83 protein-coding genes (2 of these 83 only partly in view) are annotated in these 115,343 nt (G+C 38.1%); 49 read left to right on the top strand and 34 right to left on the bottom strand.

The genetic code is table 11. The features are described 5' to 3' along the window. On the bottom strand, positions 1–1,118 hold the 5' portion of the coding sequence (locus tag IPI99_07635) for an aminotransferase class V-fold PLP-dependent enzyme (protein ID MBK7340382.1). It extends 346 nt beyond the left edge of the window; only the first 1,118 of its 1,464 coding nucleotides appear in the window; the start codon lies at positions 1,116–1,118; its stop codon lies off the left edge, out of view. Between the two features lie 333 nt (positions 1,119–1,451). Between IPI99_07635 and IPI99_07630 the strand changes: the two genes are divergently transcribed. Beyond that, on the top strand, positions 1,452–2,009 hold the full coding sequence (locus IPI99_07630) for a hypothetical protein (GenBank protein ID MBK7340381.1): 558 nt from the start codon (positions 1,452–1,454) through the stop codon (positions 2,007–2,009). Positions 2,010–2,036: 27 nt separating this feature from the next. Then, the gene (locus IPI99_07625) at positions 2,037–2,891 is read left to right on the top strand and encodes a hypothetical protein (protein ID MBK7340380.1); all 855 of its coding nucleotides are present in this window, start codon (positions 2,037–2,039) and stop codon (positions 2,889–2,891) included. A 176-nt stretch (positions 2,892–3,067) separates the two neighbouring features. Here the strand turns inward: IPI99_07625 and htpG are convergent, their stop codons facing one another. The 4 genes from htpG to ftcD all read right to left on the bottom strand — a co-directional run bounded on the left by htpG (position 3,068) and on the right by ftcD (position 9,134). Then, positions 3,068–4,930, bottom strand: a complete 1,863-nt coding sequence (htpG, locus tag IPI99_07620) for a molecular chaperone HtpG (GenBank protein ID MBK7340379.1) — start codon at positions 4,928–4,930, stop codon at positions 3,068–3,070. An 87-nt stretch (positions 4,931–5,017) separates the two neighbouring features. Continuing rightward, positions 5,018–5,806, bottom strand: a complete 789-nt coding sequence (locus IPI99_07615; GenBank protein MBK7340378.1) for an SDR family oxidoreductase — start codon at positions 5,804–5,806, stop codon at positions 5,018–5,020. A 2-nt stretch (positions 5,807–5,808) separates the two neighbouring features. Continuing rightward, positions 5,809–7,416 (bottom strand): gliding motility-associated C-terminal domain-containing protein, encoded by a 1,608-nt coding sequence (locus IPI99_07610; GenBank protein ID MBK7340377.1) that lies wholly within the window; start codon positions 7,414–7,416, stop codon positions 5,809–5,811. Positions 7,417–7,427: 11 nt separating this feature from the next. Continuing rightward, the gene (gene ftcD, locus IPI99_07605) at positions 7,428–9,134 is read right to left on the bottom strand and encodes a glutamate formimidoyltransferase (protein MBK7340376.1); all 1,707 of its coding nucleotides are present in this window, start codon (positions 9,132–9,134) and stop codon (positions 7,428–7,430) included. Between ftcD and IPI99_07600 the strand changes: the two genes are divergently transcribed. The 13 genes from IPI99_07600 (at position 9,122) to IPI99_07540 (ending at position 23,855) form a co-directional block, all read left to right on the top strand. Beyond that, positions 9,122–10,621 (top strand): hypothetical protein, encoded by a 1,500-nt coding sequence (locus IPI99_07600; protein ID MBK7340375.1) that lies wholly within the window; start codon positions 9,122–9,124, stop codon positions 10,619–10,621. The two genes, ftcD and IPI99_07600, sit on opposite strands and share 13 nt — an antisense overlap. Positions 10,622–10,629: 8 nt before the next feature. Beyond that, positions 10,630–12,381, top strand: a complete 1,752-nt coding sequence (locus tag IPI99_07595) for a DUF4153 domain-containing protein (GenBank protein ID MBK7340374.1) — start codon at positions 10,630–10,632, stop codon at positions 12,379–12,381. Positions 12,382–12,453: 72 nt separating this feature from the next. After that, complete coding sequence (locus IPI99_07590) at positions 12,454–13,359, top strand: lytic transglycosylase domain-containing protein (protein ID MBK7340373.1); 906 nt, start codon at positions 12,454–12,456, stop codon at positions 13,357–13,359. An 83-nt stretch (positions 13,360–13,442) separates the two neighbouring features. Further along, positions 13,443–14,945, top strand: coding sequence for a GH3 auxin-responsive promoter family protein (locus tag IPI99_07585; GenBank protein MBK7340372.1), 1,503 nt, complete (start codon positions 13,443–13,445; stop codon positions 14,943–14,945). A 924-nt stretch (positions 14,946–15,869) separates the two neighbouring features. After that, the gene (locus IPI99_07580) at positions 15,870–17,948 is read left to right on the top strand and encodes an OmpA family protein (protein MBK7340371.1); all 2,079 of its coding nucleotides are present in this window, start codon (positions 15,870–15,872) and stop codon (positions 17,946–17,948) included. 165 nt (positions 17,949–18,113) lie between these two features. After that, entirely contained in the window at positions 18,114–18,341 is a 228-nt protein-coding gene (locus IPI99_07575) for a hypothetical protein (GenBank protein MBK7340370.1), read from the top strand. Further along, positions 18,319–20,205, top strand: coding sequence for an OmpA family protein (locus IPI99_07570; GenBank protein MBK7340369.1), 1,887 nt, complete (start codon positions 18,319–18,321; stop codon positions 20,203–20,205). The genes IPI99_07575 and IPI99_07570 overlap by 23 nt, the downstream gene beginning before the upstream one ends. Next, positions 20,202–20,420, top strand: a complete 219-nt coding sequence (locus IPI99_07565; GenBank protein ID MBK7340368.1) for a hypothetical protein — start codon at positions 20,202–20,204, stop codon at positions 20,418–20,420. The genes IPI99_07570 and IPI99_07565 overlap by 4 nt, the downstream gene beginning before the upstream one ends. Positions 20,421–20,482: 62 nt before the next feature. Next, positions 20,483–20,875 carry a hypothetical protein gene (locus IPI99_07560; protein ID MBK7340367.1) on the top strand — a complete coding sequence of 131 codons (393 nt, stop codon included), beginning with the start codon at positions 20,483–20,485 and terminating at the stop codon, positions 20,873–20,875. Positions 20,876–21,258: 383 nt separating this feature from the next. Further along, on the top strand, positions 21,259–21,525 hold the full coding sequence (locus IPI99_07555) for a hypothetical protein (GenBank protein ID MBK7340366.1): 267 nt from the start codon (positions 21,259–21,261) through the stop codon (positions 21,523–21,525). 235 nt (positions 21,526–21,760) lie between these two features. After that, entirely contained in the window at positions 21,761–22,558 is a 798-nt protein-coding gene (locus IPI99_07550) for a hypothetical protein (protein ID MBK7340365.1), read from the top strand. Between the two features lie 157 nt (positions 22,559–22,715). Next, entirely contained in the window at positions 22,716–23,327 is a 612-nt protein-coding gene (locus IPI99_07545; GenBank protein ID MBK7340364.1) for a class I SAM-dependent methyltransferase, read from the top strand. Between the two features lie 30 nt (positions 23,328–23,357). Beyond that, a complete protein-coding gene (locus IPI99_07540; GenBank protein ID MBK7340363.1) occupies positions 23,358–23,855 on the top strand; it encodes a ClbS/DfsB family four-helix bundle protein in 498 nt (165 codons plus the stop codon). A 580-nt stretch (positions 23,856–24,435) separates the two neighbouring features. Here the strand turns inward: IPI99_07540 and IPI99_07535 are convergent. Beyond that, positions 24,436–42,870: a DUF11 domain-containing protein gene (locus tag IPI99_07535; protein MBK7340362.1), complete on the bottom strand. Its 18,435-nt coding sequence runs from the start codon at positions 42,868–42,870 to the stop codon at positions 24,436–24,438. A 226-nt stretch (positions 42,871–43,096) separates the two neighbouring features. Then, complete coding sequence (locus tag IPI99_07530) at positions 43,097–45,040, bottom strand: radical SAM protein (GenBank protein MBK7340361.1); 1,944 nt, start codon at positions 45,038–45,040, stop codon at positions 43,097–43,099. Positions 45,041–45,180: 140 nt separating this feature from the next. Between IPI99_07530 and IPI99_07525 the strand changes: the two genes are divergently transcribed. From IPI99_07525 to IPI99_07515, 3 genes are all read left to right on the top strand, one after another. Continuing rightward, positions 45,181–45,522, top strand: a complete 342-nt coding sequence (locus IPI99_07525) for a PadR family transcriptional regulator (protein ID MBK7340360.1) — start codon at positions 45,181–45,183, stop codon at positions 45,520–45,522. Further along, complete coding sequence (locus IPI99_07520) at positions 45,515–46,189, top strand: PspC domain-containing protein (protein MBK7340359.1); 675 nt, start codon at positions 45,515–45,517, stop codon at positions 46,187–46,189. Before IPI99_07525 ends, IPI99_07520 begins: the two co-directional genes overlap by 8 nt. 204 nt (positions 46,190–46,393) lie before the next feature. Continuing rightward, positions 46,394–48,763, top strand: coding sequence for a 3-hydroxyacyl-CoA dehydrogenase/enoyl-CoA hydratase family protein (locus tag IPI99_07515; GenBank protein ID MBK7340358.1), 2,370 nt, complete (start codon positions 46,394–46,396; stop codon positions 48,761–48,763). A gap of 713 nt (positions 48,764–49,476) precedes the next feature. Here the strand turns inward: IPI99_07515 and IPI99_07510 are convergent. Further along, entirely contained in the window at positions 49,477–50,655 is a 1,179-nt protein-coding gene (locus IPI99_07510) for a hypothetical protein (GenBank protein ID MBK7340357.1), read from the bottom strand. Positions 50,656–51,149: 494 nt separating this feature from the next. On the opposite strand from IPI99_07510, the gene IPI99_07505 reads away from it, so the two are divergent. Then, a complete protein-coding gene (locus tag IPI99_07505) occupies positions 51,150–51,299 on the top strand; it encodes a hypothetical protein (protein ID MBK7340356.1) in 150 nt (49 codons plus the stop codon). 337 nt (positions 51,300–51,636) lie between these two features. Here IPI99_07505 and IPI99_07500 read toward each other — a convergent pair whose 3' ends face one another. Further along, complete coding sequence (locus tag IPI99_07500; GenBank protein MBK7340355.1) at positions 51,637–54,129, bottom strand: hypothetical protein; 2,493 nt, start codon at positions 54,127–54,129, stop codon at positions 51,637–51,639. 142 nt (positions 54,130–54,271) lie between these two features. Next, positions 54,272–54,424 carry a hypothetical protein gene (locus IPI99_07495; GenBank protein MBK7340354.1) on the bottom strand — a complete coding sequence of 51 codons (153 nt, stop codon included), beginning with the start codon at positions 54,422–54,424 and terminating at the stop codon, positions 54,272–54,274. 395 nt (positions 54,425–54,819) lie between these two features. On the opposite strand from IPI99_07495, the gene IPI99_07490 reads away from it, so the two are divergent. Together IPI99_07490 and IPI99_07485 are read left to right on the top strand one after the other, a co-directional pair. After that, complete coding sequence (locus tag IPI99_07490) at positions 54,820–55,035, top strand: hypothetical protein (GenBank protein MBK7340353.1); 216 nt, start codon at positions 54,820–54,822, stop codon at positions 55,033–55,035. Next, positions 55,035–55,289, top strand: a complete 255-nt coding sequence (locus IPI99_07485) for a type II toxin-antitoxin system RelE/ParE family toxin (protein ID MBK7340352.1) — start codon at positions 55,035–55,037, stop codon at positions 55,287–55,289. The genes IPI99_07490 and IPI99_07485 overlap by 1 nt, the downstream gene beginning before the upstream one ends. 109 nt (positions 55,290–55,398) lie before the next feature. On the opposite strand, the gene IPI99_07480 is transcribed toward IPI99_07485, so the two are convergent. The 3 genes from IPI99_07480 to IPI99_07470 all read right to left on the bottom strand — a co-directional run bounded on the left by IPI99_07480 (position 55,399) and on the right by IPI99_07470 (position 56,760). Further along, on the bottom strand, positions 55,399–55,992 hold the full coding sequence (locus tag IPI99_07480; GenBank protein MBK7340351.1) for a hypothetical protein: 594 nt from the start codon (positions 55,990–55,992) through the stop codon (positions 55,399–55,401). A gap of 9 nt (positions 55,993–56,001) precedes the next feature. After that, complete coding sequence (locus IPI99_07475) at positions 56,002–56,496, bottom strand: hypothetical protein (protein MBK7340350.1); 495 nt, start codon at positions 56,494–56,496, stop codon at positions 56,002–56,004. Positions 56,497–56,664: 168 nt separating this feature from the next. Further along, positions 56,665–56,760, bottom strand: a complete 96-nt coding sequence (locus IPI99_07470; protein MBK7340349.1) for a hypothetical protein — start codon at positions 56,758–56,760, stop codon at positions 56,665–56,667. Positions 56,761–56,951: 191 nt separating this feature from the next. Between IPI99_07470 and IPI99_07465 the strand changes: the two genes are divergently transcribed. From IPI99_07465 to IPI99_07450, 4 genes are all read left to right on the top strand, one after another. Then, a complete protein-coding gene (locus IPI99_07465; GenBank protein MBK7340348.1) occupies positions 56,952–57,257 on the top strand; it encodes a helix-turn-helix transcriptional regulator in 306 nt (101 codons plus the stop codon). A gap of 236 nt (positions 57,258–57,493) precedes the next feature. Next, entirely contained in the window at positions 57,494–57,838 is a 345-nt protein-coding gene (locus IPI99_07460) for a helix-turn-helix transcriptional regulator (GenBank protein ID MBK7340347.1), read from the top strand. Continuing rightward, complete coding sequence (locus IPI99_07455) at positions 57,835–58,053, top strand: hypothetical protein (protein ID MBK7340346.1); 219 nt, start codon at positions 57,835–57,837, stop codon at positions 58,051–58,053. The genes IPI99_07460 and IPI99_07455 overlap by 4 nt, the downstream gene beginning before the upstream one ends. Further along, positions 58,044–58,304: a Txe/YoeB family addiction module toxin gene (locus tag IPI99_07450; protein MBK7340345.1), complete on the top strand. Its 261-nt coding sequence runs from the start codon at positions 58,044–58,046 to the stop codon at positions 58,302–58,304. Before IPI99_07455 ends, IPI99_07450 begins: the two co-directional genes overlap by 10 nt. Positions 58,305–58,369: 65 nt before the next feature. On the opposite strand, the gene IPI99_07445 is transcribed toward IPI99_07450, so the two are convergent. Next, a complete protein-coding gene (locus IPI99_07445) occupies positions 58,370–58,666 on the bottom strand; it encodes a hypothetical protein (protein ID MBK7340344.1) in 297 nt (98 codons plus the stop codon). Between the two features lie 112 nt (positions 58,667–58,778). Next, entirely contained in the window at positions 58,779–59,705 is a 927-nt protein-coding gene (locus IPI99_07440) for an RHS repeat-associated core domain-containing protein (GenBank protein MBK7340343.1), read from the bottom strand. Positions 59,706–59,981: 276 nt separating this feature from the next. Here IPI99_07440 and IPI99_07435 point away from each other — a divergent pair, with 276 nt between their 5' ends. Next, the gene (locus tag IPI99_07435; GenBank protein MBK7340342.1) at positions 59,982–60,164 is read left to right on the top strand and encodes a hypothetical protein; all 183 of its coding nucleotides are present in this window, start codon (positions 59,982–59,984) and stop codon (positions 60,162–60,164) included. Between the two features lie 59 nt (positions 60,165–60,223). Here the strand turns inward: IPI99_07435 and IPI99_07430 are convergent, their stop codons facing one another. The 3 genes from IPI99_07430 to IPI99_07420 all read right to left on the bottom strand — a co-directional run bounded on the left by IPI99_07430 (position 60,224) and on the right by IPI99_07420 (position 67,740). Continuing rightward, positions 60,224–60,922, bottom strand: coding sequence for a hypothetical protein (locus IPI99_07430; protein MBK7340341.1), 699 nt, complete (start codon positions 60,920–60,922; stop codon positions 60,224–60,226). A 3-nt stretch (positions 60,923–60,925) separates the two neighbouring features. Further along, positions 60,926–62,818, bottom strand: a complete 1,893-nt coding sequence (locus tag IPI99_07425) for an RHS repeat-associated core domain-containing protein (GenBank protein MBK7340340.1) — start codon at positions 62,816–62,818, stop codon at positions 60,926–60,928. Between the two features lie 365 nt (positions 62,819–63,183). Next, a complete protein-coding gene (locus IPI99_07420; protein MBK7340339.1) occupies positions 63,184–67,740 on the bottom strand; it encodes a leucine-rich repeat domain-containing protein in 4,557 nt (1,518 codons plus the stop codon). Positions 67,741–67,999: 259 nt separating this feature from the next. On the opposite strand from IPI99_07420, the gene IPI99_07415 reads away from it, so the two are divergent. Next, positions 68,000–68,383 (top strand): helix-turn-helix transcriptional regulator, encoded by a 384-nt coding sequence (locus tag IPI99_07415; protein ID MBK7340338.1) that lies wholly within the window; start codon positions 68,000–68,002, stop codon positions 68,381–68,383. A 323-nt stretch (positions 68,384–68,706) separates the two neighbouring features. On the opposite strand, the gene IPI99_07410 is transcribed toward IPI99_07415, so the two are convergent. From IPI99_07410 to IPI99_07395, 4 genes are all read right to left on the bottom strand, one after another. Next, positions 68,707–69,027 (bottom strand): IS30 family transposase, encoded by a 321-nt coding sequence (locus tag IPI99_07410; protein MBK7340337.1) that lies wholly within the window; start codon positions 69,025–69,027, stop codon positions 68,707–68,709. Positions 69,028–69,139: 112 nt separating this feature from the next. Beyond that, on the bottom strand, positions 69,140–69,673 hold the full coding sequence (locus IPI99_07405) for an IS30 family transposase (GenBank protein MBK7340336.1): 534 nt from the start codon (positions 69,671–69,673) through the stop codon (positions 69,140–69,142). 73 nt (positions 69,674–69,746) lie between these two features. Then, entirely contained in the window at positions 69,747–70,067 is a 321-nt protein-coding gene (locus IPI99_07400; GenBank protein ID MBK7340335.1) for a hypothetical protein, read from the bottom strand. A gap of 104 nt (positions 70,068–70,171) precedes the next feature. Continuing rightward, positions 70,172–70,882 (bottom strand): hypothetical protein, encoded by a 711-nt coding sequence (locus IPI99_07395; protein MBK7340334.1) that lies wholly within the window; start codon positions 70,880–70,882, stop codon positions 70,172–70,174. Between the two features lie 264 nt (positions 70,883–71,146). On the opposite strand from IPI99_07395, the gene IPI99_07390 reads away from it, so the two are divergent. Both IPI99_07390 and IPI99_07385 read left to right on the top strand, forming a co-directional pair. Then, a complete protein-coding gene (locus IPI99_07390; GenBank protein MBK7340333.1) occupies positions 71,147–71,587 on the top strand; it encodes a hotdog fold thioesterase in 441 nt (146 codons plus the stop codon). A gap of 53 nt (positions 71,588–71,640) precedes the next feature. After that, positions 71,641–72,861, top strand: coding sequence for an acetyl-CoA C-acyltransferase (locus IPI99_07385; protein MBK7340332.1), 1,221 nt, complete (start codon positions 71,641–71,643; stop codon positions 72,859–72,861). Between the two features lie 83 nt (positions 72,862–72,944). Here the strand turns inward: IPI99_07385 and IPI99_07380 are convergent, their stop codons facing one another. After that, on the bottom strand, positions 72,945–75,809 hold the full coding sequence (locus tag IPI99_07380; protein ID MBK7340331.1) for an FAD-binding oxidoreductase: 2,865 nt from the start codon (positions 75,807–75,809) through the stop codon (positions 72,945–72,947). 433 nt (positions 75,810–76,242) lie between these two features. Between IPI99_07380 and IPI99_07375 the strand changes: the two genes are divergently transcribed. The 5 genes from IPI99_07375 (at position 76,243) to nhaA (ending at position 83,518) form a co-directional block, all read left to right on the top strand. Beyond that, positions 76,243–77,277, top strand: a complete 1,035-nt coding sequence (locus IPI99_07375) for a PorP/SprF family type IX secretion system membrane protein (protein ID MBK7340330.1) — start codon at positions 76,243–76,245, stop codon at positions 77,275–77,277. 31 nt (positions 77,278–77,308) lie between these two features. After that, positions 77,309–79,348, top strand: a complete 2,040-nt coding sequence (locus IPI99_07370) for an OmpA family protein (GenBank protein MBK7340329.1) — start codon at positions 77,309–77,311, stop codon at positions 79,346–79,348. 466 nt (positions 79,349–79,814) lie between these two features. After that, a complete protein-coding gene (locus IPI99_07365) occupies positions 79,815–81,200 on the top strand; it encodes an HAD-IB family phosphatase (protein MBK7340328.1) in 1,386 nt (461 codons plus the stop codon). Positions 81,201–81,204: 4 nt separating this feature from the next. Next, positions 81,205–82,404 carry a cation:proton antiporter gene (locus IPI99_07360; GenBank protein ID MBK7340327.1) on the top strand — a complete coding sequence of 400 codons (1,200 nt, stop codon included), beginning with the start codon at positions 81,205–81,207 and terminating at the stop codon, positions 82,402–82,404. After that, positions 82,379–83,518: a Na+/H+ antiporter NhaA gene (gene nhaA, locus IPI99_07355; protein ID MBK7340326.1), complete on the top strand. Its 1,140-nt coding sequence runs from the start codon at positions 82,379–82,381 to the stop codon at positions 83,516–83,518. Before IPI99_07360 ends, nhaA begins: the two co-directional genes overlap by 26 nt. Before the next feature lie 60 nt (positions 83,519–83,578). On the opposite strand, the gene IPI99_07350 is transcribed toward nhaA, so the two are convergent. The 3 genes from IPI99_07350 to IPI99_07340 form a co-directional block, all read right to left on the bottom strand. Then, positions 83,579–83,986, bottom strand: coding sequence for a DUF1761 domain-containing protein (locus IPI99_07350; protein MBK7340325.1), 408 nt, complete (start codon positions 83,984–83,986; stop codon positions 83,579–83,581). Positions 83,987–84,012: 26 nt separating this feature from the next. Further along, positions 84,013–84,663, bottom strand: coding sequence for a uracil phosphoribosyltransferase (upp, locus tag IPI99_07345; protein MBK7340324.1), 651 nt, complete (start codon positions 84,661–84,663; stop codon positions 84,013–84,015). A gap of 193 nt (positions 84,664–84,856) precedes the next feature. Continuing rightward, complete coding sequence (locus tag IPI99_07340) at positions 84,857–86,332, bottom strand: OmpA family protein (protein MBK7340323.1); 1,476 nt, start codon at positions 86,330–86,332, stop codon at positions 84,857–84,859. Between the two features lie 466 nt (positions 86,333–86,798). Between IPI99_07340 and IPI99_07335 the strand changes: the two genes are divergently transcribed. From IPI99_07335 to IPI99_07325, 3 genes are all read left to right on the top strand, one after another. Then, on the top strand, positions 86,799–87,938 hold the full coding sequence (locus tag IPI99_07335; GenBank protein ID MBK7340322.1) for an RNA methyltransferase: 1,140 nt from the start codon (positions 86,799–86,801) through the stop codon (positions 87,936–87,938). A gap of 18 nt (positions 87,939–87,956) precedes the next feature. Continuing rightward, on the top strand, positions 87,957–90,626 hold the full coding sequence (locus IPI99_07330; GenBank protein ID MBK7340321.1) for a prolyl oligopeptidase family serine peptidase: 2,670 nt from the start codon (positions 87,957–87,959) through the stop codon (positions 90,624–90,626). Between the two features lie 136 nt (positions 90,627–90,762). Further along, positions 90,763–92,040, top strand: a complete 1,278-nt coding sequence (locus IPI99_07325; GenBank protein MBK7340320.1) for an HlyC/CorC family transporter — start codon at positions 90,763–90,765, stop codon at positions 92,038–92,040. A gap of 92 nt (positions 92,041–92,132) precedes the next feature. Here IPI99_07325 and IPI99_07320 read toward each other — a convergent pair whose 3' ends face one another. Together IPI99_07320 and IPI99_07315 are read right to left on the bottom strand one after the other, a co-directional pair. Continuing rightward, positions 92,133–92,885 carry a polyprenol monophosphomannose synthase gene (locus IPI99_07320; GenBank protein MBK7340319.1) on the bottom strand — a complete coding sequence of 251 codons (753 nt, stop codon included), beginning with the start codon at positions 92,883–92,885 and terminating at the stop codon, positions 92,133–92,135. Between the two features lie 125 nt (positions 92,886–93,010). Next, the gene (locus tag IPI99_07315; GenBank protein MBK7340318.1) at positions 93,011–95,380 is read right to left on the bottom strand and encodes a transketolase; all 2,370 of its coding nucleotides are present in this window, start codon (positions 95,378–95,380) and stop codon (positions 93,011–93,013) included. A 265-nt stretch (positions 95,381–95,645) separates the two neighbouring features. Here IPI99_07315 and IPI99_07310 point away from each other — a divergent pair, with 265 nt between their 5' ends. After that, positions 95,646–96,110: a DUF1573 domain-containing protein gene (locus IPI99_07310; GenBank protein MBK7340317.1), complete on the top strand. Its 465-nt coding sequence runs from the start codon at positions 95,646–95,648 to the stop codon at positions 96,108–96,110. Between the two features lie 672 nt (positions 96,111–96,782). Here IPI99_07310 and IPI99_07305 read toward each other — a convergent pair. Then, positions 96,783–97,541, bottom strand: coding sequence for a hypothetical protein (locus IPI99_07305; protein MBK7340316.1), 759 nt, complete (start codon positions 97,539–97,541; stop codon positions 96,783–96,785). Between the two features lie 62 nt (positions 97,542–97,603). Here IPI99_07305 and IPI99_07300 point away from each other — a divergent pair, with 62 nt between their 5' ends. Further along, a complete protein-coding gene (locus IPI99_07300) occupies positions 97,604–98,581 on the top strand; it encodes a hypothetical protein (protein MBK7340315.1) in 978 nt (325 codons plus the stop codon). Between the two features lie 354 nt (positions 98,582–98,935). Here IPI99_07300 and IPI99_07295 read toward each other — a convergent pair whose 3' ends face one another. Beyond that, the gene (locus IPI99_07295) at positions 98,936–99,250 is read right to left on the bottom strand and encodes a hypothetical protein (GenBank protein ID MBK7340314.1); all 315 of its coding nucleotides are present in this window, start codon (positions 99,248–99,250) and stop codon (positions 98,936–98,938) included. Positions 99,251–99,403: 153 nt separating this feature from the next. Beyond that, entirely contained in the window at positions 99,404–102,145 is a 2,742-nt protein-coding gene (fdhF, locus tag IPI99_07290; GenBank protein ID MBK7340313.1) for a formate dehydrogenase subunit alpha, read from the bottom strand. A 466-nt stretch (positions 102,146–102,611) separates the two neighbouring features. On the opposite strand from fdhF, the gene IPI99_07285 reads away from it, so the two are divergent. After that, a complete protein-coding gene (locus tag IPI99_07285) occupies positions 102,612–102,989 on the top strand; it encodes a hypothetical protein (GenBank protein MBK7340312.1) in 378 nt (125 codons plus the stop codon). Between the two features lie 39 nt (positions 102,990–103,028). Continuing rightward, positions 103,029–103,646 carry a hypothetical protein gene (locus tag IPI99_07280; protein ID MBK7340311.1) on the top strand — a complete coding sequence of 206 codons (618 nt, stop codon included), beginning with the start codon at positions 103,029–103,031 and terminating at the stop codon, positions 103,644–103,646. A gap of 200 nt (positions 103,647–103,846) precedes the next feature. Here the strand turns inward: IPI99_07280 and IPI99_07275 are convergent, their stop codons facing one another. The 3 genes from IPI99_07275 to IPI99_07265 form a co-directional block, all read right to left on the bottom strand. Next, positions 103,847–104,827 carry an alkaline phosphatase gene (locus IPI99_07275; protein MBK7340310.1) on the bottom strand — a complete coding sequence of 327 codons (981 nt, stop codon included), beginning with the start codon at positions 104,825–104,827 and terminating at the stop codon, positions 103,847–103,849. Positions 104,828–105,012: 185 nt separating this feature from the next. Then, positions 105,013–106,113, bottom strand: a complete 1,101-nt coding sequence (gene dprA, locus IPI99_07270; protein ID MBK7340309.1) for a DNA-protecting protein DprA — start codon at positions 106,111–106,113, stop codon at positions 105,013–105,015. Between the two features lie 17 nt (positions 106,114–106,130). Beyond that, entirely contained in the window at positions 106,131–107,996 is a 1,866-nt protein-coding gene (locus IPI99_07265; GenBank protein ID MBK7340308.1) for a glycosyltransferase family 39 protein, read from the bottom strand. Between the two features lie 113 nt (positions 107,997–108,109). On the opposite strand from IPI99_07265, the gene IPI99_07260 reads away from it, so the two are divergent. The 8 genes from IPI99_07260 to IPI99_07225 form a co-directional block, all read left to right on the top strand. Then, positions 108,110–108,802: a hypothetical protein gene (locus IPI99_07260; protein MBK7340307.1), complete on the top strand. Its 693-nt coding sequence runs from the start codon at positions 108,110–108,112 to the stop codon at positions 108,800–108,802. A 213-nt stretch (positions 108,803–109,015) separates the two neighbouring features. Next, a complete protein-coding gene (locus tag IPI99_07255) occupies positions 109,016–109,327 on the top strand; it encodes an RNA-binding protein (protein ID MBK7340306.1) in 312 nt (103 codons plus the stop codon). A 377-nt stretch (positions 109,328–109,704) separates the two neighbouring features. Next, on the top strand, positions 109,705–111,429 hold the full coding sequence (locus tag IPI99_07250) for a DEAD/DEAH box helicase (GenBank protein ID MBK7340305.1): 1,725 nt from the start codon (positions 109,705–109,707) through the stop codon (positions 111,427–111,429). A gap of 383 nt (positions 111,430–111,812) precedes the next feature. Beyond that, positions 111,813–112,526 carry a hypothetical protein gene (locus tag IPI99_07245; protein MBK7340304.1) on the top strand — a complete coding sequence of 238 codons (714 nt, stop codon included), beginning with the start codon at positions 111,813–111,815 and terminating at the stop codon, positions 112,524–112,526. A 14-nt stretch (positions 112,527–112,540) separates the two neighbouring features. Continuing rightward, complete coding sequence (locus IPI99_07240) at positions 112,541–113,272, top strand: hypothetical protein (protein ID MBK7340303.1); 732 nt, start codon at positions 112,541–112,543, stop codon at positions 113,270–113,272. A gap of 144 nt (positions 113,273–113,416) precedes the next feature. Then, on the top strand, positions 113,417–114,127 hold the full coding sequence (locus IPI99_07235; protein MBK7340302.1) for a hypothetical protein: 711 nt from the start codon (positions 113,417–113,419) through the stop codon (positions 114,125–114,127). A gap of 13 nt (positions 114,128–114,140) precedes the next feature. Beyond that, positions 114,141–114,872: a hypothetical protein gene (locus tag IPI99_07230; protein ID MBK7340301.1), complete on the top strand. Its 732-nt coding sequence runs from the start codon at positions 114,141–114,143 to the stop codon at positions 114,870–114,872. 145 nt (positions 114,873–115,017) lie between these two features. After that, positions 115,018–115,343, top strand: the beginning of a protein-coding gene (locus IPI99_07225; GenBank protein ID MBK7340300.1) for a hypothetical protein. 388 nt of this gene lie beyond the right edge of the window; the window shows 326 of its 714 coding nt (coding positions 1–326); it begins with the start codon at positions 115,018–115,020; its stop codon lies off the right edge, out of view.

Genomic DNA, 115,343 nt, shown 5'->3' with positions numbered 1-115,343 from the left:
TAGTGCAAATCTTTGATAAAAAATGAAAATGCGGCAATGCGATGTCTGATATTGCCAGCTAAAATATGAACATCTTCTAAATCAGACAAAGAATCAAAAATGCGATTGAACAATTGCTCTTCGCGTATTTTGATTTTGATCGGATCAAGTTTCTCTTTCAACCGGATGGCAAGCGCGGCTTTTATGGTCTGATAAAAAGGCGGCGTGCCTCCATCCTCTCTTTCTTCGATAGAATCCACATAATGATGCTCTCCCCAAGGATTGGTCCATTTTACGGTACCGCCTCCGGGTTGATCAGGAATGTGATTATGATATAAACTTTGACAAAAGATCAAAATGCCTGGAGTACCAGGCCCTCCTAGAAATTTGTGTGGCGAAAAGAATATTGCATCTAATTTTTGGAGTGGATTTGCCGGGTGCATGTCCATATGAATATATGGGGCGCTGCATGCAAAATCTACAAAACAATACCCACCTTGTCTGTGAATGATTTCTGCGATTTGGTAAAATGGAGTAATCACTCCAGTCACATTAGAACAGGCCGTGACTGAGGCTATCTTGAGGGATCGATTCTGATACTGAATGAGTAAATTCTCAAATTGACCCAGATCAGGTAATCCTGAATCATCATATGGAATGAGGACAACCTCACAGATGGATTCCAACCATGATGTTTGATTGGAATGATGTTCCATATGAGTGATGAACACTACCGGTTTTTCAATTCGCGACCAATCCAAAAAGGAGTGCAATTGTTCAGGACATTTTAGACCCAATATGCGTTGCAACTTAGCAAGTGCACCTGTCATGCCAGAACCACAGAGAATGATTGCGTCGCTGTCCGATGCATTTACGTGTTTTTTGATTGCTTCCTTAGCCTGATGATAAGCGCGGGTCATGAAAGAACCTGTGAATGTAGCTTCGGTGTGCGTATTGGCAAGAAAGCTGCCATAAGTATTCAACAACTCTTCTTCTAGCGGCTTGTATAATCTGCCGCTGGCTACCCAATCCGCATAAATCAGTGGTTTTGGTCCATTGACAGTCGGAATCTCGGAGTCAAACCCCACTATATTCCGGGCAAATTCGGCAAAATGAGACTGAAGATCTAAGTTGGCCATAGGGCAAATTTAATGAATTCAGTGGCTTTCTAAATCGAATTTCTTCAAATTGAATCTGGAAATCAGGCCTGGTCTTGAACAAAATGATTGCTGTAAGCTAAATATCTGGCTGTACATATCCGGAAGAATTATAATAATATTCACTTATTCCCGTTTAAATTTTAAAGGAAGTATCATATCTTTGCTTTATTAATTGTCCATTTTCGCTTGTGGATTATCCCGTTTTCATTCAAAATTAACGAATCATTAAGAATCTTTTGGCGTTTTGATACGTCTCTCTTATGGATTGAGCAAAATCAGAAAATTTTATTAACCAATTTTAATTTATATCCAATGAAAGTATTTCAAATGTTCAGCATGGCGGCAGTGATAGCGATGATCGCATTGTCTTCTTGCAGCAGCTCTAAAAAAGCAGCAGATTCAGCTTCATCTTCAGAGCTTTCCATGATCGACCAAAAAGTACAAGAGCTTGCAGCTAATTCAAATTTTACAGAAAAAACTACCGAAGTTAAAGTTCCTGAAAAGGCAACTATTTCTATCTGGAGTGACGCTGAAGGGCAAATTCAAAAGATTACCAAAGTAGCTATGACTCCAGGAGGAGAAAAGAGAGTCGATTATTTTTTCAGCGACAACAACTTGGTTTATAGTTATCATACCACTAAAAACAGCTTGAAACAAAAAGGAAAAACGATTTTCGAAGACACAAAGTATTATTTTGGAAACAACAAATTGTTGTCAGCGATGAGCAGGACAACCAATGTCAGTTCAAAATCATTAGATGAGGCAGAGGCAAAAATTGCTAAGTCAAAATTCAAATCTTTCACTCCAACTATTAATGTGCTGAGAGATGAGCTTGCAGTAATCAAAAAACTAAAGCAAACTGTAAAATAATTTAACTAAACTATAAATATCAATATAATGAAAAAAATCTTATTCTTTTTAAGCCTTGGACTATTGACATTTGTTGCTTGTAATCCAGATGATAATAATACAACAACAGATGGTCCGGTAATTGACTTTGTATCCGGATCAGGATTTATAAGTGGAAATGCAACAATCAAAAGAGATACTGTTTTCAGTATTAAAATAGATGCTACAAAAGGTACAAAGCAATTGAAAACGATCTCAATTCTGGAAGGTGGTGTTGCCATTACAGATTTTAATAGAGTTCAGATCAATGCAGTAAATATTTCTGCCAACCCTACATTACTGTTCAATACAGAAAAAGATGGTTTGGATGATTGGATCATTTCTATAAAATCCAGTTCAAATGTGGAAACTTTAGAATATACTGTTGAAGTAGAAGATGAAGCCGGACTGACGGATGAAATTAATTTTTCTATCACTACATTTGGAACGGTTGTTATAGAGTCTTCAGCTCTTCAAGTTAATAATTTGGATGGACCTGATAAAAGTGGGGTGGATTTATCTAATTTTAAGGTTGTTGTATCCTCGGATGCTACAGCTAACATAAAAGATCTAGGAAACGCAATTAACTCTACCAATTGGCTGCATAGAATCGGAGGTACAAATGGAGCAAAACTAAGAAATTTCCCAGCCTCAGTAACGTATCTAAGTTTGAAATTTAGCGATGATATCAAAGCGGCATATAATGCAGGTACAGATGCAGCCAACAATGACGTGCTTTGCGATCCGACAACAGAATTTTTAGTAAATGTTGGCAATACTGAATATTATGCAATTAAAGTTGCTAGCGTAATTGAATCAAATACAGACAACAGAGACTATACAGTAATCAAAGTAAAGAAATAACTGTTAACCAATTATAATATACATAAAAAAAGCCGGAAATGATCATCCGGCTTTTTTTATGTATATTATTGAACTCAGATTTTGTATTTGGCCTTCTATTACAAGTCAAATCATATGAAAAATCAAAGCTCTTCAATTAGAAAAGTGTTTAACGAACTATTCTTCTTGTTTTTAAACTAGCCAATTTGCTGCAAACGATCCTGAACAAACTCGTGTAACTCCTTACCTGAAAGCATTTGGTTTTCAATCATCGCCAGTTGGATTAAATAATTGACTAAATTATTCTTTTCATCATCATTTTGTTCTTTCTGCAACTTATCACAAATCAATGAGTGATTGGCATTGACAACTACTGTATAGCTGTCTTTAAATGGGTTTGCTTCATCTCCCTTCATAAAGTGCATCATGTGTTGCATTTCACTCATTCTTCGCATGAATTCAGGTCTGACGATCTGGATCGGTGGATCACTTGGAGACAGCGATTGCACCAGCGTCTGAGATGACTTATTCTGACTGCTTTGTTTGAACAAGTTCTCTACAGCTTTCATCTCTTCCTCACTCAGGACGGACTCAGCAACAGATTCTTTTTCTATCAGCTTGTCTATTGTATCTGCATCTACTCTTTTGCATTGGAGTGATTCTTTGTACTCCAGATGTTGAATAAAATGGTTGTCTATCACATTATCAAAAATGACTACATCATATCCGCGATCTGTGCATTTCCTGATCGATGCAAATTGGCTGTGAGGATCCGAAGAATACAGCAAATTCAATTTTTGGTTCTTATCCGTTTGGAGCTCTTTTATTTTCTCCTTGTATTCTTCCAATGTAAAATACTGCTTCTCTGAATTTTTTAACAATGCAAATTGATGGGCTTTCTCTGCGAATTTGTCATCAGAGATCATACCATACTTGATAAAAACTCCAATATCATCCCATTTCTTTTCAAAATCAAGCCTGTCTTTTTTAAATAAATCGTGTAGCTTTTCAGCCACTTTCTTGGTGATATAGCCTGTTATTTTGCGAACCTGCTGATCAGATTGTAAATAAGACCTAGATACATTGAGTGGAATATCCGGTGAATCGATCACTCCATGGAGAAGCATTAAAAACTCAGGTACAATCTCTTTTACATCATCAGTTACAAATACCTGATTGCTGTAAAGGTGTATCTTGTTTTTCTGAACTTCAAGTTGATTTTTAATTTTTGGAAAATATAATATTCCGGTCAGATGAAACGGATAATCAATATTCAGGTGTATCCAAAATAAAGGCTCAGGTGAAAATGGATAAAGTTCCTGATAAAATGAAATATAATCCTGATCCGATGCTTCTGAGGGCGATTTCTTCCATAGTGGAGAGATATTGTTGATGATGTTAGGGACCTCTACATCTGTTTCTACATCATCAACAGTATGCTTTTCTGTTTTTGTGCCAAGTTGGATGGGAATGGGCAAAAACTTGCAGAATTTCTCGAGTAGCTCTTGAATCTTGTAATTTTCACTGAACTCTACTGAATCCGCTGATAGATGAAGGACGATGTCTGTTCCTCTGTTTTCCTTGTCTGTATTTTCCAGTGTAAAGTCTGTGTCTCCGGCACAAGTCCATTTGACTGCTTGAGCACCATTCTTATAAGATTTGGTAATGACTTCCACTTTATCGGCAACCATAAATGCCGAATAAAAACCCAATCCAAAATGCCCTATGATATTTACTTCGTCCTTGTACTTTTCCAAAAATTCCTGTGCAGAAGAGAAAGCCAACTGATTGAGATATTTTTTCACTTCCTCTTCATCCATTCCTATACCATAATCTCGTATGGTCAGTGTTTTACTTTCTGCATTCGGAATGACTTCTATTTTAAGCTCTCCAAGGTCACCTTTAAACTCGCCTTTGGATGATAAGGTCCTGAGTTTATTGCTGGCGTCTATCGCATTTGAAATCAATTCCCTCAGGAAAATCTCGTGTTCGGAATAAAGGAATTTCTTAATAATCGGAAAAATGTTTTCCGTTTGTACTGATATTTTACCGCTTTGCATGTAATATAATTTTGACCTGTACGGTCAAAGCGTGTGCCAGCCCAGATTATCTGCCAGAATGGCAAGCAAGCTGTCAGGTAAACCTAATTATAGGCATTTTGTCCTACCTCCATCCACAGGTAAGTTGATTCCATTAATATAGGAAGCGAGCGGTGAAGCAAGAAACAGAGCAGCTGATGCTATTTCCTGCGGCTGTCCAAATCGACCCATTGGTATACTTGAGCTAAGTTGACGTACTATTTCAACTCGCTCCAGAGATTTAATTTGTTGCTCTCGCCGTATGATCTCTTCCAATCGTTCGGTTTGGGTTGCACCAGGTAAGATATTATTTACTGTGATGTTGTATTGTCCCAATTCGTTCGCTAGTGTTTTTGCCCAAGAAGCAACAGCTGCTCTTATCGTATTGGAAACTCCTAAATTATCTATGGGTTGTTTGACTGAAGTAGAGATAATATTGATAATTCTCCCATAAGATGCAGCCTTCATCCCTGAGATCAAAGTGGAAGTGATGATTTGATTACAAATCAAGTGCTGTCGAAAAGCATCTAAATATTCTTCTTCTTCAGCCTTGATAGCTGGTCCGGGAGGAGGCCCTCCCGTATTGTTGATCAAAATGTGTATCGGACCTTGCAATGCTAACTGGTGAACCCTCATTCTAACTTCCTGAGTTTGTTTGAGGTCCAATACCAGATACTGATGAGATGAGACCGGAGGTCCTGAAAGCTCCTTCATGAGTTCAGAAAGTTTTTCAGCATTCCGAGCTACTGCAGTAACTCTAGCTCCTGCTTTTGCCAGAACTATGGCACATGCTCTTCCTATGCCCTGACTTGCACCGCAGACGAGCGCATTTTTTCCTGAGAGGTCTATTGAAATCATCTTTACTTTATTACGCTTACACTTCCTTTAAATTGATATTTTTCTATCCCTGAATTGCCTGACACAGAGTATTTTAATTTCCCAGAATATATATAACTCTCCGGAGGTAAATTATTGTCCGGACTCCATCTTTGCTGGATGTCATTTGTTTCAAACACTTTATCACCCCAACGATTAAAAATAAAGAGTTGATACTCTGCGATTCGACCTATCAATCCCGGTGGAACAGCAGGACCGAAAGTGCGATTCACCTCCTCACCGTTGATGATGATGGTGTTTGGAAATCGGATTGGAGTACAATTGGCTGTCGCTTTAACGTCTATCTTTCCTTTTATCTCGCCACAAGGGCAATCTAAAATCAACTCGTATATTCCCGGGCTGAACACCTTGATTTCTGAATCTGTCGCTCCGTTTGACCATTTTTGTATCAGGCAACCCTTGGGTAACGATGCCCTCAAAAAAGTAGAATCAGAATAACATATCTGCCCAACATCTGAGGTGATAATGAAGTCTTTCTCGTAATCAGGAGTATCTACTTCGAAGAACAGGCTTTCAGATTGACAGCGCCATTTGTATTGAAGTTCAAACTTGCCGGGTTCCGAAATCTCAAATGTATTTCCGGTACTTCCATCCGGCCATAAAAAACCCAGGCACTCTCCGTCACAAACAGCCTCCACTTGCAAGGCCTTTCCAGGGCACAATGAAAGCAAGCCTTTGAGCTCGACATTTGGCTTTTTATCCACCACTAAAGCGATGTCCTCTCTGAATGAACTGCAGTCTTTTCCAAATTTATACTCCACCCACAAGGGTGCTGATTCACCCCCGATCTCAGTTAAAAATTGATTTGAGCCATTACTCCATAATACCTCATAGATACCGGAGCTATCCAAGCTGATTTTCACTTTCTGCTGATCGCATACTCTTACAGTGTCAGGAGCTCTGTTTTCAACTTGATCAATCAAATGGAGGTCGAAATCATCAACTATATAATATGGATATGCCTGATCCAGATTTGCAATTGGTTTGCTTGCAACCAACAAGGTATCAGCTTCTCCCCAGCTATTCATTCGCCCAACTATCATCTGGTCTTCACCACCACATGCAATAAACTCAAAAGTGAATTTACGGTAATGATCGCTCAAAATATAATCGCGATCCGGTGTGGTAAATTGCGCTTTTAGTTTGGATAATGGCTCAGCTTGGGGAAAATTTGCTTTTCCGTTCTGGAAATAAATGCCTATTTCATCCAAAGCATAACTCATCCCATTTGGAAATAGGCGTATATAAAAACTGCATTGATATTTGGCACCGGCAACCAAAGGAGATTCCAAATGATTTGCCAAGTACTCAAACTTTTTATATCCCACAAAAAAACCACCGTGCAACTTTCCGGAATTTGGCAGATCAGATTTAAAATCTGAAGTCCCATATGTTGCAGCATACCAGTCTATCGGATCATTTGCACCACTGTTAATTCCCAATTCAAAAAAACCGTTCTGACATTTCGCACAATTCTCAAATCCCGGATTCGGTATTAAGTTTTGAGCAAGTAGAAATCCTGACGTCAGCCACAAAAAGTTGAAAAATGCTATTTTCAATAAGTTTTGCATCTTATGGTTTTTTATACAGTATCATTTGTCTGCGGTGCCAAGAAAGATTGACTAATCCATTCAATAAGTAGATCGGTTTTGGATCGAATCTCGGCAAGTATTTGCTGAGTGTTGCTGATATATTGCTCTCTGATTTTCAGATCGTCTATTCCGGGACAATTCGTGAAAACGTTGAGAGCAGCACCCTCGACGGCTGTACGAATGCATAATGCGCCTACTCCTGCATCACTTCTGGAATTCGGGTTACCGTTTCTTGCCATCGCCTCTACCAGGGGGAAACAATTTGAAGCTTCAACAACTGTTCGGTAAGGTACGTCTGTCGCATAAATCGTGGCTGCCTGGATTGCTTTTTTTCGAGTCCTCTTTTCTTCAGGGCTGGATTTTGGCAGTCTGAATGCTTCCAGAATCCGATTGAAAGCGGCGCTATCTTCATCAATTAACTGTTGCAGCGCTTTTATCGCCGCTTGTCCCTGTTGGGCAGAATCGCTGAAATACTGGAATTGCGATTCATAGCCTTTCTTATGGGCTGTGAGGTTGGCTACCATGGTTGCGAGGCTGGCACCTAAGGTACCACACAGTGCCGCCGATGAACCCCCTCCAGGTGCAGGAGATTCGCTAGCCACCTCTTGTACAAATGATTCTATGCTCAAATCTTTTAGCATTACTTTCTTTTCTTCCAACATATATTCAATGATTCTTTTTGCAGGTTCAAATTTCTGGATGCTGTTCAATCCCAAAGATTGAATGGTGGTCTCGATCAATTCCGCATCGGAGACACCTTGTGATCTATTTTGTTTTTGTAGAAAATACTTGCCTGCATCTAGCATACTTTTCAATGGAACAAGGCCAACCAGCTCAGACCCGGTGGCAAGGATTCCGCGAGTTTCAGCTGCCATTCTCGTTTGCTCAAAAGCTTCATGTAAGGTAGTCTTTGAACTATCAGTGAGATTCATGGACACCTGGGCAAATTTGTATTCATCGATATACCAACCTATGGCTTTAACGCCTTGACATTTTCCCGGAATACGCAAAATCTCGCCCCGTTCATCTCTCATCAACTTTCCCGAGACAGGATCTCTCTGTGGTCTCCCATTTTCTCTGATGTCAAAGGAGATTTCATTTGCCAGCGGAACAGATTTTGTGTTCAGATTGACATTGTAAGCTATGAGAAAATCCCTTACGCCAATCACAGTAGCACCAGCAGTTGGATGTGGAAGAGAAGGTCCATAGTCGGGTTTCCATGCTTCGAGTTTCATTTTTTCAGGAAGACCTTCGTACTCTCCCGCCCGGATGTCTGCAAGCAATGTGCGATACGACTCAGAGGCACTTTTCTCGTACAGATAAACCGGAATGTAGAGTTCTAAAGCGACTCTTTGGGCGAGTTGATGCGAAAATGAGATTGCTTCTTCCATGCTGACCCCAGTTATTGGGATCAATGGACACACATCTGTAGCACCCATCCGAGGATGCTCTCCTTTGTGCTGATTCATATTGATGAGCAAAGCGGCCTTTTTAATCGCTCTGAAAGCGGCTTCGATCACATCCTCAGGTGTGCCGGCAAAAGTCATAACAGTCCTATTGGTGGATTGTCCCGGATCGACATGCATCAACTTAACCCCAGGAGTGTTGCGAATCTCATCAGAAATTTCTTGGATTGCCTGAGGATTCCTACCTTCACTAAAATTTGGTACACATTCAATTATTCGTGAAACTTTCATTTTTGTCAACTTATCAGGGCGAAATTAACTATCTCAGGCAGACATATGGTAATATGCGCCTACATATTGTGTTTTTGTTGCTATTTAGTTTTCACACTGCATCTCTCGAAAGTCAAAACTGTCATATTTCAGCTCAAACTTCACTAAGAAATGATTTTGCATATTATTTGATTCCTATAGAACAGTCTCGTGCAGTGCTATTGCATGATAAATCTCTTCGTTTTACAATGCAAAGACTTCAGGAAAATTTGGAGTGGACAGAAGAAATAAATCTCCAGTTAAAAGGCAAAAAATGGGAAGTCATGGAATGTCTCCGAGAGCCAAATGGATTTGGGGTTTATTATTTATCACACAGTGGGCACATCGGTTCACTAATATACTCAATTTTTAATGTACATGGTATTTTATTACAAGAAGATACAATAATTTCAGGTGAAGATTGGGATATTTATTCCGGCTTCAAAACAAAGTTTTCTGAGAATCAAGATTGGATTTGTCTTGGCTATTCTGATCGGCAAGATCAAAGAAGATTATTGTTATACAACCAGAAGACAAAATCAGAGGCAAAAGAAATTTTGCTCAGTCAAATCATTGCAGATAAAGAAATGCGAGTACCCGAACTACAAGTAAGTAATGATGGAAACATTTATCTACTGGGAATAAAAAATGAAAGTGAATTTCTGAAGAAAAAATTCCTATTTAATTTATTTAGCATTGATACTTCAGGAAATGTAGCTTGGCAAAAAGAATATAACTATGAAGAAATGCTTCCCTTACATTTTCTTTTGCAATATGACAATGTTGAAAAAAAATTGATACTCGCTGGAACATATACGAAAAAAGGTTCCTCACCTAGCGGATATTTCATCAACACAATCACTAGTCGAGGAGTTTTCTCAGAGCCTATCTATGAGCCATTTGGAGAAAAAATGATACAGCAGTGGACTGGTACAAAAAAGAAAGAAATTAAAGACCTCGATCTGGTTACTAGACAAGTAGTGTGTACAAACACAGGTGCAATATTACTTTTTCTAGAAAATAATAAAGAACTGACTCGTAGATCTTACCCTTATCAGAATGCTGGACCTCTAAACGGTACGCGTTGGGTTGATTTTTACTTTGAAGATATCGCAGTTGCAAGTTTTTCTGCGGCGGGCAATAAAATGTGGGAAAGGGTTTTGTATAAAAGGCAATTTTCACAGGATGATGAAGGTTTATATTCATCATTTTTTCTTTTGCGTACAGATGATTTTTTGAGATTGATTTTCAATGACGAAATAGAAGAAGGTACTACGGTTTCTGAATATATCATAGGACCAGATGGAAGAAATATGAGAAAGAGTATACTCAATACGGGTAAAAAGGATATACATTTGCGATTGACTGATGCCGTGCAGGTTGAAGCAGATAAATTGTTGGTACCGAGTGAGTCTAATGGAAAAATGTCAGTTGTAATTATGGATTTCAGTCCTTCAATTTCAAATTAAATCAAATCATGCGAATACAACAGTTATTGAGTTGGCAGTCCATCATGGATGTAGTCAAACTGAGCGTGAGGAGATTTCCTATGACAATTGCATGCACGATTGCATCCATTGTGATTGCCATGATTACTTATCGAAGCAATGATCCTGCCGAATGGTTGATAAGAATACTGTTAGGCGCAGTACTGGGTATTTCATTGTTTGTTGGATTGAAATTAATGGCTGAGAACACTTTTAATGTTCCAAAATGGAAATATATCTTAGGATCTGCCGGCATTATTATTTTGTCATTGTATTCTATTCTGATCGACGATCCGAAACATCCGGATACATTAGAGCAATTTCTGGTGCTTGTGCTTGCTACACATTTACTGATCTCATTTTCATATTTTTTACGCATCGATGACAACAGGAAATTCTGGACATTTAATCTTGAAATGTTTGTTCATTTTGTCCTGGGAGCGTTTTACAGCATAGTATTAATGGCTGGGCTACAGGTCGCTACGATTGCTATTCAGGAACTGTTTGAGATTCACTGGTACAAGGAAGTCCATATGGATATTGTCATCTTGGTATTTGGCCTGGTGCTTACTTTTTATTGGACCTCGAAAGTGCCAACCAGAGTTTTTGAAGCGAGTGAAGAGTCAGAATTTTCTCGTGTGATCATCAACATGGTAAAATATATTATGATCCCACTGATTATCATCTATTTTATCATTTTGTATGCTTATGGTCTCAGAATACTTGTGCTGTGGTCATTGCCAAAAGGATGGGTGGGCAAACTCTGCCTGGGGTTTAGTGCAGCAGGAATCTTTACTTATTTGTTGAATTTTGTTCTTCCTTCCTATGACAAGAATGTACTTTTAAAAAAATTCAAAAAGTACTTTTTCTACTCTATGATTCCCGTGCTCGTTTTATTGTTTTCGGCACTTTATGTTAGAATTCATCAATATGGTTTTACCGTTGAAAGATATCTTGCTTTAGCTGCGGCATTTTGGTTGACTCTGGTCACTTTTTATTTTATACTAAGCCCAAAAGATGATCTGAGAATATTGCCGGCCTCGCTGTTTTTTACATGTGTGATGGCCGCTGTGGGACCATGGAATGCATGGAATCATAGTCTCAAAGATCAGATTGGTAGATGGGACTCATTGCTCAATCGACATCAGCTGATTGAAGACGGTAAAATAGTTCCCGCGCGGATCCACACCGACAGTCTTTTGCCGGATCAGATTACCTCACATCTCTATTATTTCCAAAGACACAATTACCTTGGACATGTACTAAATTATTTTCCGGATACTCTTATTGCAGGAATAAATCAAGACAGTATTGACTATTCTACAGTAGAAAAACTGAGAAAGTATTTGAACATCGAGCACTGGAACAATAGTCCTACAGTAGAGGACGGAATGTTCAGAATTGCTGACTCCGGCTTCTTTAGTGATAGCTTACAAAATGCATCTGAAGTCTATAGTTTAAGATACTGGGATACAAAAACTGATGCTGAAAAAGGTAGCATTTCCATTCAGGATGAAAAATATCTTGAAATTGAAGGATATGGCAGAATCGATTTCTTGAAAGAATTACTTCAAAATATGCCTACTCAACAAAATCTTCTGGAGAAAGAATTGAAGTTAGATCTAAGCCCGGATGATGGTAAAAATAAATTCCGCTGCATTATTTATCACGCTGAGTTTTCGACAAGCAGAATTTTCAGCATCAGCATGATAATAGTCAGATATCCAAATGTGCAGAAGTAGGATCTTGCATTTGTGGATTAAAACAAATTTTCTTTTCATTGCGTTTGAGTAAGTATATCAGTTTTATACCTAATGCAAATTCGGAAAGTAATCAGCTGGTTTTCAGTAAGCGCGATCATGACTATTGCAGTGATGTTACTTTTTGTTCGTGCAGACCAAAATACCAACAAGGTCGTTGACCAAATAGACCAAAGCATATATGGCATTACCTTGGCCGGAGAGTATAGTTTTGCCGGTGAAAAGATACCGATTGACAATTTTGATGTACGAGAACGACTGGAGAGGGAACTTCTGATCAATACATACCAACATAGTTCCACATTGCTCTATCTCAAACTCATGGCCCGATATCTGCCATACATCGAACGGATTCTTCAAGAGCAAAGCCTCCCTGATGATCTCAAATACTTGGCCATTGCTGAATCCTCACTGCGCAATGCGGTCTCTTCAGCTGGAGCAAAGGGATTTTGGCAATTTTTATCGGGAACGGCAAAAGAATACGGTCTGGAGGTAAACGAATTTGTTGATGAGCGCAATCACTTTGAAAAATCAACCTTGGCTGCTTGCAAATACTTAAAGCAGCTCAACCAACGTTTTGGCAGCTGGTCACTGGCAGCAGCAGCTTATAACATGGGCCCAACTGCACTGCAAACTGCCCTTGATGAACAAAAAGAAAATACATACTATGGGCTAAATCTGAGCGATGAAACCAATCGCTACCTGTTTCGTTTGGTCGCCATTAAAAGTATACTGAAGGAACCTGAAAAATTTGGCTTTTACCTGAAGTCTGACGAAGATTACGAACCAATGGAAAACTATAACACCATTGCGGTGAACACTTCAATTCCAAGCCTGGCAGATTTTGCACATGAAAACGGAGTCAGCTATAGGATGCTCAAATTGTACAACCCTTGGCTCATGAAGGGATCTTTGCCTAACAAGACTTCTAAAGTCTATGATTTGAAAATTCCGCGTTGATCGCCGTTTAAATCTGCTCTGCCCTCCCTTGATTTTGTATCTTTGTTGATTCAAGCTTAATATTCTGTATGGTCAATAGTCTGATGAATGCAATATGGGCGCAGTATCTCAAGCTGCACCGAGGCCAAATCAGGCAATTTTCAAACTATCCTATCGACACCCAATGGCAACAATTGGACACCATTCTTCGTAGAGCGAGGAATACAGAATGGGGCAAACGATATAAATTCGGCGAAATCACAAACGTAAACCAATGGCAAGATAGGCTCCCTTTGCAAGATTATGAAAGCTTGAAGGAAGATATCTTTCGCATGATGCGCGGCGAAAAAGACATACTCTGGCCGGGAAGGACAAAGTATTTTGCAAAATCATCCGGCACCACGGCAGATAAAAGCAAATTCATTCCAATCACTGACGAAAATCATGAAGATTGCCACGTGAAAGGTGGTTGGAGGTCTGTAGCGATCATGTATGAGAATCTGGAAGATCCTCGTATTGTTGAAGGTAAAACAATGGTGATACCGGGTTCCACGGTTCACGATCTTGAGGGTTATCTTGGGAGCATAGTAGGAGATGTGTCTGCGGTGATACTCCAGAGGACTCCCCTGATCGCCCAGCAAAGATTGTTTCCACCTCTGGAAATAGCATTGATGTCCAACTTCGAGGAAAAACTGGAAATCATGGTACGGACAGGAGTTCAGGAAGACATTCGAATGGTTGCGGGCTCACCCACCTGGGCACTTGTACTATTTAAAAAAGTATTGGAATATACAGGGAAGCAGAATATACTTGAAGTCTGGCCAAATATGCAAATCTTCGTCCATGGCGCTGTGAGCTTTATACCATACAAAGCAGTTTTTGCAGAGTTTTTTCCGGATCCTAAATTTGCTTATCAGGAAATATATAACGCCACAGAAGGATATTTTGGGGTTCAATCTGACTATGGCACAGAAGATATGCTCTTAATATTGGACAATAGTATCTATTACGAATTTGTTCCGATGGATGAATGGGATAAAGAAGATCCCAAAACAATCCTATTGCAAGATGTAGAACTCAACAAGCACTATGCGCTCATTATCACAACCAATGCAGGGCTTTTCAGATACCAGATTGGTGATACGGTGATGTTCACCTGTTTGCTGCCTTATAAAATCAAGGTTACAGGGCGGACGAAACAGTTTATCAATGCTTTCGGGGAAGAAGTGATGGTATCAAACACAGATAAAGCATTGCAAGAGACAGCTGAGCTGTTTCAGGTACAGGTAAGTGATTATACCGTTGCACCGATTTTTCAGAGTCGTGATGGAAAAGGTGGACATGAATGGATTATTGAATTTCAAGATGCTGACCCTGATCGTGAAGCTTTTGCAGAAGCACTGGACAAAAAATTGCAAACCATCAATTCCGATTACGAAGCAAAGCGATTTTGCGATATGGCTATGAAAAGATTAGTTCTACATATTGCACCGAAAAACACTTTCATGCAATGGCTGAGACAAAAAAATAAAGTTAGTGCTCAACAAAAGGTACCGAGATTGTCCAATCATCGATTACATTTGGAAGAGATTTTAAAAATTCTTTAAGCTATTGTTGCCTGAAACTATACTGTTGAGATCTCCCGGATTAATCAGTATGAAGAATTCTAACTAGACATTTGGCCACCATTGGTATAAGTTCTATCGCGAACCCTTGATTACCTTCCCTAGAAATTCAATTGTGTTTTTCAAACTTTCTAATAGCTTAGGATCCGACTCATTGATAATATTGGTATTGCAATTAATATTATGCCCTTCACCATGGGAGATTTGAACCACGTAAGTACCTTCAGCCAAAAAACTTGTCACAGGCATTTTCAGTAGCTCACTACATGCCTTGAGATGCTCCTCATTGAAATTCATCTTACCATTCTATAGCTTAGGAAAAGCGGAGTTATGTTCTTGGAGCATTTCAGCTGCGCCATCTATGTATATATTGCTGAGTTCTATCATTTCTATCAATGTACTGGGTACCAATTGATTATACTTCATAATATTTTAATGTTTCAATATCCGAACCAAAGATGGTCTTTTTCGAAACAATTTTATCCGCAAAAAGATAACATTATTTGCAATTAATTCGTAATATTGTTAACTCAAGAGAAGTTATTGGGATAAAGACTAAGAGATAAAAATTCTGAAAAATGATAACAAAAGAGACTAAGATAAATTAAATAGGCACAGAAACGAGTAAGCAGAGCAATCCAAAGAATAAAATAGAAATCATTTCTACAGATTTTTTATAGGGCTTGAGACCAAATAAATAAACCCCAAGTAATTATTATTGATTTAAATCGCACTTCAATCAATAAAGATGCAGTATGATGAAAACAAAACTTTGAATTAATTCAGCAGCAAGGAAATTCCATCACTTCCTTCCTATTCTTTTGGCCGAAAGTTTGGGAGAAATACATGGACGTGATAACTCTTCATTTCGATAAAAGAGCATTTTAATCTTGTTAATTTTTTATTATGAAATTTGAAAATATAAGCAGGAAATTTAAAAATTTTACTCCAAACAAGATTAATCAAGCGCAACATCATATTTGTGGTTATTGGGTCACTGTAAATGGAGCCTATGTTGATAAGGCTGAAATTGTAGCTGCTAATGGGAACGATAGGGTTGGACCTATGACTCCCATAGAGATAATCATTATTTCGATCTTTTCAAATCATAAATACCTGAATAAAAAATATTTATTCAGGCATTTTCTACCCTTATTATGTATTATAAACTATCATTCATATTGCCAAAATCTCATACCAAATCCAAGTTTTGAAGAATATTGGGATTCAAAAATTGAAGACGCAAAGACTCGACCTCAATTTGAATATCAAACTTATATATCAAGACTATATTCCTGGAAAGCCAATTCTTGGCAAGTATTCTATTATAATATAAAACATTTTCATAAAAATCAAGAATCTCAAGATAATTTTTACACATGCGAGCCTGTATGCCATAATATACCCGATGGAAATGCCTGTATAAAATTTTTATATGAGTGGAATGACCCACAAAATGATAAAAATATAATACGATCTAGTCAAAGTTATGGAATGACAGCATACCTTACATGCAAACTTAAAGAGGAATTAACCATAGGTAAAACTTATGAGATTAGCATGTTTGTTTACTTACCAAATCATGAGTTTTTAGACCCCAAATTCCGTACTCATATTGGCTTTACTTTAACTTTAGAAGAACCAAATCAAATAATTAACTCCATGCTTTCAGTTCCATATTTTTTTTCCGACACTATTGAATTAGATAAGTGGTTTAGAATAACAAAAAGAGTAAAAGCAACATGTAATTTAAAATATCTCACCATCGGAATGTTTGAGAGTATGTTTTTTCCTTCACAAACTCCAACACAATATCATAATACAAATTCTAGTTTTCCGAAATACTATGTTGATAATTTGTCACTCATTGAAATTAAAGATAGTACATATGACAACGAATCTGAAATAATCGATTTCTGCAAATATAAAGAAAAAATATCCCTTAAAAATAATAGCAGGAATGAAATAAAAATCCGATTTACTACAAACGATACAAGCATCCAAATCAAATATCAAAATCAAATTGATTCTTTATTGAAAACAATTAATTTGAGTTCGAACGTCATAATTATTGAAGGAAATGCAGATGTTATTGGAACGAAAGAATCAAATCTACAACTGTCTTATAATCGAGCAATCGCTATAAAAAATTATATTAAACAATTTCAATTAAAAAATAAAATTCTTTGCTTTGGTAATGGCGAACTTATCAATAGTAAAATTGCTACAATTAAAGTCGTAAATCAAATCGAAGCTGGTTATTTGTACAAACACCTAACTAATGAAAGTTTAACGGTAATGTCTAAAAATGAAGCAAACAATCTATGTATTGAACTGTTAAATTCAATTTCTAGTCATGAGCTGTTTTATTTGTATCACGACTCATTATTTATGTCCAGACAAGAAAATAAAACTATTTTAAATGGCAAACTAGCTACAATATTCAACAACTCCAGATGGCCTCAAATGCGAATAATTGATTCTTTATATGCAGTTGATCAAATAATTCGGAGTGGAACATTTTTATCAAACATCTCACAAACCATATCAAGCAAATTCAGGTTAAATTATCCAGAACAACTAGCGGATTATGACAAACGAATAAGCAATGAATTATTCAAATTGATTTCTCCTACAAAATTTCCTAAGATCAAAGATATTGGGATGTACAACTTGCACAAATTAATGACACTCTTGATTCACTCTCCTGATACTAACAAAGTTAAACCATTTCTAGAACTAATCTATAACAATTGCATGATTGGAGAAGCAAATTGGTTAGACTATGCAACGTTAAAAGACAAATATTTGGTCAACGGCTCAAAAGATCAAATGTATGGGACTCAATACTCCATTGATAAAAATACAAATGAAATGATACTTACATCAGCCGACAAAATAGATAGTATAAATTTAAATAGAAAATCAATCGGACTAAACCCAATTTTAACTATAAATACCGGAATATATTTAAAACAAAAATAATTGTGATACTAATTGTTTCAGAAGAAAATGACGTAATTAATTCAGCAGCAAGGGAATTCCATCACTTCCTTTCTATGCCTTTGGCCGAAGGTGTGGGAAAAATACATGGACGTGATAACTCTTCATTTCGACAAATGAGTCTTTTAATCCTGATAATTTTTTATTATGAAATTTGAAAATATTAAACAAGACAAATTTAAGTTTTTTAGTGGGAATGAACTTAAAAATCCAAAATTTTGCTTAGGTGGTATTTATATTAGAGATGGTGTTGGAAATCAAGCCAATATGTCTGATTATTATGCAACAATGACTGCTAGTGTAGAAGATTGTGAAGCAGGTGCCATGACTGTCCATGTAAATGATACCTATAATGAAAGTTATGGAAATCCTTAGAATTTTATTCCATTTTAAAGGCAGTAAATATAATTATTTACTGCCTTTATTTATAATATTTTGCTTTGCAAAAGGAATAGCACAGAATAATTTAGTACAAAATGGTGATTTTGAAAGTCATAGAGAAATGAATCTGAAGGAATCTTATTCTTTTGCAAATACAGACAATATTAATAAACTTTATAATTGGTCTCGACTTGGATTTCAAGTAATGTATGTAAATACAAAAGCACCTTGGATCAAATCAGGTTGGCGAACTGACGCCGTGTATCCAAAAGATCTTGAGCCACACAGTGGAAAAGGAATGGTTCAGTTATGTTATGAAGAAGCAGGTCCAATTGATAAAGATGCAAATGGACAAAGACCATTTATAGGCATAACTGGCTACTTAAAAGCCAAACTGACAAAAACCTTAGAAATTGGCAAAACTTATAGGCTGTCAATGTATGTGTACGTACCGCATTGGGAATTAATGGATTCTGCAATACTAGATAATATAGGAATATGTCTTTTACGTAAAAATATTTTTATGAGTACACATAATATGCTTCATTTTAATAGATTTTTTACGCAAAATTTAGTTTGTAACCAATGGCAAAAGATGGAATTCAATATTATTCCAACCTGTGATCTTAATTATCTTGTAATAGGTGTTTTTAGAACGAAAACATTTCCTTTATTACACAGAATATATGGCGGCGTATATCATGATTATTTTATTGATGATGTATCCTGTGTAGAGCTGGACAGTGCTACTGCAATGGCTCAAAAAACAATTTATCATTGTAGAGAAAACGAGGAGGAAGAAGAGAAATTATCAATAGATTATTTTGATTCACTGGTTCTGAATTACAAGAATAATGAATATCTACTTTCAGAAGAACAAAAGAAAAGTATTTCAAATTACCTAATAAATTTTTCAAAAAAATATCAAGCTTTCAAAGTCATTGGTCATACAGATGAGAGAGGAACAGATAATAAAAAACTTTCATTGGATAGAGCATATGAAGTTTATCAAATTATATCCAGCCAAAAAGCCATCGATTCCAATGCAATATTTTATGCTGGTGTAGGAGATAAATTTCCAATAGTTAAAGACAAGCAATCTGTGGCGCAGAATAGGAGAACAGTTATCTATCCTACCAATCTAAATCCATTGGATGTTAAATATAGGAAAATTATTTCTATCAATGAGTCTAATGTGAATAAAGATAAATTAATTCTTGAATGGGTAAAAAAATCAAGTCTTTATTCATCTATTTTAATACTTTTTGATCCTAGAATTAATTGGGAAAAAATTAAAGTAAATAAGAATTTTTTAAGAGAACAAATTATTAATAAATATAATACTTATGAAAAATATTATCTAGATTCTCTTTACTTTGAAGATCAAAAATATCGGACACTTGATCTTTATTTAAATGACTGTAGCGGATATTTGTACCAAGTGGACACTGGCGTTTTTAGTATTGTCATTCCACTTCAAAATCAATTTGAACTACATGATTCGATCTGCTTTCAAGCAGCTCATAAATATTTTCTAAAGCATGGGATTCCAAAATTATCAAAATTTGGAAAAAGAGCACAACTTGCGATAATATATCCATATCTACATTCGTACAATTTAGCTCATCTAAATTCAATATCAGATTCATTGTATACTTTGTGTCGTGCGGGTGAAGCAGATTGGATCAATTATGCTATGGTGATGGATAGGATTTCTTTAAAAAGAGATGGGTACCAAATTTATGGAACACAATTTTTACTAAAAAATAATGAGTTGGACAGACCATTGCCAATTGAAATAATAAATGCCAATAGAAAAAAAATAGCTCTTTATCCAATTAAAAATATTTCCAGATGATCCTAATTATATCCCAAATTGATGATGGCCCTACTGTACATGTTATTAAAGGGTTAAAGTACTACAATGTTAATTATATAAGAATTAATAGAGAAGATACTGTATATTTAGAAAAAATGGAAATTAATGATTTTGGAGATATAGATATAGATATTCGTTTAAATAAGGATAAAATTATCAAATTAATAAAATTAAAACCGTATGGCATAGATTAGTAGCAATTTTAGATACTATTAAACCAGATATTATAAATGAACCAAGTCACCACAATTTTAGCATGGATACAGTAAATTTGAATTTATTGCTGAGTTATTTAAATAATAAATTACCCAATGTATATGAGGTTGGAGAAAGAGGAGCAATAGCTATTGCATTTATATTAGTTCATAGTGAAAAATTGGAACATATTGAATACTATTTATCACAAATGTTAGAGTTGTGTAAACAGGGCCTGTATGATTGGAAATTGTATGCTATGATGTTTGATAAGGCCTGTTTCTTAAAAAAGATTCCACAGAAATTTGGAACTCAGTATATCTTAAAATCAAAAGAAATAATGCAACTTTATGAAATGGAAGATTTATCTATAGTAAATTTTAATCGAATAAAAATTGGCTTAAATCCAATAAAAAAGGATCAAATATTTCAACAAATTAATATTAAGAAGTAGTGAAAAAAGGTTTAATAATTTCTGAAAGTGGTGATCTAAGCACATCAGATGTAATTAATTGGCTCATATAGTATACTGAATATTACACTATGTCCATTTTAAAATTCGTTATAAACAAAATTAAATAACATAAATAGAGATTAATTCCATTATACAATACTGACCCCAATATACAGTTTAATTCTTAAATCCAAATGCTTGACCAGAAGATTGTAGCAATAACCATATACAATATATTCAACATTCAAGTCGTTAGAGTTTCCATCAGTCTAACATTGAATATTTAAGAATCGAATAAGATCAGTTTTAGAATTTATGATCTTAATAAAAATTTAACTTTCTCCACCATGAAGCTGAAATCATATATTCCAGATAACCGGTTAATGCTCATCTTAATTGGCATTCTAACGCTACTTGCTATACCTCTTATCGCTATGTTTCTTACAGATCAAGTAGTTTGGACGGCATTTGATTTTCTCATCGCTTCGGTATTATTGATATGCTTTGGTATAGTAATCGAACTTAGTTACAGAGCAATAATAAGCCCAAAAACCAGGACTATAATACTCATTTTGAGCACATTAGCCTTTATACTCATTTGGATCGAACTAGCCGTTGGAGTTTTTGGAACTTTTCTTTCAGGAAATTAACTTATTCCTTTGGAAAATCTTCACCAATATTCAGCATGAATCACTATCATTTTCGGACAAGAAGCTCAAAACTAGGTAAATACTAGATTATAATTCATGAGGCTCAACTCATTGTCCAATTATACTCGAAAGTCGGGAATACAATCCAATTAAATAGTCTGGAATTCTCATTTTCTAATTACATTTAGGACTCGTATATACTAAATTAATTATCCACCTAGGTAGGTAACCAAATATGAAATTACCCATGCCATTCAATCCGAAAGAAAAAAGGGAAAATGCTATGCACCTGATGAGGAAAGAATTTTGTTATATAGAAAGATTACTGCACTTCTCTTGCCAAAAGACCAATGCTGCATGGCGCCTTATTTTTATTATCACCCTAATACCCTTCATTTGCTTGGCACAAAGTAAAGAAATCAGATTTTCATATGAACTTGGCCTCTCTCTCAATCGAGCATTTATAAATGATCAATATGCCACTAATTCAATAGGATATGGCGGATCATTTTACCTTTCCATATTGAGATTACCACATTCGACTTTCTTTCTTGGCTTGGAGCTGAACTCTGTAAAGATGAAACGCGATTATTTAAGCGAAGGCCATTTTGTGAATTACAGAAATCTTTGTTATAACTTTAACTCACTTTCCTTACCCGCCATTATCAGGATTTACCCAAATTCAAATTCGTGGCTCTTTGCTGAACTAGGTATCAGTCCTGAGTTCAGGATTCTCTCTTATATGAAGGGGATTGAAAATCAACCTATTCCCAAACCAGATATGCCAGGAGAATATACTTTTGTTGATCAAATTGGAAAATTTCCAATAGCAGAATTAAATAAATTTGACTTGATTCCAAGTTATGGTCTGGGTCTAAAATGGCCCCACGTAAGAATCGATTATATTTTACTGGCTGAATGGAGGCATGGCTTATTTAATCTATATACCAACACAAAAGACATCAAAATGAAATATTTCAATGTATCCATTCGGGCCATTATTAAAAAACACAATAAAAGGGGAACCATCTGATTAATGAACAAATTTGAACATCAATTAAAATAGATTTGAGTAAAAATAGAATAAATATAATTAGTTTTGCCTATCGATATCCAATTGCATTCAAACAATTTATGGAGTATAAATAGAGATATCATCAAATCATGAAATGATTTAATCAGATAAATATATGAAAGAATTTTGGGACGATAGATATAGGCAAGTTGAATATGCATATGGTGAGGAACCGAATACGTATTTTAAAAATGAGATCGGTAAATTTCCTCCAGCATCATTACTTTGTCCGGCTGAAGGAGAAGGAAGGAATGCAATATATGCAGCTTTACTCGGATGGAGAGTTGTTGCATTTGATATCAGTAAAGAAGGAAAAATCAAAGCAGACAATTTAGCTAAAAAACATCAGACTTCTATCGATTATAGAGTTGGCAACTTATCAGAACTCAATTTTGACAATCAGCTATTTGATGCGATTGCGCTGATTTATGCTCACTTTCCAGGAAATCTGAGGAATTCCTACCATCATTTTTTTAAGAATCATTTAAAGAAGAATGGAGTGATTATTCTGGAAGCTTTTAGCAAAAAACATCTTGATTACAATTCTAAGAATGAAAGTATTGGTGGTCCTAAAAATATTGAATTACTCTATTCAATCGATGAAATTAAAAATGACTTTAATGATTTCAAAATCATAAACCTGGAAGAAACCGAAATGAATTTGAATGAAGGAATATATCACAGAGGTATAGGACATGTAGTTAGGTTTACCGGAATAAAATCTTAAACCAGACTTTCATTTTTACTAAATATCAATATGAGGCCAAAAAATAAAACTGAATTGCTTGACTTGAGTCAAGATAATTTTGATTCATTAATGACATTTATCGATAATCTTTCGATAGAGGAAAAGCACTTACAATTTCCGGAAGGGACTCTTAACAGAAATATTAAAGATGTGCTCATGCACCTGCATCACTGGCATTTGTTGTTCGTTAATTGGTATGAGATTGGCATGCAAGGAGTAAAACCACAAATGCCTGCAAAAGGCTATAGTTGGAATGAAACTCCGAAATTAAACCTTTGGATTAGAGAACAATATGAGGACATACCTTGGGAAGAGGCATCACGGTTATTGACCACCAGCTTCCTACAAACCAGAAAGATTATGGATAATCACAGTAACAAAGAGCTTTTTGAAAAGCAAAGATTTCATTGGACCGGTAGTACCTCACTTGGTTCTTATCTGGTATCCGCAAGCTCAAGTCATTATTCTTGGGCTGAAAAATTAATCAAAAAATCAATAAAAAAATAATCCACATTCAAACACTCAATAAATTTTGGATATCCTTCTTCCAAACTTTGAAATCTTAATAAAAATAAAAATGGTTAAATCCAGTGAATAACGTGCAATTTCATCTCATTTACTTTATGGCTTACGGCTGAAATTCTATTTCGCATCAAAATGCTTGTGATCTTAAGGCTTTATTTTAAACATAAAGCCTTAGAATAAACGTTTCCTGAAACAAATCAGGTGCTGATGCACCTAGTATTTGCATTTTTGTTCAAAAAAGAATATATAAAAAAACGAGTATACTCTCTTACGGGAAATCGCTATGTCGAGTAAAATTTTACTTGGCTCAATTATATTCGAGTGAAATCCTTCACTCGATTTTTCGCATTTCAAAACCTTCCATTCAATTCAAACACTTTGATATTATTCAAATGCAAAACCATGCTGGTCCAATATTATGCCCTATTTTGTAATTCACTTTAGCCAAATTGCCTCACATGACAAATCTCACAGATAAATTTTGGTGCAAAAATTAATCATTATAAACAAAAAGAGCGACCAGGTAACCCTGACCGCTCTTCATTTATCCCTGACAAATAAATCACTTCATTTTAATCATTTTCTTAGTCACACTTTGATCTAAATAATCAATCTGATAATAATATACGCCTTCGACCGGTAACATCTGATCATCCAATCTTATAGAATTCAATCCTTTAGACATTATTCTTCGATCTTTGAAAAATACTTTTCCGGCAGCATTATATATACTGATTCCTACTTCACCAGAATTTGGCAGCTGGACTCTGACTTCCGAAAATACATTCCAAGGATTAGGTTCATTTTGATAAACTTCAAATGTCAATGGACTCACCTCTATGACTTTTAATTCTACTCGGTCTTCCAGATTGACACCTTCAGAATTAGACACAGCCAGAGCAGGAGTGATGTTGGAACTAATATTAATAGCCTGTCCGGTTGATACCTGACCTCGAGCTTTCATGACCAATTTAAACAATGGATTTCCATTTTCCATATCGCCATTATAACTCATACTAATCCTGCCTTTGCCTCCTTTCTCGGGATGGATGTGATAATTTCCTTGCGAAAATCCCTGTGACGCATTACCGTTGATCTCCATCAACTGCAATAGGCTTGCATCATATTCTAATGTCATCTGGAATCCATCATACTCATCAAAATTCTTTGAACTGAATGGAATCTCAACGACCTGATCTTTAGACAAGAGCAACATTGGAATTTCCAGTTGTAACGCATTGGATTGTCTCACTTGAATACCGCCATTTGCTCCTCTAGTTCTGACTGTTCCATTCAAATCACCAATTTTGACAGCCTTGAAGTCTAACTTCATATCTCCTACCAATTGAGAGATCGATGCTTTTTCAGGAAATGGAATTTGTAATGCACTTTCCGGATCTGCAAATGTGTACTCTGATTCAACAAACCTCCAACTGGTGTTCTTGACAACTTGCGTGGTTACACCCAAAATCAATTTTCGCAACTCAGATATATCGTTCGCAGTCACCGTGCCATTTCTATTGACATCGGCCGCAATCATTTTGTACGGACTTGTTATCGGTTCAACTCCCAAAATGTGTTTCTGAATCTTGACGATATCTGCTGTTGTTATACCATTAAGCCAATCATCATTCTTGTATGGTGCAACAAAATAATTGCCCCCTATTGGCATTTTATCGAACTCATAAATACCTTCGTAATTCGTCAAATCCGTATTTTGATTGGATTGCTCCAATGAAACACCTACATTTTCGACCTTTTCATTTATATCGGTACTTATTTGTCCTGAAATTGTGGCAAAAGTTGTGTTGTCTTCACAAATATTCACTTGATTATTGTCCTGCACCAGCACATAAGTTTTACAGAAATCTTGGTTTCCATTTTCATCGGTTACCCACAATTCCACAAATCTTTGTCCAATACTATCACAGGTAAATACTCTGTAGATATCATTTGTGTCAGCAGAGAAACTCAATTTTACTTTATTCCCGCACACTTGATAACTTCCTGCATCGAGGTCTTTTGCCCAAACTGTATCTATTTCAATGTCTATTGGATACGGATCAAATCGCCCGTTTCCATTGAGATCCATTGGAACCAATCCGATAGCTACACCATAGATACAATAAGCAACAGGAGCTTTACAGTTTTTCAATTCTACTTTGTATTCGCAGGTGGCAATATTTCCACAACGATCTTCTACTTCCCATCTGGCTGTATGAATACCTGCTGGATAATTGCCCGAAACCATATAACCTGCTAAAGCAGAATTAACGATATCAATAGTTCCATCACTATTCAAATCTAATCTGAAAGTATACAACATTTCCTCCGGTGCTGTGCAATCATCTTCTGCTTTGATGAGGAAGGTATATGGAATATCAGAACAGTTGATATCATAACTGCACACAACATCATTGTTACAACCATCTAAAATGGTCGGTGGTATTTCATTCAAAATTCTAATCACCTGAGTATCTGTGTAAATTACAGGTATTTTATTGACACTTTGACACCAATCTATCACACTCCACACTCTAAATATTTTAAAACATGGATCTCCAAATCGTGTCGGAGAAAATACATGATCCTTGTAGCTGACCCCTACCAATGAACACACATCATCGTCAAACTGTGGTCCATTGAAAGCTAAACTATTGAGTAATTCCGGCAATAAAAGATCAGGATCACAGATTCCACTCGTATCAAAATCCAAAGGCCAAATGATATTTGTTGCATCGAATGATTCGTGGTTGATCACAGTAATTAACTGTGAGGTACTGTCTTTATTACCTTGCATGTCAGAGAAAATAAACTTGCGTTCTATTACCCCAAGGCCACATTGATTTAAATTCTCAGAATTCACAATTTCCTCAACAAGAGGAGGACAATTATCTTCAACTAGTCCATCCAGCGGATGACCATTTATTTCATGCCAAAAAATTGGATCAATCACAATCGGTTTTCTGTCTGTTTGCTGTGTCACAATATTTCCAAACGAGGATCCCAGATTTGTTAAGTCTATCGGGAACCTACAGTCAACTGTGATATCAGGTAATGGAGTAACGATTGGTTTATCTTTGTCTTGTACCTCTACCAATACCATACAAATACTTTCATTACCACTATGATCGACAACTTTGAAACCGACCATGATTTCGCGTCCCACGTCTTCGCAACAGAATCCAACTTCCGGGCCCCAATCGTCGGGACCTAAGGTTCCGCAACTGCTCTCATCCATTCTTCTTACTTCAAAATGATCCATACCACATTCATCAAAGCTTCCATCATCAAACACTTCTGCAGGGACCCAATTAAATCCACTGTGATTGAGTGCTACTACTGTTCTTCTATCGCAAACTGCCACAGGCTGAGTTTGATCTTTCACAGTAATTATGAAAGAATAAATGGATTGATTATAGCAAGAATCATAAGCTCTGTATTGAATCTCATGAACCCCAACAGGCAGACTAATTACACCACCATTTTGATTCTGAAGCAAACCGCCAGGATAAGCGATATCCACTCTGATCACACGGTGACAATCATCACTTACCTCAATCGCAGGCAACACGACTTTCGCATTGCATGATCTGGATTCAGTCGTGACAGTCATATCGTATGGCCCTTTGGAAATCACAGGACCAGTAGTATCAATAATAGTGATCCACTGTGGCTGTGAATAGCTGATCTCTCGATTACACCACCATTCACGAACGGTCCAGGTGCGCAAAATTCTCGTGCTGCACGAAATTTCGGGATATCGGAAATCTTCGTAGGTCACATTGATATTGCAAAGCAAATCTACATATGGCCAAATCGTATCTCCGTTAAAGCTTGGCACACCAACTTCTGATGGCAAAGGATTGCCTTGAGCATCTTTTGCGTAAGTGTCAGAACATTCGAATATTGTATCTCTTGGAAAATCAGTTTCATAAATATTAATACGTTCCACGAATAATACCCAAGTACAAGTATCACTGATATTTCCACTTCGATCGATAGCTACATATTTTCTTTCTACACGCTTTACAAAAAGCGGATCACAATGTAAAGGAACGATAGATTCATCTACCAATTTAATTTCTACACCACTGCAATCTCCCAATACTTCAGGTAACAGGTTAGGATCTTCGAATGCAATACACGATACAGTATCTTGCTTGCAGACAATAACAGGAGCTAACTTATCCTCGATACAAACCCTGGACCAACATGTATTTGAATAACAAAGTGTATCCAATATGGTCACATTAAAACATTTACCTACGTCATCTGAAGTGAAATAATTCGGATGAGGATTTCCTGCAAGATCTTTAACAGAAATAAAATAAGCAAAGAGTGGAGATGAAACCGGAGATAATAATGCACCCGGCGTCAACACACCTTCACAATTAGCATCCAAACTAAAGTTTACGTCACCTTTACAGCTGATGCCCCCACACAATATTAAACCCTCAACATCCATATCATCTTCATCATGGATTGGCAGACCTGCTCCAATTGGTCCTGTACCATCTCCATTTAACGCATCATTGGTCAGTCCATACGGATCACCGCCTGAATCATTTACAGGATCATTATCCGGATCAGAATCTATATCGAAGTGCGACATATCATTTTGATTTGCATCTTCCATGCTCAGTATTTCGGCTCGATTGACCAAAGTAATCGTGGTAGCCGTCGGAAGAACTCGCAAATAAATAAATACAGAATCACTCGAACCCGGTGCTATCTGCACGTTCATATTGTAAATTACATACGAACCATTTGCTGACCAAAGTGGATTTAATGCTTGATCAAATGCATATCCAAGGTCTAAATAATCTAACATGACAGTATTCTCAGCGATGATATTTCCTTGATTGAATATTTCAATTTTGAATCGGATAATGTCACCTGCTCTAACAGGAATATTGCGATCTGCAGTTTTACGCAAAGCTAGGTCCATCACAGGTGGAACCGCTATATCCGTATCATCTTCGTCTATACCGCAGCATTCATCTATTTCGTCATCGATGATATTTCCATCATTATTCTGATCATCATCAGGTTGAGAGTCCATGTCCGGAGGTATATTACCTTCAGGATCTTGAGCTGACAAAATTTCAGCACTATTCACAAGATTGGCCAACTTCGCTCCCGGAACCACTCTCAGCACTATTTGGATATCAATAGAATCTCCAGGTAACAGTGGTCCTGCTATGGATTTGGTAGCTTGTGAAGTATTCAATGCGGTCCAAGAATTTGCGTCTGCAGGAGATAAAATATATCCTGCAGGGATTTGATCCAGTACTTCAATTTCTTCTGCATCAACATTACCCTGATTGAAAATCGTAATTGTAAATGGAACATCGTCACCAACCCTCACTGCGGTGGCTTGAGAAGTTCTTTTAATCATTGCCAGATCAAATATCTGTGGAACAGCGCCATCATGATCATCCTCATCATCAATACCATTACCATCTGTGCGATCATCATCAGGTGTTCCCGGGCCACCGCCCACGTCATTGGTAGGATTGTCATCTGGAGTAGAATCAAATTCTCTATCCGTCACATCAACTCCATCTTCATCTTCAAAATATTTGATCTCAGCATAATTAACCAAATTATCCGGATTGGCTCCTGCCAGAACTCGCAATGAAATCGGAACCTCAATTTCTTCACCATCCGAGATTGGTCCTGCAATGGTATATTCAGCATATGAACCATTTAGCACCCAGCCGGTATTTGCTGCCGGCTCGAAACTTAAACCCGTAGGAATATATTCAACGATTGTGACATTAGTGACTGTACCATTCAATCCTTGGTTGATCACTTTAATGTGATAATTCAAAAGTTCTCCAACCTTTGCGTACTGATTAGGATCGACTGATTTTGTCAAAGCCAAATCGTAAATCTGGAAAATTGGCAATCCTGTATCCGAATCATCCTCATCATTATCTGTGTTATCAATTTCATCATCTTTTACCGGGCCATCGTTTGTCGGATCAGTATCCGCATCGGAATCCATATCGACGAGAGAAACTCCATTTTCATCTTCAAATGAGCTAATCTCTGCTGAATTTACATAATCTTCAGGATACTCAAAACCTTTTCTAATGATCAGGCTAAAATCTAACACCGCACTATCCTGAGCTGCAATCGGTCCGTTAATTACAGCTGTTGCTACTCCAGATGACAGTACCCATGCTGGACTTCTTGTTTCATTTTGAGCGTCAAAATCATATCCTGCAGGGATATACTCTGAGACATTGATATTGTAAGCATCAATATTTCCTTGATTGTAAACCACGATTTTAAAATCAACGGTTTCGTCCGGTAAGTAAATTCGAGAAGGTTCTACTACCAACTTCTTTAAAGCCAGATCAGCCACAGGTATTAACTCAGGATCATGATCATCCTGATCAGCCGGATCTTCTATTTGGTTATCGATTGGGTCATCGTCATTCGATGGGTCATTATCAGCCTGTGAATCTGCATCATCATTTGTTCTGTCATTTCCATTTCCATCGTCAGCCGAAGTTATTTCCGCAATATTTTCATAAGCTCCAGCAGCATTGCAAGCTTTGACTTTCAGTTTAATGCTTACTGAAGTAAAATTCAAAGGAGCGATTGGTCCCGCAAGGAGATATGTTGCCATATTCCCAGTCAGAGTCCAGCCCGGATTTGAGGCAGGAACAAATTCAAAACCACAAGGTATATAATCCACAACACCAATATTGCCGGCAGCAACATTTCCTTGGTTGTGGACTTCTAAGGTATAAGTCACCTCTTCATCCAGAAGATATGGAGCAGCATCGACTACTAGTTTGCGCAAGGCTAGGTCAAAAACTTCAACCATAGCCGGATCATGATCATCTTCGTCTTCGCCCCTATCCGGACCCATGCCGAATAAATTATCATCATCAGTAGTGTTTGCCACACCACCTGAATCGTTACCTGGATCAGTATCAAAATAAGAATCATTATCCTCGGTCCTCATCCTACCCGTAGTATCTATAGCTCCTGCTATCTCAGCATAGTTCAGGTAAGCATCAGGAGTCAGACTTTGAGTTAAAGTTAAATAAATAGGTACTGTCACTGAATCTCTCCAGCATAACCTGTGATCTTCAAAAGTGTAGTTCGCTACAGATCCAACCAATGACCAGTTTGGATTCAATGCTGGATTAAAAACAAATCCTGAAGGAATATTGTCAGCCAACTTTACTGAATCAACACAAATGTTGCCTTGATTGACCAAAGTGATATCAAACTTTAAGACATCACCATAGTTGTATGGCTCTGCTTTATATGAAAGATCTACGGTTTTACGCAATGCAAGATCAAACAATGACAAATCCGCCGGGTCGTGGTCATCCTGATTACCACTAGGATCAGATACATCTACCACATCGTCACCAGGACTATCCGGAATGACGCCATTCTCAGCTTCAGTATTGCTGTTCGGATCGGAATCTATATCATCACCTTCTCCCCCCGATGGATCAAGTGCTGACTTCACCTCAGCTACATTCTTGTAAGTATCTATAGATGAAGGACAGTCAATCGGTGGGACATCAATGGTAAAATAAACATCCAGAACTATTGATTCTCCAGGTAAGAGACTTGCAATAGTTTTTTCAATAATACCGGAAGATGGATTAGTCCATTCTGGATTCAATATAGGGTCAGAGATGAAATTAAAACCACACGGAAATCTGTCGATTACTACAATATTGGATGCCGAGAGATTGCCCTGATTGTACACAGTAATTGCATACCGAATCTGATCATCTTTTCTGAAATTAATCTGGCTTGTGATCAATTGTTTCTTCAACGCGATGTCAAAAATCTCGATACCTGCAGGATCATGATCATCCTCATCTCCTCCAATAGCGTGACTATCGATATTGTCATCGTTATCTGAACCCGGCAACACTGCCATTTCATTAGTTCCATTGCTGCCGGCTTCACTATCAATGTCTTGATCAGTTCGATCTTTGCCATATATATCTTGAGAACCGGTGATCTCTGAATAATTGACCCATTGGGATTCACCTCCGGAGGTATTCTCCAATATCAATTCAATATCTACATAAGTGCTGTCACCCGGAAGGACCGGACCTGCAATAGTAGTTGTAACTGTCGGAGCCGCTCCTGACCATATAGGATTATTGGCCGCAACATAACTATAACCCGAAGGAATATAATCAGTTACTTCAATATTCTGAGCACTCTGAGATCCCTGATTAAATATTTTTATTCTGAAATTATGAGTTTGTCCATAAAAATATGGTCCGGCAGTTGTGATTTGTTTTTTCACTGCCAAATCCCAAATGTCCAACATTTCAGGGTCATGGTCATCTTGATCTGTTGTACTGTTGATAGCATTGTCTTCAGAAACACCATCATTATTTTGATTGGCATCCGGGTTGCTATCCATGTCAATAACAGGATTTCCTGAGCCATCAGTAGCCCCTGTGATTTCAGAAATATTGGTAAAAGAAGCTTTTCCTGTGCATGCTTGTAATTGCAACACAATGTCCACTTTTACACTGTCTCCCGGATTGAGAGGTCCGGCAACAGTTGTTACTGCTTCTCTGGTCAGAGAATTATAAGTCCACAGAGGACTATTAACAGCTTGATAATTTAATCCACATGGGATACTATCCACTATGGCAATATTTCTAGCCACTATACTACCCTGATTATAAATCCAATGGCTGTATGTGATCAGATCACCATAAGTATAAGACGAGGCAATCGGTTTAATTTTTTTCAGAGCTAAGTCAAAGACTTCTATTCCCGCCGGGTCATGGTCATCTTCCTCAGCTCCTTGGTCAATGCTCGAGATATTGTCATCATTTACAGATCCAGGGATGACATTACGTTCTGCAGTTCCATCAGACCCTGCTTCACTGTCAATATCCGAATCACTTTTGTCTGCTCCACTCAAATCCTGAGAACTATTGATCTCTGCATAGTTGTACCAATCCTGGCTTCCACCAGTTGTCCTGACCAATATCAGTTGGATATCAATGAATGTGCTGTCCCCTGGGTTGAGAGGCCCGGCAATCGTAGCTGTAACTGTCGGCGCAGTGCCTGACCATGCCGGATTACTTGCAGCAGCGAACATAAATCCTGCTGGGATATAATCATTGACAACGATATTTTGTGCAGCTTGAGACCCTTGATTAAACACTTTGATTCTAAAGCTTAATGTTTGACCATAAGAATATGGACCGGCAGTAACTAATTGTTTCTTGACGGCAAGATCCCAAATATCAAGCATTTCAGGATCGTGGTCGTCTTGATCAGCTGGATTTGTAGTCGCGTTGTCGACCGACAGACCATCATTGTTTTGGTTGCCGTCCGGATTGCTATCAATATCCGAACGAGCGGCTCCTGTATTGTCAGCAGCAGCTGTTATTTCGGATATATTTGTAAATGAAGCAGTACCAGTACAAGGCTGTAATTGTAGGACTATGTCTACATTTACACTGTCTCCTGGATTGAGTGGCCCAGAAATAGTTGTGATAGCTTCACGCGTAGTTGAATTATAGGTCCACACCGGACTATTGACAACTTGGTAAACCAGGCCACAAGGAATACTATCCACTAGAGATATATTGCGTGCGACGACGTTTCCTTGGTTATAAACCCAATGGCTGAAGGTGATATTATCCCCATAAACATATGATGATGCAGCAGGTTTGACTTTTTTCATCGCTAAATCAAATACATCTACACCTGTCGGGTCATGATCGTCTTCTTCACCACCTTGATTAAGGCTCGAAATATTGTCATCATTTAAAGTCCCCGGCAACACATTCCTTTCAGTAACTGAATTTGAACCAGGAGTACTATCTGCCTCCTTGCCATTGACAACAGTATTGGTATTGTCTCTAATCTCTGTTATTTCAGCATAATTTACAAAAGCATTTGGAGTGTATGCAGGAGTCAGCCTCAACTTGATCGTAATCACCGCACTGTCTCCAGGGTTGATTGATGGAGCATATACATAATTCACAGATGGTGCAGCCCCTGTCCATCCCGGATTGTCTGCAGAGGCATATGTAAAGCCGGCAGGCACATAATCTGTTACCTGAGTATTCTGCATAGGAACACTACCTTGATTATAAATCCGAATGTTAAACGTGATCAACTGACCGTAGGAATATGGACCAGCGGTTGCAGTGGTCTTACGCAAGGCCATATCGATCAACTGGATTATTTCTGGATCGGCATCATCTTCGTCTGTGATGCCGTCCCCATTTGTATCTCTTCCATCGTCTGAGATGTGGTTGTCTGTGGTCGTCCCGGGCACACCTCCGGCATCATTGATTGGATTGTTGTCGGGTCTGCTGTCTATGTCATTTAAGGTCATATTATTACCCGCAGCATCTTCAGCTCGGAATATTTCCGAACGATTGATGTAAGCTCCAGTTGTATTGCAAGGCTGGACTTTTAATTTTATCTGGTAAGAAACAGAATCACCAGGTAATATATTTCCAGATAAGGTCATTTGTGCGATACGTGAACCAGAACTGAATATCCATGCTGGTTCATTGATATTGAGGAACTCATATCCGCAAGGAACATGATCCAGGATAGTCACGTCGCTCGCAGTAATACTTCCTTGATTGTAGACTTTGACTTCAAAACACACTGTATCACCATATTTCCAGACTGACTTAGGGTTAACAATAGTTTTGGTGAGTGCCAAGTCAAATATCTGAATACCTGCAGGGTCATGATCATCTTCATTTGCCCCTGGGTTAGAACCGGTAATTAAATCATCTCCTGTGCTTCCAAGAGCTACTCCTGTTTCACCAGGGTAAGAGGAGCCCGCTTCAGAATCTGCATCATCCAATGTCCTTTCATTGCCAATTAAATCGTGTGAGCCTGTTATCTGGCTAAAATTAACCCAGCCAGTAGCAGAACCACTGGTCTGTGCTATATGCAGGATAATATCTACTGAGCTGCTATCACCAGGAAGGATCACAGAACTTATCGTCCTTGTTACAGTAGGGCTAGCCCCTGACCACGAAGGATTCTCTGCACTTAGGTATAAAAATCCTATCGGAATGTAATCTGTAACTTCGATATTGGTAGCGGCAATTGTTCCTTGATTGAACACTTTGATTCTGAAAGTCAAAGTTTGTCCATATACGTAAGGACCAGCGGTAACCAACTGCTTTTTGAGGGCAAGATCCCATATCTCTAATGTTTCCGGATCATGATCATCTTGGTCAGCAGGATTTGTGGTTGCGTTGTCTATCGGAGTCCCATCATTGTTTTGATTACCGTCAGGGTAACTATCAATATCTGTACGAGGGCTTAAATTTTGGTCCGCCGCAGAGTTGATTTCAGAGATGTTGGTATAAGCACCTCCGGAAGTGCAAGATTGAATCTGCAAGGTAATCGGCACTGATATACTATCACCTGGATTGAGTGGCCCTGGTATTGTTGTTGTAGCCTCACGGGCACCCACATTGTAGGTCCAAAGTGGACTATTGCTAATGATATAACTCAATCCACAAGGTATTGAATCAATGATATTGATATTTCTGGCAATGACATTGCCCTGATTATATATCCAATGATTGTATGTCACAGCATCTCCAATCCTGTAAGGAGCTGGTGTACTAATCACTTTTTTCATGGCCAGGTCAAAAACCTGAATACCTGCCGGGTCATGATCATCTTCATCTGCTCCTTTGTTTGTCGAGCTGATGTTGTCATCATTGGTCGATCCGGGAGTGACAGAAGTTTCTCCGGCTCCATTACTATTAGGATTGCTGTCTGCATCTAATGTATTGACCAAGGTATTCGATGAGTCTCTGATTTCAGTAATCTCGGCGTAATTATTCCAAGCTGAGGCACCACTTGAAGCAACAATGCGAAGTTTCAGAGTGATTGAGGCACTATCTCCAGGGTTGATTCTTGGTGCATACGTAAAGCTTATCATTGGTGCGGACCCGGTCCAACCTGGATTGTCCGCGGAGGCATATGTATAACCAGAAGGTATATAATCCTTTACCGTTGTATTCTGCATGATGACGGTTCCTTGATTATAGATTCGAATCGTAAAATCTAGCAACTGCCCATAAGTGTATGGAGGAGCTGTGGCCACCAATTTTTTCAACGCCATGTCTATGATCGGTACGAATGCTGGATCCTGATCATCTTCATCCAAAGTGCCATTATTGTTGATCATATTATCAGTAGTTGTACCTGGCACGCCTCCTGCGTCGTTTGCTCTGGTAGTATCCGCTTGTGAATCGATATCTGACCAGCCATAAATATTCGAAGAGCTTGTTATTTCTGCATAGTTGACAAGACTACTTCCCCTGAAGGAAGGGTCTATGGTACATGTGATATCCACCATCGTATCAAGACCGGCTCTTACTAATGGAAGGGGAGATACTAATCTCACTTTACTGCCACTCAGTACTGCCCAATCGCTATCGTTCAAGCTTAAACCAGCAGGTAAATAATCAACCAGCTGTACATTTGTAGCATCAAGATTACCCTGATTTGTAACCGTGATTTTAAATGTTACGGATGAACCCGGTCCAAAAGGACCCGGAGAGACTGTGGTGTTGATGACTTTGGTTAACGCTAGATCTACGAATTTGTCATTGATCATCAATTCATAATCCTCAACTTCTCCACTCAGAGAAAGTCCGGCTGGTGTACTTACTGTCAATGCCGGATCTTGTGACAGTCTCAGCCTCACGTAACTGATTCCGGTTGTCAGATTTGCCGGTACGGTATATGTAAGATTGAAGGTTCCATTATTTGTACCATCAGGTACTGTAACCTTTAATCCTTCAGATGGAGAAAAGATTAAATCCCTGTTAAAATCTATCCAGGCCACCAGATATGCGTCTTTTCCTGTTAGATTAGTTGCTTTGATACTGATAGTGTAAGGATCCCCTACGAGACCCAGTCCTAACGCCGGCAATGAAACCAATCCATCTTCATCATCTCCCGATGTAAAGCTGTTGAGGTCATCACCCGTAGCAGCTGAACCAAGTGCGACCGGCTGACCGTTCGATTCCGCATCAACAATACTTCCTAAGTAAAGATTAGGTATGATCACGTGCCTTGGGCCGCCGCTACTCAATGTAGTCTTGTAATTATTAGGTGCATCAGCCCAATCAAAAAACACGATACCTGCATCAAAATCAAGATTTCTTACTCCGTTTGGTACATAATAATTTGAAGTGAATCCAGTCCCGGTATTTGCGTCAGAATCATCTGTATCGCTTCCTATATTATTTAAGGTAAATGTTGCACCATCCGGCAAGACAAATCGGATCACATAATCCGCAGCAGGAATGGTATCAAAAATGTAGAATCCTTGTGCATCGGTATTTGTTCCAGAGATAGGTGTTGTAAGGTCATTGGCATTGTAGAGGTATACTTGAACATTTGCCAAGCCTGGTTCGCCTACATCCTGGATACCATTGTAATTATAATCTATCCAAACTGTATCACCCAGAGCTGTATTGCCACATTCGACGATGTCAACATTGGCTATATAAATTGCGGGACAGCCATTGGCATCTGTATAGTCTAATCTATACCTCGTTGGTGCAGAAATACCATAAGCAGCAGTAAAAGGATTATTTGGATTGACAACTAAATGAGCCGGAGTCCACTGGTAGTTAGAACCAGTCGTGGGCCCTGCTAAGTCAAACCCGGGCCCTAGACAAACCTGAAAGGCAATACTATCTACTATTTCCGGAAAAACAGTAATGTGTATGGTATCATAATCCACACATTGATTATTGCGAGTCGTTCTCAATAAATAATCCAATTCAAAATTGATACCTGATGTGTTTCTGGCTTTGAAGTTGCTCTGTGTGGTATCCGGCGTAAGGAAATAGCTGACATTGCTTCCTTCGTAGGTCAACCATTGATAATCGACTCCTTTGGTTAGAGGTGAAGGCCCAACCTGAGTTAGTAATTCATCGCTGCAAACATTATAATCTGCTACAAAAGCCTGAGTCAAACTCGGGTAGGACAAAAATGAAGTCATCACTTCGCAAACACATGAACTCTCAGGATTGAGGACAGCCATTAGCCTACATGTCGTACCAGCCATAACTGTATCACAAGCCATCAATGTCAATGAATCTCCTTCTGTGAGAGTAACTGAAAATGTTCGCTTGAAAAGCAGAACATCTCCAGCGTCTAAATCCCCATCACCGTCTTCTGCATAAACTTCTACTGTCAATGGTGTGCCGGCCGGAGCATCTTCTCCTGTGTTTTTTACTTGTAAAGTATAACAAACTTCCTCCATATTAGGCAATATCGCCCTAGTGGAAGAGTTAAAATTACTCAAACTGACGTTTGGCTTTACAAATGTTATATTTTCTTCGGTTTCATCAGAAATTGCTCTCACTGCACAAGAGGTCATATTTGACACACAAAGTGCTTCTTTAGAACTAAATGTATAAGCTACGATCGGATAAGCACGGCACGCTTGCTGCGCATCAACTGCTTCGATAAAGAATTTAAATTTCACCTGGGCAGATTCAGTCAGTCCATCTACAACATCCCAAATTAGATTCTCCTGTCCATTTACCAATTCAATTACTGGTGGCAAAGAACCCGCATTCATGATATTCATGAAGGACCCTGATACATAGTGCACGCCCAGCGGTAGTTTGATTATTATGGAGTCTTTACTGGCTGTTGGAACACTGCCTGTTGATACTGCAAACTCTACATTGATTTGGGCTTGATCCATATTGCATGGGTTCAATGTATCTGCATTGAGTTGCACCTCCGTTTTATAAATTTCCGGTAAACCTGCGATCTTCAAAGCACCTGCAGGGCTAAACTTATAATTTACTAATTCATCACAAGCATTGTAAGCCCATGAAAGGAACCTGACTTTTCCACCTGATGCATAATTACAAGTGGTCCTTGTATTAAATCGAACAAAAGCATAATTTAGACCAAGCTGAAGGGTACCTGGCATCCCTGAAGACGCAAGTACCGGATCCTGTTGTGAAACATTAATTTCCCAATCATTGCCAAAAGTATTTATCGGGTCAGCAGAAGATTCCCACACTGCATCGTTATAATTTCCGCTAGCCGGGGGAGGATATGCGATTTCAAAAGAGCCTGGAACATATTCTTGACCATCAGGTAGATTAAATTGGAGATGAATGTCTTGGAGACTTCCTAAAATTGTACTTGACAACTGGATTACATAGTCTTGTTCAGTACACAAATCTGCAATGATTGACGTTTCTGGGTGTTTTATCACCATTCCCAATTCCGCACCGATAGGTTCCAGATATAAGGTTTGCGGATTATTGCAAGTCGCCTCGGCAATGCTGTATGGATAAGCTTTGCATTCCCATCCTGTATTCACCACAAAACTATCTAAGGCACAACTGTTTCCGATGACGCAGATTTCAAATATTCTCGTATAAGGGTTGCCACCAACTGCGCTATTCATTGCTCCGATTTGATAGATGCCCCTAGTTGGGGTATAGGTGATCGGTGCAGCCGGATTCGTAATATCTCTGACAGATTGTATGAGTACCGATCCGGATTCATTTGTTACAGTCAACCAAGTTAAACTTGAAGAATAATCACTGGAATTAATCAGTTGGACTTCGAAACAAGTAAATTCAGAAATCAGAGATTGAGTCTTGATAGGTGCTTGTATGGATAAATTTGGCGCACCGGTATATCCATATACCAGTTGATTGGAATTGTCAGGTGGCAAACTAGGAGAATAAGCTACTCTTCCGGCTTCCAAAGTACTATAACCAAATACTTTTGGATCCATATCAAACCAATATCTAGGTTTTTGGGATATGCCATTTATTGGGGTAACCATGGAGTTGCAGTTACCTCTGAATCGAGCATATCCTACAAATCTATAACCCTCATCTGCGATCAATTCCCCAAAATTGTCTTTCAGAAAGTCATAAGACCTAAAGTACAGAGTATCTCCAATAATGGTAATATATGGGGAAGTAATTGGCAATTCTCCCCAGTAATAACCCTGTCCTATAGAGCCCGGAGAATCCAAATCACCATAGACACCTGAGTTCAATGGCACTTGGCCTACTGGGTTTGGTCTTGCAATATAATCTTTAGCATAATAGTGCCATCTGTATCTATCATATACCAACCCGGCTGCAAGATAAGTTCTATGAATAACTGGATGTGCTTTTGGGGTTCTATATTCAAAAGGGAAATAATCTAAATTATTGCTGCCGATAAAAAAACCAGTCCAATCGTAACCATTGTGCCCCAAAGTACATCCTCCGGTATTTGTTCCATTAGATGAACTGAGAAGGTGTTTCATTTCAATATAGTAGACTCGGTCTCTGATATCCTCACATGCATACCTGTCAGCTGGGGCGACATCCCATAAGGTATCATGGGTGGCAAAACTGTAGTCGTCAATGATGAGAGGCTTGTTGACATTTCCATCTGTATAGACATTGAATGTTGGATCTGAGACCGCAAACAACACCGTAACTTCAACGGTATCATTATTTTCGTAAACCAGATCAGCGGGTACAGGATTCCCCAGATAGTTCAGATTTCCAGGGTGAAGATTTGTAATCACTTGATGTCCATTTGGAAATTGCTGAACCAGATCCGCCTCGTATGTTGCACCGCCAGATTTGATGATTCGGACAGCTCCACCTAGAGGTGTAATGGTTGCATCAAATCCTGTGGGTAGCTGCATCACTGAAAATGCTGCTTCAAAATTCTGTTGTACAACTCCTGCCCTAAAAACTCCTCTGTATACAGCCTTCAATGTGTCTCCTGAAATAAATCTATCCAATGCAACTAATGCCGGATTAATACTGCCTGTAGGGTCTGGTTGATAATTGTTGTCATTGTCAGGCAATTCCAATGTCAACCTGTCTATATTAAAACTGAGGGGGTATAAACCTTCACAAGGACCACAAGTCGGACATTTGATTTCAGTGTCAATATCAGTCAGGCATGTTACCAACTGTCCTTTTCCGCAATCGGTACAGCTGGCACTTGGGGAAAAGTAAACGCGCATTTTTGTATGGGCTATTGTGCCTTGTGCGCATGGAGGACCTGTTTCTCCACAGTCAGCTTTCACCTTCAATTTATACTGCATCCCGTCAGCATACACAAAAGTCGATGGAAAATTGGAGAAGCTGTAATCTACGAATAAAGTATCCGGACCTGCGCTACCATGATCAGTATACAAGACGCGGACTGGATCCCAAACCACTCCATTTCTTCCGTAAAACTTTACATCCGGAGATGTAAGATCACCTGAAACACCATTCCAGTCAAGCCCTTTGTCGAAATAATATTCGACTCTAAAGATTCCATCCGGAAAACTAGATCGATTGCCTAGCCAACTGTTGAGTGTTGCATTTGAAGTATAAGTTTCTGTACCCACTTGATCATTCAGTAGCTGAACCGGACCTTCCACAAACATGGACTGTATTCCTCGCCAATCTGTGGTGTTGATCTGTTCTAAATTATACTTATTCAAGTGACATGGATCCTGATAAGATGCAGGAGATGCCCATGTTGTACTCCCCCAATTTAAAATCCCAAAATACCAATTCTGCATATCGCAATATCCTGGTTCAAGGCTACAACCACAACTTGTGTATTCCATCTGAAACTCAATCCAAAGCGTATCGCCTGGTTTCAATTGGAAATCATTGAGTCGATAATCCGCTGTGCGCAATTGCTGGGTACTCAGTGGACAATATCCCGATTGTGCGGACATCCACACCTTGTTGGGCGAAATATGGATTGGAGCACCAAACTTACCAGTTCGGATGGTAACGCTTGCAGTATCGAGATTTACATTGATATCGCCTCGGTAAGCTGACAAAGAAAAATTGATACTATCTGCATATGCTGTACCGCTATTAAAAATAATTACTCTCTGTTTCGGTTTTGTAGAAAAATAACATGCGGGGAGCCCTTCTGCATATTCTGCGGGAGTCAAAAGATCCCAAGTCGTCCTCGTTGTCAAGACCGGACGTTTGAAACCAAACCTAAGTCCTGAAGTTCTACTGGTTTGTTCACATTTGGCCAGAACAGTTCCGTCACATCCATATCTGGCTCCTCTGATAATATCCGGAAAACTATTGCTACAATCGTCCACAAACCAAACTTCCTTGAATACCAATACTTCATTAAATTGAAAATTGCTCGTGTCATTTACATACGGTCCTGCAGTTGCTTTAGCGATGGCGTTCAAATTCACACTATAAAATGTGGTGTCTCCATTTGTTCCTAGTACAGGAAGCATATATGAACCAACATATACACCTGTATTTGTTAACAAAGGGTGATCCTTCACCCAATAAACAAAATGTGTCAAGGATCCATCCCCTGCATTGACAATGCTTACTTTGATTGTATCCGTAGAATTCTTTGCTGCATCAAAGAGGGATACAAAAGCTCCTGTCTTTCCGGGCAATGGATTCCCAAGGATTGACGGAATGGATAATGCCGGCTTTACAATTTCAAAATTACCCGTATTCTTTAACTGGCTAAATGGCGCTCCTCCAATGGTATAGTCAACATCAATATTGAAATTTGCAGCTGTACCACTTTGTACTTTAGGCAGAGCTTTGCAGTCGACTTCCAAGCCTACTCTGAATCTGGCAGTATCGCCCCTATTCATATTATTAATGCTAAAGGTTGGAATTCCGGCATCTAGAATGCTCACTCCAACTCCACCTAAATCTATTAAGGTTCCAGAAAACATGAATCCCGGCACACTAGACAGATCCACGGTCACTACCATATTCTCAGTGGTCTGACCCGGTAGAGGTGTAATATTTTCAATCCTTACTTCAAGGAATTTTTCTCCACCACAGATTGAAAAACGATTTTCACCAACAAGTGGTACCTGTGTAAAAATATTTAGATTGGTTTGAGAAAAAGTAAAGTGTAGGAATGTAATTGCAAATACAGAAGTAAGTGCAAGCTTTTTAAGGAGAGGTAAAATATGCATGAACGTAGTTTTGGTCTTTGCTTAATCGGCCAAATACGTTTTATGCTAAAAGTTAACTTCTGCTGGGAACTATTTTAAGCAGCACAAAATTCAAGATCATATGTTAAATATTATAATAATTATTAATATATTATTTATCATAATTTATATTTACTTATTTATCAATTATTTGTAAATTTAAATCCAATTGATTACGGGGAGTTCTTTTTTAGTAATTCGCTTATTATCAAGCCTCTGTCTCTATTGCATTTGCTATAAAATCGGGAGAGATGGTAGTGCGGGGAATATTAAAATCAAACCAGGCTTGCAAATCAAAATCGATGCCGGAGCCGTGCATAAAATTAAAGAGTGACTTTCTTAGGCCTTCTCCATATCTGGAATGGTCGATTCCATGTGGTTCCTTATATTCTAATTCATTATTAGCAAAATTGCTTGAGGAATCGGTGCTTACTAGAATTTTATATTTTTCCGGTTCACAAGCTACCGGACTATGAACAGTGAGAGCAAAGCGGTGCCAATGTGCGGATTGCAATATCCCCAATTCAAACATTTGTCTGACCATTTCTAGTGAATCCACCGTCTCCTGTTCCGTCTGTGTGGGAAAACCATACATCAAATAAGCATGAACCATGATACCTGATGCTGCAAAAGCATCCATGACTCGTGCTACTTGGACCACACTAACACCTTTATTGATCAACTTCAATAATCTATCAGAGGCCACTTCCAGGCCTCCAGTGACTGCGATACAACCACTTTCCCGGAGGAGTTCACAGAGTTCGTAATTGAAGCTTTTTTCGAATCGAATGTTGGTCCACCAAGAAATTTGAATATTTCTTCTCAAAATCTCTTCACTAAATCTTTTCATCAACGCGGGTGGAGCAGCTTCATCCACAAAGTGAAATCCAGAGCAAGAATTATCCTGAATGAGCTTTTCCACTCTGTCGCAAAGTAAGGCTGCATCATGCGGTATATAATCACTGATGTAAGGTAAACTTACGTCACAAAAGGTGCATTTTTTCCAATAGCAGCCATTTGCCATCGTGAGCTTATTCCAGTAACCATCACTCCACAGACTATGCATGGGATTGACCACTTCGAGTACTGAAATATAATCGTGGATACGAAGATCTGAATAATCAGGAGTACCAGATTCTTCAGCATTCACATCCCTAAAAAGACTGCCATCCACCCATCTCATTCCCTGCGAATCACAAATCATCGTGCGTTTCAAAAGTTCGACAGGAATAGACCCATCAATATAATTTATTATCTGTAAGAGTGCCGTTTCACCTGCGTCAAAGCTGATGAAATCCACAAATTCAAATATTCTTTTGTCGCTAAGTGATCGCAGTTCCGTATTGACGTATCCACCTCCCAGTGCAAGCTTAATCGAAGGGAATCTCAATTTGATATATTGTGCACATCTGAGTGCAGAATATAAATTTCCCGGAAAAGGTACCGTAATTGCGACAAGATTCGAAGTCTTTAAAACTTCAGTTTTTTGATCCAGTAATTCTTCTATAAGAGTATCTATCAAACCGCTTTCATCAAGCAATGCTGAGTACAGATCATCCATACTATGTACACAAGAGCTCAAACTCTCTGCATACCTGCTGAGCCCGAAATGCGGATCTAAGTTATCGGTAATGAATCTGCTCAGCTTGGCTATGAGCGCACTCGAGATATACTTGGCTTTGTCTTGCAAACCCATGTATCCAAAACTAACATTGAGATCATTTTCATCCAAATTTAAATCAGCCAATTCAAAATAATCACCTCGCACTATGCGATAAGCAAAGCTTGGGTTTTTGGATTGGAGAAAGGAAATGACAGCATCAATTTGGTCAATAAAATGGTATCGATTTTGATAAACATCTTCTTTTTCAAATCCCGGTTCACCAATATTTTGAATAAGTTCAAACACTCTTGTCAGACCATCCTTGCAAAATATTTTGAGGGCTAGCTCTATGCTAAGATCCCATTGCAAAGATGAAATACCCTTTGTGTTCAAAAAACCCTTGAGGTATGCTGTAGCGGGATAAGGAGTGTTCAGCTGTGTAAAAGGGGGAGTGATTAAAATTACTTTTGGCTCTTGCATGGATAGCTGTATGGAAAGATATCCTGGTCTTTCCTTTAACTGATTGTAAAGATATTGAAAGGTATCCATCAACACAACTATACTATGTAGCTGATCGTCGAAGACGAGAATTGAGCTTTTGACGATGAAGAAGTATTGTTCGTCGAGTAATTATGCATGTTCAGGTACTTTGTTTTGCATAGTACTAAAATATCCTTTATCTTTGTGTCATGAAAATGGAAAATACTATAGCTCAAATGAAGAAGGGTGTGCTCGACATGTGCATCCTCTCCATCCTGAGGTCTGAAGAAGCCTACCCTTCTGACATTATTCAGAAGTTGAGAAAGGCAGATCTCATCGTAGTTGAAGGGACATTGTATCCCATTCTAAGCCGACTCAAAAACAGCGGCTTGTTAGTCTATAACTGGCAAGAGTCCAATGCAGGACCGCCAAGAAAATATTTTAAAATCACTGAAGAAGGTCAAATAGCACTTGATCACCTCGTAGAATCCTGGAACCAATTTGTTAACGGTGTAAACCAATCAATCAAAAAACCAATCACAAATGAATAAAATACTTCACATCAACGTAGGAGGCTACCCTTTCTCAATTGACATTGATGCCTACGAAAAGCTGGATCATTATCTGGCTACGCTGGAACAACACTTCTCTAAGTCTGAAGGATGCAAAGAAATCATGCACGACATTGAATCCCGTATGGGAGAACTTTTTAAAGAAGGTATCAATGGCGGTTCAATAGTCACTCTCCCATTAGTAGAAAAATGCATAGGAATAATGGGCACTGCTGACAATTTTACTTCTGATGCAGAACATGATTTCAAATCAGATACGCATGAATCCAATCCAAGGACCAAAGAAGGATGGGGAATTAAAACGGGCAAAAAATTATTTCGCGATATGGAGAATGCGAAATTCATGGGAGTTTGTTCAGGCATAACTCAATACTTTGGCATTCAGGATGTTGTGTGGGTCAGACTGGCTTTTGCACTGGGAGTGTTAGGAGGAGGTTTTACGGTGCCACTCTATCTGATACTTTGGATGATTGTACCTGAAGCACGCACCTCAGCGGATAGACTTAATATGGCAGGACAGCCAATCAACGTTCAAAATATAGCGCGAAAAGCTGAAGAAGAACTGGACAAACTTACAGATAAATTTGAAGATTGGCGCGAGAGCAAACGCAAACGCAAAAAAAAGTGGTACCAAAATAAATATTAATTCTTGGTTCTTCAATTTCAGTAAAATTGAATTTGATAATTAAAAAACCAAAAGCACTTACATTGCTTTCGGCAGCTATTCTTTACTGTTGAAAAAAACCTGACCATACATGATCTGAAATTATGCACTGTCTCGAAGATTCGAGAGAAACGGATAAATTATAACGGCCTGAAAAATGATTATCTTTGTATCAAATCTAACTAGATGGTTACGAGAAAGATAAGAAAAATTGCAGTACTGGGATCGGGTCTGATGGGTTCAGGAATAGCCTTACATTTTGCCGGATCGGGATTCGATGTTCTGCTTTTGGATCTGAAATCAGAGGGTGAGAAACCAAACAGTATCGTACAAAATGCTTTACAAAAATCTGTATCAACAAAACCTTCTAATGTATTACACCAAAGTGCATTATCTAGAATTCAAACCGGCAACTTTGATGATGATTTAGTGAAACTGAAAGAAGTAGATTGGATCATAGAAGTAGTAGTTGAAAATTTGGATATCAAAAAATCACTATACGAAAAGATAGAAAAATTCAGACGAAATTCAACAATTATCACTTCCAATACCTCCGGAATTCCAATTCACCTTCTGGTGGAAGGAAGAACGGAAGACTTCAAAAAAAGCTTTTGTGGTACACATTTTTTTAACCCACCTCGATATCTTAAACTGGTGGAAATCATTCCAACACGAGACACTGATCCGCAACTGGTTTCTTTTCTCATGGATTTTTGCAACAGATTTTTGGGGAAGCAAACTATACTCTGCAAGGATACTCCCGCTTTTATAGCAAACAGATTGGGAGTTGTTTCAATGGCAAAAGCATTTGAAATCACTCAAGAACTTGGCTTGAGCATATCTGATGTAGATAAATTATCGGGGCCTACACTTGGAAGACCCAAGTCAGGTACATTTCGATTGACCGATCTTGTTGGATTAGATACAGCTATGTTTGTCATTCAAGGATTGAAAAAAAATTGTCCCCAAGACAAAATGCTTCAGTCTCTGAAAGTTCCTTCTTTTATCGACCATTTGATTTCACAAAAATGGTTTGGAGACAAATCCGGAAAAGGATTTTATTTGAAAACTTCCGAAAAGAACGAGGAAGGAAAACCAATCATTCATGCGTTGCAACTGGATAGTCTAGAATATAAGCTTGACAAAAAGCAAAATCTTGAAAGTCTGCAAATATCAAAACAAATAGAAGACTTGCCAAGAAGGATAAAATCCATCCTTCAGGCAAAAGACGCAGGAGCATTATTTGTAAAAAAATCACTTGGATTTACCTTAGCATATGCTGCTCAGTGTTTCCCAGAAATCAGTAATACATTATACGCCATGGATATGGCGATGCGCAATGGATTTGCCTGGGAAAAAGGACCTTTTCAATATTGGGATATTGTCGGCTTGCAACAAGGCGTACAACTCATCACGGAGTCTGGTTCAGAAGTCGCCGGATGGATCAATGAAATGCAAGAAAATGGTTTTAAAAGTTTCTACGAGTTCCAAAATGGAGTTGAATTCTGCTATAATCCACTCACTAAAAAATATGAACAAATACCGGGGCAAGAAGAACAAATTCAATTGAATCTTTTGGCAGGTGAAAAAACAGTTTACAAAAATGATGAACTCAGCTTGATAGATATCGGAGATGGTGTATTGTGCGCAGAATTTAAATCAAAGTACAATGCGATCGGTGAAGGTATTCTGAGGGGATTACAAGAAAGTGTTCGCATTACGGAAGAACAAAACTGGAAAGGACTGGTCATCGGTAATAATGCAGCGAATTTCAGCGTGGGAGCTAATCTGATGTTGATCGGGATGTTGGCATTTCAGCAAGAATATGATCAACTGAATATGGCGGTAAATTTGTTTCAGCAAACATCCATGAGGTTGAGATATTCTGCTATACCAGTTGTCATGGCAACCCAAGGATATGTTTTTGGTGGTGGAGTAGAATTTCTGATGCACTGTGATGCTTCGATTTGTTCAGCCGAATCATACATAGGTCTGGTAGAAGTAGGCATAGGAGTGATACCCGGAGGTGGTGGAACTAAAGAATTTGCAGTGCGACTTTCGGATCAAATGAAAGAAGGAGAAGTGATAATTCCGCAATTGATTGACAAATTCAAAACCATTGCAACAGCCTCCGTTGCGACCTCAGCATTTGAAGCCTATGATTATGGTTATTTAATTTCAGGCAGAGACATTGTAAATATGAATACCGGTACCAGCATTTATCGCGCAAAAGAAAAAGTGCTAGAGCTTTCTACTTATTACACTCCAAGGTCAGCCAGACAGGACATCCTCGTTCTGGGAAAATCAGGCCTTGGAGCATTATACGCTGCTGCACATAGTTTATATCGCGGATCATATGCAAGTGAACACGATATAAAAATAGCACATAAAGTGGCACAGGTCTTGTGCGGAGGAGAACTCAGCTCAGCACAAAAAGTAAGTGAACAGTATCTGCTTGATCTTGAAAGAGAAGCCTTCATGAGTTTGTGCACAGAACCAAAAACTCTGGCAAGAATCCAACACATGTTAGAAAAAAACAAACCCCTTCGAAATTAAGCTCACTTCAATAAGTATTTGTTTTACCGAAATAAACAAGATAAGCTCATTGCAAATGCAACTCAATAGCTGCATTGAGTTATATAATCTGAAATCCGGTAATGAGCTAGTTCATTTTTTATTCTCTTTAGTATTCATTCTTGAAGTAAAACACATGTTTTGAATTGGAGATAATTCGAAATAAAATCCCAGTAAAACATTCAATAGTTCAATTCCGATTATATTATTCCAAATACCGATATCCAAAATATCTATATATAAATCATGGTACAATGAAATTGCTAAGGATTATTAATTTCAATCACTAAAAGCCCATTCTTGATTGAAAGTATGAGCCAGATTATGCTCCTGGGAATCGCAGGGACTACTGAAAAGCTAATAATATCATGAGTTTTGGTATCTAAGCACTGTTTATTCTTCACCTATGAATCAATTATGGTGCAAAGCCTTGATTTTGAAGACGAGTTGATTCAAAATAGATAATCAATTTTATATCTGAATTTAATCGCACAATATATTTTTAATAAATAGTAAAAACTGGATTTAAATAAAAATGACAATCATGATCCTCAACTTCCAAATATAGATGAAAGTACGGCTTTCTTCTCATGGCATGTACTGACACCTCCACCCTTTTAATAATTGATTAATTTTTCTGAAAAAGGCCATTTTTTAAACGATCATAAAACGGGTACCAATAAGCTTCGAAGAGACTATATTTTAAAATATTTGATTAGGGCAGTTTGCATTCCCGCTCGGATTTTTGCAAAATAAATACCTGAAGGAAAATCAGAAGTCAGGATGTGGTCGCAGTGATTACACATTGCAAGAGCTTTACCTTCCAAATTTAAAATTTGTATTTGATCTACAACTGTCTCGAGTTGAATATAATCATGGCTTACCTTTGAACCTACTACGAATGCCTCCGGATTATCCTCTATATTGGTGGTACAGTTGACGTTTGTACGATTGTAAGCGCATACCGTTTGCCAGGCAATTTTCTGCATGATTTTTGCCATTTCCAATGTTGGTGCCGGAGTATAAACCTGACCATACATATCTGTGATCTGATGGATCAAGCCTTCAGGTGATTTCTTAAAGATAGTGGCATACATGATACAAGCTATGAAATAGTTTCCCACAGAAGTTAGATGGATGTCATCTGAAAACAACTGGCGTATATCAGTCAATCCCGGGACTTGTCCAGCCAAAATTGCATCATGCAGTCTGGCCAAGCCTTGTCCTCCCGGAATAATATAAGCTTTGTTGCTGTACTTTGCATTGTGAGATTCAGCAATACCTTCCCACAAACTCAGGTCAATATCCAGGCGATCACGCCAAGGGATGTGTTTATCATCATCATACATACATCCAATTGGCGTACCGCTGTTGATACAATGCCAGGTTTCATATATGTAGACATTGATATTAGGACTTTTTTGTACTGCATATTGATAAAAACTATCCAGGTACTCATAGGTATTACTCCATTTCAACTGACCTTTTAGAGGCACTGCTTCTGTCAAAACAAATGTCTCAAAAGTCTGATTGCGCAAAGTCGTATCCCACTGATTTCCTTCTCCTGTTTCCGGATGTGTCCAGTGCCAACTAAAGTTAGCACCATTACCGATATGTGCCTGATAAAACGTTTTGGCTTTCGCATCTTTTGCAAGTTGATCTGTCATCCTAGGAGTCTGGTGATTTATCAAACTATGCCCGAGATAAAAAATCCTGTTGCTATCCTGAGAATTACTTGCAATATAAACGTTAAGAAAAACCATTGTGAAAAAAATCATTCTTATCATAACCAAACTACAATTGTGTTTACATTCACTATATTTGTTTACTTCCAGCACGACACCGCCTTCTAGTATATGTAATACGCATACCATTAGACTATAGAAATTTAACTTCATAAAAAGCGTCGGTCGTGATGGTTTGAATAGATCAACTTAGAGTCATTTCGAGCTGATCTATAACAAGCCACCTCACTTTCATTTTATTGTATCGCCTAATCTTTCATTTTCATGTCAAAAGTACTTGAATTCTATTAAAGCCATAAATCGATTTTACATGTGATAACACTTGTTACAATACAAATTATTTTACTATAACCCGATACATCCATAATCTTTATAAATCTGCAATACGTTACATTGAGTGAAATCTCAATTTAAATAACATTTCTTCAGACCATAAAATTCCGGATAAAATAGAATTTAAATCATCTCCAGCTGAATTTAAAAAAAAATATGCATTCCTATTTGAAAAAACTTCAACTGCAAATGTTGAAGGTGTTCATTCTGATCAATTCCCCCTGACCAACCCTATAAAAGCAGGAACCGTGATACCTTTACAACTCAATAACGGAACTTCTGTAAAATAGATGTCCATACTTGGCTTTGAAAATACAAAAGATGTGATGGTGAATTCAGGAGATGAAGTAAAAGCACCTGAAACTCCCGGTATTTGCATCTTAGAAATTCAAATGAAAGATCAGCGACTCATGCGAAGAAAGTTGATGCTTGTTCCTTAATTCCTAATTTTGCATCTGAAATATTTAAGGATAAAAATTACTGCAAAATCTTAACTTTAGGAAAGGCCGATTTCTACAGTTAAGTCTTCTTTATTCTTTTAATCCGGAAGCTGTGATATCATATTAAAAAATCACACTCATTATAATGTTTCTAGCTGTAGTGTACAGAAATATCCCTATTTTATTTCAAACAGAAATAAAAGCGGTTTAATCCTTATTGGCCCGTCCTAGGTATGAATGAATGGACTTTTTTTTGCTAAATACAATATGGTAAATGAATAATTTTAATATGACAATCACATATTTTTGACTATCAAAATAATTTTTAACTGATTCATTAGTCTATTACTATTTTTCTGGCTTCCAGGTACTGAAAATTTTCCGTGAGTCTGACGATATACATACCTGAAGATATAGATGCTACTTTCATCGAAACAGTATTCATACCCTCATGAGCTGACTTCAATATTTCTGAGATCGCTACATCCCCATTTAAATTCAATAATTCAATATTATACTTTGCTCCGGCCTTTGCCCTCAGCGATAATATAATTTCGTCCTGAATTTGCTGAAGAGATAAAATTTTTGCTGTTTGGACACTAGCAGGATCTTGTGTAGCAACTAATTCCGACATAGGGATTTCTCTCCTCATCAATGCGTGCCCATAAGCTCCAATCACCACATAAAAATTACCACCATGAGGTGTATCATCGACATAATCCAAAGTATTCACTTTTACACCATAAGGAAGGTCTCTGTCCCATCGCTCATAATTACGACCTCCATCTAATGTTCGAAAGACTCCAAATCCATCTGTACCCACATAAATTTGAGAAGGGCTATACGGATTTTCTAAAACAGACAGTATCGGCACATCTGGTATATTGCCGGTAATGTTGGTCCAGTTGTCTCCTCCATCAATTGTTTTAAAAATTTTGTTACCACTGGTGCTGTTGCCGTTGCCGGTCATTGCAGCATAAGCTACTTTTTCGTCCACCTGCGAAGGAAAAACTTTTGACCATGTGCGGCCATTATTCTTACCATATGGCGTTTTATTTGTCCAGCTTGCATTTGCGACATCATAGACCATCAACTTGGTCAAGTCATTGTTGTGTATCCCGCAATATACCAAAGGTTTCTCCCCTTTGGAAACTTGAAGAAATCCTACCTCGAAATTAAATGGGCTGCTTCTGTTGAGTACCTGATATGTAGCACCTTTGTCAGTAGATGCATACACATATTGACATGCATGATAATACATCGTAGCAGGGTTGTTATAATCAGTCGTCACCATAGTATACCACTGCTCACAAAGTGCATTGAGTCCGGAACTCACATCTCTCCAATTGTCATTTCCGTTTTTCGCATAAGGGTGAAACGACAATTCTTTTCCGAAATAGCCTTGTACACCATAAAGTACTGAAGCATTCGTCGGATCAACACGAGGCGGACCTCCATCACCACTAAAACCAACCCAGTTGCCTCCTGATCTCCACATGATACCGTTATCCTGTGATCCTCCTATCATCACACTGTTATCAGACTTCCCTACGCTTACACCAGTAAATTGGGTAATCGGCATAGAATTGTAGTAATAATTTGGTAATGAACTTGCTGTTGTTCCATTGATGCGGAAGAGGTACACTCCACCATCAGTACCGATAAAGGCTACCTTCCCATCCGGTGTCCATGCTGAGCAATGTATATCTGCATGATGAGCAAGTGTCGTACCTCTGAATATTGAGCCTAAGCTAGAATAGAGCAAACTGGTACCGCCACAAAAGGCGACTTTGCTTGCCACGGGAGAAACGGTGATCATATTATCGTACCATCCCTGATCTCCATGAATGTTGGCGGCAGGATTGCCGTCTGCGCTCTGGAGGATTGAACTTCTCCAAGTGGTACCGGCGTCTTCTGTTCGAAAAAGTCCTGCGGTTTGGTTATTGGATTTGGTCCATAAAGAATAGATCGTAGTAGGAACAGCGGCGCACATACTCAAGGCTATCCTGGAGATACCTGTAGGGAATACAGAGGAGCTCAAAAGAGAAAAGTTTGCACCACCATTTGTCGATTTTGATATTCCGGCTCCTAGCGAGGCAATGTACACCAGGGTTGAGTTTTTGAGGTCTGTGATTACATCCCATTGGAACCCAGCTTTGAGAAATGTCCAGTTTTCACCACTGTCAGTGCTTTTATATAATCCCCCGGAACCAGAAGCATAGCAAACTCCGTCTTCTGCTATGACGATCTTTGTATAAGCATCAGATGAATTCGGGACATTCACCCTATACCAATTTGCACCACCGTCTTGGGATTTCCAGATACCTGTACCAGAACTCACGTTTGCTTCGCCGGTACCGACCAGGATGATGTCTGAATTCAAGGGATGGGTGGCTAATGCTCCAATATTGGCTGATGTGATTTGAAAAAGTCCTAGTGGTCTGGGAGCACTCACTGCTGGATATGAAACTTCCCAAACACCCCCTGATGCAGCACCTATGCGGAGTTTACCCTGGTTGTAATCTAAAGCTCGTATTCTCCCGGAAATCTTGATGCTATCTTGGGTCGTCAGTGCACCGGCGAGATCCATGTACTCCCATCCTTCCCCCTGACGAGAGATCGATCGCTCTGGAGCCATTTCTGCCACTCTGGCTTGAAGTTCCATGATTTTTTGAGAGCTCAGCTCTTCATAAGTTGGATTATTCATCATCAACCATTGATGGTGTCTCCACGGTCCTGTATTCTCTTTTCGAACAAGCCCCGGTTGGTATTGAGCCAGCAATGGCATCACTATACTCCAAATCATGTAGATCAATGCACTTTTCCTCATAAACTTTGACTTTGTCACAAAGATAAAACGAACATACTTGATTACCAGCTGAAATTCAAGCCATATTTGAGTTACATTAATTTTCATCCCAATCGCTAAAATGACACCTATGTTATCTAAAATATGTGCACTAAATTCAATATTACAAAGCATAGTGGTATTGCACTAGCTCTCCCCCGGGGTTTGTCATGGACATCATCCGGCCCCAAGTATCATACACATACTCTTTTACAAAGGTCTGCTCCGGTCTCAATGAATCATTCAAGAAAAATGACTCGTATATGAATTCATCCATAGTACCGTTTTGAAACTTTCTCCATTTAAAAAAGAGCCTATGAGTTTGGATATTTATTACTAATATTGTTAAGAAATTGCTCTACTAAACGGGAGGTACTTCAGAAATTCAGAAAAAATGATTAAAAAAGGATTTGTAGAAACTTCTATTGAGATTTTGGATAAACCATCTTCTTTATACGGTGTTTGTATTAACGTGATAGTTCACTATAGTAATTTCACTCCAAAGACTGTTACCATTCATGATAAAAGGGCTTCACAACAAGTTCACTTCATTGCTCAACTGAATGATAAGGACAAAAGCAAGTTATGAATATCATTGATACGGTGCTGACTAAAAAATAATTTCAATTTTTTTTTTGAACAAAATATTCAAACAGCAAAAAAAATCAGATTATGCTTACCTTACATCCACAATATATTAAAGATGCCAATGGCAATAAATCTATGGTGATACTTCTTGCTAAAGAGTTTGATACTTTAATGGAAGAACTGGAAGAGTTAGAAGATATTCGCCTTTATGATGAAGCTAAAAAAAATGATACCGGCGAACGAATCCCAATGAATGAAGCATTTAGAATGATTGAGGAAAAACGCAAGAACAAATCTTAATGCCTTACTCATTAGAGTTCAGCAAACAGGCTCTCAAAGAATTAGAAAAAATTAACGAGCCATTTTACTCCAATATAAAAGAAGCTATTTCTAAGCTTACAGAAAATCCACGTCCCAACGGTTACAAAAAACTGAGTGGCAGAGATGCTTACAGAATTAGAATTGGCGACTACCGCGTTATCTACGATATTTTTGATACCAAACTTATTATTGAAATTGTAACACTAGGTCATCGAAAAGATATTTATGAATAAACCTAAACTCCTACCTAGGCACCACTTACGCCGAACAGTGATAAAATACGACACTTACAGCATATCATGGCATAGCCACAAAAGCACACCGATAGAAAGATAATTTTATCTAATGGTTTTGTTTCAAACTATCCAAGCCAATTTCTTCCATCATTTTTAATAGTTTTGATTTTTGGGGATCAGGGATATTGGCCTTTATCAATTTATTAGAATTTGGATTATTGGGGTTAAAAATATAGCTTACATCTGTTGATGTATCCATATAACTTTCAACATAATAAAAAACTCCAGTTGAATCATAAAACAAATAATTTTTCAGATTGCCTGAGTTTTCATAATAATCAAATCCATATTCAAATTTCTTTCCATTTTTAAATGTGACTATCGACTTCAAATCTCCATTTTCATGAAAGTAATAATTTTTACCATCTAATTCGTTATTTGTATTTAACCTTTCTTTTGCCGACAATAATCCATCTTGACTAAAAAATAATTTGCTAACTAAAGTATCAAAATTTAATGATTCTATACTTACTAGTTGATAATTGCTATCACATAATATGATTGTCTTATTTGGCAATACTAATTGGTTAAAATCCCAATCACCAATTCTTATTTTTTTCCAATTTGGACCGTGATTATTTTTTAAGCATGAAAATAAAGTCAAAACAATAAGTATAACCAACCCAGAATATTTTACCATTTTAATTAATTATTTAGGTTTATAAGGAACAATTACTCCACCACTATCATATCGCACTATAAGTCCTGGAAATTTGGGATCATGCAATTGATGCCCCCAAATAGCATCAAATGTATCATTACCACCTTTTGGTCCCCAAGGATTAGGATTAGCTGGTTTACTTTTTTCATAACTAGGCAAAAGATTGTACAAAATATTCCCGCCATCTGCACCCCAGTCAGCTATCTCTCCTAGTTGTTTTACTGCTTGTTCATTGTTTTCTGGTTGTCCAAATGGATTAGACACTCCTTGCACACTTTTCATTGCATCTGCTAATGCAAGCAAATTATCAATATTACCCTTATAATTGGCGTTTTCGCTTTCTTCAGAATTAAAACGCCCGTTATCAGATTCAAATGCGTCACCTGTTACTCTTCTAATAATATTTTTCATTTTTTCACCCATGGATGAAAATAAAGATCTTTTTGGATTTACTTCTGTCGATTTATTAAAATAAACTCCCATATCCTTACCATTATCGTCGGTCCATTGATAATAGTCTTCTTTTATCTTATTAAAACATCCATCTTTATCACATCATGCATCTCCTGTAAATCCCTCCGGAGGCATTTCATTCATACCATTTGGATCTATCATTCTAATCGGGTTATTAAACCCATATCGGAATGGATTTCATCCAGGTGCTTTCTCTGCCAGTGGATCGACACCATACCACACACTCAGCCTCGGATCGTAGTAGCGCGTTCCAAAGTCATACAAGCCGCTCAATGGGTCAAGCTCCTTGCCCGTGAAGCGATATCGCGAGCTATAGCCCCCGGCTTCTGCTCAACCATACTCTCACTATGATCTTCTATCTCCCGCATGATCAAAGTAAAGATAATTAACTCCTGCTGTATAAGGATCAATTATTACATGGGACACTGAACAATGCGGGTTCGTTTTAATCCATTCTGAAGATTATGGACATTGCTTCAAAATACTTTTACCAGAATACAGTATTGATTTGGCAATCTCCAGAAAATGAATCCACAGAATGTAGAAAAGTCGAAGGCTTCACCAGAAAAAAACTGGCAGAGAAGATCGGAACTTCTGGCCCTATTGTAGGTCGCTATGAAAGTGGTGATATGATGCCCTCTATTGAGTTCGCAAGCAATATTGCTGAGGCTCTTGAAGTAAGTCTGGATTTCTTTGTCGGTAATTCCTCCATCCTTGTCAAAGACAAAAACATCCTCAACTTCATTGAAGAAATTACTGGTAATGTTTAATAGACTCGGTTTGGCTCTACTTTAAGATGTGCGCCAATAGGGGAGCTCGCTTTTGATGTCTTAGATCCCTAAACTAAAATATATTATAAGAATAAATTTAAAACCGTTTACGGTTCAAAGGTGCTCTATTCGGATTTAATTACAATAAATTTTAGGTTTTAATAGCTCGAAAAAGTGTTCTATATTTGCATCATTAAGCAAAAACACAGTTTAATAACCCTTTTAAGAGTTTTTATATGGATACTTTCGATAAAAGAATGGCGGCTCTCCACAAGGTAAGAAAGATGACACAAGAAGAATTAGCTAAACTTCTTAATACTTCTATTTCAGTAATTGGCAGGTATGAAAGGGACGAGATGACCCCAAGTATTGATGTGGCTAAAAATATTTCAAGCCATTTGAGTACTACTGTGGGCTATCTTTTAGGAGAAACGGACAAAGCTGATTTATTTAAAAATCCTATTATGTTACAACGTCTTTGTGAGTCCGACAAAATGGATATCAATGATAAAAGTCATATTCTCCATGTTCTAGAAGGTTTTATTAAATCTGTTAAATTTAAAAATATTGCTGCTCTATGAAAACACAAGAAGTATTTATTGCACATCCACAGACAAATGAGCAAGTTATAGCCTTAAAAGCATTTATGCAAGCCCTCAAAATAAAGTTTGAGGTAACTGAAGAAGATAACTATAATCCTGAGTTTGTGGCGAAAATCCAGAAGGCAAGGCAAGATTATAAAGATGGTAAAGGAAAAGTCTATACTACTGATCAACTAAACGCCTTATGGAAGTAATCTTCCTGCCTGATGCCGAAGAAGATCTTCAGTATTGGATTTTTACCGCCAATAAAACCATACTTAAAAAAATTGCTCAACTCATTGATGATATAAAAATTCATCCATATTCTGGTGTTGGTAAACCCGAACCACTTAAATATAATCTATCTGGTGCTTGGTCTCGCAGGATATCTAAAGAACATAGGCTAGTTTATGAAGTCGTCAATGATACTGTCTTGATTCTCTCTGCTAAAGGACACTATTTTTAGGTTCTTTTAACTGTGCAAGTCTATGACTTGCGCCAGCATGAGGATAGTGTCCTTTATAACTTTCACTATTCAAATCCTACTCTTCTCCCTCCCCAAAATAAGCCTTTCCCTGTTGAATCTACCAATACATTGAGTTGATTTTCATTAATGCCATATCCTAAATAAATTCCAGATATTTTCTCTGAGTCCAAAATCAATAGCGTGTCAATATCATTAACTTGAAAATAAACTTTTACATTTTTATTCCTTATTCTATCCAAACACAGGTCGGAACAATACTTCTTTTGCTTGAGAGCATTAAAGGGCTCAAATTTATTTATTGTTTTTTTATAAACCAGTTCATCATTAATAATTAACGTCACTTTTTGCTTTGGGTATAAATAATCTAGATGAAAATACATTGCCTTATTGCACTTCTTACAAGAGAATTGCATTGAGCATCCTAATACAATAGCTATATAGACAGTGCATTTCTTAAAAATCATTATAAGTTTTGCTAATCTCAGTCTTACCATTTTTCCAATTTATAATACGCTCAATTATTCCGTTATTGAAAATTGTATTTTTGTTCAGCTTACCAGATTTGAAATTATTATACATTGATTCTATTTGATTTGATTTCAATTTAGAACCCAATTGATGACCTCCTCCTTTCGATCGCCCATACATTAAGTTATTATCATCTTTAAGATCATAATAGTTGGCCAATCCTTTTGGATCAACATCCGGATGTTGTAGCCCTGCAGTATGCCCAAGTTCATGTGGAACAGTCCTACTATTATCCCCACAAATAATTGCATTTGCAGTATTTTCGGAGATTCCAATCTTCTTTCCATATGCATCTGCAACTCCAGTTACACCTTTCTCTGTTATACTTTCAAACTCAGAATTAGAATAAACACTAATTAAATGATCATTTGATTGAATTTCTGATTCAGAAGTAATAACTCGCAAATCAATATTCACTGAAACTGTAGCTCCACCTTCTATATTTTGAGAATTATACACATTTGCTATTGAAGCGGTCAGATTTTTCTTTAAAGCCGCCATATCTAACTTCGAACCTGAGCTATTTAATATTGCTCCTTTAAATCCAATAGTATAATGTTCTTTATTATTAATAATTGACTTAGAAATAACCCAATCTTGCCCATCAGGATCAAAATATACTATTGGATTATTAGCAGTATACAAATATGCCGCATAGTCAGGATGCCCATCTGCCATCGGATCGACACCAAACCACACACTCAGCCTCGGATCGTAGTAGCGCGCTCCAAAGTCATACAAGCCACTCAATGGGTCAAGCTCCTTGCCAGTGAAGCGATATCGCGAGCTATAGCCCCCCAGCTTCTGCTCAGCCATACTCTCAGTATGAACTTCTATCTCTCGAACCATCATAGTAAAGATAATAAATTCTTGTTGTATAAAGATTAATTATTACATGGGATACTGAACAATGCGGGCTAGTTTTAACCCATTCTGAAGATTATGGACATAGCTACAAAATGCTCTTTACCAGAATACAGTACAGAATTGTCAATCTCCGGAAAATGAATCCACAGAATGTAGAAAAGCTAAAAACCGTTCTTACAATGAGCTGACAGACCTTCTTAATACAGCTATTGTTAAATATAAACGGGACGAGATGAAGCCTTCGATCGATTAGCTACCAAAATGGCCCAGTATTTAGAGGTGTCTTTGGATTGGCTTACCGGCCAGACTGATCTCGAACTAGATCGAAAGAAGATCCAGCGTATTGAAGAAGTATTTAAAATGAAGCTTAAGTACGAAGTACTTGTATTTGCTATGCTTGATGCTTTTCTCGCTAAGAATAAATTACAGGCGATTTTAGTTTAATACAAAAGCCCCTACAGATTAGATTGCAGAGGCTTTTGAGTAATTTTCTCAGTTAATATTTAATTAAAGTAATGTTTTTCAAAATCTGTCTCGTTCCTAAGCTTTTGAATTTCACTTTTTGGAAGAAAGATAAATGGTGTCTTAGAATTGACTAATTCTATATTATTAAAAAGATATGGATAAATTCTATTGTATTTTAACCCCTTAATTACAGTGCTTCCATTATCTGTAATTCTAATCATATAAATTGTGTCGTCATTGCATTGTCTTCCATTACAAAACAGATTTATACCATGTATTATAATATAAGAAATTTTTCCAATTTTGTAAAACTTAATTGATTTATCTTCTTCTTCACTATACCAAATGTTTGCTGCATTTATATTGGTAGAATTGTTTATTAATGTTTTGATCCCATTAACATTAAAATAAGCTTGCTTGATAGGATAGTCAATATCACCTGGATAAAAATTGTCTTTATCATAGATACTCAAACTATCTTTATATAAAATTACAAACTCAATATTATTACCATTTATATTTTTACTTGAAACAAGTTTTACTTCATTTTTACTTTTTGAATGACTTAATGAAAATCCCCCTAAAATATTTAACGGTGCAACAGTATCTTGATCAATGTAAAGAGTTTTTATATCAAAAGTATCCTTTAGATTTTGGGATTTAACTTCTATTGTATTTATGTTTTTTTGTTGACAAGAAAACCCGATCGTTAGCAATAAATAGATTAATATCTTCATTTGCTATTTCTTTTTCTCTTTATAAAAATGATTTCCATTTCCTTGACCTAACCCATACCACATGTTGGCTCCTTTAACTTTATCTGGACCTATTAAACCATTTATTGCAGCTTTAGTTGAGCCTGTCATTGATGAACTCGCATTTCTTTCACTTGTTGAAGCATTAATAAAATTTTGATAATTTTCAGTTCCTACATTACTCATAGGGATTTTTGTACCTGGGACATTACCTGATTTAGGATTAGCTCTATCAGGTTGCATCTTCTTTTCATGTGTATCGGAACTAAACATTATCCTATCAAGTGTACGCTGCCATGTTCCACCTTGAGTACTAGTCTCCTTTCTATTATTAATTGCAGAGCCAACTTTGTCTTTCTCATCTTGCGATTCGTAAGGTGCTTCATTGTTAACGTTGGCTGCATACTGAACAAATTCAGAATGAGTAATCCCTGTATTCCCCGTGATGTCAATTGTACTTGATACACCTGTTGTAGTTGATGCCATCGTTGTTGCCGCTAATGCATCTGTTTGACTCATTTGAGTATCATCTGTTGTGAGTTTCACATAGACCTTATCATCTACTTTCCCGTCATTTCCGATATGAACACCTTTGTTATTATAGATGTCTCCTTCCACTCCCATACCTGTAGGATCAGTAAATCTTATAGGGTTATTGAGTGTGTATGAGAATGGACTCCACGCTGGATACTTCTCTGCCAGTGGATCGACACCAAACCACACACTCAGCCTCGGATCGTAGTAGCGCGCTCCAAAGTCATACAAGCCACTCAATGGGTCAAGCTCCTTGCCCGTGAAGCGATATCGCGAGCTATAGCCCCCCAGCTTCTGCTCAGCCATACTCTCTCCAAATGGCAGGTACAACAGATACTGGTACACCGCACCAGTGCCGTCGGTCACCATACTGCTGCTGCCGATATGATCCTTGTGGTAGTAATACAACACCTGCGCACAGTCTCCCTGTGACTCGCAGTCGTCCATAGCAGGTGGTAGATTCTCTATATCCACCGTCCCAAGGCCAAACTCGTCATACACATGCTGCAGATCGTCCTCCTGCCTTGCTGCCAAGCTGCCGGTATTCTGTCCACTCAGTGGTGTGCCACTATCAAAGTCTGCTGCTTCACCCGCCAGCCGCGTGGCCAGCTTGTCATCTCCTGCATAGTAGTGCTTGCTCAGCATACCATGCGCATTGATCGTCACATAGGGACTCACATATACCGTATAGTTGCCCGTAGTGGCACTCAGCTGCTGCTGCCCGCCCACTGTCATCACATCTATATCTCCTATACCTTTCATCACCCGTGTGCCCGTACCGTCATAGATATTGTGGTAGAAAGACAGCTCTCCCATACGGATGGCCTTCATCATGTTCGTCTCATCCCACAGCATCATCCGATCCTCACCCACAGCACCTCCACCGAAAGTGTGGCTCACTGCATTGCCATTGGCGTCATAGTCAAAGAGTTCCTCTTGTGTCTGGCCTCCCACCACACGGCTGATCCTGCTCACCGCATTGGGCTTGCCGCTCACCTGGTATTCGTACTGATTGGCATAGCTGTTGGCTTCTTGCACATTGCCATCCAGCTCGTGATTCTGTGTCTTGCTTAGGATCCGATGCATCGGTCCATAGTCCATACTCAGACTATACTCTGCACTCTGGTTGCTCCCTGCAGGTGCATTGCTGCTGCCTGTCCAACTGCCGTTGGCCGTAGCCAACCTGTTGAACTGGTCATACCCGTAGCTCTGAAGACTCGGTCCTCCCAGTTGGCTACCCGGTATCACCCCTGCTACATTCTCCATGCTCAGTATATTGCCTATCAAGTCAAAGGTATAATGATTTTCCAATACTGTTGTACCCACTCCATCCTTTAACTTCATCTCTGAGAGCCTCCTCAGGTCATATATATTTTAATTCTATCTAGGCAAAGAACAATACTTTTTTATCAAAAACAATAAATGATTAAAATTTTAGTATTGTATTAATTTATACTAGCTCATCGTTAATGGATAACCGCACTTTTTGTTTCGGATATTAATAATCTAACTTAAAATACATTGAATTATTACAACTATTACAAGATAATTGGCTTGATATTTCAACCTCCATTTTGACTAGGGCTAAACAAATTCTAGAAGTCACTATAAATTTTGCTAATTTCTTTCTTAATAAAATTTGCTGCTATTTGATACTATAATCTCCCGTAATTCAATGCATTAATACAAAGTAATATAAATCGTTCAATCTACATTTTTATAAACTTGCTAATATGCGTCCGATTTCCAATACTCACTTTTATTATATAAGTACCACATTTCAGTCCAGAAATATTAATAGAATTATTGCTAGAAACATTATCACTGCTAATCATTCTACCGTTAATATCAAATATCTCATACTTTACTAGACCCTCATATAATGGTAAATACAAAATATCGTAAGCTGGATTAGGAAACAACTCTGGAGCAGTATTATTGTCTATAATCTTTGTTGAAGTAGGAAAACCAACCACTGTCTTTGTAGTATTAGTCACGACCGGAAAATTAAAATCAAAATATATACTTGCAGTATTCTTAATTGTGTCATTAACCTGTAAATCCGCTCTAGTGTTAATTTTGTATAAAATGAATCCCTTATTACTTAAAGTGTCAAATGGCAAATTAATATTTTCAAAAATAAACTCCAGCGTATTTGAATTTTTAAATCTTGACCATGATTTATGGCTGACATCTAGTACCTCTACTGAACTAAGGTCAAAATATTGAGTGTCCAGATCATGCTTAATTACGATGTTCTGCGCGCTATATTTACCGATATTTTCAAAACGACACAAATAGTGCAAACTCTTCCCGACCTGTTCGATTGGTATAAAATCCCCTTCCAAACAAGTCAAATCGTTCGGATCAAGCGCTCCAACTGCCACACTATTTAGTACAAAAATGTTGTTGGACAAATTATTATCATTTTCTTTCAGCCTAATTGTGGCAACGAACTTTAATATATCATCATTGTTAACCGGCGGCACATTCATTGGACTGTTACAGAGCAATGTAAAAGAAATAGTTCGAGATTCAAATACTGAAAGGTCCGTAAAATGCCACAATAAAGTATTTGTAGTTTGAACATCCGGTGGTATACTCGCAGAAGTAAGTTTTAAAATCTTCTCATCATACTCAAACAATACGTCACCATTTAAATTCACAGAACCAACACTGCTAAAAACCAAATTAAATATAGTTGGGAATCCCGGTCTTATAGGATCTTTAGGGACGATTATTACTTTTGCATCAGGGATATAACCGTTTGGTTTAAAACAAAAATCAGCAACGATTGTATCATTTGCTCCTGGAAATTTTACAGTCAAAGAGTCAGGCGTAGCTCTAAAATAATTTTCCAACCCAATCTTAGGTTTAATGGTGTGTTCTCCCTCTGTTAAAAATAACCTGTATTGTCCTGAATAATCAAAAATAAATTCAGCTGACTGGCTAGAATCATTTACTACATACTTAACAAATGGCATCCCTGGGTCATTAGCAGTACAATCCAAATTATCTTTGTTAAATTTAGATATACCATTGACATCATAGAATTTTCCTCCTTCATTGAAGCTGCAATAAGAATTTACATTACAATCAATCTTCCCTATTCTTTCTAAAATTAAATTGACTTGTTCTATATGCTTATCCTCACAACAGATATACTTAAGAAAATCATTTCCAGATATATTTAATTCAGGCAACTCATTAGCGCCATTCTTCAATAATAAAGCATACAAACTCGTACTAGAACAATCTAGTTGCATTAAATCTTTAGAGTTTGCAATACTTAAAATTTCAATTTTTGTATTATTACAATTCAAAACCTTCAACTTGCTTAATTTTAAGATATCTAATGCACTTAATGGATTATAATTACAATATAAATTAAGTAAGTTGGTTTGTTCATTGAGATCTATGGAATTTATCTGGTTATAAGCTAAATCTAAATGGATTAGTTCCTTCAATTCCAGTAAATCAAGATCTTGCAATTTATTACTCATACAATTTAGATATTTCAACATTTTCGAGTTAGGAATACTAAAATTTACGAGTAGATTGGTTCCTACATTTAAAGTGTCTAATTGATTCAACTCTTGCAATTCAATATTCTCCAATTTATTATTTTGCACCTTAAGCGTAGTTATTTTATTCAACTTTCCTAAATCAATTTTAATCAATTGATTATGCGAGCAATCAAGTATAAGCAAATCTGGCAAAAAGCGCAAATCCAGCGAATCAATATTATTATTATAACAATACAAATATTTCAATTTAGCTGAATATTTCAAATCTAAAGATGTTAGTGAATTATTAAATACTGTGAGCTTTTCCAATAATGGTGAACCGTTAAGATCTATGCTCTTTATCTTATTACTATGACATTGAAGTAAGGTGAGCATACCTAATCCTGTCAATTCTAAAGAATCAACCTCATTTTCATTGAAGTCCAAATAATTTAACATGCAAAAATGCTCAACACCTTTTAATGATTTAATTTTATTTCTAGCTAAAAAAAGCTTTTCAACTTTAATAGCCTCACTCACTTGAACTTCACCGTCATTATTAAAATCTGCATCAGAATCAGGAATAAAATCATTATTGGTATCAACGCACTTAGATGACACCAACGCTTTTCGAAAATTTGAATCTTGAAATACAATCTTATCATAAAAATTAGGATAATCAACCAATACATTCACATCGTTCAAATTTGTGAAATTGTCAACTTCAAAATATATTTTGCTTACAATTTTCAAAACATTACCCACTGTAACCGCAGGTTTTGGTTTAATTTTGAAAAAAATATACCCGGAATCTCCGGGCATCAAATTTAAATCCCACAAAGTAAATTCTACCATGTTTCCTCTGAAAACATGCATCTGCGTCACATTACTGGTTGATAATATCTGAAGAGATCTGAGGTTAAATAAATTGGTGTCAATTTGACTTTGAACAAAAATATTCGTAATAACTGAAGTATTGTAATTCTTATACTTAACTATATAATGTAAATATTCACCAATTCTTTTGATTGACAAAATATCTCCTTGAAGGCATTCAACAGTATTATACAAACTGCTATTATGTGCCAATTGGTTTAAAACAAAATTTGTATCAAGACTCGTTTCATCCCTATTTTGACTTTTAATTGCCGCAGCAAATCTTAATGTGTCCCCCACATTTACTGGAGGTGCTTCAACCGGGCTATTACACCTTAAATTTATATCAAAATCCATAGTTCCAAATGGCAATATATTTGAATAGATCCATTTAACTTTTCCACCTATGATTGAAACCGGACTTTGACTAGAATTCATAAACTGCATCCTGGTATTATCAAAATCAAATGACAGCTCTCCATTTGAAATTTTATTACCCTTATTATGGACTAAAACCTTATACTTCACGTTACCGCCCGGAATCAAAGTTTCCAGCGGAACAATAGACACTTCCAAGTCATTGTAATCTCCTATTGGTTTAATGCAAAAATTCTGCTCCAGAGTTTCATTCGTACTTGTAAAACTATAAGGATAAAATTCCGGATCTGATTTAAACGCCAATTTGTTCCCAACATTAGAGTATAAATTACCAGAGACATCGCGTTTACTAATTTCATAACTACCATTCTGCAGAGTTGCAAAATATTGTGGAGGTGGATTTAATGATACTGCATCTTTTGCAAGCAACACATAATTGGAAATTGTCAGAGCATTTGCATTACAATTATTTTTATCAATGTCATATCGTACAATTCCATGCATTTTATTGATATTTTGATTATATTCCTTCGAACAATAAGAATTTACTTCAATATTCATAATATTGAACTGCCTTATCACTTCGTCAATATCTGCAACAAAATCTACATCACAACATATATATCTTAAATTTGGGTTTTCTCTAAAATCAATCAATGCTCTTGCCTTAAATATCACAGTTTTCAAATCAATTGATGTTAATAAATTATTATTACAAAATAATATAGACATGGGACTGATGTCTTTCAGTTCAAGACTGGTCAATTTATTATCACCACAATATAATCTCTCTAATTTAGAATTATCAGTAAAGCTCAAATTGGTAAGCTCATTATGATCTATAACAATTTCAATAATATTAGGAGAATTTTCAAAACTTGCTGCAGTAATAAAATTCCATTGAGCATTAACAAACTCTAACTTTGAAAAATTTGTAAGATCTAAATTAGTCAGTCTGTTATAATCGCAATCAAATCTTCTTAGGTTAGGACAATAGTGCAAGTCCAATTTCGTAATCTTATTACTACCACATTGTAACTCTTCAAGTTGAGGAACGAATTGAAGATCCAATTTTGAAAGATTATTATCATAACATACCAATCTCTTCAAATTTTGGGCTCCATTTAGATCAATAGATTTTATTCCAATACTTGTACAATCCAGATACTCAAGTTTGCTTAAATTTGTCAAGCTAATGCTGTCCACTTCGATTTCTGAACATTGTATATACTCTAAATTAGTAAAATACTCAATACCCTTTAAATCTTTAATTTGAAGAGATGGAATATTCAGAATTTTCAAAAGCAATGCTTCTGCTAAATCTACTTCACCATCATCATTTGTATCGACATCATCGTCCATTCTTCCATCTCCATTTTTATCAATGCAGAGTTCTTGGGTTAAATAATATTTAAAAACAGGATCTGGAATATTGATATTTTGGGCATTACAATATATTATTGTAAATACTAAAAATGTAAAAATTTTAAAAATTTGATTATTCATATGAAATGTGTTTTATTATTAAATATAGAGTAAAGATAAGCATTTTTTCAAATTTTACCTAAAATCTTCGGATCCTGCCATTTCCTTCCTCTCGCTACTTGGTTGTATTTTCAGTTGTCTCCCGCTCAGCGATACTCTCCTTAAGGTGTTCTGACTCCCGCATCATCATAGTAAAGATAATAAATTCCTGCTGAATAAAGATCAATTATTACATGGGACACTGAACAATGTGGGTTAGTTTTTATCCATTCTGAAGATTATGGACATAGCTTTAAAATACTTTTACCAGAATACAGTATTGAATTGTCAATTTCCGGAAAAGGAATCCACAGAATGTAGAAAAGTTCAAGGCTTCACCAGAAAAAAACTGGCTGAGAAGATAGGAACTTCTGGACCTATTGTAGGACGTTATGAAAGAGGTGATATGATGCCCTCTATTGAGATCGCAAGCAAAATTGCTGAGGCTCTTGAAGTAAGTCTAGATTTCTTAGTCGGTAATTCTTCTATCCTTGTTAAGGATAAAAACATCCTCAACCGCATTGAAGATATCGCAAAGCTCCCTTCTCAAAAACAAGGTGAACTCTTTAATGTCCTTGATGCTTATCTGCGAGATTACAAGAATAGTACGGCGTATAGTAAGTAAGGTTTAGTAAGTTCTTGCTAACACAAGTCTAAGACTTGCGCTAGCAAAGGGTAATATTTATCTGTGCGTAAAGAGACCTATATTTTTTTCTATGTAACTTCTGATTTTATCTTTATCAGGGTCAAGGCAATTGAAATACATATAATAATCATATCCGAATCGCAGGAAAATATCTTTATTTTTCTTTGAATAAAATCTTCCTTGGATAGCACCTCTCAAAATTAATCTTGAAGCTTTTTCTACTTCTTCAATATTTAAAATTCGCCTCTTTTTTAACAATTGATAAAATAATTCTAACTTATCGTCCCGAATAATTGCTGAATTCAACATTTAAGTGCGACAAGGTTCAAAAATACTTCATTTGGTGTTTTGTAGCCTAATTTTTTTCTTGGTCGATTATTTATTTGGGATTCAATTCGATCCAAGTCAGTTTGCTTGAGCATGGAAAAGTCTGATTTTTTTGGCAAGTATTGTCGTATTAAACCATTGATATTTTCATTGCAACCTCTTTCATAAGCGGAATATGGATGAGCAAAGTATATCTTAGTATTCAATGCTTTTGCCAATGTTTGATGATCTGCATTTTCTTTTCCATTGTCTAATGTAATTGTATGGCATAAGTTTTTATATTTTTCAATTTGCAACTGATTGTTTTGGCTGTGAATTTAGCTTCTTTGGACTCCAGCTTAATGATCTTGACAAACAAGGATTTTCTTTCCACCATACTGGCAATTTGGGACTTATGATTCTTTCCTACTATAGTATCTCCTTCCCAATCTCCATACCTTTTTGCGATTCAACAATCTTTGGTCTATCTTCAATACATACTCTGTTTTTGATAATTCCCCTTTGTTTATAGGTATTTTTGCGTCTTCGCCTACTTCTGTGGGAATGTCTTAAATTACTCCATAGATCACCTCCTTTCCTTTTATCTTCATATACATATTGATATATGCACTCTTTACTAACCCTTTCATACTTATCAATATTCGCTCGACCTTCGATTTGCTCTGGGCTCCACTTGATTTTAAGTAATTGATCCACTTTGCTTTTAAGATCGCTTGTAATTTTATTCTTCCTTCCCTTTCCTTGTGCTCTCTGTTCACTCCGATCCTGAGCTCTTGCGCTTCCATATAACTTGTATGAACCAGGTGAAGAGTTTCTATCGAGTTCCCGATATATAGTGCTTCTATGATATCCTAATTCCACAGCAATCTGAATAATGCTCATTCCTTGCCTTTTAAATTGTTCAATTAATACCCTTTGAGGGTAGGTGATTTGTTTATACATTTGTGTACAGTTAAAAATCTTGAGGGGAAAGTACCTATTTTTATAATAGGTCTTTCTCCAAAAGAATGTTTTATTAACTGTCGCACTTATTTATGGAATCTAGTATTTTTATTTCTTCATCATCTAAAAAAAATCTTTCTGAGATAAATTGGATTTTATCGCACTTGTAATATCCAAAAAGGTACGCAATTGCTTCTATATATTTATCTTCTGTCTGCTTATATTCACTATAAGTCAATACCTTACCATCAAATTTATCACCAATATAATATCCAGTCCATTCATCTTTTAAATATTCCCCTTTTACATTTCGAAATATAGGATTATACTTCATGACTTCAAATGAAGTCAAAATCCATCTATCACTTTTTATAACATCTTTTAATTCCAACATAATTAGTCGGCGATTTTATTTAAGTTAGCATCAAACGTTCCCAATCTGTCTTGTTTAAGAGTGGAACCTACCTTTGACTCTTTATCAAACATTTTCCAAATACCTCATTTATGAGATGTAATATCTGGGGTAATCCAATTCTTCCCATTTGAGTATACTTTTTGTCCTGATGATTTGAGTTTTGTTAATTGATATCCTTCAGGTAAGTGCGTGGTAATTTTTTCACCTGTGTCACCTATTTTTTTAATAAACGATACCATAGTTGTTTTAACAGGAACTTTTGCAGCCAAGACTGAACCTGTAATTGCTTTACCACCTGGAGTTATTGCCGAAATAGACAAAGCATCTAATGCTGTTTCTTTAATTGCATCACCCCATGTGCCTTCAGGCTTGTTTACTATTTCATTTCCTAAAATGTTTCCATTATCATCATATTGAATTTCTTTTCTAGAATTGATTCCAGGCTCACCATAACCTAATGCTTCAGCAACTTTAGCCATAGTGTTATAAATTGCATTGCTTGCTCCTACAACTTCTTCATAAAGCATAACTGCAACTGTAGGGTAGGGACCGTTTGGATCGCCAAGCCCTCTTCCATCAAGATCTATTAATTTGATTGGGTTATTAAGAGTATAATTAAATGGATTCCACGCTGGATATTTATCTGCACGCGAATCTACACCAAACCACACACTCAACCTCGGATAGTAGTAGCGCGTTCCAAAGTCATACAAGCCACTCAATGGGTCAAGCTCCTTGCTCGTGAAGCGAACCAGGTAGACTGCCGTTCCTTTTTCTGAGAATAATGTGTTCATTGATTTAGCATAAAGTTATGCATTTATTAATTTGAGGATTAAGGAGCGCCGGCAGCTTATTCTTTTAACCCCAGAAAAACAGCTCTGTAGTGAAATACCCAACTTTGAACCCCATCCTATAAACTCCAACCTACCGTATCTGTCTTCAGCTTTTGGGCAAGCTTTCTTGTTTCTTAACAATCTACGATCATATCTTTGTTTATACCTTCGGCCCACTCCCTCATTCTGTCTCTTTCTCATTACTTTTGATCTCAAATAGAAATCATGGACTCACTGGCATATTCCGTTTTCCAAAAAATGTACTCCAAAGATGGATTTAGTGAGTGGCTGGGTATATCCTGTGTGCTGGCTGAAGAGTCTCATTGCATTCTTAAAATGAGCATCCGTCCTGAAATGCTCAATGGCTTTGGAATCGCTCATGGGGGCATCGTCTATTCATTGTGTGACAGCGCTTTTGCATTCTGCTGCAACAGCCACAACCGTATAAGCGTCTCCATAGAAACAAACATCAGCCATACCAAACCTATTCATCAGGGAGATAAAATCACCGCTGAAGCAAAAATGGTCTCCCAATCCAATAAAATTGGAAATTATGAAGTCATTGCCAGAAACCAATCTGATGAAATTGTTGCCATATTCAAAGGAGTGTGCTATCGGACTTCACAGACCCATTTCGATTTCGGCTCGCCTCACTCCCCCAAATAGATGAACCTTGAGCCTATTTTCGCATTTTATTCTATCATCATAATTTCAAAACCATGGCTGCTGACAAAGCTTTTGTAATCGATGGTGCCAGAACCCCAATTGGCGCCATAGGAGGAGTTCTTGCCTCCGTAAGACCAGATGATTTACTCGCAGAAAGCTTCAGGAAACTGCTCCTACGCCAGCCAGCAATCTCACCCGCCAATCTGGATGATATCATCATCGGATGCGCCAATCAAGCTGGAGAAGACAATAGGAATGTAGCCCGAATGGCTGCCCTTATTGCCGGAATCCCTGTCAATGTTCCCGCAGAGACTGTCAATAGGCTCTGTGCTTCAGGAATGTCCGCTGTCGTACAGGCAAGACGAGCTATCTGTGCAGATGAAGGTCACCTTTTTATTGCCGGAGGAGTAGAAAGCATGACCAGAGGACCATGGGTGATTTCCAAGACCTCCAGCCCATATGGCCGCGACGCCAAAATGTATGACAGCTCTTTTGGATGGAGATTTATAAACCCAAAACTAGAAGCCGTCTACGGATGTGAAAGTATGGGCCAGACAGCAGAAAATCTCGCCAGGGATTTCAAAATTAGCAGAGAAGATCAGGACCAATTCGCACTGTGGTCTCAGGAAAAGTATGCCACTGCTTTAGCCAAATCGGTGTTTGATGATGAAATCATCCCTGTCGAAATTTCATTGGGAAAACATGGAAAACAAATGGTCACATCGGACGAATTTCCTAAACCGGAGACGAGTATGGATGTACTTTCGAAACTGAGACCTGCTTTCGATCCTCAAGGTAGTGTCACGGCAGGCAACTCATCAGGTCTCAACGATGGTGCAGCAGCGTTGCTGATAGCTTCTTCATCAGCAGTGGAAAATCTTTCGCTTCAGCCATTGGCAGAGATAATTTCTTCCGGGGTGTCAGGTGTTGAACCTCGCATCATGGGGATCGGACCTGTCACTGCTTCACTGTTGGCTCTGTCAAGAGCTGGCTTGAACCTCGATGATATGAATCTGATAGAGATCAATGAAGCTTTTGCCTCACAGGTCTTGGCTTGCCTCAGAAGTCTTCACATCGATGACCGTGATTCCAGAGTAAATGTCAACGGTGGTGCTATAGCCATAGGTCACCCCTTGGGAATGACCGGCAGTCGCATCATCTATACCGCAGCATTGGAACTCAGACGCAGAAACGCAAAATACGCTCTTGTCACGATGTGTATAGGCGTGGGACAAGGATACGCTGTGGTCCTAAAAAATGCTAATTTTTCTTAGAGTATCAGGCTCTCGCAATAAATTTACACAACCCGGTTTCGCTCATTCTTTCTATGGGCAAATTAAAGCTCTACAACCAAGAATTATTTGCTCTCAAAGTCCTTACAACATTCCAGCCAATGACGGGATTCTCTTGGGCCAAAATCATGTATCTGATGTCTGCACGAAAAACCCGTAGCGACAAAAATTTCATCTTTCCCTGCGTTTTCCAATGCAGGTAATAAAGCTGTTTCGGCAATTCTCCGGGAAAGTTCATAATGCTCTTTTTCATATCCGAACGAACCAGCCATTCCACAACAACCGCTTTCTATTTCGCGCAGTACTACTCCTTCGGATGCCCCAAAAATCTTGTGGATTGCCTTGCTCGTAAACATCGACTTTTGATGACAATGTGCATGCAATAAATATTCTCCCTTAGTTATCAAACTGTTCAAAGCAATTTTTCCCTCAGCTGCCTCCTTCACCAGAAAATCTTCGAGAAGAAACACATGATTTTGCACCATTTGTCCCCATTTTTCATCATCAATTAAATCCGGTAAATCATCTCTGAATGCACTGGCACATGAAGGCTCACAGATAAGAACGGGTATATCTTTATTGAAATATTTTTCGAAAATTTCGAAAGTAGCTTCCCCCTTTTGCTTTGCTACATCAAGCAATCCCTTGGATATTGCAGGTCTCTGGCAACAACCTTTATCCACTACAAAAACCTGATACCCCAAATGCTCCAATACTTTCTTCGCTTTATAACCAATATTGGGTTCATGTAGTCTCATATAGGTATCTGCGTAAAGAACTACCGCCTTTGGACCTGGTTCTCTTGGATTAGTGAATGTAAAACGATCAGTCCTGTACAATGGCAAAACACGTCTTCGATCCAAACCACTAATCTTCTCCAACAAGTATCTGAACAGTCTTGTCCTCATCACTGTGTTGACCATTGGAGCCAATGCCCCTGTAAACATTGATCCAATTTGGTTTTGGTTCCGAATCAATTTTGACTTAAAATTCAAACCATTTTGTCGGTTTCGGTGATGAAGAACTTCCGATTTCAACTTCGACATATCAACGTTACTGGGACATTCTGATTTGCAAGCTTTGCAAGACAGGCAGAGGTCCAAAGCATCTGCCAGTGCCGGGCTGTTTAATCCTTCGCGATCGAGTTGGCCGCTCAAAGCCATGCGCAGAGCATTGGCACGACCTCGGGTACTGTCTTTTTCTTCCTTTGTCGCTCGAAAACTGGGACACATACTTCCACCATTCTGCTTGCGACATTCTCCGACTCCGTTACAAAGATGAACGCTATCTGCAAATCCCCCTTCGTCCCTGAAGTGGAACATACTCTTGTAGGCAGCATCTTGATACTGAGTGCCATACCTCAAATTCTGATCTACGGGTGGACTATCTACGATTTTACCCGGATTCAAGAGGTGCAGTGGATCAAAAAGACGCTTCACTTTATCGAATGCCTCCATGAGATCATCACCAAAAAAAGTCCTGTTATACGGGCTTCTGGCCAACCCGTCTCCATGTTCGCCACTCCAGGATCCCTTGTACTTGATCACCAGTTGGAGCACATCTTCAGATATCCTTTTCATCCTCTCGATATCTCCCTTGTCCCTGAGATCGAGCAGCGGTTTGACGTGCAAGAGTCCAACACTAGCATGGGCATAAGCTACCACCTCCGTCCCATGTTTGTGACATACTTCATACACTTCACGGATATAATCTGCGAGATGCTCTACAGGCACTGCCGCATCCTCAATAAATGCAATAGGTTTCCGATTTCCTTTCACACCCATCAATAGACCCAATCCTTTTTTCCTAATTGTAAAAACTGCTTCTATTTGAGATTTTTCAGTAAGGACAGGCCAGGCATAAGCGATCCTATCCGTTCTCAGGGAATCGGCAAGAAAATGAGCTTTCGATTGAGCTTCAGCGAGATTCGCGCCATAGAACTCCACCACGAGCACACCACCCGGATTTCCTTCTACAAAATCACAGTACCTTCTCGTTTCGATATTTTCCCTGCTTCGTTGCACAAGCAATTTGTCGAGCAACTCAACAGATGCTGGACCAAATCGATTGATATACGCAATGTGGGAGATGGAATCAAAGAAATCTTCAAAATGCACCACACACAATGCCTGGGCAATAGGATTTTCTACTAATCTGATCTTTGCTGACAGGATTATCCCCAGAGTACCTTCACTGCCTAGCAGGATCTGGCTCATATTCCAGTGCTGCTCAGGTCCAAAATTGTCCAATGCATATGCTCCTACCCTACGCATGATTTTTGGAAATCTTTCTTTGATTTGAGCTTCGTATTGCCGGGTAAGTTGAAGTATACCTCTATATATGCTTCCTTCTCTATCCTTTTGTTCACATTTAGACTCCATTTCTTCGCTGCTCAAGTCCTTGAAATGACAAATGGTGCCATCAGACAGTAGTACCCTCAACTCCAGGACATGATCTGAAGTTTTTCCATACATTATACTCCTGGTTCCGCTTGAATTATTGGCGATCATCCCACCTACGGTAGCCCTGCTACTGGTAGCCGGATCAGGCGCAAAGTGCAGTCCATCAGGCTTGAGACTGTCGTTGAGCACATCTCTGACGACCCCGGCTTGTACCCACGCCCAAGACTCTTCAGCATTGACTTCTACCACATTATTCATATACTTGGTAAAATCCAATACGACAGCCTCGGCTACAGTCTGACCCACCAGACTGGTACCTCCACCTCTGCCCAATAAAGGAACTCCGTATTCCCGGCAAAATTGCAAGCATCTGATGACGTCATTTTCATCTTTTGGCATCACAACAGCCACAGGCATTATCTGATAATTACTGGCATCCGTAGCATAGATGGAACGATGCAAATCGTCATGATAAAGCTCGCCTTTTAAAGCTTGTTGGAGTTTGTCAAAAAAAGATTGCTGGGTCAATGATCTACTTATTTGCACGCTAAAATGAGGATTCTTTGCAAAGTTAATTCCGTCTGATGAATTAAATTCATTACTTCATAGGATTCAGGCACGCATTTTGTCTTGCAAACTAGTGTGTGAGTTTCAATTGGTTCAGTCCGGGGAGTTGGTTCACTTCGCAATTTTGGTATGCGCCCTGTGAGTGAACATCAGAAGGACTACTTTCAAGGATCAGCCAAAAACAATTCACCGGAATTATCCAGAAATGGTCTCAAATTGAGCTTAGAAACTCAGAATTTAGATAAAAATTCCTACCATAAGTCTATTACCAATCTCAATTTTCAAATCTCAGTACCAAAACTCTAAAATGAGAATCAATATTATTAATTCTTCACAATGAAGAAAATCAACATGTGAAAAAACTGTATATTTCGCCTTTAAAAGTCAAATATCGATGATGACCATAAACAAATTTTTATTTGCATTAGCAGGATTCTTGCTGATTGGATTTGCCGGAGCTCAAGACATACACTTTACACAGTATGACTTTTCTCCGATTCATGTAAATCCAGCGCAAACAGGTGCATTTAACGGTTCCTATCGTATAGGCGGGATCTACCGCGACCAGGGCAGGACTGCCATCAAAGGTGCAGCATACAGGACTCCAATGTTGTACACAGATGTCACTTTCCCATTCGCGCTGAGAAAGCAAGACTGGACTTCTCTTGGTCTCAACATCATTGACGATCGATCCGGAGAGATTGGTTTAGGCTCAACGAAGACAGCAGCCTCAGCCGCTTATCACTTCGCTCTGGACAAAATGCGCAGAACGGTCATCTCCTTAGGAGCTCAATATGCACGCGCGACACACAATATAAAAGACGCTCAAGACGCTGTATTCCCTGGAAATTTGCTCCCAACCCCAAATTCAGGAGACAATAGCAAATTACAGCAAAAAACGAGTTATAGTGACATCTCTGCCGGACTGAGCCTCAGCACAAAACTTGGTGCAAAAAAACTCCCGTTAAGTCTGGGTGTTTCTGTTGGACATCTGAACCAGCCAAGAGTCAGCCTGTTTTCAGGAGCCGGTGGGTCAGATTCAAAAATAAAACCTCTCATCACAGCCAATGCAGGATTGGAATATCCATTGAACGAAAAAATCAATCTCAAACCGATGCTTTGGTTTAGAAACATAGCAAAGCCAAGTGAAGTGATTACCCAGTGTATGGGTTCTTATTTGCTCAATGCTGAAAAAGCCATTCGGCTCAATGCCGGACTAGGTTACAGATTTGGAGATGCTCTGCAACTGATGGTTGGAATGGATTATGGTAAAGTAAGGGCTCAACTTGGATATGACCATACCATCAGCTCATTGGCTCAAGGCCAGTCACCTTCAGGAGTAGGAGCTGTGGAATTGGGAATCATGTACACTGGCATCGTGGTCAAAAAACCGAATCCAAAACCTAAAGTTTTCTGCCCAAGATTCTAATTTTCTTTCTTTCTCAAATTCAACGCAAGACATGAAAAAAATATATCATCTGCTCGCCTTCTCCCTTTTTATTCAGATTTCCGCTTTCGCCCAACCTGCTGACGGCAATACTCCGGCAGCACTATTGAAGTCAGGGGACGAACAAATTGAAAAAGGTCAGTATTACAATGCTTTGGACCAATATGAAAAAGCATATAAAGCACTGAAAGAAAAAGATATTGCCATCAAAATAGCGCGGACTCACTTTTTGTTGAGAGATTATGCCCGTGCCTCCAATTTTTACAATCGCGTTCTGGCCAGAGATAAGAACAACACCTATTTTGAAGAGCGTTTCAATTTTGCTAAAGCCCTGAAGATGAACGGCAATACGACAGAAGCAGCCGCTGAATTCAACAAATATATCGAAAGTGGAGCCGACCCAAATTTGAAAGAAATGGCTAAAAAAGAGCTTGCAGGGATCGAGCTGATGGGCAGTATGAAAGAAAATCTGGTGCTAAAAATTAAAAATGCAGGTAAGCAAATCAATACACCTGAGTCCCAGGCGAGTCCGGCGTTGAACACAGAAGGAGCATTATATTACGGTACTATAGACTACAAAACGGCCGAAGGAAAAGAAGAAAAAGCAGATCGCATTTTTAGCAAACTAGTCACATCAAATTTCACTGAAGGCAAAGGATGGTCCAAGCCAACCGAGTTACCGGAAACGATAAATCGACCTGGATACCACACTTCAAATGTCTCCTTTTCAAAGGATGGCAATACAATGTATTACACACGTACTGTTTCTGATGGAGGCATGGCAGAAGAAAGCAAAATTTATGCTTCTACTCAAACGGGTAGTGGTTGGAGTCCCGCTTTGGAAGTGACTGGAGTCAATGGAAACTATCTAGCAAAGCACCCTGTTGAAGGAGAGCTTTTTGGAAATAAAGTACTCTTTTTCTCAGCAAATATCGAAGGTGGAAAAGGTGGATTTGACATTTATTATGCCAACAAAACAGGTGAAGGCGAATTCGCTACGCCCCTTCCTCTGTCCGACATCAATTCTGCGGGCAATGAAGAGACCCCTTATTATGTAGACGGGAAGTTATATTTCAGCTCTGACGGATGGCCGGGCTTTGGTGGTTATGACGTATTTTCAAGCAAATGGAACGGCTCAAGCTGGGAATTGCCGATGAATCTGGGAGCACCTGTAAATACGACTGCCGACGATCTTTATTTTAAAATTGATGAATTCGGTAATAAAGGATTTTTGGTTTCCAATCGCCCTGATCCTGAATCAAAATCTCTCAAATCGAAAACATGCTGTGACGATATATACACGATCGAAAAGCGAAAACTAATCATTGAATTGCTCTCGACGATCAAAGACGAGGCAGGCAAGCCGATCAAAGGTGCTACAGTGCAACTGATAGAAATGGCTTCCGGAAAGGACGGCCAGATTGAATCAAAAACCAACCTTGACGTGAAGCCACTGAGCTTCCTGCTGGACAAAGACAAGGCATACAAAGCTATTGCCACAAAAGATGGTTACTTCCCTCAAGAAATATCTCTTAATACTGTCGGTGTCGTAGAAGATCAAACCATCAACAGAGATTTTGTATTGAAATCAATGCCACCTGAATCCGACGTTGACATTATATCCATCAATGAGGCTATCCGTCTCAACAACATCTACTATAATTTTGACGATGACAAGATTCTGCCGGATGCCATCAAGGACTTATCTGCATTGAGAGATATTATGAAGCAATATCCTGACATGGTCATCGAGTTGGGATCGCACACGGACTCAAGAGGTGACGATAACTACAATCAAAAATTATCTTTGCGCAGAGCAAATTCTGCAAAAAGATGGTTGGTAAATACCGGAGGAATCGCTTCAGATCGCATCGTGACCAAAGGTTATGGAGAATCGGAAATCCTCAATGACTGTGCAAATGGTGTTGATTGCAACGACGATGAACACAGATTGAATCGACGTACTGAATTTAAAATCATCGCAGGACCTACAACCATTGAAGTTAAAAAACAGGTCATCGACAAAAAAGCAAAACCTTCCAAAAAAGGTTAAGCATTCCTTTTTATTGTACAGTTTCCACCAGGATCATAGTATCCTGGATTTTTCATTGTTTTAAGCCAGATTTTGCATTGGGAATCGTTCTTAAGATCAACTTGGTATTCAATGAAGGGCTTGAAATAACACCTTTCTTCGATGCAACAACTTATTATACAATACGGAATGGGGCCTGACGAAGAAAGTTATACAGAGTTATGACTGACCGAGCTCCTGATCACAGTTTGTGCATACAGAATTTTGATTAGCCAAAAAAATTAATTAGCTTTGTAAACTTACTTGGGTTTTCACTCAATTTATAAAGATATTGAATTATCAAGACTGATATCAATATCTATAATATCATTACACTCACATTATTACTGCTGTAATATTTCATAGATTACAGTTGGAGGTTATGATTTAAAATGACAAGTCTCTTGAATACCATTGGGACTACAATATTTTTTTCAACATTAAATTCATATTTATGATCACAGTTATTATCCCTACCCTCAATGAAGAAGAAAACATTGGAAGCGTTGTAAGCTTTGCAAAAAGTTTTAAAAACGTTTCGGAAGTTTTAGTAGTAGATGACAAATCTATCGACAACACAGTACCAATTGCTCTCAACGGTGGAGCAAAAGTGATTACCAGCACCAAACTCGGAAAAGGAGCTTCTATGAAAGATGGAATCCTGTATGCCTCCAACGAGATTCTTGTTTTCTTAGATGGTGATATTGATCCATATCCGGAAGACACAATCAATTTACTCACTGAGCCCATTCTCACTAAACGAGCGGATTTTGTAAAATCAAAATTTAACAGAAATGCAGGAAGAGTGACCGAACTCACTGCCAAGCCTCTGTTGAGTATTTTTTTTCCTGAACTCCACAGATTTGCCCAACCTCTCAGTGGCATGATAGCAGGCAAAAAATCATTGCTCAGTCAATTGGATTTCAGGGAAGATTACGGCGTAGATATAGGAATTTTGATAGACATGCACATATTAAACGTTCCTATTGAGGAAGTCGAAATCGGATATATTGAAAACAAAAGTAAACCACTGCATGCCCTTGGAAAAATGGGTAGAGAAGTGGCACAAACCATTATCATTAAAGCATCTTCCCTCAAAAAGCCCAACCTCAATTTCGAAGAGCTTGGTATTTTACACGAGATCCGATCACAGATGGACTTTGCATTGAACCATCATTACAGCCATTTGAACAAACTGATCGCTTATGACATGGACAATACTTTACTCACTAAAAGATTTATAGATACTTGTGCAGAAAAATTCAACTTTAAAGAAAAACTGATGAATATACGGCTGTCAGAAAACGAGGAAATCCTGAGAACGAAACAAATTGCTACCTTACTGAAAGGGATCCAGATCAACACATTGTTGGAAATTGCTGATTCGATAGAAATCGCTCCCGGAGCAAAAAAAACGATTGAGCAACAAAAGAAAAAGGGATATATTGTGGGAATCATTTCCGACAGTTACGACTGCATATCCAACCACATTAAAAACAAATTATCTATGGACTTTGCATTGTCCAACGAACTGGAATTTTCAAAAAGCGTTTGTACAGGGGAAGTCAAAATTCCATCCTTTTTTTTTAACAATTCTTCCAGTCTATGTAAGCACACAGTTTGCAAAACCAATGCATTGCAAAATATCATTTCCAAATACAATATCCAGATCGAAAACTGTATCGCGATAGGTGACAGTTGGAATGATCTCTGTATGATAAAAAATTCTGGATTGGGTATTGCTTACTGCACAAAAGAAGAAATTCTTAAGCACCATGCTGACATCGAATATAATACTATTGATTTTACGGGATTACTAAAATTTACTCTTTAATTGAATGGCAAGTTTCTCTATCATTACAATTTGTATCTTGTTTTTGATGGCATACGTTTTTGACATATCGTCATCAAGAACAAGAATTCCATCAGTGATCCTATTGCTGGCTTTGGGAGTGGCCGTCCAATACTTGAGTAGCTTGACGAATATTATACCACCAAATCTAAATCCCTTGCTCCCTGTAATAGGTACTGTTGGTTTAATACTCATCGTTCTTGAAGGGGCGCTGGAACTCGAAATCAGTCCAGGAAAACTGCATTTTGTTATGAAGGCATTTGCGGTCGCTTTGATACCGCTGTTTGCCATGAGTTTTGGTATTGCTTATTTCCTCCATTACATCCACGGCATCCCTTTTCGCATAGCTCTTTCCAATGCGATTCCACTATCCATTGTCAGCAGCGCCATAGCTATACCCAGTGCAAAAAATTTGTTGGCTCAGGATCGTGAATTTGTTACGTATGAAAGTAGTTTATCAGATATTATTGGTGTGATATTATTTAATTTTATCAGTTTAAATGATAGCTACAATACAGACGTTTTCCTCAATTTTACATTCGAATTTTTGGTGATGTTGTTTGTATCTTTCATTGCTACTCTCTTGCTCATTGTATTTTTAAATAAAATCAATCACCATATAAAATTCATACCCATTATCATCATGGTGATTCTCATTTATGCTATCGCCAAAGTGTATCATTTACCTGCTCTACTGTTTATTATGCTTTTTGGTCTTTTATTGGGCAACATGGATGAATTTAATTTTATCCGTTTTATCAAAAGTTTGAATACTAAGGACTTTACTCAGGATGTACATAAGTTTAAAGAACTTACTACTGAAATTGCTTTTTTGATACGTGCTTTGTTTTTTATACTTTTTGGTTTCTTACTAGATCCTGGTGAGATCATGAATATTGAAACTATAGCAATGGCGATTCTCATTACTGCAGCAATTTTCATATTGAGGTACTTTATTTTGAAAGTATTCAATATATCCACAAAGGCCTTGGTTTATATTGCTCCAAGGGGATTGATCACGATTCTACTTTTTCTTTCCTTACCTGAAAACACTCGGTTACCCTTCATCAACAAATCACTGATCATACAAGTCATAGTACTCACTGCGTCAATCATGATGATCGGATTGATGTTTTATAATAAACCAAAAATTCAAGAAGATGCGGACAACAAAATTATTCAATGAGTTTTTCCAAAGCGAAAGGGCCGGAGGATTGATTTTGATTTTTTGCACTATCCTATCCATCATTTTGGCGAATTCTATTTTGCAGGAATCATACCAAAGTTTTTTTACGACTAAATTGGGAAATCATGACATCAGGCATTGGATCAATGATGGATTGATGACTATATTTTTTCTTCTCATCGGGCTCGAGTTGGAACGCGAAATTTATATTGGTGAATTGTCCAACATTAAAGACGCTTTGCTTCCATTGTTTGCAGCAATCGGTGGTATGCTGGCTCCGGCTTTGGTGTATCTAAGCATGAATTTTGGCAGCGAAAGTCAGTCAGGTGCAGGTATTCCTATGGCGACAGACATCGCTTTTGCATTGGGTATTTTATCTTTACTTGGCAACAAAGTACCGACCTCGCTCAAGGTTTTTCTCACTGCCTTGGCTGTCATGGATGATCTTGGTGCTATACTCATCATCGCTTTTTTTTACTCAAAAGAAATTGATTCCGCCGGGCTGATTATTTCTTTGGGCATTTTTGGGCTACTCTTGATTCTCAACCGACTCAAAGTTGTAAATCTCATACCGTATTTGATTGGTGGAGTTGTCATGTGGTACTATATGCTTCATTCAGGAATTCATGCAACAATCACAGGCATACTATTGGCTTTTGCCATACCCTTTGGATCAGGTGATGAAAAATCTCCATCATACATTTTACAACATCAGTTGCATGTACCGGTAGCATTTTTCATTTTACCTATTTTTGCTTTGGCGAATACGGCAATCCCTCTGAGTGGGAATATTCATGATGCCTTAGCTCAAAACTATAGTCTTGGAATCATCCTTGGTTTGATCGTTGGCAAACCCTTGGGGATCTTTCTGTTTAGCTTTGCCGCAATCTCACTTGGAATCTGTAAGATGCCGTATGACATGAGGTACAAATCCATTTTAGGGGCAGGGATGCTGGGAGGCATAGGTTTCACCATGTCTATTTTTATCGCTCTCCTAGCATTTGATCAGGAATCGATGATCAATCATAGCAAATTGGCTATCCTCATCGGATCTGCTATATCAGGTACTCTAGCTTATATCACTATCCAATACGATTTGGTTCACAAAAGATAGAATGCTTGATGTTTCATAGATGGGGTTTTTGAGATGAGGTCCCATCATCTTCCGTTTGAATCAAGCGAAGACACCAATTATCCCTCCACTGACCACGGATATGACGACAATATAGCCAGCATCAATCATCCAAATTTTATTGCTCTTTCCACCAAAAGTATAATGGATTCCCAGCGCCATAGCTACTATCCCAGCTCCCAACATCAAACCACTTTTCACACCATCCGCCAAGCAAGAACTGTATTCCATTTTTGTCGTAATAATCGCCAGAAAAAAAACATAGATCAAAGTCATCACGAAGGCCTTTACCTTATCCTGAACACTATGACCATCCTTCTTTTTTAGTCCCTGTATAAGCATTTCGTCTTTCCAGCTTTTTCCAAATACTTTATCATGATACCAAATTGCGCCAATGCCATAAGAAACCACGGCTGAAATAATCACTGCAATCCAATTGATATAAAACATAGCTTCGCTTTTTCTAAATTAAAATTTCATTCCTGAAGTTTTTGACCATAGGCCAAATCTCCTGCATCACCCAAACCGGGAACGATATAGGATTTGGCAGTCAATTCTTCGTCAATTGCCGCAGCAAAAATATGAACTAATGGAAATTTCTGCTCAAGAGTTTGAATTCCCAGCTGACTTGCTATGGCACAGACAACATACCAAGATTTCGGAATACCAAATTGTTCCAACGCTTCAATGGATTGGCAAATCGACATCCCTGTAGCTAGCATGGGATCAATTAGAATCACAGTCTTATCGGTGAGATCAGGACAGGTCACATAATTCATTTGAATATCAAAACTACCATCCGGTTTATGCTTGCGGTAAGCAGATACAAATGCAGTTTCTGCTCCGGAAAAAACCGCATGCATCCCCTCATACATTGCAAGACCCGCGCGCAGTACAGGGCAAAGTACCAGCTCATCATTTATTATAAATGATTGCGCCTCTCCCAGGCCTGTGTCTGCAGTACAGGATTTGTATTCTAAATTTTGGCTGATTTCATAAGCCATAATCCAACCCAATTTTTTCATCCGATCGCGAAATAATTGGCGATTGCGATTGTGGCTGCGGTCCCTCAATTCATATAACAACTCGTCTGCTACTGATCTTTTTGAGGTGAGTAAATGAACCATATAGTTTTTTGCTGAACAAAAATACTAACAATTTCATCTTGTTTGTAGTTGCAGGATCAGCATGGCCGCTGATACTAACTAAAGAGCTTGATTCTCTTGTGCTATTTGTATTGATACAAAAAAAAGAAGCTGCCCGATAGTCAATACATCGTATCAACTATTGGCAGCTTCTACTACCTAAATCACTAAAATTTTATCTCCAGATAGGATTGAATTCAGTTCTTCTGTTTTCTTGTCTACCTGCAGCTGTGGTATTGTCTCCTATAGGTCTTGTTTCACCATAACCGGCAGAAATTAGTCGAGTCGCATTAATTCCTTGCTTCACCAAATAGTCAAGACAAGCTTTTGCTCTTTTCTCAGACAATCTCTGATTAGAATTGGCATCACCAACGTTATCTGTGTGACCTTCGATGCTCACCATCATTTCTGGATACTTGTTCATCACACTTACGACATCATTCAAGTTTTTGTAAGATGCTTTGGTGATGACAGCTGTGCCTGTTTCAAACTGAACAGAACGCATGGCTACATCTAGTATTTTCTTGTCTTCAACCTTGATCTCAGGGCAGCCATTGTTAGATTTTACTCCCGGAGTTTCCGGACACTTGTCGTCTTTGTCAGCTACACCGTCTTTGTCGCGGTCAGGACATCCCATCAATGTTCCCGGTACGTCAGGACATGCATCTTTAGAATCTTCAACACCATCTCCATCTTTGTCGATTGGACATCCCATGTTAGAAGCAGGACCTGCTACTGTTGGACACTTATCATCTTTGTCTGCAATTCCGTCACGGTCTGTATCAGGACATCCCATCAGAGTTCCCGCTACATCCGGACATTTATCGTCTTTGTCAGCTACACCATCGCGGTCTTTATCAGGACATCCTTTGAGAGTACCTGCTACGTCAGGACACATATCATCTCTGTCATAAACACCATCTTTGTCACGGTCAGCAGGACATCCCATATTTTCAGGAACTCCGGCTTCTTCAGGACATTTGTCATCCTTATTTGCAATGCCGTCACCGTCAGTATCAGGGCAACCATTTATTGTACCAGGTACATCAGGACACATATCTACTTTGTCTGGAACACCGTCTTTGTCCATATCTTTAGGTTTTCCGCATAAACAAGCGCGAATTCCTATGGCATGCTGCCAGTTGTTGTAGCCTTCTTTAAGCGCCAATCTATAATCTGTTTGAGCAACCACGCTCACTAGGTCAGTCAACCTAATGTCAACACCAAGTCCTACAGGCACTTGAGCATAGAAATCGTCAAAGTCCTGCATAGCTCCTCCGATACCTGCATATAGGAATGGAGAAACCGCTTTGCCTCTGAATAAGTGCAAATTTCCTAATACATCTAAGCCAGTATAGTATTGTGCTTTACCATAACCAATTACATTGTCAGAAGAATCCAGTTTTGGAAATCTAGCTGCACCTATACGCAATGGCAATCCCAATGAAAACCACTTGCCAAAATGGCGATTGTAACCTAGTTCAAAAGCATTGTCAAGGTCATTGAATAAGTCCTTGTTGTCGTTATTTGGGGAGTGGAAATTAATCCACACCGGTTTCACAGTAAGCGTGTTCACCGGTAAATCTTGCGCGGTAACGCTGTTTAGCATGACCATAGCGCAAAATAGAAAGCTCGCTAAAAATCTTTTCATGAGTGATTGATTTGTAATTTTAAAATTTAATCAAATTTGTTTGACCTACAAAGAAAAAACCTTTACTCCAGAATCTATAATCCTTTTGGCTTTTTTTCTGCCTAAAACTTAACTTTTCCGTAATTTTTCTGTGATCTCGAGCCTGAATGGTGTTGATAATCATTGCATTCCATTGTTTTTTATCAAAATTTAAGGGAAAACCATGATTTTAAGACTTTTTAATCCGAACACAGTATTTTCGAATATTTGAAACTGTCTGACTTCCAATAAAATCAGTGTACAGTCCAAATTATTTAGACTTGATTCGGCTTGGAATCAGAGTCTTGCTCTGACTTTTGGTTTTATCTTTGCACTCCTTCCGAATAAGATTTAGCTGAATTCTAAAATCATTGCATTGTCCAACCATTCATCTTCACGGTATCATAAGCCACTCATAGCCCAGATCAGCTTTATTCTTCATCAAATTATGATTTCAGGCATGTATGCCGACAAAGCGGTAGAGAAAGCGTTCAAATCTAACAAACAACTTGGTGCTCGAGACAGGGCTTTTGTAGCTGAGTCGGTTTATGGCATTATACGATTCAAGAGATTTTACACGTTCCTACTGGGTCAGGACACAGATATTGATCTTCTCGTTCGCTGTTACTTTTACCTGAAAAACAAATCCGTTCCGGATTGGCTCACATTGGATCCAAAATATCTGGAATCAATCGATAAGAATCTGGAAGAAGGAGGATCCGTCAGAAAAATCAAAGAGTCTATACCGGATTGGATGGACGACCTGGGTATACAAGAACTGGAAAAACATTGGGACTCGCTACTCCATTCACTCAACCAACCGGCTGCGTTCGTTATCCGAAGCAACAGTCTCAAAACCGAAAAAGATAGATTGGCAAAATTGCTTGAAAACCAAGGGATCTTGTCTCAAGACCCAGGACCAAATTATCCAAGCGCACTTGTACTTTCCCGACAAAATATCTTTCAAAATGATCTCTTTAAGTCCGGATTTTTTGAAGTTCAAGACGCTAATTCTCAATTGATCGCACCATTTCTGGATGTTCAAGCCGGTATGAGGGTCATCGATGCTTGTGCAGGAGCCGGTGGTAAAAGTCTTCACCTGGCAGCTTTAATGAAAAACAAAGGGACATTGTTATGCCTGGATAAAGAGGCCTATAAACTCAATGAATTGAGAAATCGCTCCAGTAGAGCAGGTGTCAGCATCATTGAAACCAGACCCATAGAATCCACCAAAACAATTAAGCGTCTGCACAGATCTTGTGATCGTCTCCTTTTGGATGTTCCTTGTAGTGGATTGGGTGTACTTCGTCGAAATCCTGATGCCAAGTGGAAATTAAGTCCTTCCTTTATATCGGAAATCCACACAATTCAGGCACAGATTTTGTCACAGTATTCTGAAATGCTGAAACCCGGAGGCAAATTGGTTTATGCAACTTGCAGTATATTGCCATCAGAAAATCAAAAACAGGTTTCTTCATTTTTGGAGGCTTCAAAAAATTTTGAGCTTGAAGAAGAGTCTACAATCTGGCCCGACCAAAAAGGATTCGATGGATTTTACATGGCTCGATTAACAAGGAAAAACAATTAATCCAATAATGTATTTTGTATGAAAAAATATTTTTTAATGACTGTCGTCACATTAACTGCATTAGCCGTTCAGGCTCAATCCAAAAAACAAGGATTACCAACTATAATCGATCGGGAATTATTTTTTGGCGATCCTGAAATTTCAGGAGCTAAAATCTCTCCAAATGGAAACTTTATCTCATTTATCAAGCCTTTTAAAGGAACTCGAAACATCTGGATAAAGAAAGCTTCCGAGCCATTTGAATCTGCCAAACCTATCACAGCAGACACCAAACGACCAATAAGCAGCTACTTCTGGTCAAATGATTCAAAATACATCCTCTATGTTCAGGACAAAGGAGGAGATGAAAACTATATGGTCTATGCGGTAAACCCTCTCGACAAATCGGACTCAGAAACAGGTGTTCCAAACTCTCGGAACTTGACCGACAAACCCAAAGTCAGAGCAATGATTTATTCAGTGCCGTTGTCCAATCCTGACCTCATGTATATCGGGCTCAATGACAGAGATCCCGCTTGGCATGATCTGTACCAATTGAAAATCTCCACAGGTGAATTGAAACTACTTCGCCAAAATGACGAAAGGATGGTTGCTTGGATATTTGATTTGAAGGACAAATTGAGACTTGCGATGAGATCTAATGAAGATGGATCTACTGACCTGTTACGGGTCGATCCAAAAGCTTTCGTGCCTATCTACCATTGCGATGTATTGGAAAACTTTGCACCTATATATTTCCATACGGATGGCGCTCAGGTTTATCTGGAAACCAACAAAGGAACAAATACTGACATCTCAAAATTGATTTTGCTCAATATTCTAAATAAGAAAGAGACTTTTGTTGAATCTGATCCTGAGAAAAAGGTAGATTTTGGGAGTGCAGAATTTTCAGAGATGACACATAAAATGCTGTACACGAGCTATACTGAAGACAAGCCGAGACTGTACTGGAAAGACAAAGAATTGGAATCAGAATATAACAGTTTGAAAAAACAATTCAAAGGCAAAGAAGTCAGCTTGTACAGTCCAACAAGAGACGAGCGAAAATATTTGATCGCAACATATTCAGATACAGATCCAGGCACAGTGTACCTGTATGACAGGAACACCAAGAAAACTACCTTCCAGTACAAACCAAGACCAAATATGCCATTGGAAGATCTGGCACCGATGAAGCCGATCAGTTACAAGTCATCAGACGGTATGGTGATTCCTGCTTACCTCACATTGCCGAAAGGCATCGCTTCTAAAAATTTGCCTTTGGTCGTATTTCCTCACGGAGGACCTTGGGCGAGAGATTATTGGGGATATCATTCTTATGCACAATTCTTGGCCAATCGGGGCTATGCAGTGTTGCAACCCAATTTTAGATCATCGACCGGCTTTGGTAAGAAATTTATTGATGCAGGAAACAAGCAGTGGGGTGATAAAATGCAGGACGATATCACCTGGGGTGTGCGACATCTGGTAGAAAAAGGTATAGTAGATCCAAAAAGGGTCGGAATTATGGGAGGTTCCTATGGAGGATATGCCACTCTGGCAGGTCTGACATTCACTCCGGATGTATATGCATGTGGTGTTTCCCTAGTAGGTCCTTCGAGCCTTCTGACATTATTGAATTCTATTCCACCATACTGGGAAGCAGGTCGCAAAATCTTCCATGAAAGAATGGGAGATCCAACCAATCCGGAAGGCGAAGCCCAACTCAAAAGACAATCACCGCTTTTCTCAGTGGACAAAATCAAAGCTCCCTTGCTAGTCGTCCAAGGAGCGAATGATCCCCGCGTCAAAAAAGCTGAATCAGATCAAATCGTGATGGCTATGAGAAATAAAAACCTTCCCGTAGAATATATCTGTGCTCCGGATGAAGGCCATGGATTTGCAAGACCCGTAAACAATATGGCTTTCTGCGCCGCAGCAGAAAAGTTTCTTGCAGCACATCTGGGTGGTCGCTTCCAGGAAGAAATGCCTCCGGCAGTTGCTGAAAGGCTCAAAGAAATAACAGTCAATCCAGCCAATTTATCGGAAGCTGAAAAATTAGACGAATCAAGTCTTGTAATTGCCGTTCCGGATGCAGAATTAATACCAGGAACTTATCTGTATAAAGTAAAACTGGAAGCAATGGGCCAAAATATGGACCTGATCGAAAATATCGAAATCCAAGACAAAGGTGACCATTTTTTCATCACAGACCAGATGGAGACTCCTATGGGTGAAATGAAAGAGGAAGGTAGTTTTGAAAAGAAAAGCATAGCGCCAAGAAAAAGATTCATGGACCAAGGTCCTGTGAATATTTTGATGGACTATACAGCTACTCAGGTAAACTTAAAAATGAATATTTCAGGACAAAAAAAGGAAAGTGAAATCAAACTCAACCAAGCATGTTTTGCAGACGGTCCGGCAAATTTCATGCAGATAGCTTGCTTGCCTTTGTCAGAATCATACAAAACCAAAGTTTCCAATGTTGATTTACACAAAATGTCTTCAGCAGATTATATCATCTCAGTGGATGGATCTGAATCGATTAAAGGACAGGATTGTTGGGTAATTAGTATGAAATCAGCTGCAGGAGATCCCGGTGATATGGTCATTTGGATTGGCAAAACCGATAGAAGGGTGTATCAATATACGAAGATCATTCCTGAAATGGGCGCTGCTAAAATGACAGGTACACTGGAGGTAAAATAGACCGAAATTAAATTTTAAAACCGGGAAGGGTATTCACTTGCCTTTTCCGGTTTTTTTATGATTAACACTAGTCTTCTCCAGACATTTTTATGAATTTACCTTCCAAGTATAGACAATGAATTAATTTTGCGAACGAATGGAATTCATCATTATCCTTTTCCTGATACTTCTCAACGGTCTTTTCTCCATGGCAGAAATGGCATTGGTGTCAGCAAGGAGATTTAAATTAGAACAACAAAAGAAAAAAGGAAATAAAAAAGCAGAAGATGTACTGATGCTTTCAGAAAATCCAACGAGGTTTTTTTCCACTGTACAAATAGGTATCACCTTGATAGGTATTTTGTTGGGAGTATTCAGTGGTGAAAAATTTACATCGGAAATTCGCGATTTCCTTTTACTTCATACCAGCATTTCTTCATCCTTTGCCAATACCATTGCAGTCAGCATTGTCGTCATCATCATCACATATTTGTCCATCGTTCTCGGTGAATTATTACCAAAAAGAATTGGATTGGCATTTCCTGAATCGATTGCAATGTTGCTTGTAAGACCGATGAACATACTCACCATATTGGTATCTCCTTTTGTGTGGTTGCTCAGTGCAACAAATGATGTTTTACTTCAATTACTCGGGATTGGTAAAACGACAGATCAAAAAGTCTCAGAGGAAGAAATTAAATCCATTATAAAGGAAAGCGCAGATGGAGGAGAAATTCTCGAAATAGAACATGATATCATGGAACGCGTCTTCGAATTAGGAGACCAAAAAGTGGACACTATTTTTACGCATAGAGGTGAAATCGTATTCTTCGATATCAACGATAGTTGGGAAGACATCCAGTCGAAAATAAAAAATGAAATCCATTCCGCCTATCCTGTTGTCATTGAAAATAATATCGATAAAATTGTGGGAATAGTCCTGATGAAAGATTTATTTCTGGCTGCACAAAATCAAAAACTAGATCTCAACGACTTCATCAAAAAACCTGTATTCATCAACGAAGTTTCGTTTGCATATAAAGTCCTGGAAGTTTTCAAAAAAGAAAAAATGCATTATGCCATTGTCATTGATGAGTATGGTAGCACAGCCGGCATGGTTACTATGGATGATCTTATGGATGCTTTGGTTGGTGATGTGTCTGCTGATCATCAAGACGAATACAAAATCATCTCAAGAGACGACAAAAGCTGGTTTGTGGATGGTCAATATTCAGCTGTTGAATTTGTGAGATTTTTTAATCTGCAGATCGACATGAGTTTCAAAAATAGGTTCAACACCGTAGCAGGTTTATTTATTCATTTCCAACAAAATTTACCTGAAGTGGGTGATGTACTTTTATTGGATAATTATCGCCTGGAAATCATTGATAAAGACGGACAACGCATCGATAAAATACTCGTGACAAAACTTTAATTTAATCCCACTCTTTGATCTGAAATAGATCGGCAAAGAAAAATTCGGGTCAATCCACATTTTAACGTTGCCCTTTCTGAAGAAATAAATTGTCAGGAGGATTTTGAGTTCGATGACTTGATGTATCTTTTATAAGATCTGAAAAATCTCATCGCAAATACTCCGGTTAACGCTTCTCTGACAATAAAGATATTCATTTTGGATTTACCTTTTGCCCTATCCGGAAAGATGATTGGTACTTCTTTAACACGATATCCCAATCTATGCGCAGCATACTTCATTTCAATTTGAAAAGCATAACCTACAAATCTGATTTGGTCCAGGTCTATATTTTCCAGGACCTCACGTTTGTAAAATGCGAATCCAGCTGTAGGATCCTGAACGTTCATCCCTGTGATCCACTGCACATAAAATGAAGCCGATCTGCTGAGAAGCAAGCGGCTTATTGGCCAGTTGATCACCCCACCATCTTTAATATATCGAGACCCTACTGATACATCAGCCTGATTTGTTTCGAGGACTTGACTCAGCTCATCCAATTTTTCAGGGGGGTGAGAAAAATCGGCATCCATTTCGCCGATATACTGATAACCGCCTTCCAAAGCCCACTTAAATCCAGCAATATATGCTGTTCCTAATCCATTTTTCTCAGATCTCTCCATGAGGTAGATTCTCCCGGTAAATTCAAGCTGCAATTCTTTAACCTTTGCAGCTGTACCATCCGGTGAACCATCATCCACTACTAGGACATCAAACATTACAGGACGCTCCATGACAGCACGGAGTATCGCTTCAATGTTTTCGATCTCATTGTAAGTGGGTATAATGACTAAACGTAAGGACACGCTGTTGGACTATTTCGGGCAAAATTAATACATTTGAAAATAAATATATATATTTATTTAATATATAACAATATATTAATTTTTATAGGCTGAGAGGTTTGCTGAATATTATCAAACTCAAGGACTCAAGCAAATTGCTGTGGATCGTACTCTCTCATCATCCCAATTGCTGCTTCCATCACATCTTCCACTGAAGGTTTTGAGAAATAATCTCCATCACTTCCATACGGAGGGCGATGCGCTGCAGCACTGAGACAAATCGGCTTTGTATCTAAATATTCAAATGCTCCTTGTGTCTCCATGATTTCGCGCAATAAATAAGCACTTGCACCTCCGGGCACATCCTCGTCAAGTATCAAAAGCTTATTTGTCTTTTTAATGGAAGTTGTGACCTCAGATCTCACATCAAAAGGCAGCAGAGTTTGAGCGTCAATCAATTCTACACTAATGCCAAGATCTGACAAACGATCAGTAGCCTCTTGTGCTATTTTGACGCAAGAACCATAGGTGATCAAAGTGATATCCGATCCGATATTTAGGATTTCGATTTTACCCAGCGGGATGGAAAATGTACCGAGATTATCAGGTCGAAGCTCTTTCAGCCTATACCCATTGAGACATTCGATTATGAGACCAGGATCTCCGCACTCCATTAGAGTTTGATACATCCCGGCAGCCTGAACCATGTTGCGTGGGACACAAACGTGAATTCCTCTGAGGGAGTGCAATAACATTCCAATAGGTGAACCGGAATGCCAAATTCCTTCTAAGCGATGACCCCTGGTCCTGATAATTGCAGGTGCTTTCTGCATTCCTGCAGACCGGTAACGCACTGTGGCAAGATCATCCATCAATGCAGACATAGCATATACTATATAGTCCAGGTACTGAATTTCGGCGATAGGCTTCAAACCTCTCATACTCATACCGATTGCTTGACCGATAATACTCCATTCCCTGATTCCTGTATCAAATATCCTTTGGACCCCGTACTTCTGTTGCAATCCTGAAAATCCCTGGTTCACATCTCCGATTTGCCCAACATCCTCTCCAAATGCATAAACGGTTTTATTCTTTTCGATCAATTGATCAAAATATTGATTCAACACCTGATAACCGCTGAGTTGCGACGAGCTATCGCTGTAGCGAGCGGCAACTCCTTCTTTAAAAGGATCATAAGAAGTCAAGTCTGAGGCATAGTTCTGTTTGGTTTGAGACATCTTTGTCTCCAACCACTCTTTCAATTGCGGGAAACTGCCGCCGGGAAGAGTGAGCAGTTTTCTTCTCAAGGGAGCCAAAATTTCATGGACTGAAATATCTTTTAAACTCCGGATATGCTGAGCTATTTCGACAAAGTCATTTGGTTCATTTTCTAAAATTGTCAGGAGCTCATCTCTAAGTTTCTTCATTGGGGCTTGGTAATTTTCCCAGGCAGCATTTCTTTCGGAGCGGACAAATGTCCGTGCCTCAGCATTCAAATGCTCAATATCTTCTTTATTCAGCAACTTATTCCGAGTCAACCATTCTCCCATGATTTTGATGCAATCAAACTCGAGTTCCCAAGCCAATCGTTCGGTGGACTTATATCTCTCGTGAGATCCTGAAGTGGAATGTCCTTGAGGTTGGGTTACCTCTTCTATATGGAACAACGATGGGCGATGAGTTTTCCTCATTTCCTGCACTGCCTCTGTATAAAGCTTTACAAGCGCTGGATAGTCCCATGCTTTGGCTTTATAAATATTGATTCCTTTGTCTTCCGTCCCGAGTTGCTGGAACCCGGCTAAGGCTTCAGAAATGTTCCCTTTTGCTGTTTGTAACTCCTTAGGTACCGAAATACCATATCCATCATCCCATACCGAAACAGCCAATGGCACTTGCATGACAGCTGCAGCATTCATTGTTTCCCAAAAAATTCCCTCAGAAGTTGAAGCATCTCCGATAGTACAAAACGATACCTCACGTCCTTTGTCAGAAAATCCATTTTTTGTCTTACTCTGCTTGTACATCTTCGAAGCCAAAGCAATTCCAAGAGCCCTTGCCATCTGACCTGCTGTGGACGAGATATCCGCAGTTACATTATACATAGACGAATGATCTAGCCAATTACCGTCAGAAGATAATAATGGAGTGGCAAAATGTGCATTCATCTGTCTTCCTTTGGAGAAAGGGTCATTGTTAACATCAGCATACAACTGTGCAAAAAAATCCTTGACTGAACACAATCCAAGTGCCATTAAAAAGGTCTGATCTCTATAATATCCGGACCTGAAGTCTCCTTTTTGAAAAGCTCTCGCCATAGCGACCTGAGGCACTTCTTTGCCGTCACCCAGAATCCCAAACTTAGCTTTGCCTGTCAATACCTCCTTCCGGCCCAATAAAGAGCACTCTCGGCTCACAAGACAAATCCAAAAGTCTGTGATAACTTCTCGCCTGTAAACTGCGTCCGATGTATTGATTTGCTGAAGAAAAGATTCAATAGGTTGGATTAAAGACATAAGTTGGATTTAGCACAAAAATACAATAAAAAGGCTGCCGCCAAACTCAGAATTGCTCATCAGCGCACTTGCCGATATTTGATTATATTAATTTATTATAAATATATAAATTATTTATTTTCTTTTAATTAGGAAATTAAATGGGCTAATAAATCATAAAAATTAATCATTTAACATGGCTTTAACACACCTCAACAATCAAAAAGGGTCTAATTTTCGGTTTATGAATATAAATTTGTCTCACAAAACATTTAAAAAAGAAAACATGAAACATGTACTTTCTATTCTTGCCTTCCTTCTAATAGGTAGTGCTGTTTTTGCTCAAACTACTAAACCTGCTGAGCAAGCAGCCACAACTTCAACAAAAGGTCCTAAAATGGTATTTGAAACAAATACAGTGGACTTTGGTGAAATTTTAAAAGGAAGTGATCGCGTCCGTAAGGCCGTTTTTACAAACAAAGGAACAGAGCCTCTAATCGTAAAAACTGCTAGAGGATCTTGTGGTTGCACTGTGCCTACTTGGCCAAAAGAACCAATCATGCCAGGTGAAAAAGGCACGATTGAAATCAATTATGACACTCAGAGAGTCGGACCAATCAACAAAACTGTCCGAATTCAAACCAATGAAGGAGAGGAAGAAATTACTCTTTACATCAAAGGAAATATCTCTGACACAAAAGAGGAGACACTTCCAACCAGCGATGGTTCCGTGTTGAATCCAAAACAATAAAAAGAAATACAATTCTCAAAGAGCCTCTTTCCACGAAAGGGGCTTTTTGTTTTTTAAAGCTAGGCCAAACCCTAGTATTCATTGAGTTCAACTTAATTCACCTACACATTCTCTTTTCCTGAGGTCACCGTCTGGGCCAGAATTCAATTTTGCCCTCCCGATATAATTTCATTTTATCTCACTAAAACTAAATCAAAGTTCTAGTGATGAGCAAAAGGTTCCGCAAAGCAAAATTCCAGTGAACAATTTCAATTAAAATGAGAGAAGCAAACAAAATTTGCTAGGCTTGCCAAATGATTTTAACAGAGAAAAATGTGCTTCCATCTATTACATTTGGATCAAACATAATGGAGACAAATGCTATTGCACTTGACTTGTTTAGAAAATACTCTTACGAATCAAGCTTACGCCAAGTTTTGATACTGAAGAAAAAAAAGGATCGCAAAATATCTTTAAAGTAAAACTTGGATTTTAACTTTTGCCTTGGCTTTTTACCCACCTGCATTTAAAAAACGCCGAGGTTGCCATAATACTGTTTTCAGATTATCAAAAATCTTCAGAAAATGTGGCCAAAAGAATTCCGTTTTACAGATAATCACCTTTGCTGAACTAAATTATACGACACAAAATGCAATGAGTTTTCGCTTAAACAAGCTTAGTAAAAGTTAAAACTCAAGATTTTTCCATTTCTTTCAGACAACCTGAAAAATGCTGGGATACCAAATTGACAAAAATTCTCTGATGCGTATTATATGCCGTTGAACTGATCACATCAGAGTAATTCAATTTCATTCTGCCAAGCATTTCAATGTGCTGAAGCTCGCATGTATCTCCTTCAGTAAGATTATGCTCATCCAGATAATTTCTTTTTACAAACTCACTCGATCTTCCTAATGCCAGTTGGCATTGGATCAGAAAATCCTGGTAAAAATGAATCACAAAAGGAGCTGTTGTTTCTATCAAATCACAAATAGCCAAACTTTTTACAAGGTCCGCATTTTCAATGTCAGCCTTTCTCAACACCTCAAAATTTTCAGGTGAAGGAATGTCAAAATTGATGTTACTAAATAGAGACTCAAACATGATTTTCAACTGCTCGCAATGTTTGATACCTGTGTATTCAGACCCCCTAATGATGGGTCTTTCACCACATTCAACCAAATAAATTTCGTTGGCGATAGCTTTAGCTTCAGGATCATCCGATAAGGTTGAAAATCTTCTAAATGCGAGCAAACTTGCGTAGCTAATTGGATAAAACGCACTGACAGCTACAGTAATATAAGAAACCAGACGATTGAAATTCATCTTTCTCAATTGGCCAATGAGATTTGAATTTCGGGTGATTCTAATAGCGTCCCACAAGGGATGGTTCATAAAAGCAGGATAAGAATCCATAGTCTCAATAGTATATAAGAGTACAATTATTTTCAAAAAACGGCATTGTACTTTTGAAATTATGTTCTCTAAATAATTTAACTTTTAACAAGTCCACAATGTTTTTCAAGCTTTTACATTTCCGGGAAATTGATGAGCAGGAATGGAACCGATTTATTGAATGCAGTCCTCATGGGAACATTTATCATTTATACAATTATCTGACTCATTTACTTGAAGATTGGAAAGCAATAATGGTTTATGAGGGTTCTGAGCTGCTTGCCATCCTCCCATTCAGCGTAAAGAGAAAATACTTAATTAACTACGCCATTCAGCCTATTTTCAGCCAATACATTGGAATAATAATGAAAGCATACTCAGATAATACTTACAAAAAATATGAACTTCAAAAAAAAGTAATCCAGACTATTCATGTGGCTATTCCGAAAGACATTCATTTTTTCCAGTACAATTTTGCTCCAGAATATAACTACGGAATGGCGCTTCGATGGCTAGGGTGGAACCAATCAATAAAGTATACTTATTGGGTTGATATCTCCAAAGGGTACGAGGTATTTATTGGCGAAGCAGCATCGCATGTAAGAAGAGAAATCAAAAAAGCGCAGCAAAATGGCATTAGAATCGAAGTAGAAAATAATCCGGACCTCGTAATTGATATACTCAAACTTGCCAAACCGGAACTTATCAAAAAACTTGATCAAAAATATTTGAAAGCCTTATCAAATAACTCCAGCTACTTTTACAGTTCAGGTAGAAGTTGCACCTTAATCGCGTATAAAGACTCGACTCCAATCGCCGGGATGATATATTTTTTATATAAAAACAAAATGATTTATTATCAAGGATCCACCATTCCTAAATACAAAAACTCCGGAGCTATGAGTTTGATCATTTCAGAAAGTGTTAGAATATTAGGAGGCAACTATACTATACTGGATTTTGATGGAAGCATGATAGAACCCATTGAAAGATTCTTTAGAGGTTTTGGTGCTTATCCGGTTCCATACTTTAGTTATACTTTAAACAATTCCCCATGGCTAATTCAGAAAATTCTGAATCTCAAAGCAAATAAATAAAGCCTAATTTTAGTTTTTCATCCTTTAACCTGCTCCCCTATATTAATCAAACTGGATAAACAAAAATAAATCTACTCCTTTGGTATCAACTTTCTGACATCCCGTTAAGCACATATCAGTTTTACCTAAAAAGTGTTTTCAGTATTTCAATTGACAACTTAAGAATAGAATTTATGATAAATATGGCTTGCGATAGGGCTTTATTCTGCAATTGCTCTACTATAAATGACTATACTTCTGATATAAATGTACATGAAATAATAGGGCTCACATTTCAAATCAAGCATATCATTTATACACAATGAATTTGTTTGTTGCAATGTGAACCCTATTCATAAAATGACCGGGAAATATTTACTTGGCGGTATAAATAGCAGTGGCGGTAAATCCAAATTCACTGTCTTCTAAAGTAAACTGTGTGGCGGAAAAGCTTTTTACTGTGTTTTCAGTGTCGTTAAAGGTAAGTTTCTTTTCATCGCTGCTTAAACTCCAGTCTGTGATTTCGACTTCGGGTACTCCTTGACACTTAATTGCATTGTCTTTGGACTCCAGAACACCTAATGCTTTAAACTCAATAGTGTCATCTCGTTCGCAGTCATCAAGACTAGAAGAAGTAACATCTAAGCCATTGAGCAATAATTTTGAAACTACCCACTGTTTTCCAGGCAAAACTTCTGAAAATTTGGACGCAGTGCCTTTGTCATCATCCTGTTACATGAAGAGTTCATAGCAAGGAAAAGTATTCTTTAAGCAAAAATTTTTAGAAGCGTTATAAAAAAGATTTACTAATTAAAAAATGGTTTACTGCTAGTTATTAATTATCTATTGCTTCTTACAAATCTTTACGCACACCACTTTGTATTCAGGACATTTGGCGATGCTGTCATGTATCGAAGATGTCACAATATTAACGAAAAGTTCAGGAAAGTGGAAAGTCGTACTCAACACACCTTGCTTGACCTCGTCTGTAAGATGTGCACGTACACTGATTTTGCCCCTTGCAGACTCAATATCTACAAAATCTCTTTCCGCTATATGGTAAGATGCAGCATCTTTGGGATGGATCAATAATAAATCCTCCGTAATGATCTCTGCATTTCCGGTACGACGAGTCATTGTTCCTGCATTATAATGTTCCAATACCCTATTGGTTGTCAGGATAAATGGAAACTCAGCGGCATATTCCAATACTTCCGGTGTCTCCACATATTCTCGGAAAACAAACTGGCCTTTTCCTCGCTTGAATTCTTTTTGATGCAATATCTGGGTGTCAGTGCCATCGGCAGCTACAGGCCATTGTTTTCCCCTATCTCCCAAGTTCTCCCAACTGACACCGGCAAAAAAAGGTACTATCTTAGAAATCTCCCTCAGCATACTATCCGCCTTATAATCTGCCTGTTTGTAACCCATGCGATTCATCAGATCGATAATGATCTGACCATCTGATTTCGCTTCTCCTACAGGCTCAACCACCTTATTCACTTTCTGAATCCGGCGCTCCCCATTTGTAAAAGTACCTTCCTTCTCCAGGAAGGAGGCTCCGGGCAGTACAACATGCGCCAGTTTAGAAGTCTCAGTCATAAAGAGTTCCTGGACCACCAGTAAATCTAGAGATTTTAGGGCATTGATCACATGGAGTGTATTTGGATCTGACTGAGCCATATCTTCACCAACGACATACATAGCTTTAAGATCGCCACGGATCGCAGCATCATACATGTCAGGTATTTTGTATCCTGCGGCTGCAGGCACCTCCGCTCCATAAAACTCTGAGTATTGCTTCCTGATCTCCTCCTGTGTATGGTCGAGGTAGCCTGCACCCTGATATGGCTGAACGCCCATGTCCGCCATTCCCTGAACATTATTCTGTCCTCTGAGGGGATTCACCCCACATCCGCGCTTGCCAATGTTTCCGGTGATCATAGCCAGGTCGGCAATCAGCATAACCGTATAAGTACCTTGATAATGCTCTGTCACGCCCAAACCATGAAAACTCATGGCGTTCTCAGCTTTTGCGTATGCAATGGCAGCGTCACGGGCTGCGGAGTAACTTACTCCGGACACTTCCTCAAGCTCCGCGATGTTGAGTGAAAGTATATTCTCTTTAAAATCTTCCCAACCTTCGGTTCTGAGTTCGATAAACTGTCGATCATAAGCTTTGGCGCTGACGATAGCGTGCAGCATCATATTGAGCACAGCAACATTAGTTCCGGGCCTTAGTTGAAGATGATGCGTGGCGTATTTGGCCAATTCAGTTTTGCGTGGATCGATCACAATGCAAGTCTTGCCTTTCATGGCAAACTGCCTCAATTTTGCACCTGTCACCGGGTGCCCTTCCGTAGGATTGGCACCAATCACCATGATCGCATGGGTAAACTTGAGATCCTCAATACTGTTGGTCGCAGCTCCTGTACCAAAACTTCGCTGCATCCCCAATGCTGTTGGTGAATGACAAACACGTGCACATCCATCAATATTATTGGTTCCGATCACAGCCCGGATAAATTTTTGCATGAGATAATTTTCCTCATTGGTACATCGGGCAGATGAAATACCAGCTATAGAGTCGGGTCCATGTTTCGTCCTGATATCCTTCAATTTCGAGGTAATATAGTCATAAGCTTCATCCCAACTCACCTCGTCAAATCCTCCATCAGCATTGCGAATCATTGGTTTTCTGATCCGGTCAGGGTGTTTATAAAACTTAAACGCATATCTTCCTTTCAAGCAGGTATGTCCTTGGTTGACCTCTGCCGTATATGGGGCCTGAATACTGAGTACTTTTCCGTCTTTGACGCTGACTTCTAGATTGCATCCCACCCCACAATAGGTGCATACCGTCCTGACTTTCGTCTGTCCTACCAGGGCTTTGCTCTGGAATACATCCGAAATGGCCGATGTTGGACAGGCTTGTGCACATGCGCCACAACTGACACAGTCTGACTCGGCAAAACTCTGATTCATGCCTTTGATGATCTGACTGTCAAATCCTCTACCCATCACATTGAGCACCTGTTGACCTTGAATTTCGTCACATGCGCGTACACACCTATAGCACATGATACACTTAGACAGATCGGAGGTCATGTACGGGTGACTGAGATCTTTCTGCCTGTCAAGATGATTTTTTCCTTCAGGATACCTCACTTTTCTAATACCTACTTTGGCTGCAACGTCTTGCAATTCACAATTGCCATTCACCTCACAGGTCAAGCAGTCTAAAGGGTGGTCAGTGAGTACAAGCTCTATGATATTTCGTCTTAATTTCTGGACTGATTCACTCTCTGTCAATATTTCCATTCCCGCTTCCACCGGAGTGTGACAAGATCCCACAGTCCTGAATGCCTGACCCGCTCCTCTGCTTACCTCAACACTGCAAACACGACAAGATCCAAATGCCTCTAGTTGAGGCGAATCACATAAGGTTGGAATATAATCTTGTCCAAAATACCTCCTTACAAAAGATAATATTGTTTCTCCGGTCTGAAATCCGTAGGACTTACCATTTATTTTGGCTTCTTTGATAGCAGGCAGTTTGTCTGGCACCAGAAAAGTAGTCTTCATAGAGTGAAGATAAGCCAACTTCAGAAAAAATAATAATTTATTAAAACCGGGCATGCCCCTGATCGCTTCGCTCCGGGTCGGTATCCTACATGGTTCGCTGATCGCTCCGTGCTGCGCACCGTCCACAAAGTGTCCGCACTCCGGATCCCTCATGCAAATGTCCGATTAAAATAATATCCACTGATCAGAATGATTCAGGCAAATGATAGAGAAATAGTAAATTATTAATCTTTCATTAGATCTACTTTCCTTTCTTGAAGAGATTAAAATCTAAGCTGGTGTTAATAATTCTGGAAAGAAATTATAATTGTTTACCAAATTTACTATGAGCATAAACCAATTTGAATTTAAAAGAATTAAATTAAAGATGATTTATTCAATGATAAAAATATTTCTTCAAAGTATTGTTTGCAAGTCTATCAAAGGTTGATTAAAATTCATTCACAATTATAGATCCAAATGAATCATGAAAGCTTTAGTTGCATTACTTTTCATCATCGCCATGCACCAATCTGGAAGTACACAATCCATCCTAGATCTCTACCTACACAAAATTAACACCTACGAAAATCTCAACCGAAAATTACCTCTTACTGAAAAATACTATACCGTCGTAAATGAAGCTTCTTCAGCTAATACTATTTATAAAAACGAAGAGTTAAATTTAAAATTAGACCAAACCAAAGAAATCAGATCCCTCGACAATATAAAATATATCTCAACAACACGGAATACCGACGGATCAGTATTTTGTACTGTCACAGATAGTCTTGACGAAAAAGGTCGACTAGTCAAAAGAACAACTGTTTATCCAACGGCCCCATATTACAATGAATTTATTTGAACCACTCTTAACTCTGATGGAAATATTATACAATCGACAATGCGCAAATGTGCAAAATGCAAGATAGAATCAGATGTAAAAGCTGAACTAGACAGTCAAGGAAAAATCACGGGATATGACTTTGACAATGTCCTTGGGAGCATAAGACTTGATATTGTTTCAAAACCAAATAAAACAGAATATATCCAATACCAACTTATGAATGGAGAAATACTCAATCCCTCCATCCAAAATGCAAATACTACAAAGTTTAAAACAGATTATGCATACAAATCATACGGAGATAATTATGATAGTCTAGTGGTTTACAAATATAACGTAAAAGAAAATAAACTATTTCTGGTAAGAAAAGAAATCACTTCCAAATCGGGAATTCCTATCGAAGTAAAATATTACAATTCTGACGTTGCATTGACAGATCATTACAAGATCACATACAATCAAAAAGGCCTGATCGAATCAATCGAATCTGTTATTGATTCGAAGATTTATAATTGTGAGTTCAATTCCGAGGGAAGATATATTAAAGAATACCTTTTGGATCCGGACATTAAAATAAAAGAATACGAATATATTATTGATGGTACAATTTCGAAAATCTATGAATTAAATGAGTTTGAAGAGAATCCAAGCAAAGTCTGTATTTTTTCGTATTAATGTTTCGGCTGCATACATTTTATCCACGAAAAATTATGATTCAAGCGAGATCATCAAATCCTAGACAACTAACTCGTATATCAACGATTCGGGATTTATATTTTATCGAAATGATTGCGGTCCTTATCCAAGGATTCTCGACTCTTCAATTGCAAATCAGTATAGAACTTGATTAAATTAGATTAATTGCCCGGTATAGTCTACTTCAGCAATTGCATCATCTTCGTATATATGGCTGTGTTTTCATAGATTCCTGAAAATGATGCTGAACCGGGACCAAAAGCATACACCGGAATGAGGTCGGCACTGTGCTTGTTTGTGGTAAAAGCGGTCACAAGCTCTCCCATTTTGGAACCTGGGTTAATCGCAAGCCCGCCAGTCTCATGATCTCCTGTGATGATCACTAAGGTCTGACCGTCTGCAGCAGCAAAATCTAATACTTTTTCTATTGCCTTATTGAAATCGATCACTTCTGTATAAACATATGATGCATCATTGGCATGTCCACCCCAGTCTATTTGTGATCCTTCAATCATCATAAAAAAGCCCTTTTCGGATTTATTTTTCAAAAAATTGCAGGCATCTGATGCAGCCTTTGGAAGATAGGACCTTCCTTTTGAGGCTGGCAAAGGATCTCCATCTGCTGTAAAATAAACCAACTTATTGACATCTGGCAGGGTATAATTCATATAATCCTGCTCAAAGTAATCTCTCACTTCATACCCATTCTTTCTGAGCTGTGCTACCAGATCAAGACTGTCGGAATTTCTTCTTTCAAAATACTTTTTTCCACCACCGATCAGGAGATTAGCAGGAATATCCATATAATCCAATGCGATTGCCTCATAGTCTTCTCTACCGGATTGATGAGACATAAAAGCCGCAGGTGTAGCATGAACGATGGTAGAGGTAACAACCATACCGGTCGCTCTGCCTATCCTATTGCTATATTCTAGGATCGTTTCATACGATGTTTTACTTGAGTCCACACCGAGGTAAGTATTATTTGTCTTCCTCCCTATAGAAAAAGCAGTGGCACCGGCAGCAGAATCGGTGATGAGATCGTTGGCGCTATAACTCTTGTGGAGCCCAATCACCGGGCAGCGCTCCAAGGGGAGATAATTGTGATTCATATACATTCCTGCTGTCATCTGTGGGATTCCCATTCCATCACCGATCATGAGGATGATGTTTTTAGGATGTAGAATTTTATCACTGTGTTGATGGTCTTTTTGAGTAGGTATAGGCGCTTGACGTGACTCCTTCGCAGCAATGTCTTTCGAGCTCCTACATTGAATCAAAACTGCCGTACTGAACAATACACTCCAGATCAAAATTCCCTTCTTCAACATAATTTTCAATTGAGCTACAAAGATAATGCATAACGCTTGCCTGGCATGGTTTTTACTATAGCTTTGAACTCAAGTTGTAACAACAGATTGGCCAATTGGCCCTGAGTGTATCCCGATATTTGACTCAATTGGTCTATGTGCAACTCACCCTTATCCTGGAGTAAACCAACGATACATCTCTCCATTTCGTCCAGCTCATAAAACAACTCGCGTTTAGGTTTTGCCGGGCTTGCGGTCTCATCATACCAGGCCATAGCCCATTTTAGGTCCGCTGCATTCTCAATGAGCTGGGCTTTATTTTGCTTGATCAACAAATGGTTGCCTGACGATCCGGAATCAGTGATCCTGCCCGGAAAGACAAATACGTCCTTGTTGTAATCGAAAGCATATGCTGCTGTGATCATACTACCTCCATCCCTGGCCGATTCAATCACAACCAAAGCATCCGACATAGCTGCCACGATACGATTGCGACGTGGAAAATTTTCCCGATCAGGGTCGGTTTTGATTGGGTATTCGGTAATCAGCGCGCCATTCTCACACATTTGATCAGCGAGTCTTCTGTTTTCTGAAGGATATACGCGGTCAATTCCTGTGGCCATCACACCAATGGTAGTGATATTGTGCTCTACACAACTTCTATGGGCGTGGGTATCCACACCATAAGCCAATCCACTCAAGATGCTGATTTGCATTCCGGCAAGATCTCTCACCAATGCCTCGGTTAGCGCTTCTCCGTACAATGACATATTTCTCGTTCCTACAATCCCTATTGTTCTTTCAGGATTTAAGTTAGCAGAGCCACGCTGATAGAGGAGTATAGGACTATCCGGATAATGCTTGAGGCGATGGGGATAATCGTCGGACAAATAGCTAGTGATTTTGACCCCATGCTTCATACAATATTGCCATTGTGCCTGAGCCAATTCATCGGGTACAGCTTTACTAATATGTTGGGCAGTCGATGCTCCGATACCAGGAATTTTTATCAACTGCGAAGCTTTGGTTTTGAAAACTTGTTCTGCACTACCACAATAACTGATCAGAGTCCTTGCAGTCACATCGCCTACTTTATCTACCTGGCTTAGGGCAATTAAATAATAGAGCTCTTCCATAGAAATTTACGAAGTGATTATTGCTTCATATTGGATTGCATTAATGCTGCCGCTTGTTGTTTTAAATATTCTACCTGACCGGGTTCCAATTTACCAAAACTTGCATAATCCAAATACACAGTTGCCAGCATTTGATTCACAGTACCATCTAGCGGATCCATCGCCTGTGCATCTTTCAGATATTGGATTGCAAATGGATAGTTTCTATTTTTTTTGTACAGCACATCGTAGCCCACTTCTTTAAAAAACTTTGCAAGTTCTGCATGATTGCTGTTTTCCTTTTTCAGGTAGGTCAAAAACTCATTGGTGAATGTAAGTTCGGGATACATGCCTGCGCTCTTTTTGATCGATTGTAAAAATCGCACCAGGTCGTTGTCCTTTTTATACTTCTCAGCATACACACCGACTTTCATTATATGACCCTGAGAATATCGTGGATAAATCTCAAGAGCGCGGTCGATATATTTCTCAGCGATATCCAGATCCTGGTATTTTTTTATCTGATCGCTTTCACTTTCATATTTATGAAAATAAGTAACTCCTGTAAATAGATTTATCCGGGCACTGTTTTTTGAAATACCTATAGCACTCAAATTTAAGCTGTCTCCGGATTCCCATGCCGGCACTCTTAAAAATGATTTCAGGGAAAATAACAATAGAATCACCAAACCTCCGCCGATTCCCAGAAAATGCAATTGCTTCCGTGAAGATTGTGACCAGGTATAAAAATAATACCCCAGCAAAATACAAAAACCAAGGGAAGGTAAAAATAAAAATCTTTCATTCATAAAAGTACCCACTGGAAATATGGCATTGGATACAATGGACAATGTGATGTAAAAAAATAAAATAGCCATGGTCACAATGCTATGTGATTTTCTGCATTTCCAGGCAATCCAAAGACTGAGTATCACAGTAGCTAATGCCAATAAAAATCCGGGGCTGGATGGATTCATGATCGGCACATGGTAGGGATAATAGTCATGTGTCAGGGGATGTGGTACGAACACTAATTTGATATACCAAACTACAGTATAGAGTATTGTGCACCATTTTTGGATGAAATTCATCTCCACGAAAGGATCATTCATCAAATCTACTATTTTCAATTTTGTATCAAAGAGATATCCGATCACCTTTACCCTCAATAAAATAAATGCAAGGGAAGAAACTCCATATGGTATCATATAGCGGAAGGCTTCTTTCCAAGTGAATCCACTGATATAATAAAGTAGTATCGGAAAAGCGATGAGCAGAGTTATTGGATTTTCTTTTGACATTAATGCCAAAAAAAACATCACTCCTGTGACCCATGTCCAAATCCATTTTCTCGTGTCGTGATATTTCAATGTACATATCAGGGCTGCCACAGCAAACAGAGTACTCATGATTTCGTCTCGTCCTTTGATGTTAGCTACAGCTTCCACATGAGTTGGATGCACAAGAAATATCATAGCGGTCACAAAAGCAACCAGAGATGAAGCTTCCCGTTCAAATCGGTACGAAAACAATTTTCGCACTGCAAAGTATATCAACCCACAGCATATCCAGTATAAAAACACATTGATCAAATGTGAATAAGCAGGTTTGTATTTGTACAATTCATATTCCAAGGCAAAGCTTGCTATTGAGAGTGGTCGATACCTTGCTCCTGCAACATATGAAGTCTGCTTTCCAAAATAACCGGTAAAACTTTCATTAGCAAAGATGGAGTACAAACCATCCACACCTTTTTCCACGAATTTATTTTCCGAAATCACAATCGCATCATCCAAGGCAAAGCCATAACGGTATGTCTGAAAATATATACCCCATGCAACTAAACCCAGTAATATCCAAACCAAAACGGGATTCGAACTCAATGTGACAAACCAGTTTTTCATAAACTTAACAAATTTGGTGAAGTGATTGCATCTGGGCTTTAACGGCGAAAATAGAGGATTTTGATTATATATTAGGAAAAAGCAGATATGAATGTTTTACATTTGTCTCCGGTATGTACCTGAAAAATAATACAGCAAAGATCTTCCTGCTACTGGCCACCCTCAGTTTGCCACAGATGATGGCTGCACAATTCAACCTGCAAGTCGGGTATGGATTATCTTACCATCTCAATGAAACATACAACAGGGCTCTTGAAGATTTTGGGAAGCAAAACAGCTGGGTGAATACAAATTTTAAACCCCTGACCTTCTCCCACGGCTTGTATATAGGCTTGCGCAACAGATGGGATTGGTATGGTTTGGGTGTGAGTTGGCGAGCGCAATTTTTAAGGAATGACGCACAAGGTGTTATGGGCAATGAAAGCTATAAAAAGGAGTACTTTCACAGGTTTCATGATATTTCGGTATTTCATGAATTCGGAAATCCCTGGATGGACTTCGGTCTTAGCCTGGACTATACGATAACATCTGTCTCAGAGCGACATACCGGCTTGAGCTCCAAGCAGACACTCGGCAACTCCACAGGTATTGGATCTCACATTTACTTTAACTTTTATTTGGCGGCAGGATCATTTTTGGATATTGCATTGCAGCCCTATCTCGCATGGCGCTGGACATCAACAAACCTGAATGAAGTCGCCAAGGACTTGAACTCCGGCGACCCGCTCGACAAGCTCAAGTTTCACCATTTGGGCCTTTCGCTCATCTTTTGCAATGGCAACAAAAGAAGTCAAGATATCGACTGAGGAGAGATTTCAGCCATTTTTACCGCGCGGATTTTAAATTTCTGTTAACCCGGGAATTAATCTTGATAAATAGTTGTTTTGATTTGAAAATTAACCAGTATCTTTGCTGTATGTTTTCTTGTTCTTATCATCTGTTCATCCTAATGGGTTCACGTCAATATCTATAATTTATCCCTTGTCAAAATTTTTTTTTATTTATAATTCTTTTTTAAAATGAATCTTTACGTAGGAAACCTTGATTATTCTATCAAGGAAAGCCAACTGTTGGCCATGTTTAGCGAAATCGGAGAAGTTGCTTCTGTAAAAATCATTACAGACAAAATGACCGGCAAATCAAAAGGCTTCGCCTTTGTTGAAATGCCAAATGACGAGGAAGCTCAGCAAGCAATTGCAGAGTTGAATCAAAAATCTGTAAAAGAGCGTAACATCTCTGTTTCAGAAGCTAAACCACCTCAACCAAAAGAGAGAAGACCATTCAATCCAAGAGGAGGAGGTAACAACGACAATCGCTTCAGAAGGAGATAATCTGACCAGGCGATTTTGGTAAATCTTTGAGCTTTGGTTTCTTACTCGGGTGATTCCTATAAAGTCACCAACTAGTATCTGAACTCAATATCTGAAGATTTATAAGACATAGCCTGCTTCTCAGAAGGAGCAGGTTATGTTTTTTTAACGCTGAATGCTTCCCGAGATATCAGCGCTCTCAATAAGCTCCGTTCCTCCGACCATCAGCAACTAACAAAAGCTAATACAAACAGGCTCAAATCCCGGCAGAAATTTTGCGAAAGCATTGCTGACAGACAATCACGCAATAAAAACAAAAGCAAAAAAAAAAGCAGTAAAAGTAGTCGGCGAACTTCAACAACCAACATTTTAAAAAAATTACATTTCAATTTATTTTCATGCCACATTTTCAGCAATTAGGCTTAAACCCTTCCATATGCAACGCTTTGTCCTCATTAGGATTTGAAGAACCCACTGACATACAAAAACAAGCAATTCCGGTATTTCTAAAAGCAGAGAGAGATCTGATCGCCCTGGCTCAGACAGGAACAGGAAAAACTGCAGCCTTCGGACTCCCCATCCTACAAAATATTGATCCCGGGTCACCTGTCACACAAGCCCTGATCATTTCGCCTACAAGAGAACTTTGCCTCCAAATCACCAATGATTTGAAGAAGTTTGCCGTAGAAATGAGAGGCACTAAAATCGTTGCCGTGTATGGTGGCAGCAGTATTATCAATCAAATCAAAGATATAAAATCAGGTGCACAGGTCATCGTCGCTACTCCGGGACGCCTCATGGACCTCATCGACCGCAAAGCTGTCAAATTGCAGAATGTGCAGGTTGTTGTACTCGATGAAGCTGATGAAATGCTTAATATGGGATTTAGAGAAGACATGGAATCTATACTTTCCCATACACCAGATGAAAAGATTACCGGATTGTTTTCTGCAACCATGTCGCCGGATATCAGAAGGATAGCAAACGATTACCTGAAAGACCCAATTGAAATTACCATAGGCAGAAAAAATACAGCCCAACAAAATATCACCCATCAATATTCTGTCGTTCACGCCAAAGACAAATATTCTGCTCTAAAGAGAATCATGGACTTTCATGAAGATTTCTACGGCATCATATTTTGTACCACTAAAATCGAGACCCAGGAACTCAGTGATCATCTGGTCAGAGATGGTTATAGCGCTGATTGTCTTCACGGCGATCTGGCCCAGGCGCAGAGAGACAAAGTCATGCATCGTTTCAGACATAAAGCGATCAAAGCTTTGCTTGCGACAGATGTGGCTGCGAGAGGAATAGACGTAAAAAATCTGACGCATATCATACACTATCACCTCCCGGATGACATAGAAAATTATACACATAGAAGTGGTCGCACCGCTCGCGCAGGACAGAAAGGATACAGTATTGCATTGCTACATACTAAGGAAGCGTATAAGCTGCATCAGATAGAAAAATTAGCAGGTGTCAAATTTGAAAAATATCTCATTCCAAAAGGTGAAGAAGTCATACAGACGCGTGTGAAAAACTTCATTGATGAATTTACGGCCAGCAGCGAAGAAACCAGCGATGAAAGCATGGCTTTCAAAAATGAATGGATATGGCCACTTATGCAAATGTCCAAAGAAGAGCTCGTGCAAAGAATACTTCAGGCAGAACTCAAAAAAATAACCGCCCAATATGCTCATTCCACAGATTTGAATGTTGAAGAAAGACCTAAAGAAAAATTTGGTAAGAGTTCCGGAGATTATAGTTCGGGCTCGGGTTCAAGATCAAGAACACAGGGACAACGAAGCCGATCGGGAAATGACGTCAGACTTTTTGTTAATCTTGGAAAAAAAGACAGTTTGAAATATGATGAACTAAGAGAAATCATCTTTCAAATGACAAAAGTGAGTGGCAGACAGGTGAAGGATATTGAAATGAAAGGAGTGTATTCTTTTTTTATGACCGATCCGGAAAGTGCTGAAAAAATGTGCAAACCAAAATTGGGCCAATACAAAGGCCGTCCTGTCAGAATTCAAAGCGCAGACGAACAAAAAGAATTTCGCGGACCACAATCAGAAAGTGGGCACAAAAGATCAAAAAAGAAGAACAAAAAATAGGTCTCTTTCTTATTGATTTAATTCAGGTTTGACTGACAACAATTCAAATTTGCCACTAAGTCCAAATTTTAACTTGCTTTGCATTTGAAAAGCGATTTAGATTAGCATTATTTAAGCACTTCTTTTAAAAAAGAAATCCCTAAGCTTTTCTTTGAAAGACACAATTATTTATTGAACTTGACGTTGACATACCTATTGGGCATGTACGTGCACCCAAAGCCATCTTATTTCAAACATATCGTAAATAATGCATCTTTAGTCATTGAAAGTAAACTTTTTACTTGTACTCCCACTCAACAAACAAATATAGCATTAAAGCAATATACTCAATATGCCTAGAATTGGTCAAGATAAAATCGAGAAACTAAATTCAAAAGTTTAAAATGTTAATAAGAATTATAATATCATATTTAATAATATTATTAATATGCAATAATACTAATGGTCAAATCTCGGATATAAAAATAGATTCTCTGACTATAAAAGATGCAATATTTCAGTTACTATGCTATCCTTATAAGGATATAATCTGGCATGGTCAGCAGAAAATGTATAATTATAAAACAATCATACCTGCCAATATCTATAATCAACAACAAGAAGACAAGTATGAATTTATTAAAAAAGATCTAAAAAAAAAGCGAATAAAAATAATAGAAACCATTGACACTATAGAAAAATGGACGGTATATGTAGCGGATAGTGCAAAATTTGCTCAAAATACAAATATGATGAAATCTGAATCAAAGGATAATGAAAACTTTGTCTTTGAAGATACGGAAGATAAAAATAATTATTCACAGGCCACAATTTGGTTTAGTAAGGTGAATCAATTTTTTATAGACTTTCCTCAAGGTAATGATGAATTTCAAACTCCCTATGATAATATTTATTGGTATCCTAAAGCAAAATTCCCTATAGAAATGACCCACAAAGGGATATTAGATACAATCGGTTTTGAATTCAAATTCGAAATCCCCATGTTCTTCCATAATAATTATCCTGCAATGCTCCAATTTTACCATTGCTACTATGGCCTCTGGATAGATCGTAGCTTTGAGCGCAGAAAAAGAATCCATGTATTTCAACGAAATTAAACTATGTATGCCCGATGAAATATAAATCCACTCTTTCCACTTTCTTCCTTACCTTATCAGCGGCTTGTATTATTGCAAAGCCTTCCATTTCCCTTGATACGATGCCGAATTTCGGTCGTGCAGATATAATTCTTACATATTTCTGTGGCGTGAATGAAAGAGATATAGTATTCGATAATTTATTGCCTGAACAACTTCCCCAAATAGAAATAAAAAACTGCCTCAGAATTAATAACTCTCAGCAGAAAAAAATAAATTTTGTCAAAAAGAAATTGAATAAACTAGGGTACAATTTAGAAGCATCCTTTGACTCCATTGAAATATGGAAGATTTACGTATATGACACGCTCCAATTTTATCAAAGTGCGCATGTCAGGTCTATCAGTCAATTAAAAGACTCCCTGATCAGTCCCGGTGAGAGACTGGATTCCAATGCCTATTTCCAGAAAGTAATGCTGAGAAAAAATTATACTAAATTTGAGATCTCCTTGAACTTAATGTTCCATCCTTCCGAGTACGGCTATTATTACGACAGCATCTATTGGTTTCCAAAAGCGATCTACCCCATAGAGATCGATTATCAGGGCATTTTAGACAGTGATGAACTGATCTTCGACTATATCATACCCCTTTTCTTTCAAAACAATTTTCATGGGATGCGGCGCTATTATGGCATGTACTATGGCCTTAACACTATGAGAGAATATAGGCTCAGGAAAAGAATCCATCTTTCCAGAGCAAAGTGAGCTCATTGTAAAAATAAGCTTGCTATGTTTGGAAGATTAGCTATTTTAGCTGGAGATTAAGCAATAGATTTTAGTGTCCACCATATGGAATAAACTGAATATGTCCGCATCTGTAATAATAATTAATACTATATACTCCTTTATATGAAGAAACTAATTATACTCCCATTTTTATTAATAAATATTATTCAAATCGAATCATTTGCCGAATGCCAATCTCCAATCAAAGACACTATTCTAACGATAAATGCTATTAATCAAATTTTAGGATATAGTCCAAAAGATATTATCTGGCACATTAAGGAACGAATATATCAAAATAAAATAACAATCCCAAATAAAATTTACTCTGCTGATCAACGTCAAAAATTAAAATACTTACGAAAAGAATTAAAGAAAAAAGGGTTTAAAATAATTGAAACAGTTGACACTATTGAATTATGGAAAGTTTTTATTCTAGATAGCTCAAGATTCATAAATCAGTCAAAAATATCAAAAAAAATTAATAGGAACAATGGAAGCTTCGATGCAGAGCCACAAATTGATTCCAATACATACTCACAACAAATTATAAAATTTAGCAAATCCTCCATTTTTTTAATAGATTATGATTTCCCAAACCCTCAAAATACAACATATGATATCACTGAATGGTATCCTAAGTCCAAATTCCCAATTGAAGTGAACTATAATGGAATCTTAAATTCTATGGGTTTTCAATTCCAATTTACCATCCCCATTTTCTTCCATAATAATTATCCTGCAATGCTCCAATTTTACCATAGCTACTATGGCCTTTGGATAGATCGTAGCTTTGAGCGCAGAAAAAGAATCCATGTATTTCAACGAAATTAATCTATATATGCCGATGAAATATAAATCCACTCTTTCCACTTTCTTCCTTACTTTGTCAGCGGCTTGTATTATTGCAAAGCCTTCCATTACACTTGATACGATGCCGAATTTCGGTCGTGCAGATATAATTCTTACAGATTTCTGTGGCGTGAATGGAAGAGATATAGTATTCGATAATTTATTGCCTGAACAACTTCCCCAAATAGAAATAAAAAACTGCCTCAGAACTAAAAACTCTCAGCAGAAAAAAATAAATTTTGTCAAAAAGAAATTGAATAAACTAGGGTACAATTTAGAAAGATCCTTTGACTCCATTGAAATATGGAAGATTTACGTATATGACACGCTCCAATTTTATCAGAGTGCGCATGTCAGGTCTATCAGTCAATTAAATGACTCCCTGATCAATCCCGGTGAAAGACTGGATTCCAATGCATATTTCCAGAAAGTAATGCTGAGAAAAAATTATACTAAATTTGAGATCTCTTTGAACTTAAAGTTCCATCCTTCCGAGTACGGCTATTATTACGACAGCATCTTTTGGTTTCCAAAAGCGATCCACCCCATAGAGATCGACTATCAGGGCATTTTAGACAGTGATGACCTGATCTTCGACTATATCATACCCATTTTCTTTCAAAACAATTTTCATGGGATGCGGCGCTATTATGGCATGTACTATGGCCTTAACACTATGAGAGAATATAGGCTCAGGAAAAGAATCCATCTTTCCAGAGCAAAGTGAGCTCATTGTAAAAATAAGGTTGCTATGTTTGGAAGATTAGCTATTTTAGCTGGAGATTAAGCAATAGATTTTTAGTGTCCACCATATGGAATAAACTGAATATGTCCGCATCTGTAATAATAATTAATACTATATACTCCTTTATATGAAGAAACTAATTATACTCCCATTTTTATTAATAAATATTATTCAAATCGAATCATTTGCCGAATGCCCATCTCCTATCAAAGACACTATTCTAACGATAAATGCTATTAATCAAATTTTAGGATATAGTCCAAAAGATATTATCTGGTACAATAAGGAACCAATATATCTATATAAAATAGCAGTCCCAAATAAAATTTACTCTGCTGATCAACGTCAAAAAATAAAATACTTACGAAAAGAATTAAAGAAAATAAATGTTATAATAAAAGAAACCATCGACACTATAGAAAAATGGACGGTATATGTAGTGGATAGTGCAAA

Source organism: Saprospiraceae bacterium (assembly GCA_016710235.1).
GTDB lineage: Bacteria > Bacteroidota > Bacteroidia > Chitinophagales > Saprospiraceae > Vicinibacter.
Note: the sequence above shows the minus strand (reverse complement) of the source record. Positions and strands in the feature narration are given on the sequence as shown.

Excerpts from the sequence above, each read along its gene's own strand:
- IPI99_07630 (MBK7340381.1), top strand. The coding sequence starts at position 1,452 with ATGAAAGTATTTCAAATGTTCAGCATGGCGGCAGTGATAGCGATGATC.
- IPI99_07625 (MBK7340380.1), top strand. The coding sequence starts at position 2,037 with ATGAAAAAAATCTTATTCTTTTTAAGCCTTGGACTATTGACATTTGTT.
- htpG (MBK7340379.1), bottom strand. The coding sequence starts at position 4,930 with ATGCAAAGCGGTAAAATATCAGTACAAACGGAAAACATTTTTCCGATT.
- IPI99_07615 (MBK7340378.1), bottom strand. The coding sequence starts at position 5,806 with ATGATTTCAATAGACCTCTCAGGAAAAAATGCGCTCGTCTGCGGTGCA.
- IPI99_07610 (MBK7340377.1), bottom strand. The coding sequence starts at position 7,416 with ATGCAAAACTTATTGAAAATAGCATTTTTCAACTTTTTGTGGCTGACG.
- ftcD (MBK7340376.1), bottom strand. The coding sequence starts at position 9,134 with ATGAAAGTTTCACGAATAATTGAATGTGTACCAAATTTTAGTGAAGGT.
- IPI99_07595 (MBK7340374.1), top strand. The coding sequence starts at position 10,630 with ATGCGAATACAACAGTTATTGAGTTGGCAGTCCATCATGGATGTAGTC.
- IPI99_07590 (MBK7340373.1), top strand. The coding sequence starts at position 12,454 with ATGCAAATTCGGAAAGTAATCAGCTGGTTTTCAGTAAGCGCGATCATG.
- IPI99_07585 (MBK7340372.1), top strand. The coding sequence starts at position 13,443 with ATGAATGCAATATGGGCGCAGTATCTCAAGCTGCACCGAGGCCAAATC.
- IPI99_07580 (MBK7340371.1), top strand. The coding sequence starts at position 15,870 with ATGAAATTTGAAAATATAAGCAGGAAATTTAAAAATTTTACTCCAAAC.
- IPI99_07575 (MBK7340370.1), top strand. The coding sequence starts at position 18,114 with ATGAAATTTGAAAATATTAAACAAGACAAATTTAAGTTTTTTAGTGGG.
- IPI99_07570 (MBK7340369.1), top strand. The coding sequence starts at position 18,319 with ATGAAAGTTATGGAAATCCTTAGAATTTTATTCCATTTTAAAGGCAGT.
- IPI99_07565 (MBK7340368.1), top strand. The coding sequence starts at position 20,202 with ATGATCCTAATTATATCCCAAATTGATGATGGCCCTACTGTACATGTT.
- IPI99_07560 (MBK7340367.1), top strand. The coding sequence starts at position 20,483 with ATGGATACAGTAAATTTGAATTTATTGCTGAGTTATTTAAATAATAAA.
- IPI99_07555 (MBK7340366.1), top strand. The coding sequence starts at position 21,259 with ATGCTCATCTTAATTGGCATTCTAACGCTACTTGCTATACCTCTTATC.
- IPI99_07550 (MBK7340365.1), top strand. The coding sequence starts at position 21,761 with ATGAAATTACCCATGCCATTCAATCCGAAAGAAAAAAGGGAAAATGCT.
- IPI99_07545 (MBK7340364.1), top strand. The coding sequence starts at position 22,716 with ATGAAAGAATTTTGGGACGATAGATATAGGCAAGTTGAATATGCATAT.
- IPI99_07540 (MBK7340363.1), top strand. The coding sequence starts at position 23,358 with ATGAGGCCAAAAAATAAAACTGAATTGCTTGACTTGAGTCAAGATAAT.
- IPI99_07535 (MBK7340362.1), bottom strand. The coding sequence starts at position 42,870 with ATGCATATTTTACCTCTCCTTAAAAAGCTTGCACTTACTTCTGTATTT.
- IPI99_07530 (MBK7340361.1), bottom strand. The coding sequence starts at position 45,040 with ATGGATACCTTTCAATATCTTTACAATCAGTTAAAGGAAAGACCAGGA.
- IPI99_07525 (MBK7340360.1), top strand. The coding sequence starts at position 45,181 with ATGAAAATGGAAAATACTATAGCTCAAATGAAGAAGGGTGTGCTCGAC.
- IPI99_07520 (MBK7340359.1), top strand. The coding sequence starts at position 45,515 with ATGAATAAAATACTTCACATCAACGTAGGAGGCTACCCTTTCTCAATT.
- IPI99_07515 (MBK7340358.1), top strand. The coding sequence starts at position 46,394 with ATGGTTACGAGAAAGATAAGAAAAATTGCAGTACTGGGATCGGGTCTG.
- IPI99_07510 (MBK7340357.1), bottom strand. The coding sequence starts at position 50,655 with ATGGTATGCGTATTACATATACTAGAAGGCGGTGTCGTGCTGGAAGTA.
- IPI99_07505 (MBK7340356.1), top strand. The coding sequence starts at position 51,150 with ATGTCCATACTTGGCTTTGAAAATACAAAAGATGTGATGGTGAATTCA.
- IPI99_07500 (MBK7340355.1), bottom strand. The coding sequence starts at position 54,129 with ATGAGGAAAAGTGCATTGATCTACATGATTTGGAGTATAGTGATGCCA.
- IPI99_07495 (MBK7340354.1), bottom strand. The coding sequence starts at position 54,424 with ATGGATGAATTCATATACGAGTCATTTTTCTTGAATGATTCATTGAGA.
- IPI99_07490 (MBK7340353.1), top strand. The coding sequence starts at position 54,820 with ATGCTTACCTTACATCCACAATATATTAAAGATGCCAATGGCAATAAA.
- IPI99_07485 (MBK7340352.1), top strand. The coding sequence starts at position 55,035 with ATGCCTTACTCATTAGAGTTCAGCAAACAGGCTCTCAAAGAATTAGAA.
- IPI99_07480 (MBK7340351.1), bottom strand. The coding sequence starts at position 55,992 with ATGGTAAAATATTCTGGGTTGGTTATACTTATTGTTTTGACTTTATTT.
- IPI99_07475 (MBK7340350.1), bottom strand. The coding sequence starts at position 56,496 with ATGGGAGTTTATTTTAATAAATCGACAGAAGTAAATCCAAAAAGATCT.
- IPI99_07465 (MBK7340348.1), top strand. The coding sequence starts at position 56,952 with ATGGACATTGCTTCAAAATACTTTTACCAGAATACAGTATTGATTTGG.
- IPI99_07460 (MBK7340347.1), top strand. The coding sequence starts at position 57,494 with ATGGATACTTTCGATAAAAGAATGGCGGCTCTCCACAAGGTAAGAAAG.
- IPI99_07455 (MBK7340346.1), top strand. The coding sequence starts at position 57,835 with ATGAAAACACAAGAAGTATTTATTGCACATCCACAGACAAATGAGCAA.
- IPI99_07450 (MBK7340345.1), top strand. The coding sequence starts at position 58,044 with ATGGAAGTAATCTTCCTGCCTGATGCCGAAGAAGATCTTCAGTATTGG.
- IPI99_07440 (MBK7340343.1), bottom strand. The coding sequence starts at position 59,705 with ATGATGGTTCGAGAGATAGAAGTTCATACTGAGAGTATGGCTGAGCAG.
- IPI99_07435 (MBK7340342.1), top strand. The coding sequence starts at position 59,982 with ATGGCCCAGTATTTAGAGGTGTCTTTGGATTGGCTTACCGGCCAGACT.
- IPI99_07430 (MBK7340341.1), bottom strand. The coding sequence starts at position 60,922 with ATGAAGATATTAATCTATTTATTGCTAACGATCGGGTTTTCTTGTCAA.
- IPI99_07425 (MBK7340340.1), bottom strand. The coding sequence starts at position 62,818 with ATGAAGTTAAAGGATGGAGTGGGTACAACAGTATTGGAAAATCATTAT.
- IPI99_07420 (MBK7340339.1), bottom strand. The coding sequence starts at position 67,740 with ATGAATAATCAAATTTTTAAAATTTTTACATTTTTAGTATTTACAATA.
- IPI99_07415 (MBK7340338.1), top strand. The coding sequence starts at position 68,000 with ATGGACATAGCTTTAAAATACTTTTACCAGAATACAGTATTGAATTGT.
- IPI99_07405 (MBK7340336.1), bottom strand. The coding sequence starts at position 69,673 with ATGTATAAACAAATCACCTACCCTCAAAGGGTATTAATTGAACAATTT.
- IPI99_07400 (MBK7340335.1), bottom strand. The coding sequence starts at position 70,067 with ATGTTGGAATTAAAAGATGTTATAAAAAGTGATAGATGGATTTTGACT.
- IPI99_07395 (MBK7340334.1), bottom strand. The coding sequence starts at position 70,882 with ATGAACACATTATTCTCAGAAAAAGGAACGGCAGTCTACCTGGTTCGC.
- IPI99_07390 (MBK7340333.1), top strand. The coding sequence starts at position 71,147 with ATGGACTCACTGGCATATTCCGTTTTCCAAAAAATGTACTCCAAAGAT.
- IPI99_07385 (MBK7340332.1), top strand. The coding sequence starts at position 71,641 with ATGGCTGCTGACAAAGCTTTTGTAATCGATGGTGCCAGAACCCCAATT.
- IPI99_07375 (MBK7340330.1), top strand. The coding sequence starts at position 76,243 with ATGATGACCATAAACAAATTTTTATTTGCATTAGCAGGATTCTTGCTG.
- IPI99_07370 (MBK7340329.1), top strand. The coding sequence starts at position 77,309 with ATGAAAAAAATATATCATCTGCTCGCCTTCTCCCTTTTTATTCAGATT.
- IPI99_07360 (MBK7340327.1), top strand. The coding sequence starts at position 81,205 with ATGGCAAGTTTCTCTATCATTACAATTTGTATCTTGTTTTTGATGGCA.
- nhaA (MBK7340326.1), top strand. The coding sequence starts at position 82,379 with ATGCGGACAACAAAATTATTCAATGAGTTTTTCCAAAGCGAAAGGGCC.
- IPI99_07350 (MBK7340325.1), bottom strand. The coding sequence starts at position 83,986 with ATGTTTTATATCAATTGGATTGCAGTGATTATTTCAGCCGTGGTTTCT.
- upp (MBK7340324.1), bottom strand. The coding sequence starts at position 84,663 with ATGGTTCATTTACTCACCTCAAAAAGATCAGTAGCAGACGAGTTGTTA.
- IPI99_07340 (MBK7340323.1), bottom strand. The coding sequence starts at position 86,332 with ATGAAAAGATTTTTAGCGAGCTTTCTATTTTGCGCTATGGTCATGCTA.
- IPI99_07335 (MBK7340322.1), top strand. The coding sequence starts at position 86,799 with ATGATTTCAGGCATGTATGCCGACAAAGCGGTAGAGAAAGCGTTCAAA.
- IPI99_07330 (MBK7340321.1), top strand. The coding sequence starts at position 87,957 with ATGAAAAAATATTTTTTAATGACTGTCGTCACATTAACTGCATTAGCC.
- IPI99_07325 (MBK7340320.1), top strand. The coding sequence starts at position 90,763 with ATGGAATTCATCATTATCCTTTTCCTGATACTTCTCAACGGTCTTTTC.
- IPI99_07315 (MBK7340318.1), bottom strand. The coding sequence starts at position 95,380 with ATGTCTTTAATCCAACCTATTGAATCTTTTCTTCAGCAAATCAATACA.
- IPI99_07310 (MBK7340317.1), top strand. The coding sequence starts at position 95,646 with ATGAAACATGTACTTTCTATTCTTGCCTTCCTTCTAATAGGTAGTGCT.
- IPI99_07300 (MBK7340315.1), top strand. The coding sequence starts at position 97,604 with ATGTTTTTCAAGCTTTTACATTTCCGGGAAATTGATGAGCAGGAATGG.
- fdhF (MBK7340313.1), bottom strand. The coding sequence starts at position 102,145 with ATGAAGACTACTTTTCTGGTGCCAGACAAACTGCCTGCTATCAAAGAA.
- IPI99_07285 (MBK7340312.1), top strand. The coding sequence starts at position 102,612 with ATGAAAGCTTTAGTTGCATTACTTTTCATCATCGCCATGCACCAATCT.
- IPI99_07280 (MBK7340311.1), top strand. The coding sequence starts at position 103,029 with ATGCGCAAATGTGCAAAATGCAAGATAGAATCAGATGTAAAAGCTGAA.
- IPI99_07275 (MBK7340310.1), bottom strand. The coding sequence starts at position 104,827 with ATGATCGGTGATGGAATGGGAATCCCACAGATGACAGCAGGAATGTAT.
- dprA (MBK7340309.1), bottom strand. The coding sequence starts at position 106,113 with ATGGAAGAGCTCTATTATTTAATTGCCCTAAGCCAGGTAGATAAAGTA.
- IPI99_07265 (MBK7340308.1), bottom strand. The coding sequence starts at position 107,996 with ATGAAAAACTGGTTTGTCACATTGAGTTCGAATCCCGTTTTGGTTTGG.
- IPI99_07260 (MBK7340307.1), top strand. The coding sequence starts at position 108,110 with ATGTACCTGAAAAATAATACAGCAAAGATCTTCCTGCTACTGGCCACC.
- IPI99_07255 (MBK7340306.1), top strand. The coding sequence starts at position 109,016 with ATGAATCTTTACGTAGGAAACCTTGATTATTCTATCAAGGAAAGCCAA.
- IPI99_07250 (MBK7340305.1), top strand. The coding sequence starts at position 109,705 with ATGCCACATTTTCAGCAATTAGGCTTAAACCCTTCCATATGCAACGCT.
- IPI99_07245 (MBK7340304.1), top strand. The coding sequence starts at position 111,813 with ATGTTAATAAGAATTATAATATCATATTTAATAATATTATTAATATGC.
- IPI99_07240 (MBK7340303.1), top strand. The coding sequence starts at position 112,541 with ATGAAATATAAATCCACTCTTTCCACTTTCTTCCTTACCTTATCAGCG.
- IPI99_07235 (MBK7340302.1), top strand. The coding sequence starts at position 113,417 with ATGAAGAAACTAATTATACTCCCATTTTTATTAATAAATATTATTCAA.
- IPI99_07230 (MBK7340301.1), top strand. The coding sequence starts at position 114,141 with ATGAAATATAAATCCACTCTTTCCACTTTCTTCCTTACTTTGTCAGCG.